Consider the following 115,343-nt stretch of genomic DNA (forward strand, 5'->3'; position numbering starts at 1 on the left):
AACGTAAGTTAACCGAGAAAGAGGGCCAGACCCTGAAGCTAATGTCCGGCATCATGATGCTTGGCTTGGGCGGCACCCTGGCGGTCAACCCGGCGGCGCTGCAGAGCGTAACCCTGGCATTGGGGCTGATTATCGGTGCCATAGTCATCACTATCCTGATTGTCAGCAGTAGAAAACTATTGGAGCGCCGCCGTAAGGCCGCTTGATGGCTCACGACTTGAAGTGCAGAGCCGCAGCAAGAAGCCGAGTCGCCCACTGGCGGCTTGGCTGCTTTGCCGGACAAGCGGGATTTAGGCTAAAGTTAAGGCTATTGATGCCGATAACAGTATCATGCCCGAGTCCCGACGTGACTCATTAACCCAGAGGAAAGCCATGACAGTTTCTCTCAACTCCCAGCCACTGCCGGTCAATATGGATACCGGCGCTGTCGGTGTTAAAGTCGCGCAACTGGCCAAGCAGCAACAAGAAGCCGAAGGCGAAATCGCGCTGCAACTTATTCAAGCCGCCACACCGGCACAAGAACCTGCCGGCCCGGTTGGTAACATAGGCCACAATATCAATACCACAGCCTGATCTTCCCAAGGTCCTGGCGATAAAATCAAAAAAACCGGCAACGCCGGTTTTTTATTGTGCTGGACTATTGCCCATCAAGCCGCTGCCGATTCATCCTCTGAATGGCGGATCAGGTAGTCAAAGGCTCCCAGAGAGGCGGTTGCACCGCTACCCATGGCGATGATGATCTGCTTGTAGGCCGAGTTGGTCACGTCACCGGCGGCAAACACCCCTGGCAGTGAAGTCTGACCGCGTTCATCGACAATGATCTCACCGCGCGGAGTCAACTCCACAGTACCGCGCAGCCATTCAGTGTTGGGCACCAGACCTATCTGCACAAAGATACCTGCCAGCGCAATATTATGCTGCTCGCCACTGGCTCTGTCTGTGTAGTTGAGCCCGATAACCCGACTGCCATCACCAAGGACTTCAGTCGTTTGCGCCTGGGTGATGATGGTGATGTTACCCATAGATTTGGCCTTGCGCTGCAGCACGTCATCGGCGCGCAATTTGCTGTCAAACTCAAGTACAGTCACATGCTCGACTATGTTGGCCAGATCGATAGCCGCCTCGATACCCGAGTTACCACCGCCGATCACCGCAACTCGTTTACCCTTGAACAGCGGGCCATCACAGTGAGGGCAATAAGCCACACCACGGCCACGATATTCCTGCTCACCGGGAACATTCATTTCCCGCCAGCGAGCCCCTGTGGCCAACAGGACAGTACGGCTCTTGAGTACGGCACCATTTTCCAGTTCTACTTCATAGAGACCATTGCTGCCAAGGCGAACCGCCTTCTGATTATCCATCACATCCACTTCATAGTCGCGAACATGCTCTTCCAGATTTGCCACCAACTTGGGGCCTTCAGTCGCCTTGACCGAAATAAAGTTTTCAATGCCTACGGTTTCGCTGACCTGACCACCGAACTTGTCGGCCAACAGCCCAGTGCGCAGTCCCTTACGGGCGGCATAGATGGCGGCTGATGCACCTGCAGGCCCGGCGCCAACCACCAGTACTTCGTAGGGCTTACGCTGGTTAAGGCTCTCGGCCTGGCGGGCAGAGGCATTGGTATCCAATTTACTGAGTATCTCTTTCAGGCTGATGCGGCCGGCAGAGAAAGGCTCGCCGTTCAGATAAACCGAAGGCACGGCCATGATGTTACGCTGCTCAACCTCATCCTGGAACAGGGCACCATCTATCATGGTATTGCTGATCCGTGGGTTGATCGCCGCCATCATATTGAGCGCCTGCACCACATCCGGGCAGTTCTGGCAGCTCAGAGAAACAAAAGTTTCAAAATGATATTCCCCTGGCAGGCTGCGGATCTGCTCGATCAGCTCGGCCTCCAGCTTGATGGGATGCCCACCTGTGTGCAGCAGAGCCAACACAAGTGAGGTAAATTCGTGCCCCATGGGCAAACCGGCAAAGCGTATGTCAGAGCCCTTGATTGAGGTAACCTGCATCGCCGGGGTACGGGACAGTGACTGCTCGGTCACACTGACCAGGGAAGACAGCGAGGCAATATCCTGTGCCAGAGCCAACAGCTCTTTGGACTTTGGGCTTTCATCTGCAGATACGACAAGTTCAACTGGTTGCTTGAGGTTCTGCAGATAGGTTTGCAGTTGATTTTTCAGATTCGCATCCAACATGATGACTCCAGAATCAGACTAAAGGAAAACAGAAATAGTGCGGGGAAAGGCTCCGAACCCTTGCAGGGGGAGGTTCGGAGCCTTCTGGGTCAGGCTGGCTGTTTAGATTTTGCCAACCAGGTCCAGAGAAGGAGCCAGAGTTTCGTCGCCTGGCTGCCACTTGGCAGGGCAAACTTCGCCGTCGTGAGTGGCAACATATTGAGCAGCTTGGATCTTACGAACCAGCTCGCTGGCGCTACGTCCGATACCCAGGTCATGGATTTCCGCGACTTTGATTTCACCTTCAGGGTTGCTGACGAAAGTACCGCGCAGGGCAACACCGTCTTCCTCAACCAGCACGCCGAAGTTACGGCTGATTTCACCGGTTGGGTCACCTATCATTGGGAATTGGATCTTGTTGATGGTGTCGGAAGTATCGTGCCATGCCTTGTGAGTGAAGTGCTTGTCGGTAGACACAGAGTAAACTTCAACGCCCATGGCTTGCAGTTTTTCGTAGTGGTCAGCCATATCACCCAGTTCAGTTGGGCAAACGAAGGTAAAGTCGGCTGGATAGAAGAAAACTACAGACCACTTGCCCAGCAGATCCTGTTCGGTCAGCTCAACGAATTCACCTTTGTGGAAGGCGGTAGCTTTAAAGGGTTTGATTACAGAGTTGATGATTGACTGAGTCATTGTATGCTCCCATTTTCAGTTTGAATTGTCCGGGTCAACTTCATTGTTGCCCCTCGATGGAAGTCATATTAACCAAAGGGTTTAAAATAAGATAACGGATAAAAGCTGTTGCCTTAATCGGTTTTTCAGAGGAACTTGTGTCGGGAGCGAAAAAAGCGATTACCCTTCGCTCCCGGGCAAGTTATTGATCTATTGGTTCTCGCTGAACTTATGCTGTTCCAACCAATGGCTCAGCAGGCGTACACCATAACCGGTAGCACCGGCCGGAGCCAGTTGAGTGTCGCTCCTGACCAGGGCATTACCGGCAATGTCCAGATGAGCCCAGGGTTGATCACCGGCAAAACGCTTGAGAAACATCGCCGCCGAAGAAGCCCCGGCGCTACCTTCACGGCCTGTGTTGGTTAAGTCCGCTATGCTGGAATGCAGCTCTTCGCCGTAGGCCGGATCCAGCGGCAGGCGCCACAGCTTTTCCCCCACCTGCTGTCCCGCATAGGTCAGTTGCTGCACCAAAGGTTCCGAGTCACTGAACAGGCCGGCATACTCCACCCCAAGGGCACGCACCTTGGACCCTGTGAGGGTCGCCACATCCACTATCACTTGTGGTTGGTATTGCTCGCGGGCATACCAAAGACCGTCGGCCAGCACTAGGCGTCCTTCAGCGTCGGTATTGAGGACTTCAACCGTCAGCCCCTGGGCAGTCTTGATCACATCCCCCGGGATCATTGCACGACCCGAGACCATGTTTTCCGCCAGCGGCATAATACCCACCAGATTAACCGGCGCCTTGGAGGCGGCCATCGCCTTGACCGTTCCCAACACTGTGGCGGCGCCGGCCATATCTGACTTCATCCGCGCAATCGAAGTGCCGGTCGCCTTGATGTTATAGCCGCCTGAGTCAAAGGTAATCCCCTTACCCACCAGCGCAACCGCAGCATCCTCGCTGCCCTGCCAGTGTGCGACTACCAGTCTTGGGCCTCGCTCGCTGCCTTTGCCCACGGCCAGCAACGCGCCCATATTGAGTTTGGCCAAGTCTTTGGGTTCCAACACCTTAATCTTGACGCCAAGACGCTTGAGTTCCTTGGCCGCATCGGCAAAGGACTCGGGATAGAGTTCGGCGGCCGGTTTGTTGGTCAGATCCCGCGCCAGCGCCACGCCATCGGCAATCGCTGCCGACTTGAGGTGATTGGTCTTAGCTACCTTGGGCTCGGCGACCGCAAAATGGTACTGTTTTTCGGTGCGCGGCTTGGCCGTGAAGTCACGATAGCGGTAGCTGGCCAGGGAGATCCCCTGGGTCAATTCGGCGATAAACCCCTGGCTATTTGGGATATCAGCGGCCCATACCGCCACCTTGGGTTGTTTGACGGATTCCAGGTGATTGGACAGCTTGCCCCCCAGCAAGGCTGTCTTCCCCGGCGTCAGTTCAGCATCCCCAAGCCCGAGCAGCAGCAGGCGATCTGCTTGGGTACCAATGGGGGCCAGCAATTCAAGCAGCTCGCCCTCCTGGCCTTTGAAGTTAGCGGCCGTAATGGCGCGCTGCAGTTGTTTGCGGGTATCCGCCTGCAATCCGGCGGCCGAGTAGAGGGTGCCATCCTGATGCTGGAACATCACCAAGGTGTTGGCCGGGGCGACTTGAGTGGCAAACTCATACTGTTCGGCCTGTGTCGTCCCAGCGCCCATAAGGCAGGATAGGGTCAGAAGTTTTACTGCTAATCTTTTGTTTTTATTCATTTGTACTGCTTATCATTATTGAGGGGCAGACAAATATAACATCAGGGCTTTTACGGACTAGTGCCCTTAACAATCCCTTACAAATTAGCCTACTGCCAGAGTTCGAAGCGACTGAGAGAGCGGCCTAGATCGCAGTCCAGCACAGCAGACAAGCCGGCGGCGCCCTGCTTGAGCCCGGCACTGGTAAAGTTTTTCGGTGTCCTTGAGGCAAACACTACCCAGTTGCCGCCCCCCGTGAGGCAGGCCCGCACATCGGGGAAATGTTGCTGCAGGCGAGCCAGCAGGCCTCTGTCCTGACTGTGCTCTTTCCAGCAGTTGAGCACCAGCAAACCTTCACTCTTGAGCAGCGCCAAGCTCTGCTCGATAAAGGTTTGGCTCAGTTGACCGGCATCCACGCCTTCAGAGCCGTAGAGATCGGCGAAGATAATATCTACCTTCTTGTGCTCGGCACTGGCCAGAAACTGATTGGCATCCTGATTGATAAGGTTCAGCTTTTTCGACAGTGGCAGTTGAAAATGGCTCTTGGCCAACTCAAGCACCAGGGGGCGCAACTCGACCGCTGTAAGCTTGATAGCGGCATCAAAATGCCTCAGCGCATGCACCAAAGCGCCGCCGCCCAGCCCCAAAATGATGGCGCTCTTGGGTTTGAGGTACAAAAGCGCCAGCAGCATGGCCTGCACATAGGTGTGCTGCGGCACATGGGGGGCCTTTTTCAACAGTTTGCTCTGCTCATCATGTTCGCCGAAGGCCAAGATCCGACAGTCGCCATCATCGAGGACAGCGACGCTGCCCCATTCATCCTGTTGCTGCACTAAGGTGCGATAATCTGCCATGCTTGAATAATTCTCGGTTGGGGAGTTTATCCCCTGTGACAAAGTCGCTAGTATGCCAGCAAATGCCTTATTTCTCACAGAAGCATACGCCATATGACTCACAATATTCTGATTGCCTGCCTCTATCTCGGGGTGTTTTTCTTTCTGCAGCGGGCGCTGAAAAATGCGGTGCAAACCCTGGCGGACAAGAAACAGGTCAGCGCCGCCCGCACCAGCCTGGTGACCCGCTTTATCAGCTATCTGTTGTTCTTTGTCACTCTGTCGTTGATGGCCGTTTCTCTGGGACTCGGCTATCAGGAGGTTTCACTGTTCGTGTCTTCGGCATTTGCCGTGCTGGGGGTGGCTTTGGTGGCCCAGTGGTCGATACTGAGTAACCTCACCGCCGGGGTACTGATCTTTTTCGTGTTTCCCTACAAGGTCGGTGAACGGATCAAAGTCGTCGACAAGGATGAGGATATTACCGGGGTATTGTTGGAAGTGGGGCTATTTCACGTGCTTATCCGCCGCGACAACGGCGATACTGTTACCTACCCCAACAACCTGATACTGCAAAAAGCCGTGCTGAAGCTGGCACCCGGCAATGCCTCGGCACCGCAGGCACAAGAGACAACACCGGAGCAGTTACCCAAGCAGGATTAATTGAGCCTGCGCTGAAACAGCGCCAGAGCCTGCTGATACATCTGCAACGCCAATGCCGGGTCATATCGGGGATCGCCATCCCTCATAAAGGCGTGCTGGGCATTGAGCTCCTGCCAGCTGTATAAGGTCTGGCATTGCTCCAGTCTTTGCTGGATGAGACGGCGCCCTTCACTCGGCACATGGGGGTCCTGCTTGCCCCAGATCATTACCAACTCGGCGCGAATATCCCGGCAGCGGCTGAGAGAGTCATTCCCCGGCGCACTCGGGATAGCGCCGCTGTGAATATCTGTGGCATAGAGACAAAATGCCGCTGCGATGTCGGGGTTAAGGGCGGCGCGAAATGCCAGGTGACCGCCAACGCAGACGCCCATGGCACCTATCCGGCCACGGCTCCAAGGCTGAGCCCGGATAAAATCCACCAGCGCCTGAGTATCATCATCGTGGGCTTCCAATGGCTTGCTCAGCTTGTCGCTGTTGCCTTTGTCCTTGCCACTGTCATCATAGCCAAGCACAGTGCCCGGCGGATTGAGCTCGTGGAAAATCTCCGGCACCAATACCACAAAGCCATGACCGGCCAGCAGGCAAGCCATGCGGCTTATAGGTGCGGTTTCCTGAAAGATTTCCGAGTAAAAAATGATGGCGGGAAAACAACCCCCGCTATCGGGACGATAGACCCGGGTTTGCATGCTGCCGCTTGCCGTCGGCAGTTGATGAAGACTCTGTGTAACCAGCATGACACCTCCCTATGAGCATCTCCCCGATGCGATTATCTCAATCTAGCAATCGGGGAGTCAGGTGTCAGTATTTATCTATAAAGAATTCTTGCAAAGGACTAGGGCCATTTGCTACGAACCACGCCTTGCATCCAGGCCTGTAAGCCGACGCAGAGCACACATGGGACTTGTTCGCACCTTCCTTAGAAAAGCTCGTTACCCGAACGCTCACCGCTGAGGAGTTTCTGCACATTGGACAGTGTGGTGTGGGCGATGGCGCCCAAGGCCTCTTCGGTCAAAAACGCCTGGTGACCGGTAAAGATCACGTTGTGGCAAGCCGATAAACGCCGGAATACATCGTCCTGGATCACTTCGTTGGACTTATCTTCAAAGAACAGCTCTTTCTCGTTCTCATACACATCCAACCCCAACGAACCTATCTGTCCGAGCTTGAGCGCTTCCATGGCATCTATGGCGTTGAGCAAGCCGCCACGACTGGTGTTAATCACCATCATCCCCGGCTTCATCTTGGCAAAGCTGTCTGCGTTGAGCAGATGACGGTTTTCCGCCGTCAGCGGGCAATGAAGACTGATGATATCGCTCTGTTGGTACATCTCATCCAGAGTGACATAACGAGCACCCAGCGCCTCTACTTGCGGGTTGGGATAAGGGTCAAACGCCAATACTTTGCAGCCAAAGCCCAGCAAGACCTTGATGGTAGCGATACCGATTTTCCCTGTGCCGACCACGCCCACAGTCTTACCGAACATGTTGAAACCCACTAACCCTTCGAGAGAGAAGTTGGCATCCCGGGTGCGTTGATACGCCTTATGGATCTTGCGGTTCAGGGTCAATATCAGGGCGACCGTATGCTCGGCCACAGACTCGGGAGAATAAGCAGGGACATTGACAACATTCATTCCCAGACGTTTGGCCGCATCCAGGTCGACATTATTAAAGCCGGCGCAACGCATGGCGATAATCCGGGTGCCGTTGGCAGCCAATTCTGTCAACACATCTTCATTGAGTTCATCGTTGACGAAGGCGCAGATCACTTCGAATCCGTAAGCCAGTTTCACTGTTTGCATGCATAGGCGCACATCAAAGTACTCAATTTGCGCCCCGAAGGCCTCGTTGGTACGGTTGAAATGCTGCATGTCGTAACGCTTGGCGCTGAAAAAACCTATCTTCATGCTGTTTATGACCCGGTAATTGGAATGGTAGCTAAAAGTGTAAGTGAATTACCTAAACTTGTCTTTGCCTGGCACAGACAATCTCACCGGAAACATGATGCAGCGCAATAAAAAGAAAAAAGCGGACTCCTGACAGTCCGCTTTTTTTGATGGGGGCTCAAGCGCCCCGACTCCGTGCTATCGGAGAATTAGCTTGGCCTAGTGCTCTTTAGCGTACTTGGCAGCTTCAGCACCGGCGATACGACCGAAGGTTACGATATCAGAGATAGCGTTACCACCCAGACGGTTGGCACCGTGAACACCACCAGTGGCTTCACCGGCAGCATACATACCTTGGATCAGATGACCGTCTTTGGCTTTAACCTCAGTCTTGGTATCGATCTTCACGCCACCCATGCTGTGGTGTACAGCTGGCTTAACTTCGATGGCGTAGTATGGAGCAGTACCCAGTTCACGAGGCAGGTTAGGACGCTCGAATTGAGTGTCTTTACCAGACTTCACGAAACCGTTGTAGGTAGCGATAGTCTTGGCCAGCTCGGCACCTGGAACACCAATCTTCTTGGCCAGTTCTTCAGGAGTCTTACCTTCGTCAACAATGCCCAGGTGGACATAGTTTTCAATCTTCTTCAAGCTCTTACGAACTGAGTCATCGAATACCAAGAAGGCGCTGGCACCTTTCTGTTTCAGGATGGCTGCAGAAGCCTTGTCACGAGTAGTGATTTCGTTGACGAAACGGTCACCTTCGCGGTTAACCAGGATAGCACCGTTACCACGTACGGCTTCAGTTACCATCACACCACCACGTGGAGACAGAGTTGGGTGAGCCTGTACCCATTCCAGATCGCGGGTATCGGCACCGGCTTGCATGGCAACATCCAGACCGTCACCGGTTGCACCAGGATGGTTGGTAGCAGCAAAGCCTTTCAGCTTAGGATCATACTTGGCAACACGGTCGTTGTTTCTGGCGAAACCACCGGTAGCCATAACCACGGCGTCAGCCTTGATCACATAGTAACCAGTGTACTTACCTTCAACCAGAACGCCGGTCACTTTACCTGAATCATCTTTCAGTACGCGAACAACGCGGCTGTTCAGACGGATATCGGTACCGCGCTTAACAGCGTTGTCCCACAGAACCTGAGCTACGTGAGCACCCACACCGGCACCACCAGTTGGACGGTGGCTACGGTTTACACTGGCACCACCCATACGACCTACGTCATTCATGTCGGCGCCCATAGCGGTCAACCAGTCGATAGAGTCGGAAGAGTTATTGGCCAGTACTTTAACCAGCTCAGGATCGTTGATGTTACGGCCACCTTTCATGGTGTCCTCAATCATGATCTCTTTCTTGTCTTTAATGCCCAGAGCCGCTTGAGGCTTGGTTTCAGCAGCGTTCATACCACCGGCAGCCAGCTTGGTGTTACCACCAGCAACAGGTTCTTTTTCCAACAGAATCACTTTGGCACCGTTGTCGCGGGCAGATACTGCAGCGGCCAGACCGGCACCACCAGAACCTATGATAACCACGTCAGTGGTTTCACGAGGACCAGCTGCGATGGCTTTGTCTTGAGCATCTTTCTGCACGTCGATAGGAACGAACTTACGCTCCCACTTACCGCCGAATGGCATATCGAAGCCGAAGCTATGGCAAGCGTCACAGTATGCCACTGATTTTTCATGGCCTATGTGGCAAGAAGTACAAGCGATTTCACCGATAAGGTGAGACTTGTGTGGAGAAATCTTCAGATCTTTTTCACCGGCAGCAATCTCATTCAGATCACCGTGGCAGCTAACGCATTGCGCGTTCTCATGGGTCAGGTTGTCATCGGTTGGACCTTTCTCGGAAACGTGGCAAGTATCGCAACCGCCCATCTCACCATGAAAATCCGCCAATACATCTGCGCCGGCATAAGCTGTACCGGCCATCATGCCGGAAATCAGAGCAGCCAGTGCTGTTTTTTTAAGTGCTCCCGTGAACATAGAGTGTTCCTCCACCATATTATTTCACATACTCATATATAGCTATTTCGTACTACAGTGCTTTTTAGTTTTTTATACCAATTACCAAGGCTGTAGCACGTCATATCTCCCACGGCAGAAGATATCACTACCCCTTTAGGCATATATTTAACTGAGTCACAAAAAATTTCCTGTTGCAGACAGCTATCTGCATTTCTGTGCACTTTTGCAGATTAGCCGGTCACATATTGATACAAATCACGGTCAGCGTACCGTATAGCTGACGAGGTTAACGTTTTGAGGTTCTGTATTTCCATGTGAGAAGACTCGACAAATACAGGATCAAGCATAGTCGCCAATTGGCGAATGCTGCTAAGCTAACGGAAAATTTGTATTCTGGATCACAGATATCATCGCCATGGCTAAAACACAGATGTCTGAAAAGCAGTTTTGGCTGCAACGCCTTTGTAAGACCAGCCTCAGAGCCCTGCACATTTTGGGAATAGTCGGTGCCGGTGGCGGTATTTTGCTATCTGTCCCCAGAGAAAGCTGGCAGCTCTATTGGATCATGGCCATGGCCAGTGGTAGTTGCCTGATGCTGTGGGAGATAGTCCGTGATTGGCGCTGGCTTATCCAATTGAAAGGGGTATTAACCCTGGTGAAACTACTGCTGATCTTGCTATTCATTCCCTTGGCAAGCTACAAGAGCGAATTGCTTGTGACTGTGGTTTTACTGTCGGTCATAGTGTCACATGGACCTGCAGGTCTGAGACATTACTCTATAGTTCATAGACGCAGAATCGACAGCCGCAAGGAGATCAAGGGATGAATACCGCAGAGCTGATCACCGCCTTTGACCGACACCCAGAGATAACGCCGACGCTCAGAGTGCTGGACTTGGCCTGTGGCTCAGGGCGCAACGGCCATTGGTTTGCCAAGCAGGGGGCCGAGGTCACCTTCATCGATCGCAATCCCGAGGGTTTTGATGGCCTCTGGCGCCAGTTTCCTCACTGCCAATTTATCGAATGGGATCTCGAACAAGGTGATAAACCCGAGCTTCAGCCTTTCGATGTAGTATTGGTGTTCAACTACCTGCACCGCCCCTCGCTGCCCTGGATTGCCAAACAGCTAAAGCCTGGAGGCTTGCTGTTTTACGAAACCTTTACTCGAGAACAGGCCAAGTTCGGCCGTCCCAGCAACCCGGACTTTTTATTGAATGAAGGTGAGCTAGAACACAGATTTGCCAAATTCGAGACTTTACATTACTTTGAAGGCCATATGCCCGGCGGAGAAACGGGAATGCTGCAAGCCAAGGCACAATTGATTGCCAGAGCCGTCCGCTGATCCGCCTCCATTCAGCTGTATCAAGGACCTGCAATGTTTCCCTATCCCGAGCAGTATCGGCTTGCCCTGCCCCCGTTGATCACCGCCTTTATGGTGCTCTGGTCACTGTTGACCCGGCCTCTGCTGGGAGATGCCAGCCCATTCGCCCTTTATCCCTTGTTGTTACTGTTCCCTCTGGTGCTTGGGCTGCACCTGCACCTTATCTGGCAAGCAGCCGGCCTACGTCGCCTGGATCAGGCTTTCTACGCTTTGGTACACGGTATTCTGGCTTTTGTGGTCTGGACCTTTTGCATCATGCATGTGGGCGGTCACAGCTTCTCCTAAGCTTCCTGGTGAATAAAAAGGGGCACGGTTTACACCGTGCCCCTTTGGCTTGGAAAGGGAGAGTTATTTGTCCTTAGGGTCGAGCAAGCTTGATTCTTCGGACGCAAGAACCAAGTTTAAAAACAGGTAGTACACCAATACAAAAGCGCTCAGTGAACCGACCAAATAGAGAGTTACCTGTAACATGATGGCCTCCACTGACGGTTATAGATTGATGGACTCATCGGGGATCTTGTAAATCACACACTCTGGATACGGCTCACACAGAGATGGCGTATTGACTTCATCCTTGCCCTTGGTGGGTGTCGACGCCAGCAGTAGCGGTAAAGCAAACAGAGTAGAAAGCAATGCAAATCCAATCGCATTTTTCACAAACTGATTCAAACTTTTCATCATCTTTTCTCCTGCTGGGAAGGGGTGGGCGCAAGCTGCGCCCGAGATTGCTTCGACCTTTTTGCCTGGTACTCAGAGTAAAAACCAAGCACTTTAAAAGTCAGGCAATCAAGCTTGCCCCTAAAGCTATCTCAGACAGAGAAAAGCACCATAATGAAAAAGTGATGGAAAGGTGATGCCTTATAAATCAGTTAATTACTTCGACTATATCTGTATTGGCAGGCCCCAATAACGCCAGCGAGATCTGGCCGTCATCTGTCACCGACAGCAATCTTGGGGAAACTTTCTCCATCGGAATGTCACGTCCTTCTCTCTTGCCCGTATGGAGATCTATCTTGAGAATGCCCATAGCATTGTCGTTGGGCCGCAACAACCAAAGTGCCTCGGCAGCCAGTTGCCAACTGCTACCGAAGTGAGGAGTATACTGGTCATAAAAGAGTTCTTCGACGCCCTGCTTCAGACGCCAAATCCCTTTCTTGTACAGGCGGGTAAAATAAAGAGTACCGTCGGCGGCGTACTTGGCAGAAAAGCCATCTGTCAACAAAGGCTGCTGCTCGCCACTGTCTAACATCAGGCTGTTTATCTGCCAGCGACCATCGACACTGACGGCTGCCAGCAGTTCATTGCTACTGCGCCCCCAACTGACATTACGGACATTGCCCAGCTGAGGGAAAAACTTGAGTTCACCGTTTTCAGGGTTAAGGACAAACACCTGTTGGTTGAGACTACCGGCCACCAGCTTGTCATCGGCTGAATAACTGAGTTCATCTATATGAGAAAAAGTGCTCAGGCGACTCAGTTGTTTCTCCGTGCCCTGTTCGTCCCGACGCCATAATTGTGGCAAGCCGCTGCGATTGGAAACAAAGATCAACTCCTTGCCATCGTGGCGCAAGGTACCGGCGGTATCACGGCGACTGGACGCCACAAAGCGCTGCGGCTTGGAAGCCTCATCAAAGGGCGAGGACCAGAACCAGATCTCCTCTTCAAACAGTTCGCCGACAACCGCCGCCATGCGTCCGGCACTATTGGCCGAGGGAGAATTGATTTCCTGCAACACGCTCGTCAGTCGGGTTAACTTACGGGGTTTGAGTTGCAAACGGTGAAGTTGCCCCTCCTCTCCTCGGTATACCAAGGCGTTGCCGCCTTTATCCCAGGCAATACTGCGCAGTGGATACCCCACACGCTGCAGGTTTTGCCAATCACCGGATTCGATATCGAACAGCAAGATCTGAGTGTCGAACCAGTTGATACTACGCAGCACCGCCAGACTGTGACCGTCGGGAGACAAGGCCAGTGCATAGTCGCCGCGTCCCACCACATGAGGTTGACTCAATTGCTGGCGCCGGCCGTCGCTGAGACTGAGCAGAAAAACGCGCTTGAAACCTTCGACCCCTTCGGCATCCACATAAAACAGCGAGCGGTTCGAGGGACTCCAGGCGATGCTGGTCGACTGTGTTGTCTGATGGCACTGGCTGACTATGCGGCTTCGCATCCCTTCTTCCGTCAGCTCTGTCACCATGATACGGCAGCCCTGAGTCTCACTGAATGCCAAATAAGCCAAGGCCTTGCCATCGTGGCGCCAGGCCGGGTAGCGCAGACTGTAATCATCCACAACAGGAATGGTTTTGATGACTCTGTCGCCGAGCGACATCAGCTCAATATGCCACTTATCGGCGTTCAGTTCCCGATAGGAAAATGCCAGCATGCTGCCATCGGGGGACAGGCTGGGGTCCACCTCCTGACCATTGAGCGAAGTCAGTGGAGTCAAACGCCGGATGGCCACATCTGTCAACTCAAGCTGGGGGTTTTCCTGGGCAGGAGCCAGATAGAGCCAACTGGCAATACCCGCCGCCAGCACACCGAAGGCGCCGCCCAAATAGCCCCACTTTCTGCCGCCTGCTGCTATCTTTTGCTCAGTCTCGGCGTCTAACTGTGTTATTGGTAGAGGGTTGTCCGGCGAATCGTCGTCGAGTGTCGTCTCGCGTACTTTCGCTATCAACACATAGCCCTGCTTGGGCACTGTCTTGATAAAACGTGGCTCTCTGGGATTATCCTGCAAATACTGACGCAGCAAACCGATAATGCGGTTGATGGCGTTATCCGTGATAATACCGCCGTGCCAAACCTCCTGGATCAACATCTCTCGGGTCACCAGGGTGTTGGCATGATGGATAAGGCACAGCAATACCTGCATCACCCTGAGCTCGAGCCGTACTTGAGCCTCTTCGCGGCTCAGCGTACTCATCTGAGGGTCAACCAACCAATCTTCCAACAGGTAACCTGAGCGCCTTCCCATACCAATCCATTTCCAATTCAAACACTAAGATACTAATTGCCGCGGTTGTAAAAGAGAAGTAAAGCACTCAAATTAACCCAGGGAAGATAGGGACAAGTTCCATGATGCTCTGCGTTGGCTTACGGACCTGGGTGCAACAACGCCCAAGAGCTTGCATCTACCTGCAGCCGCGGTTATCTTTGCCGTCCATTTTCATTGAGGCCATGACATGTCAGATTTTGTCTACAATCCACCAACCGAGCCTTGGCTGGATATTCTTTACCAGGACAAGGACATCATAGTCATCAATAAACCTTCGGGACTGCTCTCGGTTCCCGGACGAGATCCGGCCCATCACGACAGCGCTTATGCCAGAGTGTTGGCCGAACATCCGCAGGCACAAGTGGTTCACCGCCTCGACATGGCCACCTCGGGCGTGCTCTTGTTGGCACTGAGGCGCAGTGCCGAGCGTGAACTGAAACGCCAGTTTCGAGACAGGGAAACCCAAAAGAGTTACTACGCCAGAGTCGCCGGTTATATCAAGGCCACTCAAGGCAGTATAGAACTGCCACTCATCTGCGACTGGCCCAACAGGCCCAGACAGAAAGTTGACCATCAAGTGGGTAAGCCGTCATTGACTCATTATGAGGTGATCAGCAAGGGGCGTTATTCAACTCTGGTCAAGCTGATCCCCATCACAGGACGCTCACACCAACTCAGGGTGCATATGATGGCATTGGGTCATCCCATTCTGGGCGATGGTTTCTACGCCGACTCCTGGGCAAAAAGATTGGCTCCCAGATTGCTGCTGCATGCCGCCAGCCTCAGCATCAAGCACCCCTACTCGGGTGACCCCATGAGCTTCAGTGCACCTGTGCCTTTTCTCGAGCCCGAAGGCGGGCAATAGCGACTAACATCACCCTAGATGTTAAGCCAAAAGTCGCCTTAAGACTGGCAATTTTACAATAAAACACGTAGATTCGTGCCTGATTATAAGCAATTTAGGCGTGATGCTGTGGATACATCATTTCAAAGAGATCAACTGGACAATCAGATCCTGGAAGCCCTGATGCAGGATGCTCGAACCCCTTTTGCTGAGCTGGCCAAACGCTTCAGCGTCAGCGCAGGCACGATTCATGTCAGGGTCGAAAAGATGAAACAGGCCGGTATCATCACCGGAGCCCAAATAACGGTTAACCCCAAGGCTCTGGGCTATGATGTCTGCTGCTTTATCGGCATCAATCTCAAGAGTGCCGGTGACTATCCCGCCGCTATCTCCAAGCTCAATGAGCTGGAAGAAGTGGTAGAGGCCTACTACACCACAGGCAACTACAGCGTGTTTGTCAAAGTGATGTGTCAATCTATAGATGCCCTGCAGCACGTGCTGATTAACCGCATCCAGTCGATAGACGAAATTCAGTCCACCGAAACCCTGATAAGCCTGCAGAACCCAATTGTCAGGGCGGTAAAACCCTGACAACAGATAAAGAAAAGGCTGCCAAATTGGCAGCCTTTTTCAGTTTAAGACTTAGGAAAGGAGTAAAGGACTATGGCCATTTGCTGCGAACCACGCCTTGCGTCCAGGCCTGTAAGCCAACGCAGAGCACACATAAGACTTGTTTCGCACCTTCCTTAGCTCGATTTTCTGCGCAGCCACCCCAAAGGCAGCAACAACAGTGACAACCACCCCAGCGAACCACCACTGTCATGCTCCCAGTCAAACACCACTATGCTGACCGTTTCCGTAGTGCTGTTACCCTTGGAGTCACTCACCTTCAGATTGAAAGTCAGCAAATCGCCAGAACCACCCACTTCAGGCGCTGTCAGATCCAGCTTGGCCGCCGAGCTGTCAAACTTCAGCGGCGCACCGGCGATCTGAGTCCAATGATAGCTGACCGAATCACCATTGGGATCGGCCGAGGCAGATGCATCGATAACAAAGCTATTACGCTCTGCCACTCGGTCGGGTGCATTAACTTTAATAACTGGAGCACCTTCTTTGACATCAAACAGATACTCCTGAGTCAATACCTCGGCGGTATCATTGACAACGGTATTGCTCAGTATCAGCTTATTACCCAGCCCCTGTTTACGCGGGATAAACTTGAAACTCAGTGTCTTGGCCGGTTCACCAGTTTGCATCACATGAGTCCAACTCAATACTCCTTGAGCCAGTTCCCCTTTGTCGCTGATAGCTGTGACTTCATGTCCTTCCGGCACCATGGCCTTGATTTGATACTCCCGAGCCTCTGGGGAAGTATTGGCAGCGATAGTTACAGTCATGGTTACTGGCAGCCCAGGGGTCATCTCACCACTGAGTATACTGGCCTCAGGCATCTGCACATCATCAACGACTCGGCTGAAAGCAACCGGCAGGTTCTTGGCAGCGACATTGGTATCACAGGACGTCAGAGTTACTACGGCATAACCCAGGTCGCTGGCGTCAAAATTATCCTTCCAGGCAAATTTCAGTGAGAAGTCCTCATTGTCACCCGTCTTGGTCAGAGTAAAGTTGTCCTGAGCCGGACCGGCCTCTACCACAGAGGTTTTCAAGGTGAAGGGATCTTCGGCATTGGCGGCCGAGGCCTCATAGTTTTGCACAAAAATATAATAGTCACCGACTTCTGGATTACTGATACTGACAGATTCATCAGAACCGGCTCTGGCCGATTGGCCGACAAGGGCATCCAACGACCCGTCACTATCTCTGTCTATCGCCACATAGAGATCCAAATCCGGGGAATTGGTGGCAGTAATAGTGGTATTGAATAGCTTTGCCCCCTCTTCAACCCTGTAGGCGACGAAGGCGACACCATCGGTAATGTCGTCCAGGAAGCTACCAACATTCGAATCTTGCTTCAGCACGCCTTCAAAACTGTCGGCCAGAGCCAAGACAGATACTTCTGCATCCAGTCCAGTCATATCCAGCGATTTCAGCTCGCTGAAAGTCAGCTCGTCGGCATCTCGTCCCGCTCTGATGGTTAAACTGTCCGGCAAATTGTCACGGGCAGCTTTAACCGCCACAGGCATGGCCGCATCAGGGTGGTTACTCGAGGTCAACAGCAGGTTACCAAACGCCCAATCACTTGAGTTCACTCCTGTGATATCGGCAGTGACAGTCACCAGCTGCGACTGCCCCTTGGTCAGAGTAAAGTTTTCAGGCGAAACAGTTATTTTCAGCCCTTCAGTCGTCGCCACCCCGGCAGCGCTCCATACGCCGTCTTTGGTAGCCGTGACTTTTCGAGTCCAACTGCAACTGTTAACACATCGGCTAGTAGACATGCTGGGAAGATTCAAACGTCTGGGATCACCACCGAGTTCTGGATTGGCAAACTCATAATTGTCCGCCAACTCATCCATGATAAGCCCTGTCTTGGCGGCCAAATCAACCCGGATCCGGCCGGCCCCCACATCAAACGGATCCGCGGTAGTCTTGCCATCGGCTTTGGTCATAGCACTGGCTGTTGTTGCAGTCAGCATCAAGGCTGAACGGATATTATCCGGCGTCCACTCAGGATGAGCCGACTTCAGCAGCGCCCCGGCGCCCGCCACATGAGGACTGGACATAGAAGTACCGGACATCAGAGTATAATCGGCAGGATCTGTCCCTGTTACTTCATGGCCATACTGCTCATCAGCATAAGCGGCATAGATATCCACACCCGGTGCTGAAATCGAAGGCGCAATCACATCTAAGTAACGGTTTGGTCCAAGTAGAGAGAAACTTCCCAACACATCGGTCTGACGCTCAACGGCAGATGGAGTGGCATTGATTTTGGCTACCAAGCCTGGCGTAGCCGCCAGCGCATCCACGACAGCCAAACCATCAATATTGCCGATGAAAACAGAGGGGATACTGGTGTTGCCAAGTCCGGACATCTTGCTTCTAACGTTGCCTTCACCGTCTTTGTTAAAGACGATAACCCCTACTGCTCCCGCATCTTTGGCATTATTGACTTTGTCGGCGAAATTACAGCCGCCGCGCTTAATCAACGCCAACTGCTCCTTGAACGCATCGGCGGCAAAGGCGTTGCAACCTTCGAAATTATCAGCTGCCAAGTCACCGGCATACACCAAAGGTGCGCTGATGTCTGTAGTCATTACCGGCCCGGTTCCCTGAGTGTAATCCAGCAGGTCACCGTTGAACTCCAGAGTGGAGCGCACTTCCCGGTTGTGGGTTGATGCCGCAACTGAGGTATACCAAGGCGCATTCTTGGGTGAAGAAAAGGGAACTTGGCCAACCGATGCAGAAGTATTTCCGGCCGATACGGCAGAGAAGATGCCGGCATTACGGGCTGCCAGGAAGCTCATTTCAGTAGAACTTGCCCAAGGGAAACCACCGCCGCTGATGGAATAGTTGATCACATCCACTCCGTCGGCAATAGCATCATCCAAAGCCTTGAGAATCGCCGATGTGGGGCAACCTGAGTATCTATCGCCATTGTTGCCCGGACGGCAGATCTGATAGGCGACAATATTGGCATGGGGAGCTACCCCGGATATTTGTGTAAACTCGAGACCGGTCTCTATGCCATCCCCCCGAGCTTCACCGACTTCACCGGCAACATAGGGGACATTCTTAAGGATATTGCCCGCTGCAGTACCGGCAGTGTGAGAACCATGACCACCATAATCCTCACCATTCTTGGCAGGAGGCGTTGGACCAAAGACCTCCTCATCATCATAACTATCGGTAATCTCTGGATAACTTCTGACTCCGATTAGCTTATCGTTACACATGTCAGAGAACTCTACCGCACAGTCACCAACGTAAACACCTTGTCCCCAGGGATTGGTATGGTCATAACCATCTCCCCCAATGTCGGCAAAGGATGGATGATCACTGTTGATCCCCGAATCGATCACCCCGACTATAACCCCTTCTCCCATAGCCCGAGTCCCTGTAGCACTGCCGTCCCACACTTTGGGAGAACCTATCATGCTCTGGCTGCTGTCGGTATCCATTGAATAGAGGCTTTCCCGCTCAATGAAAGCCACTTCGGGTAGCTTGGATAGGGCTTCTGCCTGCTGCTGATCCATGGTGACCGCCAGACCATTAAAGGCATAGTGATACCTGGCCTTAGCCTGTAACTGAACCCCTTGTGCCGCGGCACTCATTAAAAAGTTCTGTTGCTTGGCATTCAAATACTTCACGTAGGACTTCACCGCCACACTGGCGGTATTCAGCTTGGGAGACTTTTGAGACGCCAGCCCTTGGCTTCTCTGTGGACTGGTGGCTTCAAGCCCGGCAATACCACCGGCATAATTCGCCACAGAGGGATCTTTCAAGCGCACTATATAAGTGTATTTCCCCTCAGCAAGTCCAGGCTCTTTGACAAACTTATGTTGCCCCACCCCTTGCTGTTGCCCTTTGCGGCCGCTTGACGCACTAAGCAGATCCGAAGAAATAAATGGATCTGATACGCTCAACGGCGCGGCTTGGGTATGGCATGACATGGATAACAGTGCTGCTGATACAGCTATTGCAACTTGACTCTTCAATTGTCTACTCCCATTAAGACTGTTTATTGTTGTTTTATGCTTCCGTTTTAAAACACCCTAAAAACAAGGGCGCCCAACACTTGTAACATCGACAGATACAAATTAAAAACAAATACACAAAAAATTACAATTTATCAGCCATTTACAGAATAGTAGACGTTAAAATCAAGTTCACACCGGGATTTAACTTAATCAAAAAGAGTAAAGTAGTTGGTCATCACCTTGTAGAGCTCAGTTCCCTGGTGCACAGACGCCGAGGCAAAATGTAGCACGGGGATCACATCCTCATTAAGCGAGAGCCTGGTGACTTCAGTACCGGCATCGACTCGGTCGAGCCTGAGCATATTGACCAGAGGCGCGCCGGCGGACAAAGGCACCCCCGGCTTGGCCAGATATTCCACCATACCGGCCATAGGTGCATGAAACTTTCGATAGTCTTTCAGCAAACAAGCAAAACGCGGCATCACCTCGGGTTGTACGCTCTGGGCTATCACCTCTCTATAGCTCAGATAACTTAATATCCCTTCGGCATCGCGACTGGCATCGGCAAGATCGATACGCTCCTGACTGCCAAGCTCCAAGGTAAAGGCCGATACTGCGACTTTCAGCTCTCGCCCGCGACTCTTGGCATAGTCGCTAAGTTGCCACCAGGGATTGAAGGCCGCTTCATCCATGGCGCCGCCAAAGCCTTTGGGCATCACCAAGGTGTAGGGAATATGAAAGTAACCTGCAGCGGACAGCTCATACTCGGGGCAATAGAGGTGTTTACAGGACTTGGGGCCAGTGTGCAGATCCAGCACTATGTCAGCACTGTGCGCCAGTTTCTGCAGATTGAGTGCCAATCTCTGGCCGGTCGTCACTCCCCAAGGATTGGCCAATGCCTGTTCACAGTTGGCAATGAGAAGCTGACGAAAAGCGTCAAACAGTGCTTGCTCCGGCAACTCACTGTGCTGTAGATACCAATCATCCAGCTGGACGGCCTGATCCAGATAAGCTCGGTTCCAGTTAATACCTGTGATGGGATCGAAACGGCCCAAGGTAAACTCACCGCTTTTCTGGTTAATCCCCAAGGGGTTGGCCAGAGGCACCAGGGTGATATCTCCCAGAGGCGGATAATCCCTGAAGTACTGCAGCAGCTGCAAAATCACCGCATTGCCCTGCACCTCGGCGCCATGCACATTAGCCTGAATATAGACGCTGGGTGCCTTATGACTGGTGCCTTTGAAGCGATAAACGGGTATGGTCAGAGGCTGACCTGCGGCCAGCTCCCCAACCGGCAGGTGTTCAAGCTGCATCCTGAGCACCTTCAAACAGGTTGCGATGCAAAGCGGCTACCACATCACCGGCTTCGGCTTCCGACACCAAGACACAAAGATTGTGCGGACTGGCACCCTGACAGATCATTCGGACATTATGGGGTTCAAGCACTTCAAATACCCGGCGACAGATCCCGGCGGTAGTGGCTATCTTGTTGCCTATGATGGCCACCAGAGCCAGCTTGTCTTCCACCCGCACACGGCAGTTCTGCGATAACTCTTGCAGCAGTGCTTCGGTCAGAAGCCCCTTGCCGGCCGAATCTGAGCCCGTTTTATCCAGGGTCAGCGACACATTCACCTCAGAGGTGGTAATGAGGTCAACACTGATCTTGTGCCGCGCCAACACAGCAAAGGTCTCTGCCAAAAAGCCTTGGGCATGCAACATCTGCAAACTGTGCAAGTTAAGCAGAGTCTGATCTCGTCTCACCGCAACAGCCCTGAATACCGGCTCATCTTCCACTTGGTGACGGATCCAGGTACCGCCTTTTTCCGGTGCCCGACTGGAGCCGACAAACACCTGGATCTGTTGACGCACCGCCGGCAAGATGGTGGCAGGGTGCAGCACCTTGGCACCAAAGGTGGCCATCTCTGCCGCCTCGTTAAAACTGATTTCTGCGATAGGCCTGGCGTTGGGAGCCAGTCTGGGATCTGTGGTGTAAATTCCTTCTACATCGGTCCAGATCTCGACCGCATCGGCTTCCAAAGCTTCTGCCAACAGAGCCGCGGAATAATCACTGCCGCCACGTCCAAGTGTAGTGGTTCGGCCATCGGCATCGGCGCCGATAAAGCCCTGGGTCACCAGCAGTTGCTGCTCAAGCAAGGGTTTTAATTTCTCTGTCGCCAGTCGCTTTAGCTCGGCGATTTGTGGTTCGGCCTTACCGAAATGGCTATCAGTACGCATCACCTGACGCACATCAAAGGCGCTGGCCTTGGCACCGCGTTCTCTCAAAACCGCGGCAAACAGCGCTGAAGAGCATTGCTCACCAAGGGACAGGATCTCATCCACCATAGCATGACTCGGCGCCTGCAACAGCTTGGCACTGAGCGTTGCCATGCGGCTGAGCAAAGCATCCAGCGCTGCGGCAACATCGGCAGGTCTGCCAAGTTTGTCCAGAATCGCATATTGAATGGTGGCAATATCTTTCAGTAGTTTGAGACGACGCTCATCTCCCATGTCTGCCTGAGATAGCTCCACCAACAGATTGGTTACACCACTGGATGCACTCACCACAACCAAACGGGTGGCTGAATTTGCAAGCACTATGTCGGCACAGCGATTCATCGCCTGATAATCGGCAACTGAGGTACCGCCAAACTTGGCAACAACAAGAGACATCAGCGCATTCCCCCACAGGCAGGTGACAGGGAAAGGTCGATAACGAGAATAAACTTCATGAGTTAAGCTCCGAACAGATAACGTTCGAAGAGCCTGGTGCTGAGATAACGCACCCCAAAGTAGGGAAAAAGCGATCGTCACCAGAAGCTCTCCACCAAAACCAGGTGACAGCCGCCAGGATTCAGCCTGACCAACCGACCGGAGAGCGTTACCAATGCGCATCCCGACCTCGGCGTTAATCTCCCTCATGAGCCGTCATTGGAAATTGGCTTCCTCTGACTCACTACCTAGTTAACGCACCTCTTCTGTTCCTTTCTTGCGAAAGGGATGAAAAAATTAGCAATAAAGCCCTTATGAAGTCAATGCTAATTTGCATCTGATGAAATATCCTCAACTCATTTATCACTAAGTTCAGGTAATTCATTGACCAAACGAGCTCGGTTTGCAAATAATCCAAGCTCTATTTCATGCTCACCTTTATGGCAGGGCACTAAGGTCAGCAAGCCTTTATCCACATAATAAAGTGCATTCTGACGGTACTTGAATGCTAGCTCGATTGCCGCAGCCTTATCCAAAAAAAGGGCCCAACTTTTTTCCATATGACTGAGATCATCGGCCGCACCTATAATAGCCCGATAGGGTATGCCCAGCTTATCAATATCACCTTGTAATTGCCGATCGAGAAGACGGTTTTGGCAGGAAGTCAGTTTTTGCCCTAGGGGATTATGGGCGGTGACAATGGCAAAAGGAACAGCGGAAGAAAACGACTGAGTCAAAAAAAAGCATGCGCTCTGGTAGTACTGCCAGAGACTTTCAAATGCAGCATCCATTGTAGTATCTGTCTCTAATGAACCGGAGTTATTCTAGCAAAGGCTTACGAAATCCCCTAGCCCCGTGAGCAAGCTCACAGTAAGGCAAAACACAAAATGCTTAAGTTTCAATATCTAACATAAAAACCTGTGACATAGATCATAGTTAAACATTAATTTGTTAACATTTCATTTGTTAACAAATGCCTAATCCTAGTACAATGGATTGTATCGACTGAGGCCTAGAGTTAAGCGTGTGACCAGGCTAGCGCCATTACGCGACAGCATAAGTCTCTATCGATAACGACTCTGTACCAAATGTAATCTGGTTTTAAGATCGCATTTTCTGGATTTTCCATGTCTTTCAGGAACTAAATCCCGCCACTGGGAATCCTAGAGAGTACAGTTCGCGCCTCTCCGGGTGGAGAGCATACTTTTTGCTAATCATGAAGTGTGTTGCCGTTTCATTTCAGTTTTGAACAGCACTTACGTGAACCCTGTGAATGTTGGCGTTTTAGAGAGTATAGCGGAGCGTCACCCGCGCTCATGGTTAGATAAACTGATTTAATTAGGTAAATAACATGCAAAACCCGCACATTCTGATCGTTGAAGATGAAGCCGTTACCCGTAACACGCTGAGAAGTATTTTCGAGGCAGAAGGTTATGTGGTAACCGAAGCCAATGATGGCGCAGAGATGCACAAAGCCTTGCAGGAAAACAAGGTGAACCTGGTAGTTATGGATATCAACCTGCCGGGTAAGAATGGTTTGCTGTTGGCGCGGGAGTTGCGCGAAATCAACAATATCGGTCTCATCTTCCTTACCGGTCGTGACAACGAAGTAGACAAGATCTTGGGCTTGGAAATCGGTGCTGATGATTACATCACCAAACCGTTCAACCCTCGTGAGTTGACTATTCGTGCCCGCAACCTGCTGACTCGCGTCAACAGCTCAGGTGCTGAAATTGAAGAAAAGGCCGCCGTGGAACATTATCGTTTCAATGGCTGGAGCCTGGAAATCAACAGCCGTTCACTGGTCAGCCCACAGGGTGAATCTTACAAGCTGCCGCGTAGCGAATTCCGCGCCATGCTGCACTTCGTGGAAAACCCAGGCAAGATCCTCAGCCGCGCCGAGCTGCTGATGAAGATGACCGGCCGTGAACTCAAGCCACATGACCGTACTGTTGACGTGACTATCCGCCGTATCCGTAAGCATTTCGAAAGTGTGCCTGATACACCGGAAATCATCGCCACCATCCACGGCGAAGGCTACCGTTTCTGTGGTAACCTGGAAGACTGATAAAACTTATCAGTCAATACAAAGCCAGCTTATCAAGCTGGCTTTTGTTTATCTGCCCTTATCACCTGTTCCTGCCCCCTATCTCTCTGGCTTCCTCAAGGTCAATCTCAGCTTCTTCACCGTAGGTCCTATGCCATATGCCACTTTCGGAAACAGTTGCCATACGGTAATTATCCCCTTTTTAACTGTAGTTAAAAGTCGAGGTTAAGCGACCACTGATATTTATCGGCATCCGCCGAGCTGAGTGCAAATTTGATTCTGCCGACTTCGCGGCACAAGATATTCGCCTATAAAAAAACCCGCCATCAAGGCGGGTTTTTATCAGGATAATTAATCCTTATTTCTTGGCTGCGTTACGAGCCTTGGTTTCTGCGATAACAGTCTCAGCCACGTTGGCAGGACATGGAGCATAGTGAGAGAACTCCATGGAGAACTGACCACGACCAGAAGTCATGGTACGCAGGTGACCGATGTAACCGAACATTTCTGCCAGTGGCACGTCAGCCTTAACGCGTACGCCAGTCAGACCAGCTTCCTGATCCTTGATCATGCCGCGACGACGGTTCAGGTCACCGATAACGTCACCAACGTGATCGTCTGGAGTGAACACGTCAACCTTCATCACAGGCTCAAGCAACTGAGGCTTGGCTTTAGGCATAGATTGACGGAATGCGCCCTTGGCAGCGATTTCAAACGCGATCGCAGAGGAGTCAACTGCGTGGTAACCACCGTCGAACAGTTCAACTTCAACGTCCAGTACAGGGAAGCCAGCCAGAGGACCTTCGTTCATCATGTCTTCGAAGCCGCTTTCAACTGCTGGCCAGAATTCACGAGGTACGTTACCACCAACAACGCTGGAGGTGAACTTGAAGCCGCTACCAGCTTCGCCTGGACGGATGCGGTAGTCAATCTTACCGAACTGACCAGAACCACCAGACTGCTTCTTGTGAGTGTAGCTGTCTTCAACGGCTTGAGTGATGGTTTCACGGTAAGCTACCTGTGGAGCACCAACAGTCAGTTCAACACCGTGAGTACGCTTCAGGATGTCTACTTTGATGTCCAGGTGCAATTCACCCATACCCTTAAGAATGGTTTCACCGGTTTCCTGGTCAGTTTCAACCTGGAATGATGGATCTTCTGCAACCATCTTACCCAGAGCAACACCCAGCTTCTCAGAAGCGCCTTTGTCCTTAGGAGTTACAGCGATAGAGATTACTGGATCAGGGAAGATCATAGGTTCAAGAGTACATTCGTGCTTAGGATCACACAGAGTGTGACCAGTCTGAACGTTCTTCATGCCCACAACGGCGATGATGTCACCGGCTTGAGCAGAGTCGATCTCTTTACGATCGTTTGCATGCATCTCAACCATGCGGCCGATACGCTCAGTTTTACCTGTAGCACTATTCAGTACAGTGTCACCTTTCTTCAGCTTACCTGAGTAAACACGGATAAAGGTCAGGGCACCGAAACGGTCATCCATGATCTTAAACGCCAGCGCGCGCAGTGGCTCGTCAGCAGATACTGTAGCTACTTCACCGGTTTCTTCACCAGTTTCTGGGTCAGTCAGAGGCTGAGGCTCAACTTCTGTTGGAGATGGCAGGTAATCAACAACCGCATCCAGAACCATCTGCATACCCTTGTTACGGTAAGCAGAACCACAGTAAGTGGGGAAGAAGGACAGGTTGATGGTACCCTTACGAATACAACGCTTCAGGTCTTCGATAGAAGGTTCTTCACCTTCCATGTAAGCTTCCATCAGGTCGTCGTCCTGCTCAACAGCAGTCTCAACCAGGTGCTCACGGTACTCTTCAACCAGGTCAACCATGTCTTCTGGGATTGCTTCTTCAGAATAGTTTTCTGGCAGACCAGAATCATCCCATACGTAAGCTTTACGGTTCAGAACGTCAACAACGCCCTTGAACTCGTCTTCAACGCCGATAGGCAGAGTCATAACTAGTGGAGTCGCAGCCAAAACGCGCTTGATCTGACCTACAACACGCAGGAAGTCGGCACCCATACGGTCCAACTTGTTTACGAAGATGATACGAGCAACTTCGGATTCGTTAGCATAACGCCAGTTGGTTTCGGACTGAGGCTCAACACCACCTGAACCACAGAATACGCCGATACCGCCGTCCAGAACTTTCAGAGAACGATATACTTCAACTGTGAAGTCAACGTGTCCGGGTGTGTCGATGACGTTGAAACGGTGATCTTTCCAGAAGCAACTTACCGCAGCAGACTGAATGGTAATACCGCGCTCGGCTTCCTGCTCCATGAAGTCAGTAGTAGTGGTACCGTCGTGGCTGTCACCCATCTTGTGGATTTTGCCGGTCAGTTTCAGGATACGTTCTGTGGTAGTGGTTTTACCCGCGTCAACGTGAGCAAAAATACCAATGTTTCTGTATTTTGATAAGTCAGTCATGATTCAACTTCAAATGATTAGTTAATAGGAGACGGAGTATGCCACTTCAAAGCTGCGACAGACGGAACCCCATAAATAAGGCGCGTATTATAACACCGAAACCCCCATAGGCTGCAATCAGCAGTTTCAATTTTCACCAGTTTGTCACCGCTAACGAATTAAAAAAATAAAGCCCTATAAATTCAACACCTTGAGTGCACATACTTTCACTATTCGGGTCATAAACACAGAAATTGACTTCATAAAAGTGCCGCTCTAACCTCAAACCGATGAATTTGGCCCGATTTTATTGGCTCGATCGTATTCAGGATCGCAGCAAATTCTGTTACGGCCTTCCGACTTGGCCCGATACAAAGCCTGGTCAGCCCGATCAAATGCGCTCCATATAGACTCTCCGGGTTTCAGCTCTGTCAGCCCAAAACTACAGCTAAGGCGAACACCGGCAGAAAAAGGATAGACAGTCATCGCCGATGCCAAGCGCTCGCACAGATGCCTTGCCTGAACACAATCAGTATCCGGGCAAACAATCATAAACTCTTCACCGCCCCAACGGGCCACCAGGTCGATTTCGCGGGCTCCCTCCATGAGCAGAGAAGCCAGTTCACTGAGTATAGAGTCACCCACGCTGTGGCCATGGCGATCATTGATATCTTTGAAGAAATCTATATCTATCACTATCAGTGATGTATGCCCTCGCATAGCGTCACTTCGATGTTCAGGCGCAAAGTGTCGATGAAAGTAGTGGCGGTTATACAACTTGGTTAAAGGGTCATGGGTCGAAATAAACTCAAGTTCCCTATTGGTTTCCAATAGCTGATTACGCAGTTTCTCCAACTGTTGATTCTTGGCTGTCAGCTCCCGGTTATATTTACTAATCCAGCGGTAGCGCGCCAGTAAAGCGCCGAAGACCAGTGTTACCACAACCAAAAGCTGCCAAGTCAGCCCTCTATCCGTTTGCTTCAATACCGCTATATTACTCCACTGGCGATACAGCCTGGCCCTGTAGTCGTCAGAAATCTGCGCCAACAAACGATTTAACTCGGGCAGCATCCACTTGCTATTCTCAGTCACCGCCATCCGGAACTGCTCCTCTGGCCCGGCCCAAGCGGCGATTTTGAGATTGAACAACCCACTCTGCTGAAAACGGGCATTGATGGAATACATAGAACCGATAAACAGATCCGCCTCACCGCTGGAGACCATCTCCAATCCCTGCTGCTCTGTCTCGGCCAGAATAATGCGGATCTTGGGATAGTTCTGGCGCACATAATCCAGCAAGCGGTAGCCTCTGGGGATCGCCAGGCTTCTATCACCGACCTGCTCCATATTCTGCAAAAAAGGTTGCTCGCGGCGTGAAACCAACACATTGGGAGAACGGCTATAGATATCGCTGAAATATAAGAACTCAGCGCGCCTGGGAGTGTAGTTAAGCATGGTGGTGAATACACAGCGTTGCTGCTTCAAGTAGGCTAATGTCTGTTGCCAGCTGTCTGTGGGCACTAACTGAAACTGCCAATCAGTCTGCTCTTCAATAAATTCAAGAAAGCCGGATGAGATGCCCACATGATTGCCTTGGTCTATTCCTTCATAAGGCATCCAGTCGGGGTCGACACAATAGGGAATCGTGACTGCATTAACTGCGGCCGTTGCCAGTAAAAGGCTGCCAAACAATATGGGCCGCAAAAACCTCAGCAAAGTATTTACTCTCCGGCGAGTCAGAATACATAGAATTTTAGTCCATAAACTATGCTCTCTCACTGGGGATCACTCTGCTGCCATCGGGCGGTTCCCGCTTGAGTTGCTCAAGCGGCCTAATATATAGGGCTAATAGAATATATAGGACACCCTAAACACTTTCCGAAGGAATATACAGGACATCCAAAACACTTTCCCTATCTTCGGCCAACGGCGGCTGTGGCTAAGCCGTCAAGGAAGCTCAGCCCAGAAGCATACAATGAGTATGTGATAGGGGGAGCCGACGCAGACAATAACGCCACGGTCGCAAACAAAAAATAAAGCACTGACAAAGCCGCCGAGTAGCTTTAGTTCCTGAGCAAATGCACCTATTTCAAACTGTTTGCGGCTGTGGCTAAGCCGTCAAGGAAGCTCAGCCCATGAGTATACAATCAGTATGTGATAGGGGGAGCCAACGCAGACAATAACGCCACGGTCGCAAACAAAAAATAAAGCACTGACAAAGCCGCCGAGTAGCTTTAGTTCCTGAGCAAATGCACCTATTTCAAACTGTTTGCGGCTGTGGCTAAGCCGTCAAGGAAGCTCAGCCCATGAGCATACAATGAGTATGTGATTGGGGGAGCCAACGCAGACAATAACGCCACGGTCGCAAACAAAAAATAAAGCACTGACAAAGCCGCCGAGTAGCTTTAGTTCCTGAGCAAATGCACCTATTTCAAACTGTTTGCGGCTGTGGCTAAGCCGTCAAGGAAGCTCAGCCCATGAGCATACAATGAGTATGTGATTGGGGGAGCCAACGCAGACAATAACGCCACGGTCGCAAACAAAAAATAAAGCACTGACAAAGCCGCCGAGTAGCTTTAGTTCCTGAGCAAATGCACCTATTTCAAACTGTTTGCGGCTGTGGCTAAGCCGTCAAGGAAGCTCAGCCCATGAGCATACAATGAGTATGTGATTGGGGGAGCCGACGCAGACAATAACGCCACGGTCGCAAACAGGAAGAAATAGAAGAAATATCAGTAGTCGAAACCAGGCTGCGCTTTAATCCCCGCCTCAAACGCATGCTTCACGCTATTCACCTCACTGACAGTATCTGCCAATTCAATCAGTTGCCTGTGGCAATTGCGGCCGGTGATGATCACATGCTGCATGGGGGGACGATTTTGCAACGCATCTATCACTCGCTGCAGATCCAGATAGTGGTAACTGACCATGTAGGTGAGTTCATCGAGCAGGAGTATGTCTATGCTGGCATCCTGAAGCCATTTTTCGGCGGCCGCCCAGGCCTTTTCGGCGGCGGCGATATCCTTGGCTTTGTCCTGGGTGTCCCAGGTAAAGCCTGTGCCCATGACTTCGAACTTGACCCCGGCGCCTTCCAGTAGCTTGCGCTCACCGCACTCCCAGGTGCCCTTGATAAACTGCACCACGGCACCCTGCTTGCCATGACCGACCGCGCGGGCCAGAGTGCCAAAGCCGGAGGTGGACTTGCCCTTGCCGTTACCTGTCACGACCAGGAGTATGCCCTTCTCTTCGGTGGCAGCCGCGATTTTGGCATCCACCGCCACTTTCACTTTCTGCTGCCGCTGCTTATGACGCTCTGCCTTGATATCGGTTTGATTATTATCGGTCACCCTGGTCTTCCTCTTTGAATATGTTGATTATTTTATTGAAATCCAGATGTTGCTCCAGCACATCGGCCAAACGTTCCAGCTGTTGCTGGCGCTGCTGATTGATATCCACGGCATGGCCCTGTGACGCCGTCATCCCGGCCCAGGCGAGCAGCAGCTCACAGGCTTCAGGGCTGTCAAACAGGCCGTGCAAATAACTGCCGAGAATTTGATTATCCTCCGACAGCAGGCCTTCGCTGCGGGGTGCTGTGATTTTTGCAAGCTTAGTGGTTTTTGCTGGCTTAGTGATTTTTGCGGGCTCAGTGATTTTTGCCGGCTCAGTGGCGCTGACGCTGTTGGCGTCACTGCCTCGCTCATTAAGCAACAGTGGCTGGGTGCATTGGTCCGGGATCCGCGATGCTCCGCAGTGGATCTCATAGCCGGAGACTGATGCCGATGATTGCCCAAGCCTCAGGGTACCGCTGACATTGAGCAGCTGTTTTTCGGCTTGCAGCTCGGTAGTGAGCGGCAGATATCCCAGCCCTTGGCTGGTACCGGGCAAGTCTTCCAGCCCCAAGGGGTCGGCAATGCTATGCCCCAGCATCTGAAAGCCGCCGCAGATACCGATAAGCTTGCCGCCATAGCGCAGATGGCGAGCTATGCCCTTATCCCAGCCCTGTTGGCAGATAAAAGCCAGGTCGGCGCGCACATTCTTGCTGCCGGGCAACAGCAGGAGATCCAGCCCTGGAAGTTCGCCCTGATGAGTCGGCCCTATATAACAAAACTCGATATCCGGATGCAGCCGCAGCGGGTCAAAGTCGGTATGGTTGCTGATCCTGGGGTACACCAAGACGCCGACTCGCAGTCGCGTCCCAGTTCTTTCAGATTGAGTTGTTTCAGATTGAGCTCGTGCTGATTGAGCTGTTACCGGCTGCTCGGTAGCAGCCCCCTGAGACTGAGCAGTTGTTTGCACCAGTGCATCTTCGGCGTCCAGATGCAGGGCATCGAGGTAGGGCAATACGCCCAATACCGGCTTGCCGGTGTGAGCCTCAAGCCAATCCAGCCCGGACTGCAGTAATGAGATATCACCGCGAAAACGATTGATCACAAAGCCCTTTACCCGCGCCTGCTCACTCTCGGACAGCAGGGCCAAGGTACCGACCAGGTGGGCAAATACCCCGCCCTTGTCGATATCGGCGATGAGGATCACCGGGCAGTCCACCGTTTCGGCAAAGCCCATATTGGCAATATCGCCCTGGCGCAAGTTGATTTCGGCCGGGCTACCGGCGCCTTCTATCAGCAGCCAGTCAAACTCCTGCTGCAACCTGTGCCAGGATGCCAACACCGCCTGCATGGCAGCGGCTTTATAGTCACGACTCTCGGGGCCAAAAAAGGCGGCCGCTTCCAGGCTGGTCAGCGCCTTGCCCTGAATAATCACCTGCGCCTTGGTATCCGAGCTGGGTTTAAGCAATACCGGGTTGAAATCGATTCTCGGCTCAAGACCGGCGGCCACCGCCTGCAGCGCCTGGGCCCGGCCAATTTCACCGCCATCCCGGGTGACGGCGCTGTTGAGCGCCATATTTTGCGGCTTGAAGGGCGCCACCCGCTGACCATGACGATGAAACACCCGGCAGAGTCCGGCTACCAAGGTGCTCTTACCGGCATCCGAAGTGGTGCCCTGCACCATAAGGCTGCGGCCAGGCCGGGCCAGAGCCGAAAATTCAGCTTTAAGTTCTGCGCCATTATGGGGTACTGGATTACTCACACCTTACCCCGCTGATCCGGGCTTGTACCCGAAGCGCTCAAGCCCAGGGAGCCACTGCTATCAGAGTTCACAGGCTTTAACGCCAGCGGTAAACCGGCGACAACCAGAGAGACTCTGTCGGCCTTGGCGGCCAGCGCCTGATTGAGCCAACCGGCCTCATCGACAAAACGCCGACTCAGCTCCCCAAGCGGCACTATGCCGGAGCCGACTTCGTTGCTCACCAACAGCAGATCGCCGTCAAACTCGGCTACCGCCTGCAGCAAGGCCGCGCGTTCGCTAGCCATATCGGCACCAAAGAAGAGCTGGTTACTGAGCCAAAGCGTCAGGCAGTCTACCAATACCGGCGCTCCAGAGCCTGAGCGCTGCACAAGCGCCTTGGCCAAATCGAGCGGCACCTCGGCCAACTGCCATTCGAGGCTGCCGCCTTGGCGCGCAGTTTGATGGTGGGCGATACGCCGGGCCATCTCCTCATCGGCGGCCTCGGCCGTTGCCAGATACCAGGGGCGGACATTGGCCGGGCACAAGTCGGCCAGTTGCCGCTCGGCGTAACCACTCTTGCCGCTGCGGGCACCACCCAGAATAAGATGGATCATGCCGGGCTGCCCCCCAATGCCAGCAACAGCATATAAACCGCCAGCTCACTCACCTGCTGCGCCGCTCCCAGGGTATCGCCGGTGTAACCGCCAATCTGGCGCCGGAACCAGAACACCAGGGCCCAACGCAGTAACAACATGGTCGGCAGTAGCCAGAACAGCAGCGTGGTGGACAGCACTGCCGTCAGCACAATTCCAGTCAGCAGCAAAATACCCAGCTCATTGAGCCCCTGCTGCTGCGCCAGAGGTTTGCTCTTGCCCTCGTCGCGAACATAGGTTTCGCTGAAGATAATGCTGGCCGCCGTCACCCGGCTGACACAGTGCGCCAATACCAGGGCCAGCGCCGCCTGGTTGATGTCGTAAAGTGCCAACTCCAGCAGTAACTGGTACTTGAGCAGCAACACCAACACCAATGCCAAGGCGCCATAGCTGCCAAGGCGGCTGTCTTTCATGATTTTCAGTTTGTCTTCTACCCGCCAACCGCCGCCGAAACCATCGGCGGTGTCGGCCAGGCCATCTTCATGAAAACCTCCGGTAACCAGCACACTGCTAATCATCGCCAGCACTATGGCGATGGAGCTTGGCAATATGCCAGCGGCCAGCAGTAACACCAAGGCGGAGATCAAACCCACCACCACGCCCACCAGGCCAAAGTAGCGGCTGGCCTTGTTGAGGCTGTCGCTATCCACCGTCAGGGCGCTGGGCACAGGAATACGGGTGAAAAAACCTATTGCGATCAAAAACAGCCGCAGCTGCCCGAGCCAGAATCCCATCAGAGCACCTCTTGGGTAGCTGGCTCTACCACCTTGTCGACCCCGGCTTCACCAAAGCTGGCCATCTGGTTGTAGAAGTTGGCCGCCGCCTGCACCAAAGGCAGCGCCAGCGCCGCGCCCGAGCCTTCACCCAACCTGAGCCCAAGCCGCAGCAAAGGCTTGGCGGACATGGCATCGAGCAGCAACTTGTGGCCGCGCTCTTCGGACTCATGGGCAAAAATAAGATAATCCCTCACCCCCGGCGCCAAACGCACAGCCGCCAGCGCCGCTGTCGACGCGATAAAACCGTCCACCAGCACGGGCACGCCAAATTCGGCCGCCGCCAACATGGCCCCTGTCATCTGCACTATTTCAAAGCCTCCGAGGCAGGCGAGGATACTGAGCGGCTCGGTCAGCTCGCAGTGGTGCAGCAGCAGAGCCTGCTCTATCAGCAGGCATTTGCGCTTAAGCGTCGCGGCATCTATGCCGGTGCCGCGGCCGACACATTCACTCACAGGCAGGCCGGTCAGAGCAGCCATCACTGCGGCGGCAGAAGAGGTGTTGCCTATTCCCATCTCCCCCAGCGCCAGCAGGTTGCTGCCGGCATCGATATGGCGTTTTACCAAGGTGCGCGCCATGGCAAACCCTTGATGCACAGCGCCCAGTGTCATGGCGGCGCGTTTGTGGATAGGCCCGGTACCGGCGCCCAGACGCTGCGCTGTAACCTCGGGGATCCCCAAGGGGCTGAGAATGCCGCAGTCAATCACCTCCAGCTCGAAGCCGGTCTGGCGACAAAACACATTGATGGCGGCGCCGCCGGCAACAAAGTTGAGCACCATTTGGGTGGTCACCTCGCTGGGAGCAATCGACACCCCGGCCGCGGCAATACCATGGTCGGCGGCAAACACCAGCATCACGGGGCGGCGAATGACCAACTCATCAGTGGCGGAACCGAGCTGAATGCGCCCCAATTGCAGCGCCAAAGCCTCCAGCTCACCCAAAGCCCCCAGGGGTTTAGTCTTGTTGTCTATGCGAGCCTGAATCGCGTCATCCAGCGCGCGATTGATTGCTGCAACCTGGTACATCCTTCCCTCTCTTATCGTTATTGGCCGCGTTTACGCAGCACCATCAGGAAAAACAGACTACCGATGGCCGAGGTGATCACCCCCACCGGCAGCTCTTGGGTGGGCAGTATGCTGCGAGCCAGCACATCGACCCAAACCATAAACAGGCCGCCCGCCAGTGCCGTCAGCACCATGGGGTGCTGCCCCGGCAGCAACAACCTGACAATATGAGGCACCATCAGCCCTACAAAACCTATCCCGCCGCAGTGGGCCACCAAAGTGGCGGTAATAAGCGAGCATAACAGCAGCATGGAAACCCTGAGCCTTTGCACCCTGATCCCCAGAGTGTGGGCGGTTTCATCACCGGCAAGCATCGCCAGCACCTGGCGCTTGAAGGCCAGGATCACCAGCAAGGCCGCCAGCACCACCAGAGTGGGCAATGCAAGCCCATCCCAGCTGGCACGGGCAAAACTGCCCAGACTCCAAAACAGCAAGGAGGTGGTGGCCTGCGGGGTGGAAAAATACAAGATCAAGCTGGTGAGGGCGCTGAACATAAAGGAGATGGCGACCCCGGAGAGTAACATTCTCTCTATCTGGTTGCCGATATTCCTGCCCGCGAGCAGCAGTACCATGAGCACAGCCAAACTGGCACCGATAAAGGCTCCCAGCGGCAGCGATACCCCGGAGATGGCCGAACTCAGCCCAAGGCCGGTCGCTAAGGCGACCGAGACCACGGCGCCGAAGCTGGCGCCCGAGCTGATACCGAACAGGTAAGGATCAGCCAGCGGGTTGCGGGTCACCGCCTGCAATACATAACCCGACAATGCCAGACCGCTACCGGCGATAAAGGCCAGCAAGATACGCGGCAGGCGCAGATCCCAGACGATACGCTCGCTGATGGCGGACGGCTCACCCACGCCCAGCAGGTGTTTACCAATCACTCTTGCCACATCGAAGAGGCTGATATCGGCGGCGCCAAAACCGGCTGCGGCCAAGGGTGTCAACACAGTGCCGAGCAGCAACAGCAGCCAGCACCAGTAAAGTCTGGGCAAGGGCCTGAGAAACCAGCCGATAAGCGAGCGCCCCGGTGCGGCCACGGAAGTATTCATGCGCCACCTCCCACCGAGCCTGGGCGCCGATCAGTTTCCTTGTGGGCAACACAGGTTTCGGCCGAGGCAGGCCCTGCCATTGGCTCGACTATCGCAGCGCCGTGAACCTTACCACTGGCGAGCGCCGCCGAGCTTACAGCCTTGCCGTGACCAGGCTCTGGCGACTGATAGCCGTAAAAGTAGTGGATCAGCGGCCGTCCCAACTGCGGATGCGTCCCCACCTGACAGCAAACACCGAAGACACCGGCAATTCTGTCTTCGGTCAATACGCTCTGGGGCGAGCCATGGGCAATACGGCGGCCGTTATCCAGCAGCAAGAGTTCGTCACACAGGGCCGAGGCCAGATTGAGATCGTGAATCGAGGCGATCACCGTGACCCCCAGGCTGCGCACCAGCTCGAGGATCTGGATCTGATAGCGGATATCCAGATGATTGGTGGGCTCGTCCAGGATCAAAAGCTTGGGGCGCTGCACTATGGCGCGGGCAATCAGGGCCCTTTGCTTCTCACCGCCGGAAAGCTGCGCGAAAGGCTCTGCGGCCTTGTGCTGCAACCCGACCTGCGCCAATGCCGCCTGCACCTGGGCATTGTCGGCCGCCGAGGGCATATCAAACAACCCCTTGTGGGGAGTCAGTCCCATGGCCACTAATTGAGTCAGATCCAGTGCCAGTTGGGCCGGGGTATCCTGCAGCACCACGGCCACCTCTTTGGCGAAGGCTTTGGCTGACAAACTATTGATATCCTGACCAAACAGCTGGATCTGGCCGCTATCCGGGCGGATATAACGATAGAGGCAGCGCAGCAGGCTCGACTTCCCGGCACCATTGGGGCCTATGAGCCCGAGCATCTTGCCAATTGGCAGCTCAAAACCCACATCGGCCAATACGCTGTGACCACCGGGAAGCCAGCTAAGCTGTTGCACCTTGAGTGCCAGGCTCATAACCGCCTCCCGACATTGAGCCTGTGACCGGCAGAAGGCTCAGGCTGCAGTGGAAGAATCATCTATTAGCTCCCCCGGTTTACCCGCCCGGGTTTCTGGTTTGGTTTATCAGCCTGGGCAGGTCTCCTGACTCGTCGCCAATGGCGACTCACAGTTGCGGGCACAGTCCGGGCTTTCCCGGTTCCCTGGGTTGGTTCACCTGCAAAGGCGCCAACACCCTGGCTGCTGCCGCACTTGGCGGCTATTTGGGGTTATTATCCCGGTTTTATCGCCCGGCACAATTGCCTGGCGCAATAGCGCAGCACTATTGCGGCCAGTGGAGCTTGCTGAAACACCGCCATTCCTGGTCACTTTCACCGCTGGCATCACGGCTGGCATAGAGGGTTATTCTGACCCAGGCCGCATAAGGTAGCTCCAAGGCGTTGAACACTGCCGCAGGCGGCATCTGCCCCGGCAGCAAAATCTCGGCCAACAGCAGCCGGATAACCCCGCTGTGAGTCAGGATCAGCGCCGCATCGGCGCTTGCTGAAGAACCAGAATCTCCTGAAACAGAGCCTTTTGAACCAGAGCCTTTTGAACCAGAGTCTTGCAAACCAGAGCCTTTTGAACCAGAGCCTTCGGAAGAATTAGCCTCTCTAGCAAGCCAGCGCTGCACCATAGTCTGCCAGCCATCCAACACCCGGCTACGAAAGGCTGGCAGCGATTCCCCGCCCGGCGGAGTATTGGCCACGGGGTCACGCCAAAAGGCTTTGGCCGCCTCGCTATGCTGCTGATAGACACTCGCCACCTTCATGCCGTCCCAGTCACCGAAGTCCAGCTCCCAGAGCCAGTCATGCTGCTGCAGCGGTGGCGGGAAATAATCAGGCATATCGGCCTTGAGCTCGGCGGCAAAAGCCTGGCAACGCTGGGCCGGAGAACTCAGCAGCGCCAAGCTTTGGGGCGCACTCGGCAACTGCTCCAGCTCACTACTGATAGCCCGCCAGCTGCGCCACATCTGCGCTTTGCCCTCATCGCTCAGGGCCACATCACTGCGGCCGCGGATAATCTCACCGCCTTCACATTCGCCGTGCCGCAGCAGATAGATATTCAGTTGCCTATGTTCAGCCACACACTTCTCCCATCAGAGTCCGGTGGTTACCGGACCAATTTAACCTTGCCGCAGGCCGCCGGAATCCGTATATTATGGACGTCTATACGTATAAATGTCCAAAATAACTTTCCGCGCCCACACACGCCTTTGGCTATCATGCCAGATAGTGCCCCGGGCGTCAGGTCGGCAGAGATGATGTCGCGGATGCCAAGCGCCGCGAATGTAAAACAGCAATAAGACAGGTATGAAAGGTAACCCTATGGCGACTTCACAGCACTCCCAAAGCCAGACAGAGCTCAAGCTCAAACAGACCCTCAAAGAGCGGATCCTGATTTTAGATGGCGCGATGGGCACCATGATCCAGGACTACAAGCTGGAAGAAGCCGATTACCGCGGCGAGCGCTTCAAAGATTGGCATTGCGATGTCAAAGGCAACAATGATCTGCTGGTACTGACCCAGAGCGAGATCATCAAGACCATTCACAGGGAATACCTGCTGGCCGGTGCCGACATCATAGAAACCAACACCTTCAACGCCACCACCATTGCCATGGCCGACTACGAGATGCAGAGCCTGGCGGCGGAGATCAATTACCAAGGCGCCAGAATCGCCCGAGAAGTGGCCGATGAAGTGGCCGCCACCAGCGGTATTCCCCGCTATGTGGCCGGGGTGCTCGGCCCCACCAACCGCACTTGCTCCATCAGCCCGGATGTGAATGACCCCGGCTTTCGCAACATACATTTCGACGATCTTGTGTTGGCCTACAGCGAATCCACCGAGGCGCTGATCGCCGGTGGCGCCGACATCATTCTGGTGGAAACCATCTTCGATACTCTCAATGCCAAGGCGGCGCTGTTTGCCATCGAAAATGTGTTCGAGAAACTGGACCAAAGATTGCCGGTGATGATTTCCGGCACCATTACCGATGCCTCGGGCCGCACCCTGACAGGGCAAACCACAGAGGCCTTTTACCATTCTCTCAGACATATCAAGCCGCTGAGCATAGGCCTCAACTGCGCCCTGGGCCCGAAAGAACTGCGGCCCTATGTCGAGGAGCTTTCCCGTATCAGCGAGTGCTTTGTCTCGGCGCATCCCAATGCCGGTCTGCCCAATGAATTCGGCGGCTATGACGAGACTCCGGCGGAGATGGCAAGCGTGATAGGCCCCTGGGCCGAAGAGGGACTGCTCAATATTGTCGGCGGCTGCTGCGGCACCACGCCTGCGCATATCAAGGCGATTTCTGAAGCCGTTAGCCTCCATGCACCAAGGCCGCTGCCTGAACTGCCGGTGGCATGTCGCCTCTCCGGACTGGAACCCCTGACCATAGATGCAAGCAGCCTGTTTGTGAATGTGGGCGAGCGCACCAATGTCACCGGCTCGGCCCGGTTTCTCAAGTTAATCAAAGAAGGCCAGTACGAAACCGCGCTGGAGGTGGCCCGTGACCAGGTAGAAAACGGCGCCCAGATCATAGATATCAACATGGATGAGGGCATGCTCGACGGGGTCGAGATGATGCAGAAATTCCTCAACCTTATCGCCTCCGAGCCGGATATCAGCAAGGTGCCTGTGATGATCGACTCCTCCAAGTGGGAGGTGATTGAGGCCGGGCTCAAGTGCATTCAGGGCAAGGGAATAGTCAACTCCATCTCCCTCAAAGAGGGCGAGGCCAAGTTTATTGAACAGGCCAAACTGGTGAAGCGCTACGGCGCCGCCGCCATCATCATGGCCTTTGATGAACAAGGCCAGGCCGACACCCGGGAGCGCAAAACCGAAATCTGTACCCGCGCCTACCGGGTGCTGGTGGATAAGGTGGGCTTCCCGCCGGAAGATATTATCTTCGACCCCAATATCTTCGCCATCGCCACCGGCATAGAGGAGCACGATAACTATGCGGTGGACTTTATCGGCGCCATTGAAGATATCAAGGCCAACCTGCCCCATGCGATGATTTCCGGCGGGGTGTCCAACGTTTCTTTCTCCTTCCGCGGCAACAACCCGGTGCGGGAAGCCATTCATGCCGTATTCCTCTATCACGCCATCAAGGCGGGTATGGATATGGGCATAGTCAACGCCGGTCAGTTGGCCATCTATGATGATATCGACCCTGAGCTGAAGCAGAAGGTAGAGGCCGTGGTGCTCAACCTGCCGTGCCCGGTTGCCGACTCCAGTAACACAGAGCAACTGCTCGAGGTCGCCGAGAAGTATCGCGGTGGCCCGGGCGGCGCAGGCAAGAAAGAAGATCTCGAATGGCGCAAGTTGCCGGTCAACAAACGCCTGGAACACGCGCTGGTGAAAGGGATCACCGAATACATAGACGCCGACACCGAAGAAGCGCGCCTGCAGGCCAGGCGGCCGCTGGATGTGATTGAAGGCCCGCTGATGGACGGCATGAACGTGGTGGGCGATCTCTTTGGCGCCGGTAAGATGTTTCTGCCGCAGGTGGTCAAGTCCGCCCGGGTGATGAAAAAGGCGGTCGCCTATCTCAACCCCTATATCGAAGCCGAAAAAGTCGAAGGCCAGAGCAACGGTAAAGTGCTGATGGTTACGGTCAAGGGCGATGTTCACGACATAGGCAAGAACATAGTCGGGGTGGTGCTGGCCTGTAACGGCTATGAAGTGATAGATCTCGGTGTCATGGTGCCGGTGGAGAAGATCATCGAAGTCGCCAAGGCCGAGAAGGTCGACATCATAGGCATGTCCGGGCTCATTACCCCGAGCCTGGATGAGATGGTGCACAACGTTAAAACCTTCGAGCGCGAAGGTCTGACCCTGCCGGCGATTATCGGTGGTGCCACCTGCTCCAAGATCCATACCGCAGTGAAGATAGCGCCTCATTATCCCCATGGCGCCATCTATATCGCCGATGCATCGCGCGCCGTGCCCATGGTCAGCAAGCTCATCAACAATGAAACCCGCCAGGCCACCATAGACGAAACCTATCGCGAATATGAAATGATGCGCCAAAAGCGTCTGTCGCAGACCAAGCGCAAGCAGATAGTGCCCTTGCAGGTAGCACGGGATAACCGCTGCAGCCACGACTGGGCCAACTACCAAGCAGTGAAGCCCAACACCCCGGGGATCCAGGTGTTTGACGACTATCCGCTGGAGGACTTGCTCGATCGCATCGACTGGACGCCGTTTTTCCGCGCCTGGGAATTACACGGTCATTTCCCGCAAATACTGGATGACGAAGTCGTCGGTACTGAGGCCCGTAAAGTCTATGCCGACGGCAAGGCGATGCTGAAGCAAATCATCCAAGAGAAGTGGCTCACCGCCAAGGGGGTTATCGGCCTCTTTCCCGCCAACAGCGTCAACTTCGATGATATCGAGATCTACACAGATGACTCTCGCAGCCAAGTGTTGCTGACCACCCATCATCTACGGATGCAGCTGGAGCGGGTGGGCAACCACAACTTCTGTCTCTCTGACTTTGTTGCTCCCAAAGAGAGCGGCGTGGCCGACTATATGGGGGGATTTGCGGTCACCGCCGGCCATGGCATCGATGCCCATATTGCCCGTTTCGAGGCGGCCCACGATGACTACAGCGCCATCATGCTCAAGTGTCTGGCCGACCGCCTGGCCGAAGCCTTCGCCGAGCGGATGCACGAGCGGGTGCGTAAGGAGTTCTGGGGTTATGCCAGCGAAGAAAACCTGGATAACGAGGCGCTTATTCGTGAAAAGTACAAGGGCATACGCCCGGCTCCTGGCTACCCTGCCTGCCCGGACCACACGGAAAAAGGTCTGCTTTGGCAGCTTCTTAAGCCAGATGAGTGTATCGACCTCAAGATTACCGAGAGCTTTGCCATGTACCCCACGGCAGCGGTCAGCGGCTGGTACTTTGCGCACCCGCAATCACGCTATTTTGGGGTAAGCAACATAGGCCGAGATCAGGTGGAAGACTACGCCCGCCGCAAAGGGATGACTGTGGCCGAAGCCGAGAAGTGGCTGGCCCCTGTGTTGGATTATGATCCTGAGTGATCTGACAGGCTCTTAAGCGAACAACTGAGCCGTTCAGGGGCTCTCATCTTTTCCCATCAGAGCCCCTGATTGCTGACCATTGTTCCGCTTTAAAACAAGCGCTCCCCAAAACCCGTTATTGTCTCCAATCACAGCCCTCTGGGCTTTCGTCCTGATGACTGGTGTAAAGGCCGCGAAAACATCAGCATCTATATCAGCGGTGTTGGATATCCCGAAGGATTATTAGCAATGAGTCAGCTTAGGTTCAGGAAGGATAAAAACATGCACTCCCCAACCAGCCAAACAAAACCTAACCAACTGTTAAATAATAAAATTATAGAGATATGCTTGGGCCATCAACGGCTAGTAATGCCTTACATCCAAGCCGGTAAACTGACGCGGTGCACATATAGGACTTGTTCACAACTTGCCTAATAATTCCAACTTAACCATTTTTAAATATATAGCATAATCAATCAGATATAGGCTTTTATAACGGTAATTCCTGCATCTTCCCCTCCCCTCATAGTTATCACACAAGATCTGAAGCTATCTCTGTGACAAGGCTCTTATTGTTCTATTTTTTGAGACAAAGAGACACACAGTTGCAGGCTTCTGCAAGCGCTTAACTTACCTTAAAGTATGACTCATCAACCCGATAAACATTCTGATAAAACGACTTAGCAGTCTTAGGAGTCTATGATGAAACTGAACAAAATAATGATGATGGCTGCAGGAGCAGCATTGGTATGTAGCAGTGCACAAGCAGTCGAAATAGAGTACTTCGCCGGGGCAGGCCTGGGCTACCAGGCTGATGAAATTGAGGGCGTAGTCAATAAAGACACCGAAGATATGAGCTATCAGGCACGTATAGGTATGCTGATTGAACAGCAACACCGTATTACCGGTACTTTTGGTTACATGGAAGATAAGTTCAGCGTTGCCGCCAACAACTACAAACAGGAGCAGTACAGCTGGCTGGTATCCTATGATTACCTGTTACCGGTACATAAAGATGTCAATCTGTTCGCCGGTGTCAGTATGGGCGCCAATGACAACAAGATTGCCGGCAAATCTTCAACTGATTTCGTCTGGGGTGGTCAAGTCGGTGTCCAGTACAAATGGAGTGAACATTTCTCCTCAGACCTTGGCTATCGTTACCTGGCCCAGGACTATGAAAAGAACGGCATCGAAATTAATGACAGCCAGCAAGTGTATTTGACCTTGGATTACAAGTTCTAAACTGTATTGACATGGTTTTCAAAGGGTACTGATAGTTTAAGTACCCGGGAATTTTAAACTCATTCTTCTTCATTCATCAATTATTGACCATTTGGCAAGTGCCAGTCAGCTTTAGGGCGACTGGCATTTTTTTTATCATGTTGATTTTTATCACATTGGTTGTTACTTAATGCCTATGCCCCACAGATAGGAGCTTAAACCAGCAGCAAATAGATTGATGGAAAGCAAGCGGATGGAAACAAGCTTTCAACAAGGCCGGATGCGATTATGTATATCGCTGAAAATTAAATAAAAAAATCCGATGACTGTTAGCCACCGGATTTTTAACTCTATAAATAAAACTGCAAACGCTCAGGCTAATAATTCACGCTTTACCTGAGCTGACTATCAGTAACCTCAGTCTTCCACAGGGGAAACTACAAACAGCAGATCGCCTTGGGAGACCTGTTGGCCATTGCTGTTGAGGATCCGCTCAATGCGATATTTCTTATCCTCTGGATACAACTCGGCACCCTTGCGGTTGAAGCCTGCCAGTGTCACCTGAGAGAACATCTTCATCGCTTCGGTCAGTGCCAACGTCTGATCGACAGTCACTATGTCGCCTTCCTTGACGAAGTCGGCTTCGCCCGGTGCCGGAGAGGTATAGAAGATACCCGCGCCCTGAGCCAACACCTTGAGCTCGTTGGACTCACCCACACGCAGCGATTCAGTATCCACACCTTGAGTTTCGGCGGCAGCTTCCATTTCGGCGATCAGGGCTGGGATATCCAGCTCAGCCATCAGACGCGGCAGATAGTTGGTGTCATACACGCCTTCACGGAAGGTCTCGTCGGCCAGGATCCGCTTCAGCAGCGGGATGTTGGTGGCGATACCCTTGATGACCACCTGATCCAGATAGTCATACATCTTGGCAATCACATCGTCCCGGCTGTCACCGCGGATGATGATCTGGGCAATCAGGCTGTCGTAGTATGGCGATACTTCTTTGCCATCGGCCGCGATAGAGATGATTTCCACATCATCGCGCTCTGGCATCACGCACTCAGTGATAAGACCCGGGTTTGGCACCAGCTGCAGTATGCCCTGGCTGTCCAGAGCTGCCTTCTCGGCTGTCACCCGCACTTCCATCGCATAGCCGATTTCCTGCGGTTGCAGATCTTCAATGGAGCGACCGGCTGCCACATCGAATTGCGCGCTGACGATATCAATACCGGAAGTCGCTTCGGTTACCGGGTGCTCTACCTGCAGACGGGTATTCATCTCCATAAAGTAGACTTCGTTGGCATCCAGGTTATAGATGAACTCAACGGTACCTGCGCCCATATAGTCGGTGGCATCACCCAGAGCACGGGTGTATTCCATCACCTTCTGCTTGAGTTCTTCAGGCAGCATGGTGGAACCGGACTCTTCAATCACCTTCTGGTTGTTACGCTGCACCGAGCAGTCACGCAGACCCAGTACCTTGGTGTTGCCGAACTTGTCACGCAGCAACTGGACTTCGATGTGACGCAGTGAAGTCACATATTTTTCCAGGTACAGGTCACCATTACCAAAGGCGGCAGCCGCTTCGGTGGAGGTTTTCTGGAACAGGCCAATCATATCCTCGGGGCGCTTAACCACTTGGATACCCTTACCGCCACCACCTTGTACCGCTTTGAGCAGTACTGGGTAGCCGATTTCGTTGGCCACGTTAACCGCTTGCTCGGCGTTGGTCAAAATACCGTGAGAGCCAGGTACCACGGGCACATTCTGTGCCTGAGAGGTCTTGATGGCGTTGGACTTGTTACCCATGGTTGTCATCGAATGCACACTTGGGCCAACAAAGTTCACGCCGTTGTTCACACACAAGGCGGCGAATTGTGGGCTTTCCGACAGGAAGCCAATCCCGGGGTGCAACGCGTCTACCTGCTCATACTCGGCCACTTTCAGCACTGAGTAAGCGTTCAGGTAGGACTCGTCGGAAGTGTTACCACCGAGACAAACCAGCTTGTCGTTTTCCTTGAGCATGTCGGCAGGAACCGACGTCATATCAGGATCGGACGCCACCAGTACCACATTGATGCCATTGTCGTGCGCCTTGCGGATCAGTTTCACCGCTGTACAGCCTCGGGCGTGTACCAGCACCTTGTCGATAGGCTTCATCAGGGCACGAGGATCGTCCTGAACTATCTCTTCGCTGACCTCTTCTACTTCAACCACCAGAGTCGACAGCGCATTGGTCAGCACATCACTTATCTCGGCGTTAGGCATAGGCATCAGAGGATCTATGCTCTTGAGCTGTTCATCGAGCTGAGTGCTGAATGGGTTGTTGACCAGGCCATTCATCGCTCCGGGCACCTTGGACAGGTAGTTGGACAGAGTCGAAGTGGATGGCAGGTAAGCAGGTACCACCATCTGACCGGCAAACGGCATATTGGTACCGGACAGATAATAAGTCTGCACCAGAGGGTGAGTCACGAAGGATGCCTGGGCTCCACCGGTACAGTCACCGAAACCGAACATCAGCACAGGCAGTTCGTTGTCACGCACGAAACGGGTAATACGGTCGTTTACCACGGCCATGGAGAACAGCGCAGCAGCCCCTTCTTTGGTCTGCATACCGCCGGAGCTGATAAAGCAGATCACCGGCAGCCTGCGCTTGGCACACTCAATAAGCAGCGCAGAGAACTTCTCGGCACTGGCCATATCGAAGGCACCGGCCTGGAAGGCGGTGTTGGATACGGCAACCCCGACACGCAGCGCCTTGCCGCCATGTTCAAAGTCCGCCAGACCCGTGATCAAACCACAGGGGCGAATGCCCTTGTCGAGAGCATCTTCAATAGAGAGACGGAAGCCAGGGAAATTAAGCAGGTTGGCCGACATCTTGTCGCCATTGATCTCATCGAAGTTCTTGAAGAACTTGGCGATGATATTTTCCCAGGTCATATTGCCGGCTTTCTTCTCGTCACGCAGCACCTTCTGGATCAGCAGATCCTGGTAACCCATGGTCAAACGGTTCCAGAAGTCCTTACGACGACCGATACGCACCGGGTTGATGGCACCTGTGTACTTGCCCTTATCCTCTTCGCTGTCGAAGTATTCCGGCAGCAGACGTTCAAAGAAGTAAGTCAGGATAACGAACAACGAATCGTTCAGCTGTGGGAAACCTACACTCTTCCACTGCTCTGTCTTGGTCAGCAGTTCGGCGCGGTTGGACTGTGACATGAAATACTTCAGCCACTTGTAGAACTTGCTCTTGTCGTTGGCGGTATCCTGAGTGGAAATCGCCCGGTCGATAGACTTGTGCAGCAAGCCATCAACAGACTGACGCGACAGGCTCTTGGCCATCATGGCTTCCTTGGCGATAGAGGCCAGGTTACCCACGACATTGTCGTACAGCGCGTTAAAGATCAGGATGTTGTAGCACTGCCAAATAAAGTCTTCACGCAGCTCTTCATTGACCACGACATCCAGTACTGTCAGTTGGTTCAGTTCAGGCCAAGGCGCCTGAGTCACTTCTGCCGGCAGAGTTTCCAGATAGTGGATAAGCCCCTTGAAGTTGTTGGCCGCATTACTCTTCCAACGGTGATACAAAGACCAACCAATGTTGAACAGCAGCGCCTTACGGGCCTTCTTGTAGTTCTCTTTCGGCTCACCCAGGATCAGACGGGTCAGCATGTTGCGCTCGGTGGAAACGTCATCACGCTTGGAGATGAAGTTACTCCACAGCTTGTTGAGTTCTTCGTCGTAAACCAGCTTGTCCGGGCTGGACAGCCAAGCCTGGAACACCTTCTCCTGCTCCTTATGGATCCTGGCCAACAGATCCCCTTCCGGCACACTCACCTTGGACAGGCGACCATACTGATCCATGGAGATGGAGTGAATACGGCTACGCAGAGTCAAATAACGCAGATAACGGTAGGCGCTGCCGAACAGGTTAAGGTGCATGGTCGGGCTGATGGCAACCGACATTTCCGAGTTGGATTCCAACGCCTTGAGGCTTTTGGAAGGCTCGAGGAAACGCTTGAGGCTGCGATCATAGTGTTCGCGCAGGTCATCGGATTCTTTTACAAACTGCACTGCGGCGCGTTCAATGGCTTCGATGGCGCTGATGATGGCGCGGCGCAGATTGTGCTGACGCTCGTCGCGATCATAAGGAGAGAAATCCACAATGCCGTCGATACAACCTGAGGTGTAGAGCTCTTCTGGGGACACGCCAACAGACTTGGCACACTCCTGCCATGAAAGGTTGTACTTGCGGGCAATGCTCTGCAGGCCCTGAGGCTGAATGGTGTTGAAAATACCATCGCGCAGCGACAACAGTATATTGGCCGCCGCCAGTGGAATAGCCCCGCCCGAATAACCGGCGCCAATCACTATCCCCAAAGTCGGTACATCGACGTTGGCACTTTCAGCAATCGCCTTGGAAATAGAATGCGCCTGGTTATGGCTATTGGCCACCTCACCAGCATCGGCTCCTGGGGTATCAATCAGGTAAACTATGGGCATGGACAATTCGGCAAAATGACGAATCGCCTCACAGGCCTGCAGGTGGTGCTCTGGCATCCAGGCACCGTTGGCCGTGGTGCGCTCCTGGGCAATAAAACCGATTCGGCGATTACGCCCACCAAAGTTCAGCTCGATTTCGGCGCTGTAGAATGGGCCGTTGTGGCTCTCGGCGATCATCTTGCCTTTCAGATCAGCAATGATTCGCTTGGCACCTGGGCGGTTCTTGTCCTGGGTAGGCTGGATAACTTTGGCAACATAGCCATCCACATCCAACTGCGCCAATGACTTTAAGTTACTCTGGATGGCATCGTCATCCAACAGACCCTTTATCTCTTCTGAAAGGCTCTGTTTGCTGTGCTCTGGGAACAGCGAAAAATCCTTAGCCAAATGCTCCGCCTGCAAAAACAGGGGATCCGGAGTCTGGGCTTGAGTCGTGTTTGCGGGCTGCTTCTTGCTGGTCATCTATCGATCCTCTGCTAAGCCTCTGAAATTTTTTAGCCAGTAAATATACCTTTGTTATCCCGTCAAATGCCATTAAACTGCCTTAGACGCTATGTTCCATTTTTGAGACAGTAATAAAAACATGCCAGATTTGAATGGGATGCTCCTATTTGCAGCAGTGGTCAGAGCAGAAGGCTTCTCTCAGGCAGCCCGTGAAACCGGCCTGCCAAAGTCTACCATTAGCCGAAAAATCGCCCAACTGGAACAACAGCTTGGGGTCCGTCTGCTGCAACGAAATACCCGCTCAATAAGCCTCACTCAGGTGGGCGCGCTCTTTTATCAACACTGTGACAGCATCTGCAACGAAGTGGAAGCGGCAAAAGCCACAATCGAGAATACCCATAACGATGTTTCCGGTTCATTGCGGATTGCGATCCCGGTTTCATTCAGCCAAGAGTTAATCGCCAATCTCTGCAGCGGCTTTATGCGTCTCTATCCGGGGGTCGAACTGGATGTACAGTTTACCGATGCCGATGTGGGCTTGGTAGGCGAAGGCTATGATATCGCCATCAAGTATGGCCCACTGCAGCCTTCGGATCTTGTCGCCAGGCTCCTGTTTGAACGTCAGCCGATTCTGGTGGCAGGCCCCGGCTATCTCAAGTCCAAAGGAACGCCGGCAACCCCGAGAGATCTGGCCCGCCACGATGGTATCTTGCTGGGTACCTCCCGTTCGGCCCCCATCTGGCCGCTGGGCAAGGGTAGCCGCAAAACCATGGCCAGCTTCAGGCGCCGCACTCGGGTAAACAGTGCCATCATGGTCAAGCAACTGGCGCTGGATGACTTTGGCATCGCCATGTTGTCCCATTCGGTATGCAAGAACGAACTGGCCAGTGGCGCCCTGGTGCAGCTGCTGCAGGAGTGGCCCATAGAGCCCTTCAAGGTCTATGGCGTCTATTCCTCCCGTCGACAACTGGCGACCAATATCAGTGTATTTCTGGACTTCTTTACCAAGCGCTTCAACAGTCAGGAATCGCTGCAATCTTTGATGATGTAGCCAATCTTTGCAGATGAAAATAGGGCGAGGAATCAATAATACAGCACACAAGTTGGCCTTCTCTGACTTATTTTTTGGCTCTCTATATTCCAAGCCTGCCATACTCAAGGCAGTCGCAGTTCCTGCTTGAGCACCTGTTTCACCAGTTGTTGGCGCAACGGTAACTGGCTTGCGGAGGTCAGATCCAGATTAATGGCGAAATAGACAGTATTGTCGTCCAACTCCAACCAACCGACCCACCAACCTATGGCCGGCGTTTGCTGTACACCATAGCCTGTCTTGGCGCGAATAATATAGTCAGTACTCGCTTCGGTCAGCATCATCTGTTTGACAATTCGCTGGCTGCGCTCAGACACAGGCAACTTGTTGTCATGCAGTTGCTGCAGAAAATCCACTTGTTGGAACGCCGTTATCCTAAGTTGACCGTCGAGCCAGAAGCTGTCCGCTTGGCCACCGATATCCTGATTACCATATTCCAGTTGCCGCACCATAGCTGCCATCACTTTGGGGCCTATCTCCCTGGCCAGCTGCTGATACACAGGCACCACGGAGTACTTCATTGCGGTGCGAAAACTCTGATCCCGGTTCCAGGCAGCAATTTCCCGAACTTTTCCGTCCCAGCTAAAACGACTGGTTTCATCGCGCACCGCCCCGGTTTGCAACGCAATCAGGCTAGAGGGGATCTTGAAGGTAGAAGCAGGAATAAAGCCTTCGGCGGCGCGACTTAGATTGTTGGATAGCCCCAAAGAACGCTTTTGATCCCAAAGCAGCAAACAGCCTTTAACACCTGCAGATTCAAACAACTTGTCCCAGCGGCGTACCTCTTGCCAACCCTCGACCGTGACCTCAGAGCCGACTTCACTGACCTTGGTCTGCGCCGCTGCCACTGCCTGCGTTTGCTGAGCCAATAAACACAACAACATGGGCAGCAGCAAACGCTTACTCAGGCGCTTTCTGTGCAAACCTTTATTCATCTCATTCCCCTTTAATTCCCGGCGGTCAAAGCAACAAGCATACAATCCTGGAATGAATAATTATCTGGCAAAGCCCTGCTCAATTGTGGCAACAATCTGGCAAGGCAACAGATAGCTTTCCTGTTGCTGGCGAGTGTTGCATACTTGAGGTAGGTCGGATAACGCAGAGAGCCAATGACTGTGCAAGCCAGTCTCTACAAAAGAGAACGCCACGAGGACTTATTCGCACCTTCCCTAACTTTACAACTCTATAAGCGAAAGGAACTGCCATGTTTAAGCCCAGCCTGGCCATAACCCTGCTATCGGGTACTCTGGTTTCTCTGTCGGCTCAGGCCGGTGTCGAAGAGGATCGCCTGCCTGCCGCCAACGAAAAAATGCCTCAAGTGGTCCAGCGCTATCAGGCATTAACAGATGATTTGGTAACCAAATACCGCCAACATACCGATGAGCTCAAGGTGACCCAGATGGTGGCGCACCAGGGGCAACGCCTGTGGCAACAGGCGGTCAGAGATGTGCAGTCGGGTCACAGCGACGACCGCTCCCTTTACTGGAGCCGGTTGCAGATGCGAGCAGAGCTGGGCAAACAGTCGCCCAAGTTCAATATCGCCTCCTGGCAAAGAGAAATACTGACCAAGGCGGTGGAAAAGTCATCCCGAGGTTTCAGCGATATCGACTTTAAGGATGATGCCAGCATCAAGATACTGCTAACCGGATTCGACCCCTTCTTTCTCGATCGCAATATAGAGCAGAGCAACCCTTCAGGTCTGGTCGCCCTGGCATTGGATGGTTACCGCTTTTCGGTTAACGGCCGTCAGGCACAGATAGAGACAGTGATGATCCCGGTACGTTTCGCCGACTTTGATGAGGGCATCATAGAGTCGCTGTTGACCCCGGTTTACCGCGACAATAGTGTCGACATGGTGGTCACTGTCAGTATGGGGCGCAGCGACTTCGATCTGGAACGCTTTCCGGGCCGCAACCGCAGCGCCGAAGCTCCGGACAACCGCAATATTTTCACCGGCGCCAGTAAGCAGCGCCCTCTGCCCCCCAAGCTGGAAAACGATACCCTCAATGGCCCAGCGTTTGTCGAATTCTCCCTGCCGGTAGCGGCCATGCAGAGTATAAACGACCGCTGGAAGGTCAACGACAACCATACTGTCAGCACCCTTTCCCGTGGCGAGTTTCAGGCAAGCAGCCTGAGCGAACTGCAAAACAGCACTTCGGTGGAGGGGTCTGGCGGCGGTTACCTGTCCAATGAGATCTCCTACCGGGCTATCCTGCTGCAAAACCAACTCGGCAGCCGTATTCCCACCGGGCATATTCATACCCCGAGCATTGCCGGTTTTGAAGCCGATACCGAAGCGGCAATTGTCGAGCAGGTCAAAGCCATGCTGACAGCGGCGGCCAAAAGTTTATAATCCCTGATTCAACAGAGGCGCAGTTGCGCCTCTGTCTATTCGCCGTCAATTCATGCCAATTCGAGTTTCTCATGCTGAGTCAGTTGTTCAGAACCCTTAAAAGCGCCAGCACTTCTGAATACCATCAAGTGTCTGAGCCGCAACCTCAACCGGCCGACAGTGAAGCGCAGCTAGCTGTGCTCGATGCAGTTGAGCTTTGCTATCTCAAGGCGGAGGCCGCGCTGGGGCATGCACTAAAGCGCCCTTCGGTCAGTTTTACCCTGCGAGGCCGCAGCGCCGGTACCGCTCATCCAACCGAGAACCGCTTGCGCTTCAATCCAGTGCTACTGGAGCAAAACCTGCACACCTTCACCCATGAGGTGGTTCCACACGAGATCTGCCACCTGCTCTGTTTCCAACTGCATGGCAAGACCCGACCTCATGGCAAGGAGTGGCAGAGCCTGATGCGGCGGATTTATGGCCTGGCGCCGCGTACCACTCACTCGATGGATATCAGCTCGGTCAAACCCAGGGCCCTACCCTATCAGTGTGGCTGCGGCGAGGTGGAACTAAGCATCCGCCGTCACAACAAGGTCATGCGGGGTCAGGCTAAATATCAATGCCGCCGCTGCGGCAAACTGCTAAGCCCTCAGCCATCCTGAGCCAAGTTGCCAAGCCTGGCGGCTTCTTTTACTATCTGCAGCAACAATTTTAAGTCTGACACCTGAAGTATCGGCTGTCGGCATCCTTAGTTATGATTTTAGGGAACAGCGTGATTTCATTCCTTCAGCGGCCGCTTGTGGCCCTGTCGCTGCTTTTGGCAGCCTCTTCTGTGCTGGCATCGCCCAGCCATCCCAGCAGTTTTTCCGAAGCCAAAAAACGCGCCAGGACTATCTACAGCCAAAACCTGCCGGCAGTCAGTTTCTACTGTGGCTGCGCCATCAAAATGGAAGGCAAGAAATGGCAGCCTGACTTGGAAAGCTGCGGCTATCAAATCCGCAAACAGCAAACCCGCGCCAACCGCATAGAATGGGAGCACATAGTACCTGCCTGGGAGTTTGGCCATCAGTTGCTGTGCTGGCAAAACGGCGGTCGCAAGAACTGCAGCCGTAACGATGAAACCTTTAAGCGCATGGAGGCCGACCTGCACAATCTGGTGCCTGCCGTGGGTGAGGTCAATGGCGACAGATCCAACTTCAGATTCAGTCAGTGGAACGCCAAGCCAAACCAATATGGCCAGTGTCAGATGACCATCGACTTCAAGGGCCGTAAGGCAGAACCACCGGCGCAGGCAAGGGGCCGCATCGCCCGAACCTACCTTTATATGCAGCAAACCTATGGGCTCAAGATAGCCTCCAGCCAATTAAAGTTATTCAAGGCTTGGGACAAAAGCTATCCAGTTGATACTATTGAATGCCAACGAGATCAGGCGATTGCCGCCTCTCAGGGCAATCACAACCCATGGGTGCAGGCTGCCTGCAGCCAAAGTGCCTTCAGTGGCAGAACACATTAAGCCTAAGGAACACAGAGCATGAGAGTGCCGAGAATTTATCACCCAGGCCCGATAACCGCGGGGCAAGTCCTGTCATTGGATGATGATGCCAGCGCCCATGTCGGCCGAGTGCTGCGCATGTCCAGCGGCGAGCAGATAAGCCTGTTCAACGGTGATGGCAAAGACTATCCGGCCACTATCATCAGCGCCGGAAAGAAAGCCGTGGATGTACACGTGCTGTCTGCCATGGACAATCCCTCTGAGTCCCCCCTGGATCTGCACCTGGGACAAGTGATCTCCCGCGGCGATCGCATGGACTTCACCTTGCAAAAATCGGTAGAGTTGGGGGTTAACACCATCACACCACTGTTTTCAGAGCGTTGCGGCGTTAAACTCAGCGGCGATAGGTTAGAAAAGAAACTGCAGCAGTGGCAAAAAATTGTTATTAGCGCCTGTGAGCAATCCGGCCGTAGCCGGGTTCCTGAAGTGAGACCCGTCATGGAGCTGGCCGCTTGGTGCGCCGAGCCGACGACGGCATTAAAACTCAATCTGCATCCCAGAGCCGCTCACGGCATCAATGGCCTTGAGCTGCCAAACAACAAGGTGCGTCTCTTGATAGGTCCGGAAGGCGGCCTGTCGGAGCAGGAAATTACCATGACAGAAACCCAGGCATTTACCGAAGTTCTGCTCGGCCCCAGAGTACTGCGCACCGAAACCGCGGCACTAACCGCCATTACCGCATTGCAACTCAGATTCGGCGATCTGGGTTAACCATTTTCCGCCCGGTGGGCGTAACGAATAAAGGAAAGGCATCATGATCAAGCTCGGCATAGTGATGGACCCCATCAAAGATATCAACATCAAGAAAGACTCCAGCTTCGCCATGTTGTTGGCGGCGCAGTCCCGCGGCTATGAGATCTTCTATATGGAGATGCAGGATCTGGCGCTGCTGCAGGGTGAAGCCTGGGCCAAGATGCGGCCACTCAAGGTTCAGGAAGATCCCACTGATTGGTATCAGTTGGGTGAAGCAACCGACACGCCGCTCAAGGAGCTGGATGTGATTCTGATGCGTAAGGACCCACCGTTCGATACCGAATATATCTATGCCACTTACATGCTGGAGCGCGCCGAAGAGGCCGGGGTATTAATAGTCAACAAGCCACAGAGCCTGCGTGATGCCAATGAAAAGCTGTTTACCGCCTGGTTCAGCCAGTTTACCCCCACCACACTGGTCAGTAGTGACCCGCAGCGGTTACGCGCTTTCCATGCCCAACATGGCGATGTGATCCTCAAGCCGCTTGACGGTATGGGCGGCACATCCATATTCAGGGTCAAGCAGGACGATCCCAACCTGGGGGTTATTATAGAAACCCTGACCAACTACGGCCAAAACTATGCCATGGCCCAGGTATTTATTCCCGAAATCACCAAGGGCGATAAGCGTATTCTGGTCATCGACGGCGAGCCTGTGCCCTACTGTTTGGCGCGGATCCCCAAGAAAGGCGAAACCCGCGGCAACCTGGCGGCCGGTGGCAGCGGTGTTGCCCAGCCTCTGTCAGAAAGTGACTGGGCCATCGCCAGAGCCCTGGGCCCAGAGCTTAAAAAGCGCGGCCTGATCTTCGTCGGTCTGGATGTGATTGGGGATAAGCTCACCGAAATCAATGTCACCAGCCCCACTTGCATCAAAGAGATTGAAGCGGCTTTCGATGTCAATATCACCGGCATGCTGATGAATGCCATTGAGCAAAGACTGCAACAAAAACAACAAGGATGAGACTCTGATGAAACTGAGCCAACTCACGGGCGCATTGCTGGGTCTGACATTGCTGCTGCCACTGGCAGCCGATGCCAATCAGTTGCCCAATCCCGCCCCTTCCAGACCCCAAAATATCGTGATCATGGTCGGTGATGGCATGGGGCCGGCTTATACCAGCGCCTACCGGTATTTCAATGACAACCCGGATACCGAAGAGATAGAACAGACGGTATTCGATCGCCTGTTGGTCGGTATGGCCAGTACCTACCCCGCCAGAGTCAGCGGCTATGTCACTGACTCGGCCGCCGCGGCAACTGCGCTGGCAACCGGGGTGAAAAGCTATAACGGCGCTATCTCGGTCGACACCCAAAAGCAACCCATCCCGACCATAATGGAAAAGGCCAAGCAGCGGGGAATGAGCACAGGAGTGGCGGTCACTTCCCAGATAAATCACGCCACGCCGGCGGCCTTTCTGTCTCACAGCGAAAGTCGAAAAAACTATGTCGAGCTGGCCAACAAGTATCTGGAGACGGATGCCGATGTGATGCTGGGGGGCGGCCAGAAATACTTCGATCAGGAGCTGCTGGCCAAGTTTGATGCCAAGGGCTATCAAATTTTGCAGGAGTTCAGCGCGCTTGAAAGTATCACACAGCCCAAGGTAATGGGCCTGTTTGCCGAAGTGCAATTGCCCTGGGTGCTGGATGACAAGAACGGCCATCGCCTCAGCGCCATGACAGGCAAGGCGCTGGAGCTCTTGTCACAAAACAACAACGGCTTTGTATTGCTGGTCGAAGGCAGCCTGATCGACTGGGCCGGTCACAATAACGACATCGCCGCTGCCATGGCGGAGATGGATGAATTTGCCCGTACCATGGAAGTGGTCGAGCAGTTCGTGCGCCAAAACCCCAATACCCTGATGGTGGCCACCGCAGATCACAATACCGGCGGTCTCTCCATCGGCAGCAAGGGCAAATATGCCTGGAATCCAGAGGTGCTCAAGGGGCTGTCTGCCAGTATTGATACCCTGGCCGCCGCGGCGTTGACCGCAGAAGACTGGCAAGCACCGCTGGCTCAAGGCCTGGGCTTTGAGCTGGAACCGGCGTTGCTGGAGCAGTTGACCAAGGCCAGAATGCAAGGCAAAGAGACGCTGGCCAGCGCTATCAAACAGGAAGTAGATCGCCGCTCCAATACAGGCTGGACCACTGGCGGCCATACCGGCACAGATGTGCAGGTGTTTGCCACAGGCCCGGGCGCCGAACTGTTTATCGGCAACCAGGACAACACGGATATCGCCTCCAAACTGATAAGCCTACTGCCCAAGGGGCAAAGGGCTGCTCAATAATGCTTAACCATAAAAAAGCGGCTGCGGCCGCTTTTTTATGTTTGCTGACTATAACGCTTGCCCGCTGCCACCACTGATTGGCTATAATGCGCAGCAGATTTTATCCTTGGAAGTTCTCCTATGTTGCTGACACCGCCATCGCAATTACTGCTGCGCAACAGTGCGCTTTTTGAAGGCCAAAGCCTGCTGCTGCTCAACCATGAAAGCGACAGCTGCGCCAGAGAGCTTTTGAACCTGTGCCCCAGAGTCGATGCCCTGGCGCTGGATTTCAATCACTTCCAACAGCTTAAGTCGCAAGCCAAGGCCGAGCTTCATTGTTACTTTGGCCACCAGTTGCCCCATACTGACAGGTTCGAGACAGTTGTGGTCTACTACCCTAAGGCCAAGCCGCTGCTTGCTTATCTGCTGGAACTGGCAGCGCTGCACCTGCAACCGGGAGGCCAGCTGCTGGTCATAGGGGAAAACAAAGGTGGGATAAAGTCGTTTGCCAAGCAGCAAAGTCACTGGTTCAGCAATCCGATCAAACTGGACAACGCCCGTCACTGCCTGCTGTTTGCCGCCGAGGCCATCGCCAGCCCAACTGCGCTGGATATTGAGACCTATGTCAGTCATTACAGCTTGCCCACTCCCCAAGGGGATGTGCAAATCTGCAATATGGCCGGAGTATTCAGTGAAAAACGTCTGGATCTGGGCACAGAGCTGTTGTTGTCCCATCTGCCCAAGCTTGAGGGCCGGGTATTGGACTTTGGCTGCGGCGCCGGAGTGATTGCCGCCGCCCTGCTCAAGGCCCAGCCGGAGCTGAGCCTGGAATGTGTCGACATCAATGCCATGGCGCTGCTGTCCTGTGAGCTGACCCTAAAGGCCAATGGCCTTAGCGCCAAGGTCTATCCATCAGATGGCTTGAGCGCCACCCAGGGCGAGTTCAATGCCATCATCTCCAACCCGCCGTTTCACGATGGTTTGGCGGCAACTACCCATATTGCCGAAAGCTTTATCACCGACAGCGCCAAAAAACTCACAGACAGAGGAGTATGGCAGATAGTGGCCAATCGTCACCTGCCATACAGCGACACAATAGCGGCCCATTTCGGCAAGGTGAATGTCATCGCCGAAAACAACAAATACAAGCTTTACCGGAATACCAGTGACAAAAAGTAACGCCGAAAAATTTTGGTAACTTTTCGCTAAGAGATCAAAGATTTTTATAAGTATTCAGGGCTATTATCTTTTGAATAACTGCTAATGGGATGTTAACAACAGGCTTCGTTTCGGCGAGCTTATGTTGTTATACTCAATAGCAGTCGGAAAAATAATAATAGTACCGTTCCGCACAGGAGTTGACTCAGTCGATAAGAGCCCCTGTTTTCCTGTTATGTCATGGCACACACCATGGACAAACAGTTTCTTACTCGAGTGGCAAACATATTCAAGCTCCAAAGGAAAGGTATAACTAACCTGGATACTCTAATATGCTGGCGCCGGATCTCGTTGAACTCAGCAGTAACATGCAATTTGCCGAGCTGAGGCTCATCCCCAAAACCCATGGTCCCGTTACCGAGGAAGCCATTCGTCATCTGCTGGCATTACCTGACTTTGCCAAGCTTTACCCCCTGGACAGTCAAATTGTTAAAGCCGTCAAAGAGATCAACAAGCTCTATGCCGAAGAAGATGGCCAATTCGAGCAATTTTTTCAGATAGCCGAGCGTCGTGACGGCCAGATATCACTCCAGCCGAGCAAGGATAAGATGCAAGCCGCCATGACCCTTACCGCCGCCTGGGGCGGTAAAGAGATCACCCTGCCGGACATTCTTCGCCGTCTCAAGGAAGATAAGATCTGCATGGGACTATCGAAAATCAAGATAGAAACCATGCTCAAACGCCTGAAGCAGAGTAAACCCGGTGAAACCATAGAAGGCATAATTGCCTGTGGCAAGGCCGCAGTGAACGGTAGCCATGCCAAATTGGATCGCAAAGTCCCCCTGGCCCGTGAACGCCTGTTGCACCCTCAGGAGCGGGAGGATGGCACTGTGGATATGCGTAACTTGGGCGCCGTCATCATGGTCAATAGCGGCGATATTTTGATGGAGAAGATCCCCGCCACCCAAGGTACCCCAGGCTACAATGTCTTCGGTGAAGTACTGCCGGCCAAGCCAGGTAAAGAGTTGGAGATGGTGGTAGGTAAAGGTACAGAACTCAGCGCCAAAGACAGCAATAAGCTTATCGCCACTGTAGCCGGTCAGCCGGTGGAGATCCGCAACGGCATGCAGGTGGACGATGTGCTGCAGATAAAAGATGTCGACGTGGGCTATGGCAACGTCGACTTCAAGGGCAGTATCCTTATCAGTGGCGACGTCCATGAAGGGATGCAGGTCAAGAGTAGTGGTGATATCACTGTGATGGGCTTTGTCGACTCGGCGTCCCTGACGGCAGAGGGAGATATCACCATCAGCAAGGGGATTATAGGTCGGCAGATCCGCACCAATGAGCTATCGACCCAAATAAGAGCCAAAGGGCAGATTTCGGCCCAGTTTGTGCAATATTCTGATCTTCAGTGCCAAGGCGATATTCTGGTAACCAAGCAGCTATTGCACAGCTACAGTTGCACCGATGGCAAACTGATAGTCAGCGATGCCAACGGCCGTCGCGGAGACCTGGTGGGCGGAATAGCCAAGGCAGAAAAAGGTATCAAGGCCGTCGCCATAGGCGCCACAGCCGATACCAAGACAGATCTCTTCTGCGCCATGCGTTTGGGGGAATACCGCCAAAACCTCAAAGAACTCGAAGAGAGTGTTAGGGTTCTGGTAGTAGCCGGGCTGGAGATGGAAGCCCGGCTGAGAAAACTGCCGCCCAAGAGTGAATGGCAAACAGATCCTACCATGGTCGAACAGATCAAAATGATGCTGCAAGAGAAACATCGTGTCGATGATGAGCGGCTGCGGGAAGAAACCGAACTCGATCTTCTGAAGGCGGAAACTGAAGGTTACTATCGCCATTACTTTGTCGAAGCCCTGAAGCATGTCTACTCCAATGTGGAAATTCACATAGGCCCGGCACAGCAGCGCACTCAAAGGGAACACGGCCCCTGCGTGATTGAAAACCAAAATGGAGAAATCCACTTCGATTACAGCAATCGCGGTTAACCTCAAAGCCTTACGGCTATGGCTCAATCTGACCGGGAAGAAATCATAGCAACACCAAGTCACTGTGTTATGGTATCGGGAACAGCTTATGCGTGGAGCCCCTATGACACAGCCCACCTGGCCCGCCATTCTAAAACCGGCAGATTCAGACGAACTCCTGTTCCTCGAGAATGAAAGAGACTGGTTGGAGTATATCTGCCTGCATCAACACCTGAGTTGCCAGGGCGACCAACTGATAGATTCCGGCGGCTTATGCTATCCCATACTTCCAGCCACTCGCAGCAACGAACCTGTGCTGGCCTCATTGCCGCAAATAGGCCCTAGCCAGTCTCGACTCGAACTCAAAGATCTCAAGCTGTTGGTGCAAAAGCACGCCGCCGCGCTCGGCAGCTGCTGCGTGGCCAAATTGGCCTTTATCACTTTTCCACAAGGGCTGGAGATGGTGCGTTATCTCGACAATCTCTGACAAAGCCCTGCGCCCACGGGTATAATCGGCGCGTTTTCTCTCACCGGAGTCATAGATTTGCAACTTCTGAAAATAGATTGCTTAGGGAAGCCTCTGAGGCTGGAAGGTTCCATGGCAGGTTGGCAGCAACTCTTTTGGGATAACCAATTGGTATCACAACAAGCCGCCAGCGCCAATGACCAAGGCAGCGGCCGCCATGAGTTCAGTCTTAGTCGCACCGATGGCAGCAGCATCAAGGTACGCCTGGAAACCCAGCTCAACTGGCAACCCTTTGAGCTGAGCTATCGTTTGCTCATCGATGAACAAGTCACGATTGAAGGCAGGCGCAACAGCAAAGATATTGAGCGGCAAACACCGGACATAGCGCCGGTGAAACAGCAGAAACTGAGTCTGGTGGGGCTGGTGTCTCTGGGCTTCAAACTGCTCAAGAGCGCCAAGGTGATCAAGGTCGTACTGGCCGGGGCCAGTATTGCCGCTTATTCTTGGCTGTTTTCACTGCAGTTTGCCCTTGCCCTTATTGCCTGTCTGGTGTTTCACGAATACGGCCATATCCGGGCGATGAAGTATTTTGGTATGAAAACCAAAGGTATCTACCTCATTCCCTTTATGGGCGGCCTGGCCTTGTCCGATGAGAAGATCAACACCCGCTGGCAAGATGTGGTGATCTCCATCATGGGGCCAACCTTTGGCCTGTTAATGTCCCTGGCGGCACTCGTGGCCTACTGGATCACGGGCAATCCCTTCTTTGCCGGATTGGCGGCCTTTAACGCCTTACTCAATCTGTTCAACCTGTTGCCAATTCTGCCGCTGGACGGCGGACATATTCTCAAGAGCATCAGCTTTTCAATGAACAGCGCCATCGGCCTTATCGCCTGTATTCTCGGTGCCGCCATCGGAGTATTTATCAGCTACAGCCTGGGGCTAGCGCTGCTGGGGTTCCTGTTGCTGATAGGCAGCGCCGAGATTCTGTTTGAGTGGAAACAGCGTCATCAAAGCCATCTGTTGCCGCTGGACAGGTATGGGCAAGTGTTTTCCCTTATCTGGTATCTGTTAACCGTGGCGGCCCTGGTAGGGGTTATCTGGCATCTGGCGGGTAGCGGAGATGATATGCTGGGATTGCCACTCAAGATATTGCAGAGCTGATGCAATATGGCAAACGGCTGCAACAAAGCAGCCGTCTGTAGCCTATATCAGTTAAACGGAACCGGATGGGATCTCACCGAAATCACCGTTTTGGTAGTCACGAATGGCCTGCAGGATCTCCGCCTGGGTATTCATCACAAAAGGCCCCATCTGCACCACGGCCTCACCAATGGGGTTACCGGCCAGAATGAGCAGACCCGCGCCCTTGAGACCGGCTTGCAGCTCGAGAGGATAACGACTGTCGAGCAGCAACATATTACCGGCGGCCAGTTGCTTGCCATCCGGCAGTTGCAATTCACCACTGTGCAGATAGAGCGCCAGTCGCCCCAGATGACTGAGTTCCAACTCGGCTTGGGCTTCCGGCGCCAGCGTCAAATCGGCAATCGCCGCATCGCCGGCCAACCCGGTCAAGGGAGCACTGGCTTCAGTACCGGCGAAACGCCAGTCACCGGCCAGCAGTCTCAGGCTGGCGCCGTCAGTTTCAAGCTGTTGGTGTTCATCGGCTGCGCTGTCCTGATACCTGGGCGGCCGCATCTTGTCCTTGGCCGGCATATTGAGCCAGATCTGAAAGCCATGCAGCCCCTCTTTGGCATCGGCCAACGGCATTTCGGAGTGGACCACACCGCGGCCGGTACTCATCCACTGCACCTTGCCTTCGCGGATGGCGCGGACATTGCCCAGTTGATCCCTGTGCTCAAAGCCGCCCTTGCGGATATAGGTAAAAGTTTCCATACCGCGGTGGGGATGCGGCGGAAAACCGCCGAGATAATCGCGTTCATCGTCGGAGCGGATCTCATCCAGCATCAGATAAGGATCCAGCGCCAGAGCCTGAAAATCGGCGACCCGGCTGATATTGACCCCATCGCCGTCAGAGGTGGGTTGCGCCGGCAGTATTTGCAATATTTTCATCATTGGGCTCCTTCACTTTGGAATAGCCCCAGCTTACTGCCGACAAATAACAACAAAAAGCGCATTTATCCGCTATGAGTCTTCGACTTTATAGAAAGGTCATACCCACCAATAGCGCACCACATGGAAGAAAACCGGCGCAGCAAAACAGACAGAATCCATCCGATCCAGCATGCCGCCGTGCCCCTCTATCATATGGCCCCAATCCTTGACGCCGCGGTCACGCTTGATGGCCGACATCACCAGTCCCCCGGCAAAGCCGAGCAGGTTCACCAGTAAAGCTATGATTGCCGCTTGCCAGGGGGTGAATGGGGTGATCCAGAACAGCGAGGTACCCACCAGCGTCGCCAGCAACACCCCACCGACCAGGCCTTCGAGGGTCTTGGAGGGCGACAGCTTGGGTGCCACCTTGCGTTTGCCAAACAGCTTGCCACAGCAATACTGCAGCACATCGGAGAGTTGCACTACCAGAATGAGCCAGGCGATCAGCAGCAAGTTACGCCCTTCATAGCCCTCAATCTTCAAGGTCATCAGCGCCGGCACTGACGAGACACAATAGACGGCTATCATCAGCCCCCACTGCACCTTGGCGGTACGCTCAAGGTAACGTGTAGTATCGCCGCCAAGTGCTGCCAGAATCGGCATCAGCAGGAACAGATACACGGGAATAAAGATACTGAACATGCCGTACCAATGGATGGCTATCAGCAGGTACTGCACCGGCAAGGCAAAATAGAAGGCGGCGACCAGGGCCGGATAATCGCTGGCCCGGGTCGGTGTCAGGGTTAAAAACTCCCTGAGCGCATAGAAAGATACCAGGGCAAACAGCAATATCACCCCATAGAGTCCGAACAGGAAAGCGATACCTATGGCCAGCACCATCATCCACCAGGCATCGATTCTGGCATTGAGGTTGGCAATAACGGCGTTGTTGCCCTTACGCCAGGCCAGCAAACGACCTATCAGGGTCGCTACCACCAGCAACAGGCCTATACCGGCAAACAACCACAGTGTCTGGTTCATACTTCCTCCCGTGACATCGCCAATAGTGCCAAACGCAAACGCTCGAGAAAGGCCACCTTGGTTTCCTGCGGCTGCAGCTTGATAGGCGTGCCAAAACTCAAAGTGCAGAGCAGCGGCAACGGCAGATAACGCCCCTTGGGCATGGCGCGATTGAGGTTGGCAATCCACACGGGGATCAGCTCCAGATCCGGGCGCGAGTGTGCCAGATGATAGATTCCACTCTTGAACGGCAACAATGGCGCCTCGCTCAGATTACGGGTTCCTTCCGGGAAGAAGATCAGCGAGTCGCCCTCGGCCAGCGCCTTTTCCACCGGCGCCAAGGGATTGCCCTCACCATGGCTCTCTCTTGGAATAAGCACGGCATTGAATACCCGCTGAATAATAAAGCGCCTCAGCGCCGTCTTCTGCCAATACTCGGCGCCGGCAACCGGACGTGTCTTGCGTCTCAGCAAGGCAGGCAGTGATGCCCACAGCAACACAAAGTCACCGTGACTGCTGTGATTGGCAAAGTAGAGCCGCTGATTGTGATTGGCGCGGCAGCCAAGCCACAGGGCACGGGCACCTGTGACCAACCTGGCGGCCGAGGTGATCCCAAAGGCGGTCAATCCCGCGAGCCAGCCGATTAAGGTATCCATAGATAAGGGTAAACTCCTCTTACAGGAAAAAGCGCCAGACGAGTAACAACATCAGCGCCGCGGCCTGCCCGGCAAAGCAGAGGAACAGACGCTTTAGCAGCGCCTGCGCCCCTTGGGCGCGCTGCAGCATACTGCGACCGGCCTGCTCTTCTTTAAGCCAGCCGAGCTGCTGCATGCTGTGATCCAGACGTTCGCAGGAATGCTCCCCTGCCAGGGCGGCAAACAGCTTGGCATCCAGCGCCACTCTAAGGCCAAAATACTGTCCGCCCAGCCCGAAAAGCACCATCAACAGGGCGCTGAGCAGTTCCGACCATCCTTGAAGCTTGCCGCCCCAGAGAAGCAGCAAAGGTGCCAACATCAAAACGGCACTGAACCAGCGCAGCGGCGCGGCATTGCCCAATAAAGTGGCCACCAATTTTGCCAGATCCCGCTGCTGCGACTCAGGCATGTTGCACCTCTGGCGGGCAAAAACCGGACTTGAGCCGCTCCAGGTAAGCCAGAGTCTCTGGCTTGAAAACCACCTTGGGTCTGACGGCGGCAATCATCCTTGCGGCATCCAGGGCACTGCCGGCCCGACCGCTCAGCAGCAACCAGGCCGCCAATACCAGGGCGCTACGGCCATAACCCAAGGCGCAACATACCAGTAGAGTACCTGAGGTGCGCAAACACTCGAGCCGCCTGACCGCTTCCAGGCAGTCCTGTTCATCCGGCAAGCATAAATCCAGCATGGGCATGGGCTGATACCATTTGAGCTTGCCTTCGGTCATCCCCCGAGCGGGTGTCAGCAAGGCCTTGCCCGAATAGGGAAAGGGCAACTCGGCGCAGAGATCCAATATGGCATCATATTGCTGCGCTTCACTCATGGTGGGCATGCGCCCGAGCCAAACCCCGGGCAGCACCTCTTGCGCCGCCACCTGGCCAGCGGTCCAGAAACGGATATTGAGCCAGGCAAACAAACGATAAGGTAACAACAGCCAGCAACTGGCGAAGCTGGGATGGCCCAGCTCACTCTTTTGAAAACCCGCGGCGGCAAACAGGAGATAATTGAGCGCCACCATGGCCAGCGCCAAGGCCAGCCAAAACAGCAGCATGCCAAAGAGACTCATGGGCCAGAGCAAGGCCGCAAGCAGCAGCAAGACGGCGCCCACGCCATAAGCCGCTGCCAGCTTGAGCCTGCAAGGTTCCCTCGCCAAACTCAAGCGGCTGAACGAATGTCGTGGCCACAGCCAGAGGCAGAACAGACCGGCCGCCAGCCCTGTGGGCAGGTCGATAAAATGATGTTGCCAGGTTGTCAGCACAGACAGGCCAATCAAGGCAAACCAGCCGTGGAGCAGATAACGCCAGGCGCCCTTGGCCCGCTGACTGTATTCACTCCAGAGCACCACCAAGAGGGCGATGTGCAAAGAGGGCGCCTGATTGAAAGGCTTATCAAACCCCATCAGGAGATCGAACAAACCACCAAAAACGCCGTCGAGCGGCGGGCGCTCAAAACTGAATTTAAGTGGCCAGATGAGAAAACAGCCGATACACAGAAGCTGTACGCTCAGCAGCCTGAGCCCCAGTCTGTCTATCCCCTTGCGGCTGAGGGGGAGCAGAAACGCCAGGCCGTAGAGAAGATCTATCGACCAGTAAGGCACTATGGTCCAGGGCCAGAGCGGAATGGCGTGCTCCCAGGAAAACACCAGACTGGGAACCTCACTTTGCTGCGAGGCATACCAATTGGCAAAACCATAGCTGGCAAAGAAAAACGGTGCCAACAAGGCCAGCCAAAGCAGGCCCCGGCGAATGGTGCCGACCTCGCGTCGACGGGCGGGCAGCTCAGGCATCAGTCGGCCTTACGCGCCATGGACACGGTAAATATGCCCCACTCATCCACTCTTTGAGTCAACTTGTGAAAACCGTTGGCTTTGGTCAGTTGATCCATCTCCTGCTGACTGCGGCGACGCATCACCCAAGGCTGCCCGTCTCTGTGGCTGGTCAGGGCCCGGCCGATGAATTCCAGCTGCGGATGCCAGGGCTGGCCCGTGTAGATAAGCAGGCCTCCGGGCGCCAGCGCCGCGGCAATACCCGCCAGGGAGCGGGACACCATCTCATTGTCACCAAACAGCTCGTAAAGGCCGGAGACTACCGCCAGGGTTGGCTTGGGCTCGACCGCCGCCAGCGAATCAAAGTCGAAGGCATCGCCCTTTTCAAAGCGTACTATGTCACTGAGGCCAAGCTCATCGATGAGAGCGCGGCCGTCGCGGATATTGATATCACTGTAATCACGCAGCAGCACAGAATCGGGCTTGATATCGCTGTTCGCCAGGCTCTCCAGCAGATAGCGGCCATGTCCGGCGGCCACATCCATCAAATGCAGCGGCTTTTCTTCCTTTCTCAGCGTCGACAGCGCCTGCGCCAGCAACTCTTCGATATGGCGTTTACGCTGGCGTATGCCGCGCCAGCCAATGGCATTGAGATATTGTTTGTCGACAAAACGGCCAAACTCCCCCTTGCCGGAGGGGGTGTTGCGATAGACATAGTCCAAGGTGCTGCCCGAGTCGAAGCCGCGCTCGAAACCCAGGGCGATACCCTCTGAGTATTTCTCCCCCAGTTTCATCACTGCGCGGGTGGCTTGCCAGTATTTGGCCTGCCAGGAAGCCTCGGGCAGAGGGGCGGCGAGCGATTCACTTTCGGCGCAGCTCGGGCCGAATTTATCTTGCTGCAACAAATTCACAGCCGCCTGTGGCGAGGCGATATTGGCCCGCAGGAAGCGTCTGATCCTGGCTATCGGGTCGGCCCGATCCAGCTCTCCCAGGGTGTCATGGTAAAAACCGGGCAGCAGGTGCAATTCTTTACGCTGGGAACCCAAACGCTCAAAAAACTGTTGCTGCGGCTGGCGCCGAACCACATAGTCGGCGCCCGAGATCAGTACCTGAGTCGGTACAGTAATCGCCTGGGCATTGGCCACCACCCTTTCGGCGGCATCATAGAGTCCCAACAACACATTGACCGAGATCGGCCTGGCGATCAGTGGGTCAGTCTCAAAGCTGTATTGTCTGGCGGGGTCATGGGTCAACAGCTTGGCCTTAACATAGCTGTTGACGAAAAAGTTGCCCTTGAGGTTCCTCAGCAGCTTGAGCCCAGGGATAGCAAAAGGCACATAGAGCTTGACGCTGAAGGCCGGCGACGCCAGCACCAGCGCACGAATAGAAGGCGCATAGTCATGCACCCAGGTGCTGGCCAGCACGGCGCCGACACTTTGGGCCACCACACACAGCTGCTCTTGGCTGAAACCATGTTTGCGCTCTATGTGTTCCACAAAGGTCTGAATGTCGCGGACACTGGTACCGAAGGAGGGGCTGTCGCCTCTGGCGCCCGGTGATTGCCCATGACCACGGGCGTCCCAAGCGAAAAAAGCCTGCTCAGGCAGCGCCAATTCATCCACCAGGTGCGCCATTCGACCACCGTGTTCATGACCACGGTGAAACAGCAACACGGCCCCGGGATCCTCTTGTTCATTGGTTTCCAGCGCCGGCCAGAAACGATAAAACAGCTGGAATCCATCATGGGTAGTAAAAAAGTGTTCCTCGGGTACCCTTGCGGCATTATCCATATAATTCATTCCTTTGATAAACAACTTAACTTGCGCTCTCACCCTGCTTCAAACCGGATTTTACCCGATTGAATATGGTCAGGCAGAGTAACAGGATAACCAATGACAAAATCAAATTGAGCCAGAATGGTGTCAACCAACCCAAGGCGACGGCCAGCCCCAGAATACCGAAGACAAACGCGCGATCGCTCTTGCCCATGGGGCCATCATAGCGGCGCTCGGCTCCCACCATCAGGCCGAGCACCCCGGCGTATTCACTGGCAATGGCCAGTAAGGTCAGGGCGATCACCAGCGCAGGTTCCACACCACCGAGCAAGGCAAAAGGCAGATAGAGTATCGCATCCGAAACAATATCGGCGAGCTCATTGAGGTAGGCGCCGAGACGAGATTGCTGCCCAAACTCGCGGGCCAACATGCCATCTATGGCATTGAGCGCCATTCTTTTCAGCATCCAAATCGGGATGAGGGCAAAGAGCCAAGGATGAGGCCAGATAAGCAACAGGGTTCCCAGCAGTATAGAACCCAGCGCCGCCAATACCGTGACTTGATTGGCGCTGACGCCGCGCTGATACAGACGGGTAACCAGTGGCCTCAGTAGGTCCTGAAAGCGGGATTTCAACTGATAAACAGACAAACTCATTGGCTACAACATCCTAATCGAGAAAGAAAAGTTCTCACAGTCATCCTTGAATCTCGCGCAAATGACCAAAGTGCACTATGCCTGATTTTTAATATGCTTCAAAGTGCTTGAGGGAAAAAGCCGCGGCTGAATCACGACTCAACCGCAACGCCTCCGACAAGGGGAAAATGCCACTGCACCTCTCTGTATCCAGTCTATTGATTCTCTGCTTCGATTGGCTTTAGGGTTAAAGCCAAATGTTCCAGCTGATAGATAGCCATGAATGGCCCAATCAAGTTGCCAAGCCCCAATAGGCATTTGGAATAGCCAGCGCTGACGTTCATTCAACCAAAATAAATACAACAAATTGATACTTTTAATAATTTAAGCAGACTAGCGTTTCAGACAACCAAACACAGCCCCGCGCCCAGGATGGTGTAGACATAGTGTTTCACTCACCTTCTATTATGCTCAAAAAGGATTAACCAAAATTAATTCAGCATTCCACCCAAGTTATGCTGCAATAGGCTCAAGTTAAACCCACTTTGAGACCCTTGGTTCACCACTATGGAACTTTTGCTCGACCCACACATATGGATCGGACTCTTTACCCTTATCATCCTCGAGATAGTTCTCGGCATAGACAACCTGGTATTTATTGCCATTCTGGTTAAAAAACTCCCTCAACATCAAAGAGACAAAGCCCGGGTCATAGGCCTGTCGCTGGCTCTGTTGATGCGCCTTGGCCTGTTGGCCGTGGTGTCCTGGCTGGTCACCCTCAACCAACCTTTATTCAGCCTTGCCAATTTCAGTTTTTCCGGACGGGATCTGATCCTGATATCCGGGGGGCTGTTCCTGCTGTTCAAGGCCACCAGTGAACTGCATGAACGGCTGGAGTCCAAAGAGCCGGAAATTGGCCAGAAAGTCGCCTACGCCGGCTTTGGCATAGTTGTGACCCAGATACTGGTGCTGGATGCGGTATTTTCCATCGACTCTATCATTACCGCGGTCGGTATGGTGGATGAGCTCTGGGTAATGATGACAGCCGTAGTGGTGGCCATGACTGTGATGTTGCTGGCTTCCAAACCGCTGACTCGCTTTGTCAACGCACACCCAACCGTAGTGGTGCTCTGTCTCAGTTTCCTGCTGATGATAGGTTTCAGCTTGGTGGCCGAAGGCTTTGGTTTCCATATTCCCAAAGGTTATCTGTATGCCGCCATAGGTTTCTCCATCATGATCGAGTTCTTCAACCAGTTGGGGCAACGCAGGTTCGAACAACGTGAGGCCCGTAAACCCTTGAGGGACAGGACAGCCAACGCCATCTTCAAGTTGATGGGCGGCAAGAAGCAGTTTGAAGAAATTGAAGAAGATGAAGAGTTGCCCGAAGACGAGCGCGCCCTGAGCAAGTGCTTTGGTGAAGATGAACGCAACATGGTCGGTGAAGTGCTGACTCTGGCCGAGCGCAGCATCAAGAGCATTATGACGCCGCGTGCCGAAATAAGCTGGGTTAACCTCAGCCACAGCCCCGAGCAGATAAAACAGCAACTGCTTAGCGACAGTTTCAGCCAGTATCCCCTGTGTGACGGCGACATAGACAAGGTCGTGGCGCTGGTCAGTGCCAAGGAGTTGCTGGCAGTCATAGAACAACAACGGCCGCTGCAGAGTCTGCGCCCCGGCCACAAGCCGGTAATAGTGCCGAAAAGCATCAGTGTGTTCCGTTTGTTGGAAGAGCTGAAACGCGCCAAGGCCGACATGGCACTGGTCACCGACGAATTCGGAGCGCTATTGGGACTGGTCACAGGCCACGACATTCTCGAAGCCATAGTCGGCGAACTGCCTCAGGAAGATGAGGCCGAAGAGATCCGCATCGATGGTGATGGTTGGCGCGCTCGCGGCAGTATAAATTTGCATCAGTTGGAGAAGCTACTGGGCTGCGACGAACTCGAGAGCCATAATCACGAGTACGTCACCCTGGCGGGCATGTTGCTGGCGCGCTTTGGCCGGATCCCGGAAGCAGGTTGCGTGCTGACTATAGAGCCCTGGCGCTTTGAGGTAACGGCGATGAATCAACACCAGATAGCCGAAGTCAAAATAAGCCATCTAGAGCAGCAAACTGACAACAGCCCTGCCAGCGAAGGCCCCTATCCAACACTGGCAGAAACCTGATCCACAAGCGCCGATAGCCAAGCCAAATCTGCGGCTATCGGCGCTGTTTTACTACAACCAGCCTATCCCCCTCACTTGTTGATCACCTAACTCTTTCGGGCGCTGCGGCTCTATCAGACAATTCCCAAACTTAAGTAGTCGTCCGTGAATAATTAGACAAACCCAAGCCGTGAACGCGATAATCCCTCCCCAATATCACTTTTATCAGACATTTTCGGTTCAAAGAGCACTAAGAGTATGAAGAAACGCTTCTGCCTTCCATGGATAGCAATAATGATGATACTGGCCAGCCCTGCTCTGTCAGCGGCCAATGCAGAGCAATTCTCCCGCTTACTTAAAGGAGCCGAAAGCCAGCTCTATTCACTGCCGCAAAGGTCGCAGGCTCAACTGTACGAAATGGAAAGCGGACAACTCAAAGACCTGCCCAAGCCCCTGCTGACCCGTTTTTACCTGACCAAGGCGACAGTATCTCTACTGCTGCATGAGATCCCCGCTGCCGAGCAAGCAGCCCAAGAGGGCCTGAAACTGGCAGTTCCGGGAACCAGCGAACATACCCTGCTGGAGCTAAGACTGGTACAGGTGATGTTGCAAACCGGCAAGGTCACCCAGGCCATCAGCGAGTTGCAAAAGATTATAGATAGTCAGCAAAATTCCGCCGATAAGGCGGTGCAGGCCGAAGCCCTGCTGCTGAAGAGCAAGGCGCTTGAACAACAAGGCAAGCTGGATGCATCCTATGCCAGCCTGATGCTGTCGTTGGACGCCGCCGAACAAAGCCGGGACAAGGAGTTGCTGGAGCGGATCTCCTTTGGCATGGGCCACCTCCTGGTGCGCCTTAACGGCTTTGAGCGCTCGGAAAAACTGCTTAACAACGCATTCAAATTCTTCAAGGACAGAAGGATGTCCTACAACCAGATGCTGGTGCAATTAGAATTGGCTCAGTTGGCCGAGCAGCAGGGACAGACTGAAATAGCCATAGATAGATACCAAGCAGCGCTGGAACTGGCCAGAGTATTGGGATACGGCCTGTATCGCTTTCGTATCAATGTGGAACTGGCGCTGAAATATCGGGATTCCGGGGATGTGTCGTCCATGGCAAAGCACCTGCAACTGGCCGACAAGCTGCAATATCGCGAGACTTCAACCCTCTATACCAGTCGCTTTCAACTGCTCAAGGCCCAAGAGTTACTCAACAAGCATAAGTACGCCGAAATGGCCGTCTATGTAGACCCTCTGCTTATCAGCCTAGCGAAGGAAAAAGCCTTGTTGCGCTCTCAGATAGAGCTGTTAAAGGTCAGTGCCGAAGGTTTTGCCGGATTAGGTAATTTCAAGCGCGCTTACGAAGTATTGGAGCAATACCAACAGCGTTTCGCCGCATACAGCTCCAAGGAGTTGGTCAGCAATCTGGATCGCCAACAGTTACTATTTAACTTAGAGCGCCTCGAATTTGAAAATCAGGATCTCAACTGGAACAATGTGCTGCAAAAGCTGGAGCTGGAAACCAACCGCACTACCTTGAATCAGCTCAATATCATCAGCAGCATCATCCTGTTGCTGCTGTTGCTGGCCACTATCATTATTCTCTGGCTCAATCGCTCACGCTTGAAGTGGGGCCTGCTGGCCAAGACAGACAGTCTCACCGGCCTCTATAACCGCCGTTATCTGGCTGGTTGGTTGCTGTACCATCAGGCCTTAGAGGAGCAAAACCAGGAGTCGCAACCTAAGTGGCGCACACTGCTTGCTCGGCTGAAATCACTGTTGTTGCCGGCCAAAGTCCAGCGCAACCATGGCCCACTGGCGTTAATCACACTCGACATAGATAGCTTCAAAAAGGTTAATGACACTCATGGCCACAATAACGGCGACCGAGTGCTGATCGAACTGGCCAAGGTGATGAAAGCCTTGCTGCGGAAGGATGATCTACTGGCTCGGGTTGGCGGTGAAGAGTTTATGTTATTGCTGCCCAATACCGGCTTGAATGACGCTGTGACTGTTGCCGAAACCCTGAGGCAAAGCGTGGCCGAGCACATATTCACCCTGGAAAATGGCGAGCCACTGAGGCTCACCGTCAGCCAGGGGGTGGCTTTGGACGCCGACGGTTGCCAAAGCTTCAGTCAACTGACTGATACTGCGGATAAACTTCTTTATCAAGCCAAGCAGCTTGGGCGTAATCGAGTCGAAAGTGAGCTGGCACAGGACTCAGAAGCCAACGCAGTTTGAATTCAGGCGTTTGTCTGCGAGCCGCCGCCATTCCAGCTGCCATCGCGGCGCGCCTGATACTCACTGACCATGGCCTCCACTGCCGCCTCGTCGAAAGGACGTAAGCCACTGAGTACCAAGGTCTTACGTCCGGTTCCTACCTGCTTATCATCACTGATAAGCGCGAAATCCAGCGTCACATCACCGCGTTTGCCATCGACTTTGAGATTGCTGTTAATCAGCTCCAGTTTAACCTGCTCAAACTCCAGGGTGTCCAGTTCAAAACCCATGCTTTCATAGATAACCAAGGGCCGCGCCGGATTGATGGTGACCTGATGCTCGCGCATCAAAGGCACCAAAACATGGGTAAAGTTGAGGCCGGAAAAAGCCACATAACTGCGGACAAATGACTCCAGTTGCCGCTCGCAGTGGCGCGTTTCACCTTCGCGATGGACATTCAGGTAGCGTTTGCCGCGCTCATCTTCTATCGCCAGCTCGGCCCCCTGATTGCCGGGAAAATGCAGACATACGCCGTCCCCGACCATGCCTTCAAACTTGAACAGCATCCGGCGGCTGAGGCCATAATCGTTCAACACCAGGGCAAACAGCAGATCGCCGGGAACGCAAAATCGTTTGGCATCTTCATCATGGATAGGATTGAAATCCCCTGCTACTCCCTTGGCAAAATCACTGGCCTGCTTACGGCCTATGGTTATTTGGTTATTTTCTCTTTTAAAATAATCAACTAGAAACATCTTGTTCAAACACTCACAAAGCCAAGGCTAACCGGAATAAAAAGGCCTACCAGTTTAACCGCCTTTTGACAAATAACTCACCCGATCTGTTGGCTTTGGCTTCCGGCCAAGGTTAGCCGCTCAAAAATCAAGCAATCGCACTTCAGCGACTTTATCCGAAAATAGTTCCAAGCTCTGCTGGATAACTCAAATACAGCCTTACTACTTTGCTCAAAAGATCAAAAGCTTACTTTGTAAAGCCAGTTTTTCAGGCAAAACCTCAACAATAACAACTCGGTTTACAGATGCTGACATTTGTTAATTTTGATCACAACAATAAATGCAAATCGTTTGCATTTATTAAATCAATTGCTAGAATTCGCCCGATTTCAACAACAGTAACATCACAACGGGAACCAAGATGATCAAGAAAACTCTCATTGCCAGTGCGCTACTGACTGCCCTGTGCGGCCCACAGGCATTCGCCTCGGACGAGACTCAGGAGCTGCGCAAAATCATCGAACAGCAACAAAAGGTCCTCAAGGATCTGGAGCGTCGTCTGGCAGAAACCGAAAAGCGTCAGCAACAAACTGCCGAGCGTGTCGAACAAACCGCTGAGCGGGTTGAACAGACCGCCGAGGTGGTAGATGCCACCCCGCAAAAAACCGCCACCACTATCGGCGGCTATGGTGAGCTGCACTACAACAACATAGACAACAAGCTGGGCGAGGATAAGAAAGAGTTCGACTTCCACCGTTTCGTGCTCTTCTTCGGCCATGAGTTTACCGAAGACACCCGTTTCTTCTCCGAGCTGGAAGTGGAGCACTCCATCTCAGGCGATGGTCAAAATGGCGAAGTCGAGCTGGAGCAGGCCTACATAGAGCACGACTTCAATGAAGCCCTGACTGCCAAGGCGGGTCTGTTCCTGATGCCGGTTGGCATCATCAATGAAACCCACGAGCCACCGGCATTTTATGGTGTCGAGCGTAACCCGGTTGAGAAAGACATACTCCCGGCTACCTGGTGGGAAGCGGGTTTGGCAATGAATATCCAGGCAGCTCCCGGCCTGGCCTTCGATGCGGCCGTGACCTCGGGCCTGAATGTCCCTACTACAGGTAAAAATGCCTATAAGCCAAGAAGCGGTCGCCAAAAGGTTTCCGAGGCCAAGGCTGACGATCTGGCCTATACCGGCCGGGTGAAATACACAGCCGTTCCCGGTCTGGAGCTGGCTGCCACGGTTCAGTACCAATCTGATCTGACTCAAGGCGAAGCCAATGTAGACACTGCCTCAGCCCTGATGTGGTCGGCGCACGCCATCTACAACATAGAAAACTTCAGCATCAGAGCCCTCTACGCCGAGTGGGACATAGATGGATTTGAAGCCGAAGCCCTGGGCCGCGACAAGCAAAATGGCTGGTATATAGAGCCATCCTACCGCTTTAACGAGCAGTTCGGTATCTTCGCCCGCTACAACGAATGGGACAATAATGCCGGTGACAATCAAGATACCAAAGAAACTCAAACCAATGTAGGTATCAACTACTGGTTGCACGAGAATGTGGTGTTCAAGGCCGACTACGAAAAACGTGGCGGCAAATCTGACTCAGATGGTTTCAATCTGGGTGTAGGTTATCAGTTCTGATGATCTTTGGGTGCCCTCTGGGGCGCCCTCATTGAGGCACTTATGAAGACCCTTATTGCACTACTCTCACTGTTTTTGCTGCCACTCACTCAAACCCAGGCGGCGCAAAGCGTTTACCAAAGCCCGGCAGACTTTGTCACCCAGGCCTTGGGAAACCAAAGTAAAGGTCAAGCAAAAGCCAAAGTTTTTTGGTTCAGCGCCGAGCAACGCCAGGTCATAGAAGAGATACTGGCCCACGATTTTCGGCCGCTGCGTACCCGCTATTGGCAGCAGGGAGACGACACTGTCTGGATTCTGGAGGAAATTGGCAAAGAAGCGCCAATCACTGTGGGCATTCATGTGCGCCATGGGCAGATTTATCGCACCAAGGTGCTTATCTACCGCGAGAGCCGCGGCGATGAGGTCAGGCACGACTTCTTTACCGATCAATTTAAATCGGCGACACTCACAAAAGATAAACAGCTGGACAAACATATAGATGGCATTACCGGGGCAACACTTTCCGTCAGGGCCCTGACCAAACTGGCCCGTATCGCCCTATATCTTGATCGGCAACTCAGCCTGCAAAACACAGTGAGCCCAGATGACACGTAAACATCCGGACTTTCGAGTCCGTCTCCTGCGCACCCTGCGCCCCTGGCACAAACGTATTGGCATCAGCAGCAGTGTGCTTGTGTTGCTGCTGACACTGACCGGCCTGGCCTTGAATCACAGCCGTGAGCTGAACCTATCCCAAGGCGTGCACTGGCAATGGCTGCAAGACTATTACGGCATTGGCGCCCCGGAAGATTTCAAAATCTGGCAAGCCCAGCCGCTGGCGGGCAGCAGTCAGGGGCAGGCCTGGATAGGCGGCACACCGCTAGCCGAGCAAACAGATGAAATACTGGCCATGGCTCCCTTTGAAGACAAGTGGCTGCTGCTGACCCAAAACAGTTTGACGATTTTGAGCCAGGATCTTGCTGTGCTGGAAACCCAAACCGAGCTGACAGGTTTGCCGCCGCAGATAAACGCCTTGGCGGTCGAGCCCGGCAATGTCTGGCTAAAAACACCCCGGGGCCAATATCGCAGCGACAGCGAACTGCTGGACTGGCAAGCGGCCACCAGCCTGGTGACCCTCCCCTGGATAAAACCACTCGAAGGGGCAAAGATACAAACGCAGCAATTGCTCGGAGATATTCGCGCCAGCCGCCTGTCCTGGCACAGGGTTCTTCAGGATCTGCACAGCGGCCGGATCTTCGGCGCTGCCGGCAGTTATCTGATGGATCTGGCGGCGATCGCCTTATTATTACTGTCTGTGAGCGGCCTGATCATTTATTTAAAACAGAAGCGCTGAAATCAAGCCAGCTATGATGCCTGCCCGGGCTCGTGTGAGCTCCCGGCCAGAGTATCGGGCGCGAGCAACTGCAGACTGGCAAACTCACGGTACAGCGGGCTGGTTTGCATCAACTCGCTGTGGCTGCCACTGGCCAATAATCGCCCCCGCTCCAGCACCAGAATACGGTCGGCATTGAGCACTGTCGCCAACCTGTGGGCTATGATGAGAGTGGTTCGTCCCGCCATCAACTCATCCAAAGCCTGCTTGACCTTGACTTCACTGACCGCATCCAGGGCACTGGTGGCTTCATCGAGCAGCAGTAAAGGCCTGCGGGCCAAGATCGCGCGGGCAATGGCAATTCGCTGCTTTTGACCACCGGAAAGGCACACGCCACGCTCACCCAAATAGGTATCATACCCCTGGGCAAACTCACTGATAAATTCATGAGCTCTGGCGCCTTTGCAGGCGGCAACCACTTCTTCCAGGCTGGCCTCCGGGCGGCCATAACGCACATTTTCCAGCACACTGGTGGCAAAGATCACCGACTCCTGGGGCACCAGGGCAAACTGTGCCCTCAGGCTCGCCAATGATACAGAAGCGATATCGACGCCATCGAGCAGAATGCGGCCGCAACTCGGCTGATAGAAACGCTGCAGCAACTGAAACAACGTACTCTTGCCGGCGCCGCTGGGCCCAACCAGAGCCACCCGTTCACCGGGTTGAATATGGATATTGAGATCCTCAAGCACTGCTGCACCCTCATCATAGGCAAAACTCAGCTGCTCTATTCTGAGTTCTCCCTTAAGCGGACTGGGCAGCGCCAGCGGCTTGGCCGGCTCGGCAATATTTGCCTTGGACTCGGCCAGCTCCATCAAGCGTTCACTGGCACCGGCAGCCCGCTGAATATCCCCTATCACTTCGCTTATGGTGGCCACGGCGCCAGCCACCATCATGGCGTAAAACATGAATGCCGACAGCTCACCGGCGCTGACCGCACCGGCCATTACGTCTCTGGCCCCCACCCAGGTCACAGCCACTATGGCACCGATAGTCAGCAACATGACAGAGGAGATCAACGCCGAGCGATAACGGATGCGGCCACTGGCAGCACGCATCACCGCCGCCAGGTAGCCGTCAAAATTGTCGCGATCGCGAGCCTCGTGACCATAGGATTGTACCGTGTGGATCTCATGCAAGGTTTCATCCACATAGGCACCGAGATCGGCGACACTGTCCTGACTGGTGCGCGCAAGCTTGCGCACCCGCCGCCCAAGCAAACCTACAGGCACCAACACCAGCGGCACGGCCAGCAGCACCAAGGCCGTGAGCTTGATGCTGGTAAAAGCCATCATCACCAAGCCACCTATAGTGGTCACTGAAGATCGCAGTGCCATCGACAGGCTAGAACCGATAACTGTCTGCAACAGAGTACTGTCGGCGGTGAAACGGGAGATGATTTCCCCGGTGCGCAAGCGGGCGAAAAACACCGGGCTTTGTTCCAGTAACCTGTGATACACCAAGCGGCGAATATCGTTGCTGACTTTCTCACCGAGCCAGGTCATCAGATAAAAGCGGCAGAACACGGCCACGGCACTGACCAGGGTGATCCCCAGAATAAACAACACAATTTCGTTGAGGCGGCCCGAGTTGTCGGCCATAAAGCCCTCATCCACTATCAAGCGAACCCCTTGCCCCAGAGCCAGCCAGGCCAATGATCCCAGCAGCAAAAACAGCAGCGCCAGGGCAACCCGCAAACGATAAGGCTTAAGAAAGCTCAGGATCCAGGGCAGGATCCGAGCCGAAGCGATTTGAGGAGCAGACAATAGAAAATCCAGACAGTGACTATTAATCAGGATTGTGGCGCCAAAGCGCCGATGAGTCCAGTTCAGGCAGACACAGCCTTGGGCGTTCCATGGTGACCATCACGCATCCAGTTGACATCCAACAACTCGGCACCGCTGAGACTGAACGCCTGGCCAAAACCTTTGACATAGAGACCGCGCTCGGGCACCAGCTTAAACAGGTTGAAATCGGTCAATGCCGCCAGGTTATCTATCATCTCACCGAAGCGCCCGGACAGCACCTGTACCCCTTTGGCAAAGCTTGGGCTGTCTCTTGCTATCAGTTCGGCAGCGGCATCAAAGGTCAAGCGACGGCGGGCAAACACGCTGCGCGCCTCGGCTTCGTCTTCCACCAGCATCACAGATACCCGCGGTGACTGTTTGAGATTAATACCGTGACGCGCCAGATCGCTTACCAGAATATAGAAGCCATCATCGGCCAGCGCGAACGGCGCATAGCTGGCATTGGGGACCCCGCTGGCATCCTGGGTCGCCAACTGCAAGGTAGTGCGCCCCTGTTTAAACTCTTCAATTTCCGGCAGCAGTTTTTCCTGCAGGCGTTGGTTCTCACTGGTCATATTTCCCCCTTTTTTGCTGTCACTTCACCACGGTGACGCCAGTCGGCAAACAGTGCCAACTGTGGCGGCAGCAGCTTGCGTTGTTGATCCCGGCCCAGATAGACCTTAAAAACGATGGCGCCATCAGGGCCAAAGAAGTTAATCGAATGGCTTTCAGTGCCCCGAAATGGACGACTTATCAAAGCGATGGCACTGAAATTCTCCAATTTCAGATGGCCATGCAGGCCATCTCCCTTGCTGTAGAGGTTAAAGTAGCCATGAGCCGTCTTTCCCTTGGGGAAGTCGCCTTTAAATTCAAATATCTGCCCGGCAACTGTGACTATGGTGGTCAACTTGCCCCACTCAGGCAGTGCCTGCAACAGGGCTTCCAACCATTCCAGCGGCAAGAATTGCTGCTGCTCGGCCGGTAATGCCTGCACCACCTCAAGCTCAGAAATCCCAAGATTGGCGGCGGCATCGGCCGGCAACCATTCAGGGTGTTCCAGCATGGCGGCGGCTATCTGCAGGCGGCCAGCGGCCGCCCTTGTTGTATCGCTTATCTGCATCTGTTGCTCCATCAGAAACGGTAACGGGCCGAGAGCTTGAAGTTGCGCCCTTGATCCATCAGGGTTTGCCAGGCTTGGATGTATTCTTCATCGCCAATGTTTTCAATGGCAAAGTCGACTCGCAGTCCTTCGAAGGCCCCCATGGCAGGCTCCCAAGCCAGATACACATCCCATAGGGTGTAGTCCTGGTAGCGGTTAACCGGGTTGTTTTCAGGCACCCTGTCTTGACTGGCGTTATAGCTGACCCGGGTCCCCAGCTTCATATCGCCCGCCATGATCCCTTGCGATAAGTCGAGCACCAGCTTGTTGGCCGGAATATTGGCCAGATAACCTCCGTCATGCCTGTCCTTGCCTTCAGTCTGACCATAGCTGAGTGATAAGCGGGTCTGATTGATACGATACTTCCCCGTCAGTTCGAAACCGGTCAGCCTGGCCTTGTCGACGTTATCCCAACGGGTATTCTGCTCAAGCCTGGGAATACCATGCAATGGATTGGTCACCCGCTGCTCAATAAAGTCATCGACATCGTTTCTGAATACACTCAAGCTCAGCGCCAACTCATCGTTGCCCGCCAGCTCAGCAAAGCGCATATCGGCCTTCAGTTCCTTGTTCTTGGCCTTTTCAGCCTTGAGGCTTTCATTGACCTCGAAGGTATTACACAGGCCGTTGGGCAAGAAATTGGGGATGGATGGAATACAATAGTGAGTGCCGCTGGAGTACATCTCCTCCACTGATGGCGCGCGGAAGGCTTCATCGTAACGGGCACTGAGTGTCAGCCATGGCGCTGTCTTCCACACCAGTGCCAACGAGGGAGACAAAGCATCGTCATCACTGGAATGACCCAGGTTATTGCTTTCGTTTTCAAAGCTGTCGTAACGCAGCGCCGGATCCAATGACCAGTTTTCCCCCAGGGCGATATTGGCGGCCACGAAAGCGCCCCACACCCGAGACTCACCATCTATGTTGCCGGGACGCTGACCGCTCTGGCCGCTGTCATCACGGAAGGTTTCTATCTGGTCGCGGTAGCCATCCAGACCATAGGTTAATTTGAGCCCCTGCCATTGACTGCGATTGGCGATACTGAACCCCAGGGTTTCATATTCTGTGGTGTCGAACTGGCCCTTGGTCAGGCGATTCTCATCATAATCTGTCTTGTTCCAGTAGAACTTGGCATCCAGATCCAGCAAGGCATTGCCCCTTGGTGCCAGGCTGTAGTCCAGGGTCAGGTTGGAATCTTTGCTGTCACGGCGCACCAGAGGCACACTATTGCTGACACCTGTGGCCGGATTGCTGGGCACGGCCTCGGAGATCTCATTGATCCTGCCGGAAAGCTGCAGCCTTTGTGCCTCGTCCAACTGCCAACCGAACTTGGCCAAACCACTGCGGCTGCGGCTGGCGCTGTTTTCCAGGGTATTGTCATTACCGGCCTTGATATTGTCGCCGTCGCTGTAGCTGCCGTTCAGCAACCAGTCGATACTGCCCTTGGCACCATAAATGGCACCACTGCTCTTGCTGCGCTGGCCATTGGCTTCATAACCTTGCTTGAGATAACCACCAAAGCTCTGGCCTTCGTCGAGCATCTCTCTTGCCGACTTGGTATTTTGTGATACCACGCCACCTATGGCGCCACTGCCCCAAAGGCTGGAAGCCGGGCCGCGTACCACCTCGATAGAACTGAGCAGCTCAGGATCCATAAAGAAGGTGCCTCTATGGCCAGCGCTGGTGTTTTGCCTGGCACCATCTATGGTCTGCAATACTCTCTGGCCACTGAGGCCACGAATTTCCACCTGTTGGGCAGACGCCCTGGGGCCATTGGCGATATTGATGTTGGCTTCCGTTTTGAGCACTTCGGCCACCGAGTCGCCCTGCTTCTCGGCCAACTGCTCTTCGCCGACAACCACTGCACTGCGGCTGGACTCAGAGACTTTCTCCTGAATGCGGGTAGCACTTACCAGCACTTCATCAAATTCAGCTGTTTTTACCTGCTCGGCAACAGCGGCCAAACTCAGGAGGGGAGTCCCCAATGCCAGAGTAATAGCCATAACCAGCGGCTTTCTATTCATCATCTTTGCTCCTCAAACAGATTATCAGGCTGTATCTCCAGCCTTTCTCATGGGAGTGGCATTACTGAAAATAAATTGAGCCCAGGGGCAAACAGCAAGCCCGGGATAACACCACTTACGCCGGCACTCTAGCTTAACTTTAGAAGATGATCAAATAGTAATTATTATCATTTGCAATATTATTTACTCTAATATATTTTAATCTGAAGAAAGGGAAAGTTACTCGGGAAGCCAAGCCATTTGTCGGTACGAAATGCGGTGCTATTCAAACGGTAAAAGCTAGCCAAGCGGTAAAAACTGGTTAGGCAGTAAAAGTAGGAACCATGGAATGGTGGCGGCTCAGGGACAGAGCCGACCCAAAACAGAACAGCATTGAGCCTTACGGGTCCTTGCTTAGTTGAATTTGAACATTCACCCGCAGCAACAAGCGGTTGTAAACAGGAGTAACGGCGTGACCCCCAAGCGTTATTGTGGTTTTGCGCTCATGGCATTGTCACTTCAGAGTGCGGTATTGGCCTCTCAGACAGCCACCCCAGATCCTTTGGTAATGCCCACCAAGGGCGGTTTGCAGCTGAGTTTCAGCGCAGCCCCTGCTGCAGCGCCCCAAACTGCCTCTGCCCAGACTCAAAACCAGGCTGCTACCGCCGAAAGCCACCCCGCGGCAAAGGCCCCATCCGCTAAGCATAAAGAAGCTGAACATAGCGAACCTCAATATAAAAAACCGTTGAAACAGAATGTGGCAAACCCTGAGTCGCCAAAGTCTGAGCAACCAAAGTCTGAGCAGCTAAATGCCAAACCTGCCAAAGCGAGTCAGAAACAAGCCTCAAAGATGAGTAAGCCACAACCGACTCAGGAAAAACCGCGAGAGAGAGAAGATAAATCTGAACCGAAACACGCCTCAACAACTCAGCAAGAAGAGCCTGTGCCCCATGAGGAAAAGCCGGGCATTCCTTCGTCGCCGGTTCTAACAGCCACCACCTCAGGGCTGAATCACACAATAGAGCTGGCTGAGCCTGTTTTTGCCAGCCCGCCGACGCCACCGAACTACCCCAGACTCGCCCGCAAGCGGGGCTTTGAGGGCACGGCTCTGGTAGACATCATCTTTGATCATCAAGGCAAAACCCAAAATGCCCTGCTCGTCAGCAGCTCAGGTTATGCCATTCTGGATGAAGCGGCATTGACCGCCGTACACCACTGGCAGTTCAGCATTCCTTCCCAAGCCTCAGCCACCCGTTTCAAAGTCAGGGTGCCGGTTCGCTTCGCCCTAAACTAACAGTTGGAGACACGATGGAATTAAGTTTGTATCAAAGCCTGCACCAGCAACTTGGTGCTCTTACCTGGCCTTTGTTCATCTGCGCCTTTCTGACCCTGATGATATTGCTGGAGCGCTTTGCCATCTTGTTGCCGAGCCTGTTCAGGCGCCAATCCTGGCTCGGCGAATTGCGCAGCGGCACACTGGATGAAAGCTGTGACAGCCTGCTTGAACGCCTGAAAGATAACCGGGGACTGATTTCCTGCGGTGCCCGCCATTTGCTGAGGCAGGCCGCACAACCCAAGGCGCTGCGGGAAGAGTTGTTGTCACTTTGGCTGGCAAAGGAGAAACGCAAACTCCACGCCGGGCTCAAGTTGCTGCAATACATAGGTGCCATCAGCCCGCTTCTGGGTTTGCTCGGCACTGTGCTGGGGCTTATGGAGATGTTCAACGATATTGGCGCCAATCAGAGTGACAGTATCACTCCGGCCTTGTTGGCCTCAGGCTTGGGATTAGCCATGTACACCACAGCCGCCGGCTTGTTGATCGCCGTACCCGCACTGTTGGGCGCGCAGCTGTTCGGACTCTGGGCCGAGCGCTCAGTGGCCTCCTGCGCCCATGTACTGAATCATCTCAACCTTTGGCTGGAAGGGGTTCCACTGCAGGGCGAAGACAATGATTACGCTGCTTTTAACCTGAGCAAACTCAGTCAAATCAACGACAAGCGCCGCCTTCCGGAGCCGCTGTCATGATTGAAATTAAGAAAGAGCATGGCCTGGATAGCGGCCTGGATCTAACCCCCTTGATAGACATCATCTTCATTGTGCTGGTGTTTTTGCTGCTCACAGCCAACCCCAAGTTATTGAGCCTGCCGATTGAAGTGCCGGATAACAGCGCCACCACTTTGAGCCCGCAAGCGCAGACTCAGTTGACGGTAAGCGTGTTACCCCAGGCGCCGTTCTGGGCGCTCAACGAACAAAAATTTGCCCGGTTCGACGCGTTCGAGCAGGCACTGACTCAGGCGCTGGCCGACAATCCCGAACTGACCTTAATAGTGGCCGCCGACAAGGAGGCAAGAGTCCAGCCGCTGATGCAGCTGCTGAGTCTGCTGCAGCGGCTGGAAATAAGCCAGACCCGGGTCCTGATGGAACCCTAAACAACTGATGAAACCTCAGACACAAGTCTGTGGCGATGAGTCCCTGAATTATTTTGGAGCTAGAATGAAAAACTCTCTTATCTTCCTCTGTGGCCTGCTCGCCATGCCGCTTTTTGCCGCAGAAGAGCCCCCCAAGCGAGTGATCAGTGCCGGTGCCGGCGTCACTGAATTGGTACTGGCATTGGATGCCGCCCCACAACTGGTGGCTGTCGACGCCAGCAGCGCCCTGCCAGGAACGCTGAAACTGCCAAGACTCGGCTACCACAGAATGCTTTCAGCCGAGGGCATATTGGCGCAAAAACCGGATCTCCTGATTGGCACCTCTGTGATGGGACCGGCCAGCAGTATAGAGCTGGTAAAACAGGCCGGTGTGCCGGTTATCACCCTGAATGCGGCCGATACCGCCGAGCAACTGCAGCAAAATATTCTCACTCTGGGAAAGGCTCTGAATAAGGAAAAAGCCGCCACCGAACTGGCCAATACCCTGGGTGACAGGTTACAGCAATTGGCGCAATCAGCGGCCAAATTCGAACATCCACCCAGAGTCATGTTTATGTTGTTGCAGTCAGAGCGTCCCGCCAGGGTCGGCGGCGCCGATACGGCCGCCGATATCATTATCCAGCTGGCCGGTGCCACCAACGCCGCCGACTTCAGCGGCTACCGCAGCCTGTCTCAGGAAGGCATTCTGGCGCTCAAGCCAGAGCTGATTTTACTCTCAAGCGCCAGCGAGCAACCCGAACCTCAAGCCGATAAGCTACTGAAGAGCATGCCGCTACTGGCCCATACTCCGGCCGGAAAAGCCGGTTTGATCCGGGATCTTCAACCTCAGGCATTGCTCGGGGGATTGGGTATCTCCGCCATTGAAGCGGCCGAATCCCTGAATCAGGAACTGCTGGAGCAATAATCATGGCTGCCGTGCTGCCCCCCCACCACCATCCCTGGCTCTGGCCAGGACTCGCCAGCCTGCTGCTGTTTTCCGCATTGCTCTCGATAGCAACCGGACCTGTAACCATAGGCTTGAGCGATATAATCGACTCCCTGCTTGGCTCAATCGCCGCCGGGCAGGAAGCCAATGCCCTGATAGTGCAAAATGTCCGTCTGCCGAGAACCTTGCTGGCACTGATTGTCGGCGCCCTGTTGGCACAGTGCGGCGCCGTAATGCAAGGCCTGTTTCGTAACCCTCTGGCGGATCCCGGCATCATAGGTGTGTCCTCGGGCGCGGCGCTGGGAGCCGCCATCTGCATAGTGCTACTGCCACATCTTGGCAGCTATGCCGTCCCCCTTGGTGCTTTTCTCTGCGGTCTGGCAACCAGTTTACTGGTTTACCGGCTCGCCACTTCAGGTGGCAGCACCTCAGTGGTGTTACTCTTGCTGGCCGGGGTGGCTATTACCGCCCTGGCCGGTGCCGGAATTGGCATGCTGACTTTCCTTGCCAACGACATGGCACTGCGGGATCTTAGCCTGTGGCAGTTGGGGGCCATCGCCGGTGCCAGTTGGCAATCTGTATTTATCTGTCTGCCGGTACTGGCCTTGGTGAGTTGGCAGTTCAACAAACAGGCATTGGCGCTCAACGCCCTGTTGCTTGGCGAATCCGAGGCGCGTCATCTGGGCATAGAGGTAGACAGGCTCAAGCTGAAGTTGATCTTACTCTGCTCTTTGGGTGTCGGTGTTGCCGTGGCGGCCACCGGCATCATAGGTTTTATCGGACTGGTGGTACCACATCTGGTGCGGCTGCTCAAGGGGCCGGATCATCGGCAACTGCTGCCGCTGAGTGCCATTCTCGGCGCCGTGCTGCTGGCCTTGGCCGACTCAGGGGCCCGCACCTTGATGTCACCGGCCGAGATCCCTGTCGGCCTGATGACGGCTCTGCTCGGTGCTCCCTTCTTCCTCTATCTGCTGCTAAGTCAGCGACGTAAGCTTTATTGAGGTACTCCATGCCTTCACTCGAATCCGTGACCACAACAACTGCCGCACAGACACCGGCTATATCATTTGAGTCCACCGTAGTTACTGAGCAAGTACTGGAGCTCAAACATCTACATGCCAGAGTCGACAACAAGCCCTTGCTGACCGATGTCAGTTGCCGACTGCAAAGCGGCCAATTTTACGCTCTATTGGGGCCCAATGGCGCTGGCAAGTCCAGTCTGCTGCGGCTGTTAACTCAGGAGCTCAAGGCCGATACCGGGCGGATAAGCTTTCACGGCTCGCCTCTTGGGCAGTGGCCGAAACAAGCCTTGGCCAGGCATCTGGCCATGTTGCCGCAACACTCGAGTCTCAGCTTTCCCTTCAGCGTTCGTGAAGTGGTAGCCATGGGCCTGTATCCTCTCAGTCTCAGTGCCAGAGATGCCGCCCAACTGGTTGAGCAGCAACTGTGGCGTCTGGATCTGGCTCACCTGAGTGAGCGCAGCTATCCGGCACTGTCCGGCGGTGAACGCCAGCGGGTTCAGTTGGCCAGGGTTTTGACTCAATTGGCCCAGGCCGAGCACTCGCCTGTACTCTTGTTGGATGAACCCACTTCGGCGCTGGATTTGGCCCAGCAACACAGAGTACTGCGGCTCGCCAGAGAGCTGGCACATGAGCAGGGCTACACTGTATTGGCCGTGCTGCACGACCTCAACCAGGCCAGTCACTATGCCGATCAGTTGCTGGTTTTGGACAAAGGAAAACTCCTGGTTCAGGGCGAGCCTCAACAGGCTTTGACGCCTGAACTGATTTCCAGGGTCTGGCACTATCAACCGGGTACCTTCGCCGACGCGCAGGGGCAGAGACTCTATTTTTGAAGCGATCAAAATCTTGCCAATAAAAGCCCTTGCAATATGGCCCTGCCACAAGAGCATTTGACCCCGAACAAGTTCAGCACCGACAAGCGCCTTTGATGTGAAGCCGTCTGTGGTCAGAACGCTAAGCAGGCAGGTATAATTCTTGGGTCAGCCATCAACCCCATCAGAGATGAACAAGAAGCCAGCGATTTCCAACGAAACCCAAACCGAAGCCATGCGCGTGGCCAAAGCCACTCAAAAGGCGGGGCAGACCAAGGAGCAAACCCGCCTCATTGCCCAGGGCATAGAGAAAGGCATTGCTGAATACAAGAAGCAACAAAAGGCCAAGGCCAGGGAAAGAGACAAGGCGCGCAAACAAGAGCTGAGGCAGAAAAAGAAACTTCAGTCCGGCGAAGATGACGGCGTCGCGGCAAGCGAAATACCTTCAAGCTACATCCCCAAGTGGCAACTCTTGTTACCTTGGACACTGCTCATTTTAAGCTGGATTTGGTTTGTATTTATATAACTTTATCAATTGCTTAAATTTTATTTGAGAGCAAGTAAGGCTATAAAAATAACTTCCTCACCGCGAGTTCAGCCACACACGAACAAGTTACGGCATGATTTAAGATACAATAATCCGTAAACTTTCTGCCGGTTAATGGCAACAGAGAAGCTCAGATGTCGCTAAACAGCAGAGTGCGGATCTGCTCCAGGTGAGTGCCAACCCAGGCACTGTTAATCGGGCCCCAGGTGCGGATGTGGTAGTGCCCTGAATTATTCCTGCGGCCATCCTGAATAAAGTCCACCTGAATACCTATATCGCCGAAGGCGGCAATGGCATCTTGCAAAGTGCGGCGCGGCATGCCGGTTTCCTTCTGTAAGGACAGCAGGTTATGTTGGCTATCGTCTATCAGGTGGGCCAGATAGAGCTTACGTAAAAAGGCAGTTTGCTGTTTGGATACCTTATCGGCTTGGAACATACTCATCGTCCTGATGGTTTACAGCCAGTAGCGGCGCGTTTGAGAAAACGAGCGCCACATAGGCAACAAAGTCTTGCAACCAAACTACTTGATATCCAGTTGTTAACACAAGTGCAATCGCTCAGGATCCGGAACTGCATCAAGTCTCTGCCATCCGAGTTAGCGGCTTGAAGCGACAAACTCTCTATTGCTATAGTCAGGTCAATGCCTCAAGGACTCAAAGCACATGGATATCCGCTCGCCCCACTCGCCCCTGCCTCAGCAGCAGTGGTTGGGCTTTGACAGCCAACCCTTGGCCCCCTTGTCTCCCCGCTACCGTCAACAATTGCTGTGGCAAAACCTGTTGCTGATGGCGCTGGTCATACTGCTACTAGTGCCTGCTTTACTGCTCAGCGCCAAGCTGAGTGGTCTTGGAGTCATCATCTCGGTCACACTGGCTCTGCTGCTTTTGGGATTCAAGACCTGGCTCAATCTAAAACAAGCCGAAGCCATGGCTTATGGCGTTTGTGAATACGGCATTTTGCTGCGTGAAGGGCTTTGGTGGCAGAGCCATACCGCCATGCCGGCCAGCAGGCTGCAACATGTGAGCCTGTCTCAGGGGCCATTGCAGCGCCATTTCGGACTGACAAGTTTGCGCTGCTACAGTGCCGGCAGTTCGGCGGCCGAGGTGAATCTGCCCGGGCTGGATATTGAAGTCGCCGAAGCGCTGCGCCAACATCTGCTGTCTCTGGCAAGTAAAAATGTTAGTGGCACCTTGATGGAGACGCCGAATTGAGCCAGGTGCAGCAAGCCAATTGGCACTCACTCTCGCCTTGGGCAATCATCAGTTTCAGCCTCTCCAGCCTAAAGCACTTCCTCAGCAACGGCTATGCCCTGGTGCCTATTCTCTATACCGGCTGGCAGCAGGGATTTGACTCCGTCTGGCTGCCACTGGCACTGGCATTGACCCTGATAGTGATTTTTGCCCATGGGCTGTTGAGCTGGCGTAAATTCCGTTATCGCTTGACTCGAGAGCAACTCGAGGTCCACAGCGGCGCCCTGTTCAAACGTAAAGTCGAGCTGCCGATAGACAGAATTCAGAATGTGCGTCTGGAACAGCCTTTTTACTTTAAGCCTTTGCGACTGGGTAACTTGATAGTGGAAACTGCGGGTTCAGCCAAGGATGAAGCCTGCTTGAGCGCAGTCACTCAAGCTCAGGCCGAGTCACTGAGGCGGCAATTGATGAAACGGGCCGACACAGACGAAAGCGCCCCCGCCTCTGCACCACCAAACTCCCGCTTACTGGTGAAGAAGTCCCTGGCAGAGCTGGCACTCTTTGGCCTGTATCAAAATAATTTTGTTTGGTTTGCCGTCATCGCAGGCCCGGTACTCAGCCAGCTCGAAGGCAGTCAACTGATGGAGCTGGGGCTGACACAAGTCTTCGACTGGCATCAGCAGCAGCTCAGTGGCAACCTGCTGCTGGAGCTGGGGTTCCTTGTCGGCCTTCTGCTCCTTGGCTATCTGTTGTTTTCCTTGATCTCAATAGTCGCGGCGCTGCTGAAATATGTCCCCTATCGCCTGACCCAGGAGTCGGAGACCTTACAGCGTAGCGGCGGCCTGCTGTCCCACCAGCAAGACATACTCAAGCAGCACAGAATTCAACTCATCAGTTTGCAGCAGCCGTTGCTGGCCCGCTGGCTGAAACGCTGGACTCTGAGCTTCAAGCAGATAAAAGGCAATGAAGTGGAAGGCGGCAGCAACAATCACATGTTGGTTCCATCGCTCGGTAGAGGCGAAGTGCATCGCCTGCTGAAAAGGCTCAACCAAAGAAGCAGCAAGGCCGACCGTATTCCCAATCGTTGGCACCCCATTCACCCGAGCTGGTTTTACTATAGGGCGCTGTGGTGCTTAACGCCGGCGCCGCTGGCGTGGGCATTTATCGGCTCGGCAGCAGAGACCTGGTTGCTGTTGCTGGTCGGAGTGTTGGCTGTCCTGGCGCTTTATCTACGCTATCGTCAATGGGGTTTTTGGCGGGTTGAAAACGATCTCTGGATCCACAAAGGGCTCCTAGGTCACAGTTGGCAGTTGGTGCCGCTGAGCAAGGTGCAACATCTGCAGTTGATCCAAAGCAGGGGCCAAAAACGCCGAGGCCTCGCGAGCCTCAAACTTGGGCTCGCCAGCGGCGAACTGACACTACCAGCCATCCCGCTGGCCAAGGCGCAGGATATCGCGGCGCAAACCCTTGGGCTTATCGCCCATAATTACAGCAACTGGATTTAATCCTATTCAAATAGAAGGAATTGTCATGCCAGCTCAAATCGCTTCCGAGTACAGGCCACAACGGGTAATCCATTTTTGGTTTGAAGAGATAAGCCCCAAAGCTTGGTGGGACAAGGATCCTGAGTTTGACAACACAATTGATCGCCGTTTCGGCGCCTTGCTAAATGCGGCCCGTCAGGGCGAATTATGGCATTGGCGGCAAACGCCACAAGGGCGCCTGGCGGAAATTTTGCTGCTGGATCAGTTCTCGCGCAACATTCACCGCGATACTCCCGATGCCTTCAGTGCCGATCCCATGGCATTGGCTTTAGCGCAGGAGGCGATCAGCATTGGCGCCGACAAACAGCTGCAAGCCCCTATGCTGGCATTTCTTTATATGCCCTTTATGCACAGCGAGTCGGCGGTTATTCATCAAAAAGCCCTGGAACTGTTCGCCTCGGAACAAACCAGGGACAACTATGACTTTGAGTTGAGGCACAAGGCGATTATTGACAGGTTTGGCCGTTATCCCCATCGCAATGCCATATTGGGACGGCAGTCGACCGCCGAGGAGCAGGCCTTTCTCGAGCAGCCCGGCTCCTCGTTCTAGTACTCATTCAAGCAGTATCGACTTGTTACTTCACCACCAACACGGGGCAGCGAGCCTTGTTGGCCACGGCCTCGGCCACATTGGTGCTGAGAAAATGGGCCAGGCCACTGCGACCATGGCTGGCAATCACTATCATGCCAACATCGGCAGACTCGGCTTCGGCCAGGATCTCATCAACCGCGTCACCGCGGCGAATAACAGTTTCAATCTTCAGTGGGCTTTTCAGCTTGGCCAGCAACTCATGCATCTTCTCGGCCGCAGCCTTCTCCATGGTTTGCGCCAGTTCTTCCGGAGTGATAATCAACAGCTGATAGTTTTCATCACCGAAAGGCTGATCGACCACGTGCAAAATTCGCAGCCCCACATGGTAAAGATTAGCCATTTCAATAGCATATCTCAATGCGCTCGCGGCTGTATCACTGAAATCAGTGGGCCAGAGGATATCTTTGTTACGCATAGCGACCTCCTTGACACGACGGGCATCGACTAATGAGATACCTGCCGAATAATATCAACAAGTTATATTGCAAAACTTTTAAACACCCTATGAATACTTTACTCCATTTAACCGCTACCGTAAGCCTGTTGTCGATTTTTTTTACCCCAGCTTACGCCGAGAATGCTGCCAGTCTGGTAGAAAAAGCCAAGGCGCTGCAACAAGCCGGACAAAGCCAGCAGGCCAAACCGCTCTTTGAACAAGCCGCGGCCCTTGGCAGCAGCGAAGCCCACTTCATGCTGAGCTACAGTTATTCCTTACCTTTGGCCGAAGATATAGCCCATTTAAGCCAGGCGGCAAGGGCGGGTCACCCCAAGGCCTTCTATTACCTGACAGAGCGTCTGTTGACCCGCGGCGGCTCAGCAAACAGTGCCGACCCGCGCAGGCTGGCCGAGGTGTTAAAACAGTATAGAAGTCACCATCCGGACTTTAGCTTCGACTATCAAACCACACTGGATGCCTGCATCTATGCCGGCAAGCCCGACTTCAACCGGCTCAATGCCCTGAGCGCGCCCTTAGCGGAAGGCTATAGCTATCGTTTGTGGCAACAGGCCGAGAATCTCTCCAAACTGCAAGATGGCAACAATTATGATCGCCAGGTGCTGCAGCTCATCTGCTATGGCGCCGAGGTACCGGCCGAGCTGGATATCGCCGTCAAAGACAGGCTCAAAATCGCCTCAAATGCCAAACAGACCACTGAATTTGATCTCTGCAGCGCGATTACCAGCGGCATGGGAATGGGCTTTTGTGCCTCACGGGAAGAGCAGCGACAGGAGCAACAACGCCTCGCCAAACTAGAGCGGATCAACCAAAGTATCAAACAACGCCTGGGGCTAGCGCCGCTTAAATTGCTTGAGGCGGCCAACAGTGCGTTCGAGCTGTGGTTGCAAGCGAAAACCTCAAGGGAGGAAGGCCACGGCGGCAGTGGTCGCAGCGCCTTTATTATCGGCTCCCAGAGCGAGCAGAGACAAAACTATCTGGCACGTTTGGAAATGCTCAGTAACGAAGAGCAAGTGGTGAGCACTTTCCCTGACTTTGCCGGCGCCGACAAAGAGCTCAACCAGGTTTACCGCGCCTTGATGAAAAAACTGCGCCCGGCGGATGACCCCGAACTTTATATGTTTGAAGTGACCCAAGAAGACCTTCGCGCGGTGCAGAGGTTGTGGCTTAAATACCGCGACAGCAATGCGCGCCTATTTGCCGCACTTGAAGGCTCCACCAGTGAGCAGGAATGGCAGGCACTCTTGACTCAAGAGCGTAGCGATCAGCTCAAAAGCCTGTTGGAATGGCAATAAAAAAATGCCCGCGCCTCCTCACAGGCGGCGGGCATTTCATGGCAAGGCAGTCTAGTCTTTCAGCCAGTCGATGGCATCGAGGCGGTCAACAAAGAACTTCATGTCCCCTGGCGTAAACCAGTCGGCCATCTTGGTCATCCATTCCTGCAAACTGGTATTGCCTATAATGGCAATCTTCTCGAAATGGCGTCCATGTTTGATCCCCAACTTGAGATCGTCCCACATGGCTCTGGCTTCCCAACCATCCATCTCGGTAACATCCAGCAAAGCGTAAATATCCGGATCCTTCACACCGGATATCGCCGACTCCAGCATAGGCACCATATATTCATAGTCTTCATGGGTCAGTTTTCCCACGGCTTTCATGGTGACAAAGAAATCGTCATCACCATAACGCTCAATTCCGATTGAAATACCATGCATGTTCAAGCTCATCATCAATTCCTTATGTCAACGATTTCAAAAACAAGGCCCCATCTATTCGATTTCAGTCTAGTTGGCGGCCGTGACGCATTCTGTGATCCATATCAAATATAGCCGGGTTATTGCCAATAGGCGCAGACTGAACTAACATCAGACCGACTAATCAGTCGGTTATTTTAAAGACAGCCTAATGGCTGCCAAAGGAGGCAATATGTCGCTTGTTAACCCAGAGCCGCTCACAGTGGAGAATCAGCAACTGCTGCAAAAATTCACCGTGCAGCGCCAGGCTTTCAGTGCCGCCCCCATGCCAAGCCTTGGCGAGCGCAAGGCCAAGCTCAAGGCATTAAAACAAGCCTTGCTGAAACACCAACAGGCCCTCACAGATGCACTCAGTCGCGACTATGGCCACAGGTCGACCGACGATAGCCTGATCTCCGACATACTGCCGGTCGTTACCCAGATCAACTACAGCCTCAGGCATCTCAAAGGCTGGATGAAACCCAGTCGCCGCCATGCCGGATTATTGCTGGCCCCGGCCAGCGTCAGGGTGGAGTACCAGCCCAAAGGCGTGGTGGGCATCATAGTGCCGTGGAACTTCCCTATCATGTTGTCCTTGAGTCCGCTGGCCACTGTGATTGCCGCCGGTAACCGCGCCATGTTGAAGCTGTCTGAATATACTCCCCACACCAATGCCGCCCTGCGCTCCCTGCTGGCCGAAGTCTTCGATGGCTCCGAGGTCTGTGTGATTGAAGGGGAAGCCGAAATAGCCGCCAGTTTCTCTGCCCTGCCCTTCGATCATCTGCTGTTTACCGGCTCGACTCAGGTAGGGCGCCATGTAATGCGCGCGGCGGCCGATAATCTCACCCCTGTGACTCTTGAGCTGGGAGGCAAGTCCCCTGTGTTAATCGCCCGGGACATGCCCATGGAGACAGCGGTAGAGCGCCTCATCTATGGCAAGTGCCTCAACGCCGGGCAAATTTGTGTCGCCCCCGACTATATTCTCTGCCCCAGTGGCAAAGAGGCCGAGTTTATTAGCGCCTATCGGCGCCGCTTCCAGCAGTTCTACCCCGACTTTGCCAACACCCCGGACTATGGCCAGATAGTCAACGAACGTCAGGCCGCCAGGCTGGTCGCCCTCCTGGAAGATGCCACCGCCAAAGGGGCACAGGTATTTGCCGCCGACCGCGAGCAACCACTCCGCAAATTGCCCAGCGCCGAACAGCGCAAATGGCCCACCTTGCTGCTGACCAAGGTCAGCGACGATATGAAACTGATGCAGGAAGAGATCTTCGGCCCTTTGCTGCCCTTGGTCAGTTATCAAGAGCTGGGGCAGGCGCTCGACTATATCAAGGCGCGCCCCAGACCTTTGGCCCTGTATCTGATGAGTTTCGATAAAGAAGTGCAGCAAAAGGTATTGTCCCAAACCCACTCTGGCGGCGTCTGTATCAATGAAACCGTGTTTCATGTGGCCGCCGACGATGCCCCCTTCGGTGGCATAGGCCCGTCCGGCATGGGTCACTACCACGGCCAGGAAGGGTTTCGCACCTTCAGCCACGCCCGCACTGTGCTGTCCCGGGGGCGACTCAATACCGGCAAACTGGTGCATCCACCCTACGGCAAGGGGATCCAGAAGCTACTGTTGAAGGTGTTTCTCAGATGAAGCGCAGCAGAGAAGCAACCCGGGCAATAAGCGGCAAACAGGACAAGAAGCAGCAGATCCTGGGCAGCGCATTGCAACTGTTTGTCGAGCAAGGTTTCTATGCCACCTCGACCGCCAGCATAGCCCGCCATGCCGGCGTCGCCACGGGCACCCTGTTCCATCACTTTGCCAGTAAAGAAATCCTGATGGACCAGCTATTTCTGGCTATCAAGACAGAGTTTGCCGACGCCATTTCAGCAAGCTTGCCAAAGGCGCCGGCAAGTATCACTGAATTGCCGCTGCGGGCAGAAATGCTCTGGCAGGCCGGGCTGGATTGGGCGCTGGCGCAACCTCTGAAGCTGAGTTTCTTTGTGCAATACGCCATGTCACCCAGTGTTAGTAAAGCGGTCAGGCAGCAGGCAATGCATGGCATTCTCGGCTTTATCGCTGAACTGTTGGAGCAGGGCATCAACCAAGGGGTATTGGCAGACTTACCCAGAGAGCTGTTGCTGGAAACGTGCCACAGCCAGTTCCTGGCGGCGGCGCGCTTTTTCTGCAACCAGCCTCAGAAGGCTACCAGAGAGGCCAGAGACGCCAGCTTTCGCCTGTTCTGGCGCGGTGTGGCAGCCTAGCCCTTCAGAGTCAAAACCCCGGAAACCAGCCTCCGGAAATCGGCCTTCAGAAATGAGCCAGCTGAAATAAATGCCCTGGAGTTAGTCAAACAAAGGGCCCGCAATTGCGGGCCCTTCTTTTTAAAAATCAACAAACTGCGGTTTACCTATCGCTCAAGCTGTTGCTCTCTCGCTCAAGCTGTTTATCCCTGACTCAGGCTGTTGTCGCCCGAAGCCTCGGCGCTCCAGTAACCCATGCGGCTCCCCTTATCGATAAGCTCGGAGACCGCCAGTTCTATCGCCTGCAACACACAAAACTGTACCGGCTCATTGGTGGTAAAACCCACTTCGGCCTCGGCCAGGCGGTTCAAACTGGTGTAACGGAACAGGCCGGCACGCATCTCCTGAGAGAACACCCGCTTGGTGGTATTGACCGACATCAGCACTTTACCTGTGTGTACATCAACCGCCCTGAGATAAATGGTCACCTGATCTTCCCGGTACAGCTCGGAGGCGCCTATACCGTAGTATTCCACGCCGCTGCCGCCGGTTTCCACGTTGGTTTCATAGCTGATGATCCCGCCTTCCAGAAGCAGCCTGGCATTGGTCAGGGTCGGCACTTCATTATTGCGCCCCTGCTGCTTACCTGAGATCTTGCGCTCGGTCAGCAGGTTCTGCAGCCCTTCCCGCTCCACAGGGGTAAACCACCTGGAGTCCAGCAGAGTCTGCACCAACATGGAAGTAGCCCCCTGGGTCACTGCGGTCGAGAAGGAACTGACATTGGCCTGGGGCTTATATTGCCCGGTCTGATCCCGGAAAGAGTAAACCGCAACCGGGATAGGAAAACGCGGCCCGGGACGCGACTGCAGCGCCTTCATGGTTTCACTCAAGGGATTTACCTGGGCCTCATTGATATTCAAATCAGGCTTGGGAACCAGGCTGCAGCCCCCCAGTAGTAACAGTGAAACCAGTGCCAGCCACCTCATGGATTACCTCCATAGATAGGCATCTCTATCACAGTAACTTCGCCGGAAAGCAGGTTGGTAATAGTCAACATCACACCGCTGCCGGTGGAGGCAACTTCGACCCGGTAGTCCCCAGTATCATAAACGCCGTCTGTGATATCACCGTCGGCCACACCGCGGGTGATGGAGTTGATAATGTTACGCTCCAGCGACTCCTTGAAGCGGGTAACAAAATCCTTTTCATTGCCGGCGACCTGATTGTCATTTTGGGCCTGGGCCTTGCTCAGCAGAAACGAACCGTTGAGAGGGTTACCGCCAAAACTGGGGTTGATTGGGGTATAGACCAGTTCGGTGGCCTGCCCCGAAAAAGCCAGCAAGGCGCCGGCTGCGATTAACATCCTGAGTGTCATTGTGCTTGCTTCCTAAATTCCATCCCAATGGGATCCCAATTCCCCTGTCATGGATTGGGCTCTGACCGAGGCGATATAATCTATGGTCAAGAGAATCGCCTGTTCGGCCCGCTCCTTGATGGGACTGGCTCTGCGGCCAAAATGGGTTTGGTAAATACGGGTACCGTTAACCTCCAGTGTCAGCAAGGTGCCGGCCTGAGGGAAAACCGTTTCGTAAAGGGTGACATTGAATCCCTGGGTAAAGGGCAGATCCCGCCAATACCCCGAGTAGTAAAAACCAAAATCCTTGCCAAAGCGGGTCAGGGTTCTGTCTATGACCAAGCCACTGATCTCTATGTCATCCGCCTCGGCTGCGGCCAACGCCGGAGCAGACGCAAGTGTCAGCATCAGTAAGCACAAGATACAGCGCATGGATAACAAGACAGAGTGCGGCATTGTCCCCGAAAATTCCCTTTGTTGCCTGAAAAGGCCATTCCTTTAACAAGAGCATTACATTAACAGCAGCGCCGGAACCGAGTCACCCGCCAGCGACATATTTACCTGAAAAATAGCTATTTCGGCTAAGTCGAGAACCGTTAAAAATCACCCGAAAGTATGACTCACTGTTGCGGTAACCACAGCTGAACCAACAAGCCACCATCCTGACGGTTTTGCAGGCTGAGACGACCGTCGTGAGCCTCGGCAATCTCCCGGCAAAGCGCCAGTCCCAGGCCACTGCCCTGAGGCTTGGTGGAATAGAAGGGTAACAGCGCCTGCGACAACACCTCCGCTGACATGCCACTGCCGCGATCCATCACGCAGATACTGACGCCGGCAACCGGGTCGGCAGCATCGCTGCGCCAACCGGAGCGGCTGGCTATCTGTAGCTCAATCTCCTCAGGCGCCGAGCCGGACTCATGGGCATTTTTGAGCAGATTCAGCAACACCTGTTCCAGTTGCACCTCATCGGCCAGCAAAGTCAGCGTAGGGGTCTTGTGGCAGACAAAGGCGTAATGCTCAGCCAACTCAGGCAGCAAGCGGGCCCATGGAATAACGTGTTTCCTGGGGCTGGGCAGCTTGGCAAAACGGGCATAACCCTCGATAAATTGCCCCAGATGATTGGTGCGATTTTCTATGGTATCGAAGATCAGGCTCAGCTTGGGATCGCGGTTCTCCGTGGTCAAGCGCCGACCCGAGTTGACCATGGAGGCAATAGGCGCCAGCGAGTTATTGAGTTCATGACTGATTACCCGGATCACCTTTTTCCACACCGCCACCTCCTGGCGGTTGAGCTCACGGGTCATCTGCTTGAGCAGCAGCAACTGATGCTGCTGACCATTGAGGTTGAACTGGCCGCGACTCAGGTGCCAGCTCTGGTTTTCGCCTTCCGGCAAGCCGAGATTGAACAGGCCATCGCGCTCACTCTCCAACATTTGACGCATCTCTTCGCTCACCTTGGCTTTGAGCTCAGAGAGGCTGCTTCCTTCCAGGCCTTTCCTGGCATTGAACAGATGTTTGGCGGCGTCGTTGGCATAAATGATATGACCCACGCTATCGCACAGCAGCATGATATTGGGCGAGTTTTGAATGACCTTATCCAGCAGCAATTCCCGCTGATAGATATGCTGCCGCTCCTGCCTGAGCCGGGCCGACGCCTCGTTGAACAGTTGAGCCAGTCTATCCAGCTCATTGATGCCGCTGTCCGGCAACGAGACACTAAAATCTCGATCAATCAGGTTAAGCATGCCGATTTCCAGCCCCGCCAGGCTGTCACCCAGGGTTCGGGTCAACCTAAGCCCTATGCCCAGCGCTGCCAGCAACCCCGCCACCGCCGCCAGCCATAACCATTCAGGCCCCAACCACAACAAACAACCCCACCCGAGCAGCAAACCCAGCAAGGTGCTCAGCAGCATGCCCAGCAGCAGCCTGTGTCTTAGACTGAGTCCTCCTGTCATGCCTGCCTCTTGCCGTCGATACCAAACTTCTCCATCCGCCGATAGAGCGCCTGACGGCTGATGCCAAATGACTTGGCAACCCTGGCGATAACGCCGCCGTGCTCAGCCAGCGCCGCTTCTATTTCCGCCTTACCCGGCTCCTCTGCCCCGGCTGGTTGGCCATGGCTCTCTGGAGCTTGGCCGACACTTGAATCCAAGATAGTTTTCGAGGCGGTTGCCGCTGCCAAACCGAAATCACTGCAGCTCAAGGACTCGCCGCGACTCAGCAAAACCGCGCGTTTACAGGCGTTCTCCAGCTCGCGTACATTGCCGGGCCAGTCGTGGGCCAGCAGTGCCTCTTTGGCACTCTTGTCCAACGTAAGGCTCTTGCTCAGCGCCGAGCTCTTGTTCAAGGCCGCGGCCGCGCCGGCACAAAAGTGTTCCACCAGCGGCAAGATGTCGTCTTTGCGCTGCGCCAATGGCGGCAATGCCAGTTCCACCACATTGAGGCGATAGAAAAGATCCTCGCGAAAACGGCCTTCGATAATGTCCTGGCGCAGATCGGCGTTGGTGGCACTCAGCAGCCTGACCTTGACCTTACGGGTCTGGTGGCTGCCCAGGCGTTCAAACTCGCCGGTCTGCAATACCCGCAGCAGTTTTATCTGCCCGGACAGCGGCAGGTTGCCTATCTCATCCAGAAACAGGGTACCGCCATCGGCCGCTTCGAAACGGCCGATACGGGCCTTGGTGGCGCCGGTAAATGCACCGGCCTCGGCGCCAAACAGTTCGGCTTCCATCAACTCCATCGGCAAGGCGCCGACATTGACCTTGATAAGCGGCTTGTGTTTCAGCGGCGAATTGGCGTGCAGTATGTCCGCCAGCTTATCCTTGCCTGCGCCATTGGGGCCGGTGATCAGCACTGAGACATCCGAGCGTGCCAGTTGCAACGCCAGATCAACACAGCGCTCCATGGCAGCGCTGGCAAATACCAAACCACAGAGATCGGCGCCGTCGAATGCCGCCTGCCGTTGCTGCTCACGCTGCTGCAACTGCTGGTTATCCTGTTGCAGCTTGTAGAGGGAAATCAGGTTGGCGACACTGTTGAGCAACTTGTTGTCATCCCAGGGCTTGGCCAGATAATCGGCGGCCCCGGCCTTCATCAATTCCACTGCCATTTCCAGCTCGGTCCAGGCGGTGAGCAAGATGATTGGCAGTTGCGGCTGACGACTGCGCAAGGCGTGAAACAGTTCCCGCCCTTCCTCCCCCGAGGTGGTGTCGCGGCTGAAATTCATGTCCTGGATCACCAGGCTGACCTCTTCTTGCTCAATAAAGTACAGCGCCTCCTGAGGGCTCTGACAACTGAGCGGCCGGTAACCGGCAATTTCCAACATCAGCGACAACGCCTGACATACGGCCTGATTGTCATCGACAACGAGTACAGTATCCATCATGCCTGCTTGTTACATCCTGTTATATCTATTGTAAAAATTATGAGTAAAACTAACCTAAAGCTGCCGCCAACGCGAGCCAAACTGCATGAGCCATGCCGTCGACTCGAATGGGCGGCAGGCGGTTCAGACGCTGCGGGTCGCCATTGCCGGTGAGATATTCGCCGCCCTGCGGGCAGGCAAGACCACAGCCACTGTCGTCACCAGCAGCATGCCCACCACTGTCAGCAGCGGATAGATGAGGTCGAGCTGTGGCAGGTCATAGTGCTGCATCAGTTGTTGCCCCAACACCACGGCAAGACAAGCCCCCAACAGCCCTCCGGCGATACAGATAAGGTAGTTTTCCGTCAGAAACAGACTCAGGATATCGGCCTTGGTGGCCCCCAAGGCCCGCCGGGTGCCAATCTGTTTGGTGCGGCGCTGAATGTTGAACATCACCATACCGGTCAGACCCAAACTGGTGATCAGCAGCAGCAAAATCACCATCATGGACAGTACGCTGACCATGAGCTCGTGGTCACGATAGGAGCTTTGCTTTACTTCCTGGATGGATTGGAAATCATCGATCACCCGATTGGGGTTTTCCTTCATCAAGGCCTTGAGGATCTGCTCTTTCAACGCCTTGTGATGCTCGCTCGGCGCCCGCACCATGTAGAAATGCCCGGTGTAATCGACGTTCTGGATCAGGCTGTACTCGAGATCTTTGCTGTCCACCCAGGCACCCTGCAGTTTGTCGACCACACCTATCACTGTGACATTCTCGTCCCTGTCGGCCCAGAGGGTCTTGCCCACGGCGGACTCATTCGGCCAAACCTCATCGGCCAGCGCCTTGCTGATGATCACCAGCTTATTGCTGCCGTTAACATCATCATTGATCTCGTTGGCGTAGAAATTACGCCCATCCACCAACTTGACCCCCAAGGTTTCCAGGGTGTGCTCTGTCCCCAGGTACATGGCAAGCTGAGGCGTCGTCTTGGACGTTTCCGGATCCGGCCCCAGATTCAGCGTGGTGGACCAGCCACTGCCACTGAGCGGCAACATATTGGTGGACGTCGCCGTGACGACATTGGGCAGGCGGCGGAGGATCTGCTGGTCGACCTTGTTCTGCAGCTTGGTATCTATATTGGGGTCGAAGTTGTAGACGGTAAAGGCCAGGATCTCCTGCTCGGCAATCCCGGAATCACGCTGCATCATGGTCAAACGTTCATGGATAATAAAGCTGGCATTGGCGACTATGGCCACCGATAAGATGATCTGCATCAGCAGTAGTATCGGGCCGCTCTTGCTGCGCATCAGGCTGCTGAAAACCGGTTTAATATTTAGCATAGTCAATCCCTTACTGGCTCTTGAGGTAAACGCTTGGTTTAGTGCGGCACACAACCCAAGCCGGATAAAGACCCGCCAACATGGCGGTACCTACCGCTATCCCGGGGGTGATAAACCACATACTCAAAGACAGGTGCGTCAGCCCTTCGGCAACCCCGAAGCGCGCCGACAGACTATAGAGTGCTCCCCAGGCCCAGGCGAGGCCGAGAAAACCACCCAGCAGCCCGATCACGCCCACCTCGACCATGTATTGAGAGAAGATCTGCCCGCGGCTGGCCCCAATGGCGCGGCGCACGCCAACCTCGGGGGCTCGCTTAAGGAACTTGGTCAGCATCAACCCCAGAATATTGACCAGGCAAACACTGAGAAACAGTATGCTCAGCCCCACCAGAATCTTATTGTCCTCAGGCACTACGTGATTTTTCTCCAGCCAGGCGTCTACATCGGACAGCTGCGCCGATTCAGAGGGAGACTTGCCATCGGTAAAGCGCCCCAGTTCTTTTTGCTGCTCGACATACTGAGCGAGGAAGTTCTTATAGGCGGCTCTGTCTTCTGCGCTTGGCAGATCGACCCAGTACTCGAGCCAGACTTTCTCTGAAACCAGTCTGTCCTGATAGTTGTCCAGACGCTCGTACTTCCAACCTGAGACATTCCCCCAAACCGGAAACTCTTCATGGGCGGCCAGCGAAAACGGAATATACACTTGCTCGGCACTGGCAAAGGCGCCGCTGGTAGGATCGTAATACTTGGGCTGAGGGTTCCAGTCAGCTATCACGCCCACCACCTGAAAGGGTTTGCGGTTGAGATAGACCGTCTTGCCGACGCTGTTCTCGCCGCCAAACAGCTTCTGGTTCAGCTTTCTGCCGATAACCACTTGATAGGCCGCTTGCTCATCCACTGATTTGTCCCAAACATTGCCATAGAGAAAAGGCACTTCGAACAGCGAGAAGAAGCCGCGGTCTGTCACCCTGACGCCCTGCAACATGGGCAGAACTTCAGGGTCATCCGTTTGCACCGCCATACCACTGCGGAACATGGCGGCCTGCGATTTGGGGAGCTCCCCCTTGCGCAGATTCATGGCATCCTGAAAAGTGATCAGCGAGTTAAACTCATCCCAGGAATCGGGTCCCTGGCTCCACAGCTGCACTGTGTTGAGTTGCTCGGCGCGATCCCCGGCCGGATTGAAGGACATCATGCTGTACACGTTCAGCGTGGTGATGGTGATCCCTATCCCCACTGAGATGGCCAACACCATCAACAGCGACAATATCGGCGTCTTTTTGATGCTGCGCCAGGCCAGGTCAACATAGTAAATAAACATGCTCGCGCTCCTTAGCTGGCCACTTGTTCGGCCACATCCAGCTGCGGCGCCTGTTCGGTTTGATAACGGCTGAAATCACACACCTGGCCATCCACTATCTGGATATTGCGCTGGGCGCGGCGGGCCAGCTCCGGGTCATGGGTTACCATAATGATGGTCGTGCCGGCCTTGTTGATCTCCTCCAGCAGTTCCATCACCTGGCGGGCCATCAGGCTGTCCAAGTTACCCGTAGGTTCGTCGGCGAGCAGGAATCTCGGCTCCCCGGCCAAGGCGCGGGCGATGGCCACCCGCTGCTGCTGACCACCCGAGAGTTGTGAGGGCAGATGCTTCATCCTCGCCCCCAGGCCCACCTGCTCCAGCGCCTGCTTCACCCGCTTCTGGCGCTCCTTGGCGCCAAAGCCGCGATAACGCAGTGGTACTTCAACATTCTCTGCCAGATTCAAGTCGGGGATAAGGTTAAAACCCTGAAAGATAAAGCCAATTTTCTCATTGCGAATGGCCGCAGCCTTGTTGTCATTCAGGTTGGAGATATTGACATCATCGAGAAAATACTCGCCATGGGTAAAGCCTTCGAGCAGACCGGCGATATTGAGAAAGGTGGTTTTACCCGAGCCCGACGGTCCGGTCACGGCAACAAACTCCCCCTCCTGCACCGACAGATTGAAATCCCGTAACGCATGGGTTTCCACTAAATCCGTTTTGAACACCTTGTTGATATTTTTCATGGTTAACATGGTTTTAGTTCCTTATTTTTTGCGTTATTCGGTGGGTTATTTTAGTTTCGTCAGGGCAGACAGGCATTGCCCAAGCCACTGGCCCGGCACCATCGCGGTATGGCTGACATCGGCAACTTGCCCCGGCTCGGCCGACACAGAGTTGACTGTAGTGGCTTCGATAAGATTGAGTCCCAGCAGAAACCAGTCCGAGGTATCTCGGGTATAGATCAGAGTCGCCACCAGCAACAGCAGCAGAGCCAGGGCCGCCACCAGACGTTCGGTGTTGAAGTTTTCGGTTTTCATTCTTCTCTCCTCAGCGAACCAGCACTTGCTCGGCGTCATTGAACAGATCGATATTGGAAATCACCCATTGGTCTCCCACCTCGCCGCCTTCCAGCACCTCGATATGGCTCATGCTGCGGGCGCCGAGTTTGATCTCGGTGCGCTCGGCTATATCCCCCTGGAGACGGTACACCAGGCGGCCACCGCCACTGTTCACGAAGGCGCCGCGCTTGACCATCAGCACATCGGCACGGTTTTCCAACAAGACCCTGGCCGACAGGCGCTGATTTTGCCTGAGGTGCAAAGCGGTATCCTGCTGGAACCGGACCCGGGTAGAGACTTCGCGGTTACGTACTTCGGGGGAGATGGAGGCCAACTTGCCCATCACCATCACGCCGCCGAAGTTGAGTTCCACATCCATCCCCAGCCCCAGTTCATCGGCGTAGGTTTCCGGCACTGCCAACTCGGCCTCGAAGGCACTCAAGTCCACTACGGTCAGGATCGGCTGGCTCTGGGCGATACGGGCTTTTTGTTCCGTCAGCCAGTTACCTATGATGCCGCCAACAGGGGCTGTGATGTTCAATGCTGCCACCTGACGTTCCAACTCGGCGACCACCAGTGCCTGACGATTGACCTCGGCCGCCTTGTTTTGCAGCTCAAAGGTCAGGGTGTCTTTCATCAGTGCGGCTTCCTGCTGGGCATGGGCATACTGCAGCTTGGCCTTGTGCAGCTCATCCTTGCTCTTCTCGTAATCTATCTTGGAGATCAGGCTGGTTTCGATCAGTTGATCGCCGCGGCGGCTCTCCCTGTCTGCGGCCTCCAGATCCACCTTGGCCATATCCAGAGTCTGATTCGCCTTGAGTTGATTACGTCGGGCGTCCAACTTGGCCCGTTCCAGGGCACTCTTCATCCCATCGAGCAGGGCTTGCTGCTGCTTGAGGCTGTTGGTCAGGCTGTGGCTTTCTATGGTCGCGACCACCTGGCCCTGCTCGACCCTGTCCCCCGGATTGGCTATCAGAGTCACAGTGCCGCCTTCAGGGCTGTAGAGGATTGGCGCGTTGGCGGCGACTATTTTGCCTGTAGTGGCGATATCCCGGGTCAGAGTGCCGCGCTCCAGAGTGGCGAAGCGCAGCTCACTGCGATCTATGGATTCACTGACACCGCTGCCACTGACACTGGCCCACACCAGGCCCGACAGCAACAATACTGCCGCGCCCAGGGTAGCTGGCCACTTGAGGCGACGCGCTAAACTCGGCGCCACTTGCTTGTCTTGTCCGCTGGTATCCTTAATCATCCCGTTTGTTCCTCAATTGAGCTTGTGACCATCTTGTTGCAACTAGGTTTACAAAGCTTGTGCCAAGTTTAGATAGTCATAGTTATCAATTGGTTGGAAAGCAGTGGAGATTTTATTTGTGTCCGCGGACAAGCGGATACTGTCCGCTTTTTGCAAAAGTGTCCGCCAGGCGGACACTTGGGGAAATCCGACTTCGACAGGCCCCGGCATGCCTTCAGTCAGATGCCTTGAATGCCAATTGCTGTGTAAGCCACTCTCTACAAAATAGAGTGGCGCGAGGACTTATTCGCACCTTCCTTGGGATTTAATAACAGATGAATAAATAGAGGCCGGGCTTAAAACGCCTGCAGCAGGATGACCAGACTGGCGCCGAAGCCGGGATGATGATTGTCATAGCCGCTGCCCTTCGCGGGCCTTGTCGAGCACCTTGCAGATGGCCTCAACACCTTCCAGCGCCCTTGGGGTCGCCCGGTGCAGGAGATCGGCGTTAAGTGTGTAGATTTGTTCCATTTTCACTGCAGGGATCTCCTGCCATTGGCTCCAGTCCAACCGCTTGCCATCGCCCTTTTCATCCGTCTTGATGATCACCTCGGGTTGACTGAGAAGCACATTTTCCATACTTACCTGAGGATAGGGTGAACTGCTGTCCTTGAAGACATTGTTGCCATGGCAGACTTCCAACAACTGCTGGATCCAGCTGTCTTGGGCCACTGTCATCAAAGGCTCGGACCAGAGTTGATAGAACACCTTGATCTCCGGCTTGGCGGCATTGTCCCGGCGCAAATTTGCCAATTGCTGCCGGTAGTCGGCAGCCACATCCCCGGCCTGCTGTCTGTGGCCGGTGAGGCGCCCTAGCTGTTCCAGCTCTTCGGCAATGCCTTCCAGGGTCTTGGGGTCACTGCCGTAAATGCGATACCCAAGCTTGGTCAACTGTTCGATATCTTCGCTGCGGTTGCCCGTATCCCAGACCACCACCAGATCCGGATTCAGCTCTATCACTCTTTCTATCTGTATGCCGTAGTAGCCGCCTATGCGGGGAATGGCCTTGGCGGCCTCGGGGAAATCGGCATAGTCTGTGGTGGCTACTATCTGCTCCCCCGCGCCAATGGCAAACAGCATCTCCACCGCATGGGGAGAGAGCGCCACTATACGCATGGCCGGCCTGGCGCTAACGCTTTTATTGACCGCTTTGTCGGGCGACTTGGCCTGGGCAGCAGGGCTCAGAGCCAAACTGCAAAGCAGGCAGAGTATCAGTCGGTTCACCTGGTTTCCTTGGTTATTCACAAAATTGCTTCAAGCATACCTCAAGCAAGTTGTGAGTAAAACGCGCGCCCCAGGTTCTGCGACCGCAAAAAGCGCACCATTTGACCAATAAAAAGTCAGCCAATGTTCAGTTTTGAGACGGCGCAAGTAAAACTTGTTAAACATTGACATCACAGGTTGACCGAGAGTAAATAATTAATTTTAATACCCTGTTTTTATATATAGTTACAGAGCACCAAGGAATACAAGTGCGCCTCTTTTTCATCCTGATATTTTGCTGTTTCGGCCTGCTTGGCGGCTGTAAAAGCACCCCCTCCGCCCCCGAACCTCAGCCCGTGGATCCGCAAAAACTGGCGCTGGAACAAGCCTTCAACGCTCGAGGCTTTACTCTGTCAGCACTGGATAACATCAATTATCTGGGTGCCAGGCAGTGCAGCAACCTGGAGCTCCAGGCCCACAGAGGCTCGATACGTTTTCCGGAAAACTCGCTGGAAGCCGTCATAGATGCCCTGGATAACCAGTTTGATGTGATTGAAATCGACGTGCGCCTGACCCGGGATGATGTCTGGGTCATTCATCACGATGGCCGCACCGGACGCGAAACCGGCACCATAGACAATAAGCGCCGCAAGATAGAGTCGATTCGCTATGAGAAAGAGTGGGGCTATCTGCGCCAACGGGACATGCAAACCGGCGCCCTCACAGATACAGTACCGCCCAACTTTCGCCAACTGGCGCAGGTGTTCAGCCGCTATGCCCATAGCGGACAGAAGCTGAATATTGAGATCAAGAGTCGCGCCGGCAGCCGGGATCTGGAGATGCTCGACTATCTGGCCTTCAGTATCATAGGCCAGGGGCGCTACTTCTACAGCAGTCTGGAGCTGGAAAACCTCAAAAAAATGAGGAAGATAAACGACGCTGTTTTCCTGTCCTTTATCCAGAGCCCCGCCAAGGCCTCGATGAACAAACTGGCGGCCGATATGAAACGCGGCGCAGGTCAAGACCCCATCTTTTTGCGCAATCAATCCATGCTCGAGGACATTCAGGGTTACGCCAACCGCCGCTACCGGGAAAAGCGCTACGATTCTGCGGCCGGACTCAATAAGCTGAAAAAGGCGCTCAAGTCCAACTTCGGTATCGCCCTGGACATACGCCACTATCGGCGAAACGCCCAAGGCTTCAAGTCATTGGCCCATAACCGCGGCATTCCTGTGGCCAGCTATACCATCAATGGTCATGATTACCACGAACAGAGCCTGCTGGGACTCAAGCGCAGTCAACTGCCCGACTCTGTGATTATCGACGACAGTCTCTATGGCTTTTGCAGCCGCTTCGCCCTGCCGCCCATGCTGCCTTATCAAGGCAGCACTGAGCTGACCCGCAAGCTGGCCACGCTGCCCAAGGATCTGGATCTCTCCAAGCTCTCTTTGCTGGAAACCTACTGGCCCAACGGCCTGTATCCGGCGGTGGATGGCAAACTGAAGTCCTTCAAGACAGGCGCTGTGGCCAATAAAGGCAAGGCGTCCGAGTCTGGCGGCGGCTTTGTTCCTGTGATCATGAAAACCCAGGCCGGCCCCAGAGAAAACCAGACCCAAGTAGACCTCACCGCAGATGACGCAGTGAAAATAGAGCTGCGCCGCAGCGAGCAGCAGTGAGGAACCAAGGATGAAAAAACTGTCCTGGCGGGTATTTTTCCTGCTGCTGAGCGCCGCCTATCTGATCCCAGAGGCCATCTTCAACGCCCAACTGGTTTCTTTGGTGGGCTTGGGCACACCCAAGCCCGAGCAACTCGAACACCTGGAGATTTACGGCCGCACCATTTCCGGGATAGGTGTGACCCTGCTGCTGGCCGATCTCTTGCCGGCGCGGCTGTTCAAAACCGGCCTGAGAGGCAGCCTGACCCTGTTGCTGCTCACCTTGTGCGTCTGGCCCAGCGTGTTTTTCGGCCAGAAATACCTGATAGAGCAATGGTTGATTGAACCCTCTACCCCGGAGCAGCGTCAATACGCGGCCTACAGCGCGGCGCTGCGTGATGCCCTGGCGGTTAACGCGGTCGAAGTCGAAGGTCTCAACTACGACCCCAAAGAGCTGCACAGCTCTGAAAACCTGACCTTTCTGGCCCTGTTCGGCGGCCTGGCCTATGCCGACCACAACCTCACCGACAACCTGGATGATTACAAGCAGAAGATCATTCACAACTTCGTGCAAAAGCGGGCCTATCGCGACTTTGACCAGCACTATCACGACTTTGGTCAACTCTATGATGAGCTGTCGGCCAGCTATCGCAGTTATGCCGAAGGCTCCAACCGATACAACCAGACCCTGGCGGGGATCCCGGAGCGGGAGATGGGTTACTGGCAAAACATAGAGCAGGAGGTCAATCAGGGATGGGGCAAGTATCAACAGGCGCAAAAGGCCCATGTGGCCAAGGCCGGTGCCAGGGCCCAGGAATACGGCCCCAAGATCTTCTCCTACCATGAAGACACCAACCGCTGCCAGGAACGCTACAAAAAGTCGTCCCAGAAAGAACGTCGCTATCAATGTATAGAGCGGGAAAACGCCCGCTACAAGACAATGATCTCCAAGGCGGGGCTCGGCTACATAGATCCCAACTACTGGTTGATAGTCGAAGATATCAGCACAGGCGAAAACCTGCTGTCCAGCGCCCTGTTCGGGGTGATGACAGCCGGTGTCGGCACCGCCATGCAGGCGCTGAGCCTGGCTACAGGTGGCGATGGCGGTCTTAAGGACAAACGCTATAAGTACACAGACGATCCGGATCATTACCAGCGCCTGTTCTTGGCCCATCCCAAGTTCCAGGCGATGTTTGAAAAGGAAACCGGCTATCCGTTCAACATAGGGTCACTGGCCGACTTCAGGGTGCATCCTGTGACTCAGGTGAAACTGCGCCGGGCCCTCAAGGCCAAGGGGCTGAAACTGCCGAACAGCTGGCATATCAACAATCGTCCGCTGTTTAGCCAAAGCGTGGCCAAAACGGTTAAGGCCGAAGCCGATGCCCGCTGGCAAAGCGAGATGCGTAAACGCGGTTTGGACTTGCCTATCAACTTAAGTTGGAACGCCTTTCAGTTGCATCCGCAGATCCAAAGCAAGATAGCCGCACGCATGGGCGATCTCTATGTGCCTAACGTCCGCGCCGACTGGAACCAGGCCAACTTCAAACGCCATGTGCTGGATCCCAACATCCAGAAGCGTACCCAGAGTTACCTGCAGATGTTGGCCGAGTCGGAACGTGAATTTGCCGATGGCGGCCGCTATGCCGAGCAAGGCAAGCAGGCACTGCGATCTGTGATTATTCCGCCCATCTCCATGTCACTCAGCCTGTTTTTGATCTGTATGACCTTTATCAAACTGCCGCTGAAGACGCTGCAGCTGTTCCGCCCCGGCGCGAGTCAAGCAAGTGGCAGCGAAGACAGTACCGGCATAAATGAGAATGCCACTGAAAGTGCCAAGTCCGGCAAACGCCGCTGGCTGGCATTGACCGCCAAGCTGTTGCCGCCCCTGTTACTGCTGACCTTGCCGGTGCTTTTGGTGCAAAACCGCTACACCCAGGATGATACCAGCCCGGTGAACTACTTCCTCACCAAAGTGGAACAGTCCGGCAATATCGGCTTTGCCTACGCCCTGCGCTGGACACTGCACGCCCAGCCGCTGCTGCATCCTTTGGGGCTGAGCTTTGAGCAACACACGGGTATCTATCAGGCCTTCTCGCCACTGGCGCATTCACTGGCCAAGATAGACTTGCTGCACAAGAGCACTCCAGCGCCACTCAAGGCCAGCGAGCTGGCACCGACCGAGACACGTCTCAAGGTCGAAACCAATGTGAACAACGCAAATATCAGGATCATGAACATCGGCCCCAAATATCACCCTGGGATCCGGCTTAAACCGGGCAACTACGATGTGCAGGTAAGCGCCCCCGGTTATCAAACCTACCGCAAATGGCACAGCCTGAATGGCGGCGAACAAACACTGACAATCCGTCTTTTACCCAATTGACAAGGAAACTGAATGCACCATTGCAATCAACCCATATATGCCAAGGAAAACTTCTGCGGTCACTGCGGAGAGTCCCTGCCTGAGCAGCCCAAACTGAAGAACATTGAGGATGTCGCCCCTGAGATCCTAAAAGATCTTAAACCCCACTATTCCGGCGCCAGGACGTTCACCGGCCGGGTCAACTCCAGTTTCCTCTACAAGCGGCGCCGGGTAGACAGTGGCAATAACCTCACCTACAGCTACTGGTGGCTTGAGCTGGAAGACAAGGACGGCAACATAGAGCGGGTCAGTGTCAATGCCGAGAACAAGTTCTACGACCAGCTTCGCCGCGGCGATGTGCTGACCTTGTTTTATCCGACAGACTACACCCTGAATTACCGCATCGAAGGTAAAGACGCCAAACGCCTGGTCAGCCATAACCATATGGCTCCGGCCGCTATCAGTCATGAAGCCGACGGTCAACGCTCCACCATAGTGCCCGACTATGAGCCGGGTAGCCAATCCAGCGCCTTCTGGTGGCTGCTGCTGGGGATTGCCAGCGCCTTGTTGCTGTACTTTGGTGCCAAGCAACCCACAGAAATCGCTATCGGGGTGGCCGTGGTCCTGTCTGTGGTGTGTTTCATTCTGGAGCGTCAGCGCAACCAGAAGAAACACACCAGGGAACTGCGCCGCTACGAGGCCCTGCAACTGGCGATGAAACGCCTGTTGTCTGTCACCCAAGAAGCGCTGGGCTACCATATCGCCCAGCGGCCGAGAAAAGACTCGGATATTTTCTGCTTCAAATGCCAGAGTCGCATCGACGGCGAGCACGGCTACTGTGTTCAATGCGGCAGCTCGCAGCAGCAAGCACCGGCAACGGCCGCCAACAGCCTCAGTGTCCGCGATGAGGAAGAGGCCATGATGCAGCAATACAGCCTGAGTTACCGTGAGCCCTATCTGCACAAACATGTCTTGGCCAGCGATGAAAAGGGTGAAGTCAGCGTTTCCTGCATCATGGGCAAAGTGCTCGACAGAAGTGCCAGCGCCAGTGTCGATGACTTCACGGTCACCACCACAAAAACCACCACCACAGACCATTATGTGGGTAACAGATTCTCCCACAGCACCACAGACACTGAAACCAGCAGCCATCGCAGCCGCAGCTCCAACGTTGATGGCGAAGTCTTGCTACAACTGGCCGATGGCGAAGTGCGGGAGATGCGCTTCGGCGAAGATCTGCTGGGGGATCTGGATGTGGGCGACTGGATGGTTTACGCCAGCTCAAGAGCCAAAATGGGCGTTGATGACTATAACCGTGAGTACGCCTACAACCTGACCAAGAACAAACGCTATAACAACACATCTTTCCAGCAATACGGCAAGCTCAACGGCGCAGGCACTTGGATCTTGTTGGCGATTGCCGCCTTGGTCTTCAACTTCTGGGGTCCGGATTATATCTGGTATCCGCTGTTCGATATGCTCTACTTCCCGCTGCTGGATCCCATCTACAGCACCTCATTTTTCAGACACAACCTGACCCTGGTGGTGTTTATCATGGTCAGTGCAGTACTGCTGGTTTGGACCCTACTGTATGGTCGGCGTAACCAAGAGCGTAAGCGTAAACTGCTGTCACGCCTGACCGACCATATCGACGGTTTTACCCGCGCCATCCCAGAGTTGAAGGAAAAGCTTAAACGTATGGGCTAACGCCGGTTTATACTCCCCCAAGCCACCTCACGAGGTGGCTTTTTTGCCCCAGAGAAAAATATAGAGAATTGAGAATGCAAGTAGCCTATATAAACGAAGACATGAATGAAGGGGATTCACTATTTAGTGCGGTCGATATTCGCTCGTCACTTTATGATGACAATGACTTTATCCCAACAAGTTGTCTGAATGAGATTGTATGGCAGGACACTGACATCCTCGATATTGAAGCGTTGGATTTAATCAGAGGGGGCGCTTTTAATGTTACCAAGGAGATAGCCGAATTAATCATGAGCTTTGACCCTTACGGGGTCGAAGTCTATCCCTCCAAGTTAACCTGCGCCGGCACAGGTGTTTTAACCGATCGTTATATACTGGCAGTAGACAACTTGGTGGATGCCGTTGATACCGAAAACAGCATCAAAATAACCAAAGCTACCAGCCGGTTTTTCTTATCGGCTGAAAAAATCAACAAACTTCCCGAAAGTAAAAGACATGTATTCAAACCGATAGGAATGACGAAAACATTCTTCTCTATTGAACTACTTGAAGCCCTCATACGCCTGGACGAGGAAGGAAAGATAAACACCAGCATTGTGGCTTTCTCATTTGATACATCCGAAGAAGCACCTAGAATATAAGCCTTTAAAACGGATGCGCCTGGCTATGAGTCCCACTAAGAATGCCGCTATGAATATAACCATGAATGATTACGCGCTGCTGTCCAGACAATCTCTGGCTGAATTTGCATTCCAGCCAACCCCGAAATCCACAGTCACTCTTGAACCAGACCTGCTTCTGGAAATAACATTCTCCCCCAAGCTTTTTATTGTCAACGATATAGCAGAGAGAATCGCGGAACGGGTCCAACATGGTGTCGAGTGGCTGGACGCAAGGGTAGATTGCTCACCAAGCCAACCATCAAAAGATCAAATAAAAGTATTTGAAAACTTCCGTATGCCGTACATACACCAGACTTATCGGCTAACTAATGAAGAGAAGCAATATGGCAAGTTAAACTGGTCGCGAATTCAACTCCGAAGTGCACCACTCGCTAAATTAGGCTGCCTTGCGTAATTCATTGAATACCGCAATAGGTTGCCTGAAGCCGAGGCACTTTCTCGGTCTGGCATTTAATGCCCGTTCAATCTCACTAATTTGCTTATCTGTTACCGTCCGCAAATCGGTGCCTTTCCGTATGTATTGCCGCAGCAAACCGTTGAAGTTTTCATTCAGTCCGCGTTCCCAAGACGAATAAGGGTTAGCGAAGTAAACATCCGTTTTAAGCTTTTCTGCGACCTGTTCGTGGTCACAGAACTCGCTGCCGTTGTCCGCAGTGATAGTTCGAACATAACCTCGATATTTCCACAGCATACCAACCATGGCCCGGGCCACATCGGCTGCGCTTTTCGCTGGCACTTTGCGTATCAGGTACAGCTTACTTTTTCGCTCAACCAGGCTGACAATCGCGCCCGTACCTTGCTTGCCCAGAACCGTGTCAGCTTCCCAGTCTCCGAACCGCTTTTTCTTGTTCACGATAGCGGGACGATGCTCTATGCCTACGCGATTCGGGATAATCACACGCTTCGCACGGTTACCTTTACGGTATCTTCGGTGACTCTGGCGGAGCTGTTTGTACAACTTGCCGCCGCATAATTTATCACGCTGGACATAGCCATAAATCCACTCGTGACTGACGTTATATCCGATGATTTTACCGACACCGGCTATTTGTTCCGGACTCCATTTCTCATTGAGACCGAACTCAACAAAGGTGATGGTCAGTCCAGATATTCTAGACTTCGCGGACTGACAACGGCGTTTTAGTGCCTTCGCCTGAGCGACTTCCGGCAAGTAATGGTTATCCCGAATTCGATTGCGATTTACTTCTCGGCTGATTGTGCTGTGACTGACTTTCAGACGTTTTCCTATCTCCCGATAACTGAAACCCTCGCGTAAATAGGCCTCAATCTGGTATCGTTGTCCCTCGATCAACTGCTTGTAATTCATGGTAACTACTCATGTTTGTTTGGCGACTACAGAGTATCACCAACAGGCAGTTGATCTCTCCTCACCGTTTAACCATGAGTGGTGCACTTATTATCTGAATTCGGGGTTGGATTTGGAAACCGCAAAGCTGGATTTTTCACGCCTGGAAGGTGTCCCACTTGAAGAGCGACTAATATTTAAGCTTGAAGAGGATTTCGGTTACCTGTTTATCCATAACAGCGTGGTAGCTTTGCTTAAAAAGCATGTAAAAACAGTTTGGGTAAGAGATGTATAAAAAACACGTTTATGCATTAACAACTGCCTATTGATGCCCCCTGGTATGACTTTTTTCGACCCGCGAATTTCTTTCGCGGTAATTTGCCTTGCTATAACCCAAAGTTGAATATCAAGTACAAAATAAACAAGAGTATTGCCCATATAGCCAGTTTGAAAGCCGCTCTGATTTCAGTGATTAGCGCTGCCAACTCTGAATGATACAGGGAATGACGTTCAGCTTTTCCAAACAAGATCCCCATATACAGATCATAGTCGCCTAGTTGTTGGCCTATTTGTCCCCAAAATGTCCTGTTTTTATCCTGATTGGTCTGAGTCAGTTTATGCAGTTTCAGACATGCTCTTACCCAAAGAGAGAGCACCACTGAACATAGGAATAAAAAAGTAGATTCAGCCACTTATACTTTCCTTGTAACGCTTGCGGTAAGGGTTGAAAACCTTATTTTACACCCGATTTCAACAACTCTGCCCATTAATTCGCACAGGCGCAGAGCGAAGCCGAGTTGACCACTTTCCTGACAGACAAACCGGCCTGCTTTAAGCGCCAGAGCCACTATAGTCCCTCGGCGTAACAGGTTGCCGAAGGGCTCAAGCTGCAGCGCAAACAGCTTATTGCGGCAATCATTAAGCCCACACGGCTAAACCATAAATAAAGCCTCAACAGCCAAATAACAGCGATGAGGCAGAGCTATCGCAGCCGCTCTCGACCTTAAGCTCATCGTCGTAAACATCACGACTGCCCAGATACTCACCGTGTTCGAACGTTTGGATATAGTAAGCTTTACCCTGGATGTAAGACACGGTTTCGCCATGCTCCTTACCGTCCTGATAACGGGCGACCTTGTTCAGTAACCCGTCTTCGGTGAAATAGTAAAAACTGCCCTGCGCCTGTCCTTTAGCGTCATATTGCTCCCGCCCCAGTTCATAACCCGCAGCAGAGTGCGCCAGCCAAGTGCCGACTTTTTTGCCGTAATGATACTCCCCTTGCCAGAGGGACACTTGGGTTTCATAGGGATCCTGGTACTGCCACAGGCCATGCCTTTTGTCCTGGCTATAATTTCCCTTGGCTTGCAGCTCGCCTTTTTCGCTGTAGGTTTGGTATTCCCCCTCAAGCTGCCCGTGCCGGTAATGCGCCAGCTGCAACAATTGGCCATCGTGTACCTGGATTTCTCTCACTTCACCGTGCAACCGCTCCTGGCTGTCACGCTGTTCTGTACGGCGGTTACGGGCATCTTGATAAGTCCAGAACCCCACCTTTTTGTAATGGGCATATTCGCCCTGCTCCAGCAGCTTGCCGCTGACCAGTTTCTTCTCATAAGCGCCATGGAGCTGACCTTTTTTGTAGTGACTGGTCTCTATATAGGGCTCATCATCCCAGAGCCCCTGATACATTTGCACGGCCAGCCCCTCGCGCTTGCCCTTGATTTTTTCCTCTCGTTCAATGACAACGCCGTTGGCATCAAACTTCTGATATAGTGTCCACACCCGAGTCATATCCTGCTGCATTCTTGAACTGAGCTTGCCGTCTTGGAAGTATTGCCTATCGAGGATCTGCTTATCTTTGACAAAACGGGCGCTGAACTCCATGGTCTTGCTGCCGTCATCGGCAAACTTTTGTTCAAAGACCAAGCGGCTTTTCTCGTCAAAGCGCTGTAACTGCTGCAGCTTCGAGCTACTGGTATAAAAGGTTTGCTGCTCGCCCACCTTTTCGCCCTGCTGATAATGTTCGATTCGTGTCAACTGTCCCTTGGCATCATACTGGCGGCTTTCCCCGTGCTCTCGATTCTGCTGGAAACTGGTTTCCCGACTAAGCTGGCCATTTTTATGCCAGCGTTTGGCCGGCCCCTGCCGCTGGCCATCCACATAGACATACTCGGCCTCTTGGACACCTGTATCCCAGTATTCATAGGCTTTCCCCTGCTGACCTTTAGGGCCAAAGGTGTCAATGGAGGACAGCTCACCATTGCGGTGATAACGTTTGCGCTCCCCTGTCAGTTTACCCGCCTGATACAGGCTGCGCTCACGCAGTTGCCCACCCGGGTAGTATTCCAGTTGCTCCCCTTCCGGCAGACCATTAACCAGCGAGTGCTGCGCCTGCAGACTGCCATCCTGGTAATAGTGGCTGTCTTTACCGACACGTTTGTCGCCCAACTGCTGATAGACTTCCTCTAACTGACCGTTACTGTAAAAGTTTTTCTGAGTGCCTCTTTGTTCACCATCAACAAAACCGGCCTCCATGGTCAAGACGCCGTCTTCATCATAGAAGCGGATCTGGCCTTCCATCTCGCTGTTATCGTTATAGTTGCCATCGGAAGACAGCTTGCCGTTATTGTGAAAGAACTGGTAGTTACCCAGGGCATTTTGGAAGATCCCCGGCTTGGCAAAGCTGCCCTTGAATCTGGGGGTATCCGAGCCGACATAATAGATGGTGGTCTGCCAACCATGCTGATCCTGGATTTGCGGATCTTTAACATAAAAACTGGCCTGGCGCTCACTGTCGACCACTTGCCAATCCTCATTCAGCCACACTGTCTCGGCGCTGGCCATCCAGCTCATCAGGCCACAAAGTAATATCAATACACGCATTTTCTTGTCCTTAAGGCAGTGGCGGGAAACTG

General features: G+C 53.9%; 101 protein-coding genes and 2 riboswitches (2 of these 103 only partly in view). Of the genes, 46 read left to right on the forward strand and 55 right to left on the reverse strand.

The window, feature by feature from the left end:
* Positions 1 to 206: the end of a cytochrome C biosynthesis protein gene (locus tag WKR14_RS17170; RefSeq protein ID WP_165565610.1), read on the forward strand. 1,195 nt of this gene lie to the left of the window's left edge; only the last 206 of its 1,401 coding nucleotides appear in the window; its start codon lies beyond the left edge, outside the window; the stop codon is at positions 204 to 206.
* A 166-nt stretch (positions 207 to 372) separates the two neighbouring features.
* On the forward strand, positions 373 to 573 hold the full coding sequence (locus tag WKR14_RS17175) for a cytoplasmic protein (protein WP_101052819.1): 201 nt from the start codon (positions 373 to 375) through the stop codon (positions 571 to 573).
* Positions 574 to 647: 74 nt separating this feature from the next.
* Here the strand turns inward: WKR14_RS17175 and ahpF are convergent, their stop codons facing one another.
* The 4 genes from ahpF to WKR14_RS17195 form a co-directional block, all read right to left on the reverse strand.
* The gene (gene ahpF / locus WKR14_RS17180; RefSeq protein ID WP_071238453.1) at positions 648 to 2,207 is read right to left on the reverse strand and encodes an alkyl hydroperoxide reductase subunit F; all 1,560 of its coding nucleotides are present in this window, start codon (positions 2,205 to 2,207) and stop codon (positions 648 to 650) included.
* A 102-nt stretch (positions 2,208 to 2,309) separates the two neighbouring features.
* Positions 2,310 to 2,879, reverse strand: coding sequence for an alkyl hydroperoxide reductase subunit C (gene ahpC, locus WKR14_RS17185; RefSeq protein WP_028779456.1), 570 nt, complete (start codon positions 2,877 to 2,879; stop codon positions 2,310 to 2,312).
* A gap of 189 nt (positions 2,880 to 3,068) precedes the next feature.
* Positions 3,069 to 4,607, reverse strand: coding sequence for a leucyl aminopeptidase (locus WKR14_RS17190; RefSeq protein WP_339087036.1), 1,539 nt, complete (start codon positions 4,605 to 4,607; stop codon positions 3,069 to 3,071).
* 89 nt (positions 4,608 to 4,696) lie between these two features.
* Positions 4,697 to 5,440 carry a spermidine synthase gene (locus WKR14_RS17195; RefSeq protein ID WP_117199930.1) on the reverse strand — a complete coding sequence of 248 codons (744 nt, stop codon included), beginning with the start codon at positions 5,438 to 5,440 and terminating at the stop codon, positions 4,697 to 4,699.
* A gap of 93 nt (positions 5,441 to 5,533) precedes the next feature.
* On the opposite strand from WKR14_RS17195, the gene WKR14_RS17200 reads away from it, so the two are divergent.
* Entirely contained in the window at positions 5,534 to 6,079 is a 546-nt protein-coding gene (locus WKR14_RS17200) for a mechanosensitive ion channel family protein (RefSeq protein WP_039035050.1), read from the forward strand.
* On the opposite strand, the gene WKR14_RS17205 is transcribed toward WKR14_RS17200, so the two are convergent.
* From WKR14_RS17205 to fccA, 3 genes are all read right to left on the reverse strand, one after another.
* Positions 6,076 to 6,813 (reverse strand): dienelactone hydrolase family protein, encoded by a 738-nt coding sequence (locus WKR14_RS17205; RefSeq protein ID WP_218997695.1) that lies wholly within the window; start codon positions 6,811 to 6,813, stop codon positions 6,076 to 6,078. The genes WKR14_RS17200 and WKR14_RS17205 overlap by 4 nt on opposite strands.
* A gap of 182 nt (positions 6,814 to 6,995) precedes the next feature.
* On the reverse strand, positions 6,996 to 7,985 hold the full coding sequence (locus tag WKR14_RS17210; RefSeq protein WP_165565614.1) for a 2-hydroxyacid dehydrogenase: 990 nt from the start codon (positions 7,983 to 7,985) through the stop codon (positions 6,996 to 6,998).
* Between the two features lie 198 nt (positions 7,986 to 8,183).
* Positions 8,184 to 9,968 carry a fumarate reductase flavoprotein subunit FccA gene (gene fccA, locus WKR14_RS17215; RefSeq protein WP_101052811.1) on the reverse strand — a complete coding sequence of 595 codons (1,785 nt, stop codon included), beginning with the start codon at positions 9,966 to 9,968 and terminating at the stop codon, positions 8,184 to 8,186.
* A gap of 397 nt (positions 9,969 to 10,365) precedes the next feature.
* Here fccA and WKR14_RS17220 point away from each other — a divergent pair, with 397 nt between their 5' ends.
* From WKR14_RS17220 to WKR14_RS17230, 3 genes are read left to right on the forward strand one after another with little or no spacing between them, the layout of a single operon-like run.
* Entirely contained in the window at positions 10,366 to 10,776 is a 411-nt protein-coding gene (locus tag WKR14_RS17220) for a hypothetical protein (protein ID WP_144168810.1), read from the forward strand.
* The gene (locus WKR14_RS17225; RefSeq protein ID WP_339087037.1) at positions 10,773 to 11,291 is read left to right on the forward strand and encodes a class I SAM-dependent methyltransferase; all 519 of its coding nucleotides are present in this window, start codon (positions 10,773 to 10,775) and stop codon (positions 11,289 to 11,291) included. The genes WKR14_RS17220 and WKR14_RS17225 overlap by 4 nt, the downstream gene beginning before the upstream one ends.
* A gap of 33 nt (positions 11,292 to 11,324) precedes the next feature.
* On the forward strand, positions 11,325 to 11,615 hold the full coding sequence (locus WKR14_RS17230) for a hypothetical protein (RefSeq protein ID WP_028779462.1): 291 nt from the start codon (positions 11,325 to 11,327) through the stop codon (positions 11,613 to 11,615).
* Between the two features lie 204 nt (positions 11,616 to 11,819).
* On the opposite strand, the gene WKR14_RS17235 is transcribed toward WKR14_RS17230, so the two are convergent.
* Positions 11,820 to 12,011 (reverse strand): hypothetical protein, encoded by a 192-nt coding sequence (locus WKR14_RS17235; RefSeq protein WP_039035056.1) that lies wholly within the window; start codon positions 12,009 to 12,011, stop codon positions 11,820 to 11,822.
* A gap of 184 nt (positions 12,012 to 12,195) precedes the next feature.
* Complete coding sequence (locus WKR14_RS17240; RefSeq protein ID WP_339087038.1) at positions 12,196 to 14,304, reverse strand: winged helix-turn-helix domain-containing protein; 2,109 nt, start codon at positions 14,302 to 14,304, stop codon at positions 12,196 to 12,198.
* Between the two features lie 208 nt (positions 14,305 to 14,512).
* Between WKR14_RS17240 and rluA the strand changes: the two genes are divergently transcribed.
* Positions 14,513 to 15,190, forward strand: coding sequence for a bifunctional tRNA pseudouridine(32) synthase/23S rRNA pseudouridine(746) synthase RluA (gene rluA / locus WKR14_RS17245; RefSeq protein WP_101052801.1), 678 nt, complete (start codon positions 14,513 to 14,515; stop codon positions 15,188 to 15,190).
* Between the two features lie 108 nt (positions 15,191 to 15,298).
* Positions 15,299 to 15,760 carry a transcriptional regulator AsnC gene (gene asnC / locus WKR14_RS17250; protein WP_025888669.1) on the forward strand — a complete coding sequence of 154 codons (462 nt, stop codon included), beginning with the start codon at positions 15,299 to 15,301 and terminating at the stop codon, positions 15,758 to 15,760.
* Positions 15,761 to 15,915: 155 nt separating this feature from the next.
* Here asnC and WKR14_RS17255 read toward each other — a convergent pair whose 3' ends face one another.
* The 4 genes from WKR14_RS17255 to WKR14_RS17270 form a co-directional block, all read right to left on the reverse strand.
* Positions 15,916 to 19,785 (reverse strand): S8 family serine peptidase, encoded by a 3,870-nt coding sequence (locus WKR14_RS17255; RefSeq protein ID WP_339087039.1) that lies wholly within the window; start codon positions 19,783 to 19,785, stop codon positions 15,916 to 15,918.
* Positions 19,786 to 19,973: 188 nt separating this feature from the next.
* Positions 19,974 to 21,080, reverse strand: coding sequence for a succinylglutamate desuccinylase/aspartoacylase family protein (locus WKR14_RS17260; RefSeq protein WP_101052797.1), 1,107 nt, complete (start codon positions 21,078 to 21,080; stop codon positions 19,974 to 19,976).
* Positions 21,070 to 22,437, reverse strand: coding sequence for a lysine-sensitive aspartokinase 3 (gene lysC, locus WKR14_RS17265; protein WP_101052795.1), 1,368 nt, complete (start codon positions 22,435 to 22,437; stop codon positions 21,070 to 21,072). The genes WKR14_RS17260 and lysC overlap by 11 nt, the downstream gene beginning before the upstream one ends.
* Positions 22,438 to 22,573: 136 nt before the next feature.
* Positions 22,574 to 22,750: riboswitch (Lysine riboswitch) on the reverse strand.
* A gap of 82 nt (positions 22,751 to 22,832) precedes the next feature.
* Positions 22,833 to 23,267 (reverse strand): DUF3293 domain-containing protein, encoded by a 435-nt coding sequence (locus WKR14_RS17270; RefSeq protein ID WP_101052793.1) that lies wholly within the window; start codon positions 23,265 to 23,267, stop codon positions 22,833 to 22,835.
* Between the two features lie 560 nt (positions 23,268 to 23,827).
* On the opposite strand from WKR14_RS17270, the gene arcA reads away from it, so the two are divergent.
* Positions 23,828 to 24,544, forward strand: a complete 717-nt coding sequence (arcA, locus tag WKR14_RS17275) for a two-component system response regulator ArcA (RefSeq protein ID WP_039035539.1) — start codon at positions 23,828 to 23,830, stop codon at positions 24,542 to 24,544.
* 337 nt (positions 24,545 to 24,881) lie between these two features.
* Here the strand turns inward: arcA and fusA are convergent, their stop codons facing one another.
* The 10 genes from fusA to WKR14_RS17325 all read right to left on the reverse strand — a co-directional run bounded on the left by fusA (position 24,882) and on the right by WKR14_RS17325 (position 37,603).
* The gene (fusA, locus tag WKR14_RS17280; RefSeq protein ID WP_234555542.1) at positions 24,882 to 26,972 is read right to left on the reverse strand and encodes an elongation factor G; all 2,091 of its coding nucleotides are present in this window, start codon (positions 26,970 to 26,972) and stop codon (positions 24,882 to 24,884) included.
* 261 nt (positions 26,973 to 27,233) lie between these two features.
* Positions 27,234 to 28,667 (reverse strand): diguanylate cyclase, encoded by a 1,434-nt coding sequence (locus tag WKR14_RS17285; RefSeq protein ID WP_339087040.1) that lies wholly within the window; start codon positions 28,665 to 28,667, stop codon positions 27,234 to 27,236.
* Between the two features lie 1,016 nt (positions 28,668 to 29,683).
* On the reverse strand, positions 29,684 to 30,298 hold the full coding sequence (gene cobO / locus WKR14_RS17290; protein WP_335921881.1) for a cob(I)yrinic acid a,c-diamide adenosyltransferase: 615 nt from the start codon (positions 30,296 to 30,298) through the stop codon (positions 29,684 to 29,686).
* Positions 30,288 to 31,961, reverse strand: coding sequence for a cobyric acid synthase (locus tag WKR14_RS17295; RefSeq protein WP_339087761.1), 1,674 nt, complete (start codon positions 31,959 to 31,961; stop codon positions 30,288 to 30,290). The genes cobO and WKR14_RS17295 overlap by 11 nt, the downstream gene beginning before the upstream one ends.
* Before the next feature lie 74 nt (positions 31,962 to 32,035).
* Positions 32,036 to 32,632, reverse strand: a complete 597-nt coding sequence (gene cobU, locus WKR14_RS17300) for a bifunctional adenosylcobinamide kinase/adenosylcobinamide-phosphate guanylyltransferase (protein WP_234555532.1) — start codon at positions 32,630 to 32,632, stop codon at positions 32,036 to 32,038.
* On the reverse strand, positions 32,629 to 33,405 hold the full coding sequence (locus WKR14_RS17305; RefSeq protein WP_101052783.1) for an adenosylcobinamide-GDP ribazoletransferase: 777 nt from the start codon (positions 33,403 to 33,405) through the stop codon (positions 32,629 to 32,631). The genes cobU and WKR14_RS17305 overlap by 4 nt, the downstream gene beginning before the upstream one ends.
* Positions 33,405 to 34,469, reverse strand: a complete 1,065-nt coding sequence (cobT, locus tag WKR14_RS17310) for a nicotinate-nucleotide--dimethylbenzimidazole phosphoribosyltransferase (protein ID WP_287591538.1) — start codon at positions 34,467 to 34,469, stop codon at positions 33,405 to 33,407. Before cobT ends, WKR14_RS17305 begins: the two co-directional genes overlap by 1 nt.
* 17 nt (positions 34,470 to 34,486) lie before the next feature.
* Positions 34,487 to 35,557 carry a FecCD family ABC transporter permease gene (locus WKR14_RS17315; protein WP_101052779.1) on the reverse strand — a complete coding sequence of 357 codons (1,071 nt, stop codon included), beginning with the start codon at positions 35,555 to 35,557 and terminating at the stop codon, positions 34,487 to 34,489.
* Positions 35,554 to 36,495: an ABC transporter ATP-binding protein gene (locus tag WKR14_RS17320; protein ID WP_287591535.1), complete on the reverse strand. Its 942-nt coding sequence runs from the start codon at positions 36,493 to 36,495 to the stop codon at positions 35,554 to 35,556. Before WKR14_RS17320 ends, WKR14_RS17315 begins: the two co-directional genes overlap by 4 nt.
* Before the next feature lie 98 nt (positions 36,496 to 36,593).
* Positions 36,594 to 36,731, reverse strand: a riboswitch (cobalamin riboswitch).
* A 68-nt stretch (positions 36,732 to 36,799) separates the two neighbouring features.
* Positions 36,800 to 37,603, reverse strand: coding sequence for a histidine phosphatase family protein (locus WKR14_RS17325; RefSeq protein WP_287591532.1), 804 nt, complete (start codon positions 37,601 to 37,603; stop codon positions 36,800 to 36,802).
* A gap of 241 nt (positions 37,604 to 37,844) precedes the next feature.
* Here WKR14_RS17325 and metH point away from each other — a divergent pair, with 241 nt between their 5' ends.
* On the forward strand, positions 37,845 to 41,564 hold the full coding sequence (metH, locus tag WKR14_RS17330) for a methionine synthase (protein WP_339087041.1): 3,720 nt from the start codon (positions 37,845 to 37,847) through the stop codon (positions 41,562 to 41,564).
* 678 nt (positions 41,565 to 42,242) lie between these two features.
* A complete protein-coding gene (locus WKR14_RS17335) occupies positions 42,243 to 42,785 on the forward strand; it encodes an outer membrane beta-barrel protein (protein WP_224866062.1) in 543 nt (180 codons plus the stop codon).
* 396 nt (positions 42,786 to 43,181) lie between these two features.
* Here WKR14_RS17335 and WKR14_RS17340 read toward each other — a convergent pair whose 3' ends face one another.
* Positions 43,182 to 47,735, reverse strand: a complete 4,554-nt coding sequence (locus tag WKR14_RS17340) for a biotin carboxylase N-terminal domain-containing protein (protein WP_339087042.1) — start codon at positions 47,733 to 47,735, stop codon at positions 43,182 to 43,184.
* A 121-nt stretch (positions 47,736 to 47,856) separates the two neighbouring features.
* On the opposite strand from WKR14_RS17340, the gene WKR14_RS17345 reads away from it, so the two are divergent.
* On the forward strand, positions 47,857 to 48,768 hold the full coding sequence (locus tag WKR14_RS17345; RefSeq protein ID WP_339087043.1) for a LysR family transcriptional regulator: 912 nt from the start codon (positions 47,857 to 47,859) through the stop codon (positions 48,766 to 48,768).
* Positions 48,769 to 48,872: 104 nt separating this feature from the next.
* Here WKR14_RS17345 and blaOXA read toward each other — a convergent pair whose 3' ends face one another.
* Positions 48,873 to 49,742 carry an OXA-55 family carbapenem-hydrolyzing class D beta-lactamase gene (gene blaOXA / locus WKR14_RS17350; protein ID WP_339087044.1) on the reverse strand — a complete coding sequence of 290 codons (870 nt, stop codon included), beginning with the start codon at positions 49,740 to 49,742 and terminating at the stop codon, positions 48,873 to 48,875.
* Between the two features lie 269 nt (positions 49,743 to 50,011).
* On the opposite strand from blaOXA, the gene WKR14_RS17355 reads away from it, so the two are divergent.
* The 10 genes from WKR14_RS17355 (at position 50,012) to WKR14_RS17400 (ending at position 60,478) form a co-directional block, all read left to right on the forward strand.
* Positions 50,012 to 51,160 (forward strand): hypothetical protein, encoded by a 1,149-nt coding sequence (locus WKR14_RS17355; protein WP_101052771.1) that lies wholly within the window; start codon positions 50,012 to 50,014, stop codon positions 51,158 to 51,160.
* A gap of 71 nt (positions 51,161 to 51,231) precedes the next feature.
* Positions 51,232 to 51,801, forward strand: coding sequence for a SprT family zinc-dependent metalloprotease (locus WKR14_RS17360; RefSeq protein ID WP_339087045.1), 570 nt, complete (start codon positions 51,232 to 51,234; stop codon positions 51,799 to 51,801).
* A gap of 95 nt (positions 51,802 to 51,896) precedes the next feature.
* Complete coding sequence (locus WKR14_RS17365; RefSeq protein ID WP_373296779.1) at positions 51,897 to 52,652, forward strand: endonuclease; 756 nt, start codon at positions 51,897 to 51,899, stop codon at positions 52,650 to 52,652.
* A gap of 18 nt (positions 52,653 to 52,670) precedes the next feature.
* Entirely contained in the window at positions 52,671 to 53,402 is a 732-nt protein-coding gene (rsmE, locus tag WKR14_RS17370; RefSeq protein WP_109248597.1) for a 16S rRNA (uracil(1498)-N(3))-methyltransferase, read from the forward strand.
* 43 nt (positions 53,403 to 53,445) lie between these two features.
* On the forward strand, positions 53,446 to 54,405 hold the full coding sequence (gene gshB, locus WKR14_RS17375) for a glutathione synthase (protein WP_109248596.1): 960 nt from the start codon (positions 53,446 to 53,448) through the stop codon (positions 54,403 to 54,405).
* A 7-nt stretch (positions 54,406 to 54,412) separates the two neighbouring features.
* A complete protein-coding gene (locus WKR14_RS17380; RefSeq protein ID WP_286998468.1) occupies positions 54,413 to 55,729 on the forward strand; it encodes an alkaline phosphatase in 1,317 nt (438 codons plus the stop codon).
* A gap of 123 nt (positions 55,730 to 55,852) precedes the next feature.
* The gene (locus tag WKR14_RS17385; RefSeq protein WP_101052897.1) at positions 55,853 to 56,887 is read left to right on the forward strand and encodes a class I SAM-dependent methyltransferase; all 1,035 of its coding nucleotides are present in this window, start codon (positions 55,853 to 55,855) and stop codon (positions 56,885 to 56,887) included.
* Between the two features lie 311 nt (positions 56,888 to 57,198).
* Complete coding sequence (locus tag WKR14_RS17390; RefSeq protein WP_339087046.1) at positions 57,199 to 58,869, forward strand: FapA family protein; 1,671 nt, start codon at positions 57,199 to 57,201, stop codon at positions 58,867 to 58,869.
* 103 nt (positions 58,870 to 58,972) lie between these two features.
* The gene (locus tag WKR14_RS17395) at positions 58,973 to 59,335 is read left to right on the forward strand and encodes a DUF4144 domain-containing protein (RefSeq protein WP_224866057.1); all 363 of its coding nucleotides are present in this window, start codon (positions 58,973 to 58,975) and stop codon (positions 59,333 to 59,335) included.
* A 111-nt stretch (positions 59,336 to 59,446) separates the two neighbouring features.
* Entirely contained in the window at positions 59,447 to 60,478 is a 1,032-nt protein-coding gene (locus tag WKR14_RS17400; RefSeq protein WP_226564997.1) for a site-2 protease family protein, read from the forward strand.
* A gap of 51 nt (positions 60,479 to 60,529) precedes the next feature.
* Here WKR14_RS17400 and WKR14_RS17405 read toward each other — a convergent pair whose 3' ends face one another.
* The 7 genes from WKR14_RS17405 to WKR14_RS17435 all read right to left on the reverse strand — a co-directional run bounded on the left by WKR14_RS17405 (position 60,530) and on the right by WKR14_RS17435 (position 67,280).
* Positions 60,530 to 61,387, reverse strand: coding sequence for a pirin family protein (locus WKR14_RS17405; protein WP_339087762.1), 858 nt, complete (start codon positions 61,385 to 61,387; stop codon positions 60,530 to 60,532).
* Between the two features lie 99 nt (positions 61,388 to 61,486).
* Positions 61,487 to 62,410: a phosphatidate cytidylyltransferase gene (locus tag WKR14_RS17410; protein ID WP_025008904.1), complete on the reverse strand. Its 924-nt coding sequence runs from the start codon at positions 62,408 to 62,410 to the stop codon at positions 61,487 to 61,489.
* Entirely contained in the window at positions 62,407 to 63,045 is a 639-nt protein-coding gene (locus WKR14_RS17415; protein ID WP_025889733.1) for a lysophospholipid acyltransferase family protein, read from the reverse strand. Before WKR14_RS17415 ends, WKR14_RS17410 begins: the two co-directional genes overlap by 4 nt.
* 19 nt (positions 63,046 to 63,064) lie before the next feature.
* Positions 63,065 to 63,493, reverse strand: coding sequence for a hypothetical protein (locus WKR14_RS17420; RefSeq protein WP_101052750.1), 429 nt, complete (start codon positions 63,491 to 63,493; stop codon positions 63,065 to 63,067).
* Positions 63,486 to 64,871, reverse strand: a complete 1,386-nt coding sequence (locus tag WKR14_RS17425) for a phosphatase PAP2/dual specificity phosphatase family protein (RefSeq protein ID WP_339087047.1) — start codon at positions 64,869 to 64,871, stop codon at positions 63,486 to 63,488. Before WKR14_RS17425 ends, WKR14_RS17420 begins: the two co-directional genes overlap by 8 nt.
* On the reverse strand, positions 64,871 to 66,640 hold the full coding sequence (locus tag WKR14_RS17430; protein ID WP_339087048.1) for a bifunctional alpha/beta hydrolase/class I SAM-dependent methyltransferase: 1,770 nt from the start codon (positions 66,638 to 66,640) through the stop codon (positions 64,871 to 64,873). The genes WKR14_RS17425 and WKR14_RS17430 overlap by 1 nt, the downstream gene beginning before the upstream one ends.
* 25 nt (positions 66,641 to 66,665) lie before the next feature.
* Positions 66,666 to 67,280 carry a CDP-alcohol phosphatidyltransferase family protein gene (locus WKR14_RS17435; protein ID WP_101052744.1) on the reverse strand — a complete coding sequence of 205 codons (615 nt, stop codon included), beginning with the start codon at positions 67,278 to 67,280 and terminating at the stop codon, positions 66,666 to 66,668.
* Between the two features lie 546 nt (positions 67,281 to 67,826).
* On the opposite strand from WKR14_RS17435, the gene WKR14_RS17440 reads away from it, so the two are divergent.
* Both WKR14_RS17440 and WKR14_RS17445 read left to right on the forward strand, forming a co-directional pair.
* Positions 67,827 to 69,425, forward strand: coding sequence for a TerC family protein (locus WKR14_RS17440; protein ID WP_101052742.1), 1,599 nt, complete (start codon positions 67,827 to 67,829; stop codon positions 69,423 to 69,425).
* 273 nt (positions 69,426 to 69,698) lie between these two features.
* The gene (locus tag WKR14_RS17445; RefSeq protein ID WP_339087049.1) at positions 69,699 to 71,642 is read left to right on the forward strand and encodes a GGDEF domain-containing protein; all 1,944 of its coding nucleotides are present in this window, start codon (positions 69,699 to 69,701) and stop codon (positions 71,640 to 71,642) included.
* Between the two features lie 2 nt (positions 71,643 to 71,644).
* On the opposite strand, the gene WKR14_RS17450 is transcribed toward WKR14_RS17445, so the two are convergent.
* Complete coding sequence (locus tag WKR14_RS17450; protein WP_339087050.1) at positions 71,645 to 72,376, reverse strand: DUF3581 domain-containing protein; 732 nt, start codon at positions 72,374 to 72,376, stop codon at positions 71,645 to 71,647.
* A gap of 400 nt (positions 72,377 to 72,776) precedes the next feature.
* Between WKR14_RS17450 and WKR14_RS17455 the strand changes: the two genes are divergently transcribed.
* From WKR14_RS17455 to WKR14_RS17465, 3 genes are read left to right on the forward strand one after another with little or no spacing between them, the layout of a single operon-like run.
* Positions 72,777 to 73,997 (forward strand): porin, encoded by a 1,221-nt coding sequence (locus WKR14_RS17455; protein ID WP_101052735.1) that lies wholly within the window; start codon positions 72,777 to 72,779, stop codon positions 73,995 to 73,997.
* Positions 73,998 to 74,039: 42 nt separating this feature from the next.
* Positions 74,040 to 74,591 (forward strand): FMN-binding protein, encoded by a 552-nt coding sequence (locus WKR14_RS17460; RefSeq protein ID WP_339087051.1) that lies wholly within the window; start codon positions 74,040 to 74,042, stop codon positions 74,589 to 74,591.
* Complete coding sequence (locus WKR14_RS17465; RefSeq protein ID WP_339087052.1) at positions 74,581 to 75,330, forward strand: PepSY-associated TM helix domain-containing protein; 750 nt, start codon at positions 74,581 to 74,583, stop codon at positions 75,328 to 75,330. The genes WKR14_RS17460 and WKR14_RS17465 overlap by 11 nt, the downstream gene beginning before the upstream one ends.
* An 11-nt stretch (positions 75,331 to 75,341) precedes the next feature.
* On the opposite strand, the gene WKR14_RS17470 is transcribed toward WKR14_RS17465, so the two are convergent.
* From WKR14_RS17470 to WKR14_RS17485, 4 genes are all read right to left on the reverse strand, one after another.
* The gene (locus tag WKR14_RS17470; protein WP_373296777.1) at positions 75,342 to 77,135 is read right to left on the reverse strand and encodes an ABC transporter transmembrane domain-containing protein; all 1,794 of its coding nucleotides are present in this window, start codon (positions 77,133 to 77,135) and stop codon (positions 75,342 to 75,344) included.
* Between the two features lie 62 nt (positions 77,136 to 77,197).
* Positions 77,198 to 77,731, reverse strand: coding sequence for a heme utilization protein HutZ (gene hutZ, locus WKR14_RS17475; protein WP_339087053.1), 534 nt, complete (start codon positions 77,729 to 77,731; stop codon positions 77,198 to 77,200).
* On the reverse strand, positions 77,728 to 78,276 hold the full coding sequence (hutX, locus tag WKR14_RS17480) for a heme utilization cystosolic carrier protein HutX (protein WP_373296776.1): 549 nt from the start codon (positions 78,274 to 78,276) through the stop codon (positions 77,728 to 77,730). The genes hutZ and hutX overlap by 4 nt, the downstream gene beginning before the upstream one ends.
* A gap of 11 nt (positions 78,277 to 78,287) precedes the next feature.
* The gene (locus WKR14_RS17485; RefSeq protein WP_101052895.1) at positions 78,288 to 80,339 is read right to left on the reverse strand and encodes a TonB-dependent hemoglobin/transferrin/lactoferrin family receptor; all 2,052 of its coding nucleotides are present in this window, start codon (positions 80,337 to 80,339) and stop codon (positions 78,288 to 78,290) included.
* A gap of 451 nt (positions 80,340 to 80,790) precedes the next feature.
* On the opposite strand from WKR14_RS17485, the gene WKR14_RS17490 reads away from it, so the two are divergent.
* The 7 genes from WKR14_RS17490 to WKR14_RS17520 all read left to right on the forward strand — a co-directional run bounded on the left by WKR14_RS17490 (position 80,791) and on the right by WKR14_RS17520 (position 86,032).
* Positions 80,791 to 81,612 (forward strand): energy transducer TonB, encoded by an 822-nt coding sequence (locus WKR14_RS17490; protein ID WP_144134776.1) that lies wholly within the window; start codon positions 80,791 to 80,793, stop codon positions 81,610 to 81,612.
* A 14-nt stretch (positions 81,613 to 81,626) separates the two neighbouring features.
* Positions 81,627 to 82,343 (forward strand): MotA/TolQ/ExbB proton channel family protein, encoded by a 717-nt coding sequence (locus WKR14_RS17495; RefSeq protein ID WP_107110760.1) that lies wholly within the window; start codon positions 81,627 to 81,629, stop codon positions 82,341 to 82,343.
* A complete protein-coding gene (locus WKR14_RS17500) occupies positions 82,340 to 82,747 on the forward strand; it encodes an ExbD/TolR family protein (protein WP_339087054.1) in 408 nt (135 codons plus the stop codon). Before WKR14_RS17495 ends, WKR14_RS17500 begins: the two co-directional genes overlap by 4 nt.
* 64 nt (positions 82,748 to 82,811) lie before the next feature.
* Positions 82,812 to 83,651 carry a heme/hemin ABC transporter substrate-binding protein gene (locus WKR14_RS17505; protein WP_157823001.1) on the forward strand — a complete coding sequence of 280 codons (840 nt, stop codon included), beginning with the start codon at positions 82,812 to 82,814 and terminating at the stop codon, positions 83,649 to 83,651.
* 2 nt (positions 83,652 to 83,653) lie between these two features.
* Positions 83,654 to 84,673, forward strand: a complete 1,020-nt coding sequence (locus WKR14_RS17510; protein ID WP_339087055.1) for an iron ABC transporter permease — start codon at positions 83,654 to 83,656, stop codon at positions 84,671 to 84,673.
* A gap of 8 nt (positions 84,674 to 84,681) precedes the next feature.
* Complete coding sequence (locus tag WKR14_RS17515) at positions 84,682 to 85,527, forward strand: heme ABC transporter ATP-binding protein (protein WP_339087056.1); 846 nt, start codon at positions 84,682 to 84,684, stop codon at positions 85,525 to 85,527.
* Positions 85,528 to 85,696: 169 nt separating this feature from the next.
* Positions 85,697 to 86,032, forward strand: coding sequence for a DUF2956 domain-containing protein (locus WKR14_RS17520; RefSeq protein ID WP_101052713.1), 336 nt, complete (start codon positions 85,697 to 85,699; stop codon positions 86,030 to 86,032).
* A 151-nt stretch (positions 86,033 to 86,183) separates the two neighbouring features.
* Here WKR14_RS17520 and WKR14_RS17525 read toward each other — a convergent pair whose 3' ends face one another.
* Complete coding sequence (locus tag WKR14_RS17525) at positions 86,184 to 86,489, reverse strand: winged helix-turn-helix domain-containing protein (protein ID WP_039034136.1); 306 nt, start codon at positions 86,487 to 86,489, stop codon at positions 86,184 to 86,186.
* Between the two features lie 226 nt (positions 86,490 to 86,715).
* On the opposite strand from WKR14_RS17525, the gene WKR14_RS17530 reads away from it, so the two are divergent.
* Genes WKR14_RS17530 through WKR14_RS17540 form a run of 3 tightly spaced genes read left to right on the forward strand, consistent with a single transcriptional unit; the run spans position 86,716 to position 89,337 of the window.
* Positions 86,716 to 87,264 (forward strand): PH domain-containing protein, encoded by a 549-nt coding sequence (locus tag WKR14_RS17530; protein WP_165565644.1) that lies wholly within the window; start codon positions 86,716 to 86,718, stop codon positions 87,262 to 87,264.
* Between the two features lie 5 nt (positions 87,265 to 87,269).
* Entirely contained in the window at positions 87,270 to 88,748 is a 1,479-nt protein-coding gene (locus WKR14_RS17535) for a PH domain-containing protein (RefSeq protein ID WP_339087763.1), read from the forward strand.
* Between the two features lie 25 nt (positions 88,749 to 88,773).
* Positions 88,774 to 89,337 carry a DUF924 family protein gene (locus WKR14_RS17540; protein WP_101095318.1) on the forward strand — a complete coding sequence of 188 codons (564 nt, stop codon included), beginning with the start codon at positions 88,774 to 88,776 and terminating at the stop codon, positions 89,335 to 89,337.
* Positions 89,338 to 89,362: 25 nt separating this feature from the next.
* Here WKR14_RS17540 and WKR14_RS17545 read toward each other — a convergent pair whose 3' ends face one another.
* Positions 89,363 to 89,794, reverse strand: a complete 432-nt coding sequence (locus WKR14_RS17545) for a universal stress protein (RefSeq protein WP_101057589.1) — start codon at positions 89,792 to 89,794, stop codon at positions 89,363 to 89,365.
* 89 nt (positions 89,795 to 89,883) lie between these two features.
* Here WKR14_RS17545 and WKR14_RS17550 point away from each other — a divergent pair, with 89 nt between their 5' ends.
* Entirely contained in the window at positions 89,884 to 91,128 is a 1,245-nt protein-coding gene (locus WKR14_RS17550) for a lysozyme inhibitor LprI family protein (protein WP_339087057.1), read from the forward strand.
* Positions 91,129 to 91,179: 51 nt separating this feature from the next.
* Here the strand turns inward: WKR14_RS17550 and WKR14_RS17555 are convergent, their stop codons facing one another.
* A complete protein-coding gene (locus WKR14_RS17555; RefSeq protein WP_101057592.1) occupies positions 91,180 to 91,563 on the reverse strand; it encodes an STAS/SEC14 domain-containing protein in 384 nt (127 codons plus the stop codon).
* A 199-nt stretch (positions 91,564 to 91,762) separates the two neighbouring features.
* Here WKR14_RS17555 and WKR14_RS17560 point away from each other — a divergent pair, with 199 nt between their 5' ends.
* Positions 91,763 to 93,211, forward strand: coding sequence for a coniferyl aldehyde dehydrogenase (locus WKR14_RS17560; RefSeq protein WP_226564982.1), 1,449 nt, complete (start codon positions 91,763 to 91,765; stop codon positions 93,209 to 93,211).
* Positions 93,208 to 93,822 carry a TetR/AcrR family transcriptional regulator gene (locus tag WKR14_RS17565; RefSeq protein WP_234555501.1) on the forward strand — a complete coding sequence of 205 codons (615 nt, stop codon included), beginning with the start codon at positions 93,208 to 93,210 and terminating at the stop codon, positions 93,820 to 93,822. Before WKR14_RS17560 ends, WKR14_RS17565 begins: the two co-directional genes overlap by 4 nt.
* 182 nt (positions 93,823 to 94,004) lie before the next feature.
* Here WKR14_RS17565 and WKR14_RS17570 read toward each other — a convergent pair whose 3' ends face one another.
* The 11 genes from WKR14_RS17570 to WKR14_RS17620 all read right to left on the reverse strand — a co-directional run bounded on the left by WKR14_RS17570 (position 94,005) and on the right by WKR14_RS17620 (position 104,631).
* On the reverse strand, positions 94,005 to 94,787 hold the full coding sequence (locus WKR14_RS17570) for a CsgG/HfaB family protein (RefSeq protein ID WP_101057597.1): 783 nt from the start codon (positions 94,785 to 94,787) through the stop codon (positions 94,005 to 94,007).
* Positions 94,784 to 95,176 (reverse strand): curli assembly protein CsgF, encoded by a 393-nt coding sequence (locus tag WKR14_RS17575; RefSeq protein WP_101057599.1) that lies wholly within the window; start codon positions 95,174 to 95,176, stop codon positions 94,784 to 94,786. The genes WKR14_RS17570 and WKR14_RS17575 overlap by 4 nt, the downstream gene beginning before the upstream one ends.
* 12 nt (positions 95,177 to 95,188) lie before the next feature.
* The gene (locus tag WKR14_RS17580; RefSeq protein ID WP_373296775.1) at positions 95,189 to 95,611 is read right to left on the reverse strand and encodes a curli production assembly/transport protein CsgE; all 423 of its coding nucleotides are present in this window, start codon (positions 95,609 to 95,611) and stop codon (positions 95,189 to 95,191) included.
* Positions 95,612 to 95,775: 164 nt separating this feature from the next.
* Positions 95,776 to 97,110 carry a sensor histidine kinase gene (locus tag WKR14_RS17585; protein ID WP_339087058.1) on the reverse strand — a complete coding sequence of 445 codons (1,335 nt, stop codon included), beginning with the start codon at positions 97,108 to 97,110 and terminating at the stop codon, positions 95,776 to 95,778.
* A complete protein-coding gene (locus tag WKR14_RS17590; RefSeq protein ID WP_101057602.1) occupies positions 97,107 to 98,537 on the reverse strand; it encodes a sigma-54-dependent transcriptional regulator in 1,431 nt (476 codons plus the stop codon). The genes WKR14_RS17585 and WKR14_RS17590 overlap by 4 nt, the downstream gene beginning before the upstream one ends.
* A gap of 126 nt (positions 98,538 to 98,663) precedes the next feature.
* On the reverse strand, positions 98,664 to 99,863 hold the full coding sequence (locus WKR14_RS17595) for an ABC transporter permease (protein WP_339087059.1): 1,200 nt from the start codon (positions 99,861 to 99,863) through the stop codon (positions 98,664 to 98,666).
* A 10-nt stretch (positions 99,864 to 99,873) separates the two neighbouring features.
* On the reverse strand, positions 99,874 to 101,184 hold the full coding sequence (locus WKR14_RS17600; RefSeq protein ID WP_101057604.1) for an ABC transporter permease: 1,311 nt from the start codon (positions 101,182 to 101,184) through the stop codon (positions 99,874 to 99,876).
* Positions 101,185 to 101,195: 11 nt separating this feature from the next.
* Positions 101,196 to 101,918: an ABC transporter ATP-binding protein gene (locus WKR14_RS17605; RefSeq protein WP_039034123.1), complete on the reverse strand. Its 723-nt coding sequence runs from the start codon at positions 101,916 to 101,918 to the stop codon at positions 101,196 to 101,198.
* Positions 101,919 to 101,954: 36 nt separating this feature from the next.
* Positions 101,955 to 102,203 (reverse strand): hypothetical protein, encoded by a 249-nt coding sequence (locus WKR14_RS17610; RefSeq protein WP_101057606.1) that lies wholly within the window; start codon positions 102,201 to 102,203, stop codon positions 101,955 to 101,957.
* Between the two features lie 10 nt (positions 102,204 to 102,213).
* Entirely contained in the window at positions 102,214 to 103,476 is a 1,263-nt protein-coding gene (locus WKR14_RS17615; protein WP_025008866.1) for an efflux RND transporter periplasmic adaptor subunit, read from the reverse strand.
* A 390-nt stretch (positions 103,477 to 103,866) separates the two neighbouring features.
* Positions 103,867 to 104,631 carry a cobalamin-binding protein gene (locus tag WKR14_RS17620; protein ID WP_339087764.1) on the reverse strand — a complete coding sequence of 255 codons (765 nt, stop codon included), beginning with the start codon at positions 104,629 to 104,631 and terminating at the stop codon, positions 103,867 to 103,869.
* A gap of 356 nt (positions 104,632 to 104,987) precedes the next feature.
* Here WKR14_RS17620 and WKR14_RS17625 point away from each other — a divergent pair, with 356 nt between their 5' ends.
* The 5 genes from WKR14_RS17625 to WKR14_RS17645 all read left to right on the forward strand — a co-directional run bounded on the left by WKR14_RS17625 (position 104,988) and on the right by WKR14_RS17645 (position 111,519).
* Positions 104,988 to 106,394, forward strand: coding sequence for a glycerophosphodiester phosphodiesterase (locus WKR14_RS17625; protein ID WP_339087060.1), 1,407 nt, complete (start codon positions 104,988 to 104,990; stop codon positions 106,392 to 106,394).
* A gap of 10 nt (positions 106,395 to 106,404) precedes the next feature.
* On the forward strand, positions 106,405 to 108,756 hold the full coding sequence (locus WKR14_RS17630) for a PEGA domain-containing protein (RefSeq protein WP_335917536.1): 2,352 nt from the start codon (positions 106,405 to 106,407) through the stop codon (positions 108,754 to 108,756).
* A gap of 12 nt (positions 108,757 to 108,768) precedes the next feature.
* Positions 108,769 to 110,442 carry a hypothetical protein gene (locus WKR14_RS17635; RefSeq protein WP_101096188.1) on the forward strand — a complete coding sequence of 558 codons (1,674 nt, stop codon included), beginning with the start codon at positions 108,769 to 108,771 and terminating at the stop codon, positions 110,440 to 110,442.
* Between the two features lie 74 nt (positions 110,443 to 110,516).
* Positions 110,517 to 111,083 (forward strand): imm11 family protein, encoded by a 567-nt coding sequence (locus WKR14_RS17640; RefSeq protein WP_101096189.1) that lies wholly within the window; start codon positions 110,517 to 110,519, stop codon positions 111,081 to 111,083.
* A 49-nt stretch (positions 111,084 to 111,132) separates the two neighbouring features.
* Positions 111,133 to 111,519, forward strand: a complete 387-nt coding sequence (locus tag WKR14_RS17645; protein WP_339087061.1) for a hypothetical protein — start codon at positions 111,133 to 111,135, stop codon at positions 111,517 to 111,519.
* Here WKR14_RS17645 and WKR14_RS17650 read toward each other — a convergent pair.
* Positions 111,502 to 112,452: an IS30 family transposase gene (locus WKR14_RS17650; RefSeq protein ID WP_115389073.1), complete on the reverse strand. Its 951-nt coding sequence runs from the start codon at positions 112,450 to 112,452 to the stop codon at positions 111,502 to 111,504. The two genes, WKR14_RS17645 and WKR14_RS17650, sit on opposite strands and share 18 nt — an antisense overlap.
* Positions 112,453 to 112,564: 112 nt before the next feature.
* On the opposite strand from WKR14_RS17650, the gene WKR14_RS17655 reads away from it, so the two are divergent.
* The gene (locus WKR14_RS17655) at positions 112,565 to 112,726 is read left to right on the forward strand and encodes a hypothetical protein (protein WP_339087062.1); all 162 of its coding nucleotides are present in this window, start codon (positions 112,565 to 112,567) and stop codon (positions 112,724 to 112,726) included.
* A gap of 91 nt (positions 112,727 to 112,817) precedes the next feature.
* On the opposite strand, the gene WKR14_RS17660 is transcribed toward WKR14_RS17655, so the two are convergent.
* The 3 genes from WKR14_RS17660 to WKR14_RS17670 form a co-directional block, all read right to left on the reverse strand.
* Positions 112,818 to 113,123 carry a hypothetical protein gene (locus tag WKR14_RS17660; protein WP_165565653.1) on the reverse strand — a complete coding sequence of 102 codons (306 nt, stop codon included), beginning with the start codon at positions 113,121 to 113,123 and terminating at the stop codon, positions 112,818 to 112,820.
* A gap of 259 nt (positions 113,124 to 113,382) precedes the next feature.
* A complete protein-coding gene (locus WKR14_RS17665; protein WP_339087063.1) occupies positions 113,383 to 115,311 on the reverse strand; it encodes a hypothetical protein in 1,929 nt (642 codons plus the stop codon).
* 10 nt (positions 115,312 to 115,321) lie between these two features.
* On the reverse strand, positions 115,322 to 115,343 hold the 3' portion of the coding sequence (locus WKR14_RS17670) for a hypothetical protein (RefSeq protein WP_224868113.1). It continues 2,138 nt past the right edge of the window; only the last 22 of its 2,160 coding nucleotides appear in the window; its start codon lies beyond the right edge, outside the window; it ends in the stop codon at positions 115,322 to 115,324.

Source organism: Shewanella chilikensis, assembly GCF_037953065.1.
Taxonomy (GTDB): domain Bacteria; phylum Pseudomonadota; class Gammaproteobacteria; order Enterobacterales; family Shewanellaceae; genus Shewanella; species Shewanella chilikensis.

Coding starts and splice junctions, on each gene's coding strand:
- WKR14_RS17175 (WP_101052819.1), top strand. CDS start 373: ATGACAGTTTCTCTCAACTCCCAGCCACTGCCGGTCAATATGGATACC.
- ahpF (WP_071238453.1), bottom strand. CDS start 2,207: ATGTTGGATGCGAATCTGAAAAATCAACTGCAAACCTATCTGCAGAAC.
- ahpC (WP_028779456.1), bottom strand. CDS start 2,879: ATGACTCAGTCAATCATCAACTCTGTAATCAAACCCTTTAAAGCTACC.
- WKR14_RS17190 (WP_339087036.1), bottom strand. CDS start 4,607: ATGAATAAAAACAAAAGATTAGCAGTAAAACTTCTGACCCTATCCTGC.
- WKR14_RS17195 (WP_117199930.1), bottom strand. CDS start 5,440: ATGGCAGATTATCGCACCTTAGTGCAGCAACAGGATGAATGGGGCAGC.
- WKR14_RS17200 (WP_039035050.1), top strand. CDS start 5,534: ATGACTCACAATATTCTGATTGCCTGCCTCTATCTCGGGGTGTTTTTC.
- WKR14_RS17205 (WP_218997695.1), bottom strand. CDS start 6,813: ATGCTGGTTACACAGAGTCTTCATCAACTGCCGACGGCAAGCGGCAGC.
- WKR14_RS17210 (WP_165565614.1), bottom strand. CDS start 7,985: ATGAAGATAGGTTTTTTCAGCGCCAAGCGTTACGACATGCAGCATTTC.
- fccA (WP_101052811.1), bottom strand. CDS start 9,968: ATGTTCACGGGAGCACTTAAAAAAACAGCACTGGCTGCTCTGATTTCC.
- WKR14_RS17220 (WP_144168810.1), top strand. CDS start 10,366: ATGGCTAAAACACAGATGTCTGAAAAGCAGTTTTGGCTGCAACGCCTT.
- WKR14_RS17225 (WP_339087037.1), top strand. CDS start 10,773: ATGAATACCGCAGAGCTGATCACCGCCTTTGACCGACACCCAGAGATA.
- WKR14_RS17230 (WP_028779462.1), top strand. CDS start 11,325: ATGTTTCCCTATCCCGAGCAGTATCGGCTTGCCCTGCCCCCGTTGATC.
- WKR14_RS17235 (WP_039035056.1), bottom strand. CDS start 12,011: ATGATGAAAAGTTTGAATCAGTTTGTGAAAAATGCGATTGGATTTGCA.
- WKR14_RS17240 (WP_339087038.1), bottom strand. CDS start 14,304: ATGGGAAGGCGCTCAGGTTACCTGTTGGAAGATTGGTTGGTTGACCCT.
- rluA (WP_101052801.1), top strand. CDS start 14,513: ATGTCAGATTTTGTCTACAATCCACCAACCGAGCCTTGGCTGGATATT.
- WKR14_RS17260 (WP_101052797.1), bottom strand. CDS start 21,080: ATGCAGCTTGAACACCTGCCGGTTGGGGAGCTGGCCGCAGGTCAGCCT.
- lysC (WP_101052795.1), bottom strand. CDS start 22,437: ATGTCTCTTGTTGTTGCCAAGTTTGGCGGTACCTCAGTTGCCGATTAT.
- WKR14_RS17270 (WP_101052793.1), bottom strand. CDS start 23,267: ATGGATGCTGCATTTGAAAGTCTCTGGCAGTACTACCAGAGCGCATGC.
- arcA (WP_039035539.1), top strand. CDS start 23,828: ATGCAAAACCCGCACATTCTGATCGTTGAAGATGAAGCCGTTACCCGT.
- fusA (WP_234555542.1), bottom strand. CDS start 26,972: ATGACTGACTTATCAAAATACAGAAACATTGGTATTTTTGCTCACGTT.
- WKR14_RS17295 (WP_339087761.1), bottom strand. CDS start 31,961: ATGGTGCAGGGCACCACTTCGGATGCCGGTAAGAGCACCTTGGTAGCC.
- cobU (WP_234555532.1), bottom strand. CDS start 32,632: ATGATCCATCTTATTCTGGGTGGTGCCCGCAGCGGCAAGAGTGGTTAC.
- WKR14_RS17305 (WP_101052783.1), bottom strand. CDS start 33,405: ATGGGATTCTGGCTCGGGCAGCTGCGGCTGTTTTTGATCGCAATAGGT.
- cobT (WP_287591538.1), bottom strand. CDS start 34,469: ATGTACCAGGTTGCAGCAATCAATCGCGCGCTGGATGACGCGATTCAG.
- WKR14_RS17315 (WP_101052779.1), bottom strand. CDS start 35,557: ATGAATACTTCCGTGGCCGCACCGGGGCGCTCGCTTATCGGCTGGTTT.
- WKR14_RS17320 (WP_287591535.1), bottom strand. CDS start 36,495: ATGAGCCTGGCACTCAAGGTGCAACAGCTTAGCTGGCTTCCCGGTGGT.
- metH (WP_339087041.1), top strand. CDS start 37,845: ATGGCGACTTCACAGCACTCCCAAAGCCAGACAGAGCTCAAGCTCAAA.
- WKR14_RS17335 (WP_224866062.1), top strand. CDS start 42,243: ATGATGAAACTGAACAAAATAATGATGATGGCTGCAGGAGCAGCATTG.
- WKR14_RS17340 (WP_339087042.1), bottom strand. CDS start 47,735: ATGACCAGCAAGAAGCAGCCCGCAAACACGACTCAAGCCCAGACTCCG.
- WKR14_RS17345 (WP_339087043.1), top strand. CDS start 47,857: ATGCCAGATTTGAATGGGATGCTCCTATTTGCAGCAGTGGTCAGAGCA.
- blaOXA (WP_339087044.1), bottom strand. CDS start 49,742: ATGAATAAAGGTTTGCACAGAAAGCGCCTGAGTAAGCGTTTGCTGCTG.
- WKR14_RS17355 (WP_101052771.1), top strand. CDS start 50,012: ATGTTTAAGCCCAGCCTGGCCATAACCCTGCTATCGGGTACTCTGGTT.
- WKR14_RS17360 (WP_339087045.1), top strand. CDS start 51,232: ATGCTGAGTCAGTTGTTCAGAACCCTTAAAAGCGCCAGCACTTCTGAA.
- rsmE (WP_109248597.1), top strand. CDS start 52,671: ATGAGAGTGCCGAGAATTTATCACCCAGGCCCGATAACCGCGGGGCAA.
- gshB (WP_109248596.1), top strand. CDS start 53,446: ATGATCAAGCTCGGCATAGTGATGGACCCCATCAAAGATATCAACATC.
- WKR14_RS17380 (WP_286998468.1), top strand. CDS start 54,413: ATGAAACTGAGCCAACTCACGGGCGCATTGCTGGGTCTGACATTGCTG.
- WKR14_RS17390 (WP_339087046.1), top strand. CDS start 57,199: ATGCTGGCGCCGGATCTCGTTGAACTCAGCAGTAACATGCAATTTGCC.
- WKR14_RS17395 (WP_224866057.1), top strand. CDS start 58,973: ATGACACAGCCCACCTGGCCCGCCATTCTAAAACCGGCAGATTCAGAC.
- WKR14_RS17400 (WP_226564997.1), top strand. CDS start 59,447: ATGGCAGGTTGGCAGCAACTCTTTTGGGATAACCAATTGGTATCACAA.
- WKR14_RS17405 (WP_339087762.1), bottom strand. CDS start 61,387: ATGAAAATATTGCAAATACTGCCGGCGCAACCCACCTCTGACGGCGAT.
- WKR14_RS17410 (WP_025008904.1), bottom strand. CDS start 62,410: ATGAACCAGACACTGTGGTTGTTTGCCGGTATAGGCCTGTTGCTGGTG.
- WKR14_RS17415 (WP_025889733.1), bottom strand. CDS start 63,045: ATGGATACCTTAATCGGCTGGCTCGCGGGATTGACCGCCTTTGGGATC.
- WKR14_RS17420 (WP_101052750.1), bottom strand. CDS start 63,493: ATGCCTGAGTCGCAGCAGCGGGATCTGGCAAAATTGGTGGCCACTTTA.
- WKR14_RS17425 (WP_339087047.1), bottom strand. CDS start 64,871: ATGCCTGAGCTGCCCGCCCGTCGACGCGAGGTCGGCACCATTCGCCGG.
- WKR14_RS17430 (WP_339087048.1), bottom strand. CDS start 66,640: ATGGATAATGCCGCAAGGGTACCCGAGGAACACTTTTTTACTACCCAT.
- WKR14_RS17435 (WP_101052744.1), bottom strand. CDS start 67,280: ATGAGTTTGTCTGTTTATCAGTTGAAATCCCGCTTTCAGGACCTACTG.
- WKR14_RS17440 (WP_101052742.1), top strand. CDS start 67,827: ATGGAACTTTTGCTCGACCCACACATATGGATCGGACTCTTTACCCTT.
- WKR14_RS17445 (WP_339087049.1), top strand. CDS start 69,699: ATGATGATACTGGCCAGCCCTGCTCTGTCAGCGGCCAATGCAGAGCAA.
- WKR14_RS17450 (WP_339087050.1), bottom strand. CDS start 72,376: ATGTTTCTAGTTGATTATTTTAAAAGAGAAAATAACCAAATAACCATA.
- WKR14_RS17455 (WP_101052735.1), top strand. CDS start 72,777: ATGATCAAGAAAACTCTCATTGCCAGTGCGCTACTGACTGCCCTGTGC.
- WKR14_RS17460 (WP_339087051.1), top strand. CDS start 74,040: ATGAAGACCCTTATTGCACTACTCTCACTGTTTTTGCTGCCACTCACT.
- WKR14_RS17465 (WP_339087052.1), top strand. CDS start 74,581: ATGACACGTAAACATCCGGACTTTCGAGTCCGTCTCCTGCGCACCCTG.
- hutZ (WP_339087053.1), bottom strand. CDS start 77,731: ATGACCAGTGAGAACCAACGCCTGCAGGAAAAACTGCTGCCGGAAATT.
- hutX (WP_373296776.1), bottom strand. CDS start 78,276: ATGCAGATAAGCGATACAACAAGGGCGGCCGCTGGCCGCCTGCAGATA.
- WKR14_RS17485 (WP_101052895.1), bottom strand. CDS start 80,339: ATGAATAGAAAGCCGCTGGTTATGGCTATTACTCTGGCATTGGGGACT.
- WKR14_RS17495 (WP_107110760.1), top strand. CDS start 81,627: ATGGAATTAAGTTTGTATCAAAGCCTGCACCAGCAACTTGGTGCTCTT.
- WKR14_RS17500 (WP_339087054.1), top strand. CDS start 82,340: ATGATTGAAATTAAGAAAGAGCATGGCCTGGATAGCGGCCTGGATCTA.
- WKR14_RS17505 (WP_157823001.1), top strand. CDS start 82,812: ATGAAAAACTCTCTTATCTTCCTCTGTGGCCTGCTCGCCATGCCGCTT.
- WKR14_RS17510 (WP_339087055.1), top strand. CDS start 83,654: ATGGCTGCCGTGCTGCCCCCCCACCACCATCCCTGGCTCTGGCCAGGA.
- WKR14_RS17515 (WP_339087056.1), top strand. CDS start 84,682: ATGCCTTCACTCGAATCCGTGACCACAACAACTGCCGCACAGACACCG.
- WKR14_RS17520 (WP_101052713.1), top strand. CDS start 85,697: ATGAACAAGAAGCCAGCGATTTCCAACGAAACCCAAACCGAAGCCATG.
- WKR14_RS17525 (WP_039034136.1), bottom strand. CDS start 86,489: ATGTTCCAAGCCGATAAGGTATCCAAACAGCAAACTGCCTTTTTACGT.
- WKR14_RS17530 (WP_165565644.1), top strand. CDS start 86,716: ATGGATATCCGCTCGCCCCACTCGCCCCTGCCTCAGCAGCAGTGGTTG.
- WKR14_RS17540 (WP_101095318.1), top strand. CDS start 88,774: ATGCCAGCTCAAATCGCTTCCGAGTACAGGCCACAACGGGTAATCCAT.
- WKR14_RS17545 (WP_101057589.1), bottom strand. CDS start 89,794: ATGCGTAACAAAGATATCCTCTGGCCCACTGATTTCAGTGATACAGCC.
- WKR14_RS17550 (WP_339087057.1), top strand. CDS start 89,884: ATGAATACTTTACTCCATTTAACCGCTACCGTAAGCCTGTTGTCGATT.
- WKR14_RS17555 (WP_101057592.1), bottom strand. CDS start 91,563: ATGAGCTTGAACATGCATGGTATTTCAATCGGAATTGAGCGTTATGGT.
- WKR14_RS17560 (WP_226564982.1), top strand. CDS start 91,763: ATGTCGCTTGTTAACCCAGAGCCGCTCACAGTGGAGAATCAGCAACTG.
- WKR14_RS17565 (WP_234555501.1), top strand. CDS start 93,208: ATGAAGCGCAGCAGAGAAGCAACCCGGGCAATAAGCGGCAAACAGGAC.
- WKR14_RS17570 (WP_101057597.1), bottom strand. CDS start 94,787: ATGAGGTGGCTGGCACTGGTTTCACTGTTACTACTGGGGGGCTGCAGC.
- WKR14_RS17575 (WP_101057599.1), bottom strand. CDS start 95,176: ATGACACTCAGGATGTTAATCGCAGCCGGCGCCTTGCTGGCTTTTTCG.
- WKR14_RS17580 (WP_373296775.1), bottom strand. CDS start 95,611: ATGCCGCACTCTGTCTTGTTATCCATGCGCTGTATCTTGTGCTTACTG.
- WKR14_RS17585 (WP_339087058.1), bottom strand. CDS start 97,110: ATGACAGGAGGACTCAGTCTAAGACACAGGCTGCTGCTGGGCATGCTG.
- WKR14_RS17590 (WP_101057602.1), bottom strand. CDS start 98,537: ATGGATACTGTACTCGTTGTCGATGACAATCAGGCCGTATGTCAGGCG.
- WKR14_RS17595 (WP_339087059.1), bottom strand. CDS start 99,863: ATGCTAAATATTAAACCGGTTTTCAGCAGCCTGATGCGCAGCAAGAGC.
- WKR14_RS17600 (WP_101057604.1), bottom strand. CDS start 101,184: ATGTTTATTTACTATGTTGACCTGGCCTGGCGCAGCATCAAAAAGACG.
- WKR14_RS17605 (WP_039034123.1), bottom strand. CDS start 101,918: ATGTTAACCATGAAAAATATCAACAAGGTGTTCAAAACGGATTTAGTG.
- WKR14_RS17610 (WP_101057606.1), bottom strand. CDS start 102,203: ATGAAAACCGAAAACTTCAACACCGAACGTCTGGTGGCGGCCCTGGCT.
- WKR14_RS17615 (WP_025008866.1), bottom strand. CDS start 103,476: ATGATTAAGGATACCAGCGGACAAGACAAGCAAGTGGCGCCGAGTTTA.
- WKR14_RS17620 (WP_339087764.1), bottom strand. CDS start 104,631: ATGCGTATAGTGGCGCTCTCTCCCCATGCGGTGGAGATGCTGTTTGCC.
- WKR14_RS17630 (WP_335917536.1), top strand. CDS start 106,405: ATGAAAAAACTGTCCTGGCGGGTATTTTTCCTGCTGCTGAGCGCCGCC.
- WKR14_RS17635 (WP_101096188.1), top strand. CDS start 108,769: ATGCACCATTGCAATCAACCCATATATGCCAAGGAAAACTTCTGCGGT.
- WKR14_RS17640 (WP_101096189.1), top strand. CDS start 110,517: ATGCAAGTAGCCTATATAAACGAAGACATGAATGAAGGGGATTCACTA.
- WKR14_RS17645 (WP_339087061.1), top strand. CDS start 111,133: ATGAATATAACCATGAATGATTACGCGCTGCTGTCCAGACAATCTCTG.
- WKR14_RS17650 (WP_115389073.1), bottom strand. CDS start 112,452: ATGAATTACAAGCAGTTGATCGAGGGACAACGATACCAGATTGAGGCC.
- WKR14_RS17665 (WP_339087063.1), bottom strand. CDS start 115,311: ATGCGTGTATTGATATTACTTTGTGGCCTGATGAGCTGGATGGCCAGC.